The organism is Candidatus Ponderosibacter sp. Uisw_141_02 (genome assembly GCF_048087665.1).
Classification (GTDB): domain Bacteria; phylum Pseudomonadota; class Alphaproteobacteria; order Puniceispirillales; family Puniceispirillaceae; genus UBA3439.
Genome location: NZ_CP159807.1, coordinates 286,191 through 401,533, shown reverse-complemented (window position 1 = coordinate 401,533; position 115,343 = coordinate 286,191). Strand labels below are relative to the sequence as shown.

Here is a 115,343-nt window from a genome sequence, read left to right as displayed (position 1 = left end):
TCCGACACGGTAACATCAATGGCAATGGCATGAGCCTGATCAGGGATATGACCATTGATCCAATGAAGGTCACGCCTGATTGTCGCCGCCGGTGTCACAATCAAAAATTCTTCAGGGCCAAGGCGCGTTACGGTCACATCAGCTTCAATATGGCCATCGTCATTTAAGAATTGCGTATAGACGATTTTTCCAACCGGAACCGCAACATCATTTGCCGCAATGATTTGCAGCACCGCCTCGGCATCGCGGCCAATCAATTTAATCTTGCCAAAGCTGGACATGTCAAACATCCCCACCTTTTGCCGGACAGCCATATGTTCAGCCGCGCTATAGTCAAACCAGTTCTGGCGACGCCAGCTATATTCATATTCGGCTTTTTTGCCTTTTTCTTTTTCGGATTTTGGCAAAAACCAATTGGCGCGTTCCCATCCAGCAACCTCGCCAAAACACGCGCCTTCAGCGTCAAGATAGCTATGAATTGGTGACCGCCGAACGCCACGCGCCGACGCAAATTGGCGATAGGGGAAATGATCGGCATAAAGCAGGCCAAGCGTTTCTGATACGCGTGTCTGCAAATAGCTGCGATTGGCCTGAAACGGCTGCATCCGCCGGATATCAACATCCCAAAGATCAATTGGCTGTCGCCCCCGGTCCATCCAATCAGCAAGAACCATCCCCGCGCCGCCTGCCGATTGAATGCCGATTGAGTTGAATCCGGCAGCGACATAAAAATTATCAAGCTCTGGCGCCTCACCAAGAATATAGCGATCGTCAGGGGTAAAGCTTTCAGGCCCATTGAAAAATGTTTGAATACCTGCCGATGCCAATAGCGGAAAGCGTTCGACAGCACGTTCAAGAATAGGCTCGAAATGATCAAAATCTTCAGGCAGTGAATCAAATTCAAAATCTTCGGGAATGCCGTTCATGCCCCATGGTTTTGAATTTGGCTCAAACGCGCCAAGCAGAATTTTACCGGCATCTTCTTTGTAATAAGCGCATTCATCCGGAACGCGCAATACCGGCAGATTGGCCTCGAGATCGGGCATGGCTTCGGTCACAATATAGAAATGTTCACACGCATGAAGCGGCACGGCAACATCTGCCATCGCGCCAATTTCACGACCCCACATACCACCAGCATTCACCACATAGTCAGCCTCAATCGGCCCATGATCAGTTTCAACACCTGTCACGCGGCCATTGGCCTGCTGAATTGCCGTGACCTTGACACCTTGCAGGATTGACGCGCCAAAATTGCGCGCGCCCTTTGCCAATGCTTGAGTAATATTTACCGGATCTGCCTGCCCGTCCTTTGGCAACCATACGCCGCCAACAACATCCGCTGTTGCCAGCCCCGGATAGCGACCGGCAATATCGCTTGGGGTAATTTCGTCAATCTCAACCCCAAAGGCACGCGCCATCGCCGCCGACCGGCGCAGTTCTTCCATACGCTCATCGGTTAGTGCCACCGTGATAGAACCATTGCGTTTAAAGCCAGTGGCTACGCCGGTTTCTGCCTCAAGGCCGAAGTAAAGTTCTTGTGAATATTTGGCAAGCCGCGTCATGTTCTGCGTTGCGCGAAGCTGTGCGATCAATCCTGCCGCATGCCATGTGGTGCCGCAGGTCAGCTGTTTGCGTTCAAGAAGCACAACATCCTTCCACCCCAATTTTCCGAGATGATAGGCAATCGAGCAGCCAATAACACCGCCACCAATAATTACGGCACGCGCCTTTGAAGGGATCTGCATTGGCTATACTTTCATCTTTGCATTTTCAGGATCATATAAAACATGGCCTTCGACCACAGTGGCACGGCGTTTCCGCCCTAAGACATGGACTGAAATATCCTTTGCCTTTGCGAGGGCTTCACGATCAACAACAGCCATCGCAATTGACGCCCCAACGCGGTGCCCATAGCCAGCCGATACAACCAGTCCGGCATCGGCGCCATCAATTGAAACATTGCTAAGATAAACCGCCTCGCCAAAGGGAGCGCCATCATCGGGATCATCAAGGGTAAGGGTGACAAATTCGCGCTGGCTGCCCGTCTGCTTTTCGGCCTGTAATGCGGCGCGGCCAACGAAATCATCCTTGTTAAAATTCACCCAGCGGCCAAGACCTGATTCAAACATCGTATAGTCAGACGTCAAATCTGATTTCCACGAACGATAGCCTTTTTCCAATCGCATCGAATCCAGTGCCAACATCCCAAAGGGGCGCAACTGATGCGAAGCACCAGCCGCCATAACCGCATCATAAACGGCGACAACATCATCCATCTGGCAATGAATTTCAAATCCGGCTTCGCCTGCGAAAGACACGCGAATGACATTTACCTGACAGCCAGCAAGATCAATCTTGCGGTGACTAAGCCAGGCAAAATCATCATGCATCATCGACTGACCCGTCATATCGGCCAGAATGGCCGGTGCTTTTGGTCCGGTCACTAGCAAGGTTGCCAAATTGCGCGTAACGTCATTTATCGTCACCAACCCGTCGGCTGGCAGATTTGCCATCAATAAATCACGATCATGCCAATAGGCCCCGGCACCGGTCATCAGCAAAAAGTCATTTTCGGCAAGACGTGTAACCGTCATCTCGGTCAGAATTTTGCCTTTTGGCGAGGCGAAATAAGCCAGCCCGATGCGCCCAATACGCGGCATATTGCCAGTGATTTGTTTGGTCAGCCATGCATCGGCACCATCGCCAGTGACATGAAATCTCGAAAATCCGGTTAGTTCGAGAATGCCAGCATGTGACGCAACATGACGACATTCATCACCAACCGCATCAAACCAATGTTGACGATCATAACTATCAGCCGGACGGCGGTCAGACTCATTGGCCGGGAACCAATCAGCGCGTTCCCATCCGCCATAGCTGCCAAATTCGGCACCCGCAGCCACCAGCCGGTCATAAAGCGGCGAACATTTTGATTTGCGACCAGCTGGCCACTGAATTTGCGGGAAATGCATCGCATATTCATGGCTGTATGTTTCGACGGCTTTTGCCGCGGTATAGGCGGTATCAACATGATCGGTAAAACGGCGCGGATCAACAGCCCAACTGTCACTCTCGGCTTCGCCTTCAATGATGATTTCAGCAAGCAGCTTGCCAGCGCCACCCGCCTGAACAATGCCAAAGGTAAAGACACAAGCCTCAAACGCATTTGGCACACCAGGCATCGGCCCAAGCAGCGGCAACCCATCGGGCGTATAGGGAATCGGGCCATTGACCACGCGCGTAATACCGGCCGTGCCAAGAATTGGCACCCTTGCGCACGCATCTTCAATATACCATTCCAGCCGTTCCAAATCGTCATTATAAAGTTGGAACGAAAAATCATCCGGCATCGGGTCATCAGACGACAACCAATGCGCCCGACAGTTTTTTTCATAAGGGCCAAGGAGCAACCCATCTTTTTCCTGGCGCAAATAATAAGAGCTATCAGGATCACGAAGCAACGGAAGCTTTTCATCGCGCGCGGTCAATTCGGCGATTGGCTCGGTAATCAAATATTGATGCGCCAATGACACGCAAGGCACGTCACGGCCAAACATCTTGCCAAGCTCGCCAGCCCGATAGCCAGCTGCATTGACCACATATTCAGCCCTGATTTCGCCATTTGGCGTGGTTATTTTCCATTCATCACCATTCCATTCAACCGCCGTCACCGGACAAAAGCGAATAACCTTTGCCCCGAGATCGCGCGCACCTTTGGCCAAGGCTTGGGTCAATTGCGCCGGATCAATATCACCATCCAACGGATCAAACTGACCACCATAAAGATCATGCGTTTCCAAAAATGGATAGATTGCCTGCATGTCGCTATTCGACATTTCCTCAAATTCAACACCCATATGCCGACCCATTGCCTGCACATGCCTGAATTCTTCCATGCGCTGGCGGCTATGCGCCAAACGGATGGCGCCGGTCACATGATAATTCATAGGATAATCAACAAGATCACCAAGCTTGCGATATAGCTCGGTCGAATAGGACTGCATTTTCATCATTGTCCATGAGCCGACAAAATTTGGGCAATTGCCAGCCGCATGCCATGTTGATCCTGATGTCAGCTCGTTCTTTTCCAGCAAAACACAATCGGTCCATCCCATTTCGGCAAGATGGTATAAAACCGAACAACCAACAGCCCCCCCACCAATCACCACCACACGCGCTGATGCGGGCAGTTTGGCTGATGCCTGTAATTCCGTGTCATTTGCAGCGGCTGTTTGATTTGTCATATCAAAGTCTCTTTCCAAAGGTTCAACCAAAATTTGTGGCCTTCTTTTTCATTTCGCCCGCAGTTTTAATAAACTGGCGGCGCAATAACCCATATCAAGACCGCATTGGTCTTGCCCTCATTAATCCATGTGATTTCTTCACCGGCAAAATGGAAACTATCCCCCGGATAAAGCTCGAAACGAACGCCATCAATAAACAGCACCAGACTGCCTTCAAGCACATAGCCTGCCTCTTCGGTTGGGCGCACAAAAGGTTCGGGGCACGCCGCCCCTGGCGCAAATACCGAATGGACAATTTCAAAAGCACCGCCCAAATCAGGCGATAACAGGCTTTCCGCCAGTCCTTTTGGCGCATCACTCATGATACGCCGCGAGCCGGCCCGAACAATATAGGCGGCCTCATCACTTACAGCGGCATCGGTAAAGAAAAAGCTGACCGGCAGCGAAAACAGGCCGGCGATTTTACGAATATCGTCAAGCGCAGGTTCAGACACATTGCGTTCAACCTGCGATAGCCAGCCAACCGAACGGTCAAGCTGTTCGGCAAGATCATTTAATGTCCAGTTGCGCGACCGACGCAATGCCCGAATATCACTGCCAATCTTGCCACTTGAACGTAACGGCGCTTTTTGCGGTGTCTTTTGCCGCATCGCCGCCTTATCACTATTTGTTAGATCAATCAGCATCATGTCCCCTTATTCGTCCAAAATACCTTGAACAGAGAAAATGAAATTTTCAATGATTTTTTCATCACCGCATAATTATTTATGATTTTTTCACAAATAAAGACCAAATACGGCCAACCGCCGGCGCGGGCTAGCCGGGTTTTTGATGGCCATCGGGCAACAGGTTACATGCGCTGTCACGCGGTCTTTATGTTTTTAAAATTTTGCTGATTTTAACCCGACAATATAGCGGTGATCTGGCTGCCATCTCGCGGTTTTTTAACGGTCAGATGGCTTGTCGGCCGAATCCTGGTCGGCGACAAACATGTCCTGTCCAGTTGCGCCAGTCATCCAGATAAGCGCGATAAAGGCCCCTTTGGCGCGGGGCAAAACAAAATAAACCCCTACAAGCGTTACCAGCGCCAGAATGGCAATGGCAAGCCATGGCGAAATTGTTGCATCGCGGCCAAGCATAATCATCAATGGCACAACCGCATGGCCAACAACCAAAAGCGTTAACCAAGCTGGCCCATCATCAGCGCTTATATGGCTAAAATCTTCACCGCAATGCGAACAGCAAGGCTGTGGCTTTAAATAGCCCGTTAAAAGCGGCCCAACACCACATTGCGGGCAATGTTTCAAGATCCCGCGCCACAAAAGCGCAAAAGAAAATTGACGCGCCGCAACGGCTGTGTCGGCGTGACGATTTTCGCCGTGGCGATCAAGGCGGCGAGATGCTGGTAGTTTTGTTGGTTTCATGCTTTGTTATGTAGCATGCAGCGTTAAAAAATGAAATGCGACAGACGCGCACGCCCCGCATATGGAAATGAACGCCGTACAAATCGTGATAGGGCTATATGCTGCCCCCTCAAGCGCCACGAATGCCCATATGCACCAATGATGCCCATATGCACCAATGATGAAAGGGACGAAAGATGAGCCGTTTTTTTGAGGAGCTGGATTACCAGCCAACCGCCATTGGCCCCATTTCATTGCGCCGACGCCGCGAATTGCGACTTGATGTTGATGTGTTGGAAATCCTGCTTGGTGATGAGCATCTGATGTCCGATCTTTTCACCACATCCGAGGTTGCGCTTGCTGAATGCGGGCTTGGCGCCATAACCGATGACAAGCCTTTGTCGGTGGTGGTTGGCGGGCTTGGCATGGGCTTTACCGCCGATGCCGCATTGAATGACACGCGCATTGAAAGCCTTGTTATTGTCGAAAAGCTGGCGCCGGTGATTGGCTGGCATGAAAGTGGCCTGATCCCGCTTGGCAAACGCTTAGGTGATGATCCGAAATGCCGGTTTGTTGAGGGTGATTTTTTTCAGATGGCGGCTAGCGATACCGGTTTTGACCCTGTTGAACCAGCGCGGAAGTTTGACGCCATTTTGCTTGATATAGACCATGCGCCTGATTTTCATCTTGCGCCTGCGCATGCCGGGTTTTACCAGCCCGACGGCTTGGCGAAATTGCAACAGCATCTGGTCGATGGTGGTATATTTGCGCTATGGTCAAACGACCCGCCCGATGCGGCATTTGCCGCAAGGCTGCAATCGGTGTTTCGCGTGGCAAATGCCGTTGAAGTGCCGTTTTACAACCCGCTTCAAGATCGCGATTTCATACAAAGCATCTATATTGCGCATCGCTAGATCGTGTGATTTATCCGGTCACGCACAATCAATACAAAGCGTGACCGCCGGATCAACCGCCAAACGGCCAGCAGCAATCTTGTCATCACATTCCAGGCAATAGCCATAACCACCCGAATCAACCCGTCTTAGCACCGCAGCCAATGCGGCAAGGCGTTGCTGGCGGCGTTCTTCGGTGGCAAGTTCCATTGATTGTTGCTGCATGGCATCCATGCGGGATAACCGGCCAACTGATTGTTGATCCAATGCAACCGGCGCACGGCTATCTTTTGCCGTTTCACTTAGATATTTCAATTGATCCATTTCACTGCGAATCATGGTCGCCAGATGATCAAGGTCATTATTTTCGTCGGTCATTACCTGCTCATTACTTATGGCCGCGCCTGACTATCGCCGATGGCTTGCCTTTCCTTGCTGATCTTGCTGACCTTGTTTGGCAACGGGCTTAGCGACGGGCATGGCCCTTGTCATAAAGGGTCAAACCGAAGCATAGTAATGGCGGCGTCCTTGTTATCAATCTCTCACCACAAATGCCAAAGGCCGGTCACATCATGTTCTGCTCCCTTATAATCAAATCTGTTATGTTTAAATATGTTTGGCAAGTGGTGCAGCGTCATTTGGTGCAACGTGATTTCGCTGGCCAGATGATACGCCTTTGCATGATTGGCTTGGTTATTCTTGGCGGGCCAATACTCCCCGCAGCCGCAGCCCCATTGATCCAGAAAATTGGCGCACCATTATCACATCCGTGGGGCATGGATTTTCTGGATGAGCGGCATTTATTTGTGACCGAGCGCAGCGGCAATTTATATCTTGTCGATCTGTTTACCGGCACCCGAAACAGCATTGGCAATTTGCCGGCAATTGCGGCTGCGCAACAGGGCGGTTTGCTTGATGTTGCGGTTTTCGCCAACCAAGATAACCAAGACGAAAATGATGCCATTATCTATCTATGTTACAGCCTCAAAATTGGCAGCCAAACCGTCACTGCCATTGACCGCGCAGGATTTGATGGCACCAACCTGACCAACAGGCAAACAATTTTCCAAGCCAATAATCCGACAACGCGCGCCATCCATTATGGTTGCCGCCTTGTTCTTGATCAGACCTATCTATATGCCAGCCTCGGCGATCGCGGTGCGCGCCATGATGCGCAAGACCCATCACGTCATGCGGGGGCGATTATCCGACTGTTTCACGATGGCAGTGTCCCTGCTGATAATCCAAAACGGGCTGGGTGGGCACCGGAACTATTTTCCAAAGGCCATCGCAACCCGCAGGGCCTTGCCATCAATCCTGAAACGGGCGCTATTTGGGCTCATGAACATGGGCCACGCGGCGGTGATGAAATCAATATCATACGGGCCGGACAGAATTATGGCTGGCCCAAAGTCAGCCATGGCGAAGAATATAGTGGCGGCAGCATTGGCAGCGGCACATCGGCGCCTGGCCTAACCGATCCGGTATGGATCTGGACTCCATCGATTGCGCCGTCGGGAATGGCTTTTTATCGCGGCACCATGTTCCCCTATTTGAACGGGCACCTACTTGTTGGCTCGCTAAAATTCAAGCGGCTTTATCTGGTGCTTTTGGAAAAGGGGCTGCCAGCTCAAGACGCAATCATGCTGGATGGCGCGATTGGGCGGGTTCGCGATGTTGCCATTGCCGCCGATGGCAGTGTTCTTTTGCTAAGCGATGAAGATGAAGGCGGGCTTTACCGCATTGCCGAGTCCGGCCAATAATCCGCATCTGCCACATCACAGGCCGACTTCATGGCCAAACATTAAAACCGGTTAATCACCCAGCGCAGCAAAAACAGCCCGATGGCAATCAGCATCAAAGGCCCGCCAATCATTTTCAATAGATTGGCGAGACGTGCGTCCTTATTGGCTTTGGCCGCTTTCTTGGCAAGGCTTTCACCGGATATATGAAGCGCATAACCGGCACCAGCCACTGCCATCAAAATAATTGTTAGCGAACTCAGCCCATCCATAATTCCGGTGCCAAACATATATTTTCTGCCTTTTTTGATCATCAGATTGCCATGTGCCGGCACGTTATCGCGAAAGTCACGCCTGCCGCAACAAAAAGACGATTGAAACCAACGCTATTGAGGCGTAATCAATCGAAATGACAAAAACACATGATCTCACCACAGGCTCGCTTGCTGGACATTTTCTGCGGCTTGCCGTACCGGCTGCCATCGGCATGGTATTTTCAACACTCTATAATGTTGTCGATGTGTTTTTTGCAGGCTTGATCAGCACCGATGCACAAGCTGGCCTCGCCATCTCCTTTCAGGCCTTTTTCGTTTTTGTCACGATTGGTTTTGGCCTTGGATCGGCAATGACCGCGCTTGTTGGCAATGCCATTGGCGCGAAAAACACCGCCGATGCCAGCAAAATTGCGATGCAGGGCATTGGCTTTGCAATTTTGGCGTCGGCTTTACTGATTATTATGGCGCTGGTGCTTGGCCCGCATTTATTGGCGTTTATCTCGACCGAAGGCGCCTATCGCGACGCTGGCACTGCCTATTTCACCATCCTGCTTTTCAGCCTTCCCGGCTTTGTTATGGGATATGGGTTAAACGGCCTTTTGCAGGCGCGCGGCGATACGGTTTCGATGCAATATGCGCTGATCGGTGCTTTTTTTGCGAATATCGGGCTGAACCCGCTGATGATGTTTGGCATTCCGGGAATATGGGACGGGATGGGGTTTGACGGCATTGCCGCCGCCACAGTGATTAGCCAGACCGGCGTTATGGTCTTTATCGGATTTCGGCTTGCCGGATCATCGCTAATCGATCAGAAAAAATTTGTCGATATTCTTCCCGATTTGACCGTTTACCGGCAAATTCTGGCACAGCTTTTACCGACAACATTTACCATGCTCGTGATGTTTACCGCCGGATTCATCGTGCAATTCTATTTGAAAACATTTGGCACATCTGCGGTTGCCGCTTACGGCGTTGCGCTTCGGGTTGAACAGTTATTTCTATTGCCGGTCTTCGGCCTGACAGGCGCATTATTGCCGATTGCCGCGCAGAATTTCGGCGCTGGCGAGAAAGAGCGTGTTCGCATTGCATTATTCACCTGCTGGAAATTTGGCTGGCTATTTATGTTTGTGGCCTGCCCAATCCTGTATTTTGCCGCGCCTTTTTTAATGCGCACCTTTACCCCTGATCCGGCAGTGATCGAAATTGGTGTCAGCTATCTTCGGGTTGATGGATTTATTCTGCCGATCTATATGATGCTATTTGCTATCAATTCCCTGTTACAGGCGCTGAAAAAACCAATCTGGACATTGCTTATCGGCATTTATCGCCAAGCTTTTGGCGTGGCGTTTTTCAGCTATATCTTTGTTCACATCTGGGAGTTTGGCGTGATTGGCGTTTGGTATGGTATTGCCACCAGTGTTCTATCTGGCCTGATCTTATCCTTGATCCTTGCCCATCATGCGGCAACACCACTGATTGGCGGTCTTTTCAGCCGTAAAAGCAAGGCTGAAAAAACCTGCTAGCTTTGGCCTTCCGGCATGGCCATTTCATGCATCATCAACGCAAGCGCATCAGCCGTATCAACATCGCGCAAAATAGCCGGATCATCACATGGTACAAGATTTTGCACAGCCTGATGATCATCAAGCAATTGTCGCCCGCCAGAATCCCCCGTCATGGCCGCAAGTTCGGGGAAAAACGCCTTTCCCCAAAGCACGGGGTTACCGCGCTTACCATCGCTGGTCGGCAAGGTAATACAGCGGTGATGATCTTCACGGTCAAGATGGCTTTGCACCAGCCTATCCAGCAATGGCGCTGATAAAAGCGGCATATCACCAAGCGCGATCAACAGATCGGTTACATCAGCGTCCAGCGCGGCAACCCCGACCCCGACCGAACTTGCCTGACCCTGCGCATAATCAGGATTAAACACCAGATGAACCGGCAAACCCTCCAAAGCGGAAGCAACCTTATCTGCCTCATGGCCAATGACAACGACCAACGGCGATAAACCCGCTTCGACCAACGCCTCGGCGGCGTGCCGGATCAGCGGTTTTCCGGCAACCGGCGCCAATAATTTATTGACCGTCCCCATGCGGCGCGATTGACCCGCAGCCAGCAAAATACCGGCCATTTTATCTTCGGTATGCGGGCTTGTCGCAAGCACACGCGGCATCGGGCGCGACGCAATCTCCATCAGCAGCCCGCCGGCCGCCATTTCGGCAAGCTCACCGCGGCTAAGCGGTATATCGGCAAGCACCAATTGCAGCACCCAATCAAGCCCGTTTAATTTTGGTGAACGCGCACATCCCGGCATGCCAATCACATGATGATGCCCAAGATCACTGCCAAGCTTGCCAATCATCAGCAAATTTCCCGGATCGACAGCAAGGCCGAATTGATCGATTTCACCGCCAGCGAGAACCAGCGCTTGTGGCAATTCGTCCTGACGATCAATGATGGCCGACCCGCCACAAACCAAAATAATTTCGGCACCAGCAGCAACGGCTAGGCGCATTTCGGCTGCAACCACCGCGCGATCATGAGCGCAAATACGGCTATCGACAAGCCGGCTTCCAAGCTGGGCAAGCCGCGCCTCGGTCACTTTTTGCGTGGCGCTGAACAAACGATCCCTTTGCCCCGCAAGACGCGTTTGAATAAGCCCAAAATTACAATTACGAAGCGCATGAAATGAAAATGCCACCCGATCAACAAACAAATTCTCAACGGCAATAATTGATGATTCCGCGACAAAAAAGGGAATGATCTTCAACGTCGCGGCCATCTGACTCGCATCAAGAAGCTGGTTATGCTGAACCAGCGAAAAGGTCATGGCCTCGTCAATTTCATTTAACTGGCGGATCAGGGCGCGATCATAGCGGATGATGCCGCGTTGCAAGGTGCGGATATTGACCCGACCTGTTGCGGCACGAGTGAACGCAACCGTCGCTGGCGATAAGGCCCGCGCCAAACGCTCGGCCGCCTCATCTTCATGAATATCGCCATCGTCAGGCTTGGCGCAAATCAATGATGTGACGCCATCTTTCTTTAATTGCGCCACCATCTTTGCCGTCAGGATTGTGCCTTTTTTCAGATTGCCGCTACGCCCTGTTTGGCGATGTGCCAAAACAAGGCCAAGACAATCTGCAAGCGCAAAATTTGCCAGCTTCATTACGCTATCTTTCCGCGAAAGGCCGCCACCAATTCGGCCAGAACCGAAATGGCAATCTCGGCTGGCGTTTTCGCGCCAATATCCAATCCAGCAGGGCCTTTGATCTTGGCGGTCACGTCAGCGTCAAATCCGGCCGCCGCAAGCCGTTCCAGACGCGCCGCATGGGTTCGCCTGCTGCCAAGACAGGCAATATGAAATAACGGTTTACCAAGAACAAGATGAAGTGCCGCATCGTCAATTTTGGGATCATGCGTCAAAGCCACAAGCGCGGTTTCCTGATCAAGCGCCATCTCGCCAAGAACGCGGTCAGGCCAATCGAAGACAAGCTTTATGCCCGAAAATCTGTCCGCCGTGGCAAAGGTTCGCCGTGGATCAATGACGGTTACGTCAAACCCGCTTTGCGTTGCCATTGATGCTAGATGCTGGCTGATATGAACTGCGCCAATGATAATGATTTGTGGCCGCGGTGCCTGCACAAACCAGAATTCATCGTCAACCAGCGCACTGGCCGCTGGCAATGACGCCGCTTGTCGCGCTGGCCCGCCATGAACCGGAAGACAAAAACCAACCGGTAATCGGTGCGCTAGCGATTTGGCAGCATCGGCAAGAAGAACCGGCGCAAAGCCGGTTTCAGATACCGCCATCACAAGCACCGAAATCTTGCCACCACATGACAAACCAACTTCCCACGCGGTTGCATCAGCAACGCCAAAATCAAGCCGCTGGCTGCCGCCAGTTTTGATAATTTCGAGGGCGGCATTAATAACCGCACCTTCGACACAGCCACCCGATACCGAACCGGCAATTTGCGAATCTTCACGAACCAACATCAAAGAGCCAACCTGTCGCGGTGATGATCCCCATGTGTGAATCACAAAGGCCAGCGCCAGACGATGCCCCGCGCTGTGCCAGTCTGCGGCCTTTGTTAACAACGCATCATCGGCAAGCATCATATTGCTATCCAGATGATTGATTGGCTGATCGCTAATCATACGGTATGTTCCTTTTCTTGTGCATAGCCCGCATGAGCCAACACCAAATCTGCGGCAAGGCTGGCGCGCCGCGCGGCGGCCTGCCATTCAGCCAATTTCGCATCGCGCCGCGTTTGCATCATGGCAAGACTGGCCGTCAAATCCGTCATGGCCTGCAACGAATGGATTGGCAGGAAATGATCAACATGCTGGATCATTGTTCGCACCGAATGGCTTTTTGGCGCAAAGCCATCAAATCGTAAAAGCGGGTTTAACCATAATAATGCCGCTGTTGATTTATGCAGCCGTTCCATATGCATGCCAAGCGCATCATCCGGGTTGCGGTCAAGACCGTCAGTAATCAATAGGGTTATCGGACCCTGCCCCATAACGCGGCGTGACCATCTGTGATTAAATGTTTCAAGACTGGCACTGATACGGGTGCCACCCGACCAGTCATCAACAAGATGCGAAACCGATTGAACAGCCTCATCGACATCACGATGCCGCATCTCGCGGCTGATATTGGTCAGGCGCGTGCCAAACAAAAAGCTTGAAACCTGCGGGTGATTGCGGGTCAATGCATGAATGAAATGAAGCATGATCCGGCTATAATGTTCCATTGACCCGGAAATATCACACAGAATGACAAGCGGGCGCGGCTTGGTTATGACCGAACGAAATTTTGGAATGACCATCCCGCCCTGACGCTCGGCATGTTGCAATGCGGCGCGCATCGCAATCAACTGGCCGCGTGATGAAAGTTTTGACCGCCGCGCTGATCGGCGTGGCAATTTTGGCTGAAGATTGGCAATCGCCTGTTCGGCATGACGCATTTCCGCCGCCGACATCATTTCAAAATCTTTATGTTGCAACCGGTCGGTATCGGCTACTGTGCCTTCAGTGTCAAAATCAATTTCCACATCTTCAGCCGTGGTTGGCGGGTCATCGGGCGGATCAGCCAATGCGTCAGACAGGCGGCGCAGCATTGGCTCAACATCTTCTTGCTGATGACCCGCCGCTTTGATCCTTGGCAGTATCAAATCACGAATTCGTTCATGGAATTTCGGGTTTTGCCAGAACAGGTAAAACGCCTGATCAAATAGCGGCTTATCTTCACGCCGTTTTATCAAACAGCTTACCAGCGCATGATACAGAAAATCCTTGTCCGCCACCCCGACCGTTTTTGCCGCATCAATCGCCTCAAGCATGCTTGCCGATCCAAGCTTTAAGCCGATGGCGCGAAGCAAGCGCACAAACAACATGATATTCTGGTCAAGTTTCGGCGTTGGATGTGAAATGCGGGTTGGAACGGTTTCGATCATGCGCGCGACAGCTCGCCTTGAACCAATGCCGCTTGAACTTCCGATAGGATACGCGCCGCTTCGCTTCCCTGAATACGGCTAATGTCATCTTGATATTTCAGCAAAACACCCATCGTGGAATCAACAATTTGCGGGTCGAGTGCAACACAGTTCAATTCAACCAACGCCTGCGCCCAATCAATGGTTTCGGCAACCCCCGGTGATTTGAATAATTGCTGGCCGCGAAGGGTTTGCACAAAATCAACCACCTGTGCCTGCAAAACAGCGCCAGCCTCGGGTGCTTTGAGCGCAAGAATTTCACGTTCAACTTCACGGCTTGGATAATCAACCCAATGATAAAAGCAACGCCGTTTCAACGCATCGTGGATTTCACGCGTCCGGTTCGAGGTTATGATTACAATCGGCGGCGTGGCAGCGGCGATTGTGCCAAGCTCGGGAATGCTGATCTGCCAGTCCGACAAGAGTTCGAGCAAATAGGCTTCAAACGCCTCATCAGCACGGTCAATCTCATCAATCAGCAGAATCGATGCGCCGCGCGGATTGGCGCGCAAAGCACGAAGCAACGGGCGCTCGATCAGGAAATCCTCACGAAACAGGTTATCCGAAGCCGGTTCCTCATTTTTGGCAGCTTGCCGCTGCGCCTGAATTTCAACAAGCTGGCGCGCATAATTCCACTCATAGGCAGCCTGATTAATATCCAGCCCCTCATAACATTGAAGCCGAATCAAATCACGATCAAGCACATGAGCAAGCATTTTGGCGATCTCGGTTTTACCAACGCCGGCCTCGCCTTCAAGAAAAAGTGCCCGTTGTTTTGCCAAGGCCAGAAACAGGCTGACTGCCAATCCGTCACTGGCGATATAGCCCGCAGAACCAAGCTCTTTTTGAACAGCCTCTACGGTATTAAATGCCAACATTGGTCTCATCAACCCCTTTTTCAACAACCCCTGAATTCCAATTGCATGTTTACAAATTCAGCGAATCCAGACAAGCTTTTCCTTATAGTGAAAGCTTTCACCAAATAATTGTTTTTAAATTATCAGCCGAAGGAGAGACAAATGCGAACCATTACAATGAAAGTAAATGGGGTCAGCACAAGCCATGATGTCTCAGACAATACATTGCTTGTTTCATTCCTGCGCGAAACCATGGGGCTGACCGGAACGCATATTGGCTGTGATACCAGCCAATGCGGAGCCTGTGTCGTGCATGTAAATGGCAAATCGACGAAATCATGCACCATTCTGGCGGCCCAGCTTGAGGGCGCTGAAGTGACAACAATCGAAGGGATTGCCAATGGTGATGAATTGCATCCAATGCAACAGGCATTCCATGAAAATCATGGCCTGCAATGCGGTTTTTGCACTCCGGGAATGGTGATGAGCGCAATCGAGCTTGTCGAAAAAAATAAGAACCTATCCGAACGTCAAATCCGTGAAGGACTTGAAGGTAATATCTGCCGCTGTACCGGATATCACAATATCGTGAAATCAGTGCAGGACGCTGCTGGAAAAATGGGAGGGTAAAATGCCAGAAGGAACTGTAAATCAGGGAATTGGCGCATCTGTTCGCCGCAAAGAGGACAAAAGATTTCTAATCGGAAAAGGAAATTACACAGACGATATCAATCGGGCAGGCCAGCTTCACGTCTATTTCCTTCGCTCTCCTGTCGCATTTGCGGATATTGTTTCCATTGACAAGCAGAAAGCTGAAAAAGCATCTGGAGTCGCGGCAATTCTGACCGGCGAAGATGTGGCTGCCGATGGTCTTGGCGGTCCTATTTGTGGATGGGCACCAACAAACAAAGACGGTTCGGCCCCATCTGAGCCACCGCACCCAATCCTTGCAAATGGACGGGTACGATATGTTGGCGATCATGTTGCAGCGGTGTTTGCCGAAACCCTTGAGCAAGCAATGTCTGCCGCTGAACTTATCGATGTGACCTATTCAGAAATGCCGGCAATCACCGATCTGAAATCAGCAATGAATAGCCCACAAATCCACGATGGTATGGAAAATAACACCTATTTTGATTGGGAACTTGGTGACGAAGCGGCCACCGAAGACGCCTTTGCCAAGGCCGCAACGATTGTCAATGTCGACATTCGAAATAACCGGGTGATTCCAAATGCGATGGAGCCACGCGCCGCTGTTGCCGATTTTGACACTGGCGATGGACGCTATACGCTTTTCACCACATCGCAGAATCCCCAATTGACCCGCCTTGTTATTGGCGCGTTCATGTTGAACATCCCTAAGTCAAAGTTTCGCGTTGTGGCACCAGACGTTGGCGGCGGATTCGGATCAAAGATTTATGTATATCCTGAAGAAGCTGTTTGTGTTTGGGCCTCAAAAAAGCTTGGACGCGCGGTTAAATGGACCGCCGACAGAACCCAAGCATTTCTTGGCGATGCGCATGGACGAGACCACATAAGCGAGGTCAAGCTTGCCCTCGATAAAAACAACCGCATAACCGGGCTTAGAGTCGATACGCTGGCAAATCTTGGTGCCTATCTATCTGCCTTTGCCATGGTGACGCCAACCTATCTTCACGGAACGCTGCTTTCGGGTGTTTACGATATCCCGGCGATCTACACGAATGTGAAAGGCATCTGCACCAATACAGTGAATGTTGACGCCTACCGCGGCGCGGGAAGACCCGAAGCAACCTATCTTCTGGAACGGACAATGGATGTTGCCGCAAAACAGGTTGGCATGGATCCGGCAGAATTCCGGCGTTTGAACTTTATTCCGAAAGATGCATTTCCGTATCAAACGGCTGTCGCGCTTCAATATGATGTTGGTGACTATGAGCCACTGTTAGATCGGGCGATGGCGATGATCGATTATAAAAATTTTGAGGATCGGCGTGCGGCATCTGCAAAGAATGGGAAATGCCGTGGCATTGGCATTAGCACCTATATCGAGGCGTGTGGCATTGCGCCATCTGCAGTGGTTGGCGCGCTTGGTGGCCGGGTTGGCCTATATGAAAGCGCAGTTGTCCGCGTCGATCCAACCGGCACCATCTCAGTGCTGACAGGCACCCATAGCCATGGTCAGGGCCATGACACAACCTTTGCGCAACTTGTTTGCGACAAGCTTGGCGTCGATATCGAGGCCGTCGAAATTGTCCATGGCGATTCGGACCGAACAGCTTTTGGCATGGGCACATATGGCTCACGGTCACTTGCCGTTGGCGGAACAGCCATATCAAAAGCCTTGGACAAGGTAATTGCCAAGGGCAAGATCATCGCTGCGCATATGCTTGAAGCCGCTGATGCCGATATCGAGTTCAAAGACGGTAAATTTACTGTCACTGGCACAGATCGGGGAAAATCATTTGGCGAGATTGCGCTATCGGCCTATGTCCCGCATAATTTTCCACATGACCGTCTCGAACCGGGCTTGGAAGAAACTTCGTTTTATGACCCATTGAATTTCACCTACCCATCAGGAACGCATATTGCCGAGGTGGAAATTGATCCGGCAACTGGCGTGGTGGAATTAGTCGATTGGGTATGTTGTGATGATTTTGGCAATCTGATCAACCCGATGGTTGTTGAAGGCCAGGTTCATGGCGGCATCGCCCAAGGTGTTGGCCAGGCATTATATGAAGAAGCAGCGTACAATGATAATGGGCAATTATTATCAGCTTCCTATATGGATTATTGCATGCCGCGCGCGGATCATTTTCCAACTATGAAGGTTGAAAATCTGGTGACCGCCTGCACGCATAATGACCTTGGCGTCAAAGGATGTGGCGAAGCCGGCGCCATTGCATCACCGCCAGCTGTTATCAATGCTGTTGTTGATGCTTTGTCGCCTCTTGGAGTCACAGACATAACAATGCCAGCAACACCGCAAAAGGTTTGGCAGGCAATTCAAGCTGCGCAAACCAAAGCAGCCGAATAAGGAGACGATTCATGTATTCAACAAAATATGTTAAAGCCAAAGACATTGATGACGCTGCCACGATCATGGCATCGGCTGAAGATGGTAAATTTCTGGCTGGTGGCATGACGTTAATCCCAACCTTAAAACAGCGACTTGCCAATCCTGATTGTCTGGTTGATCTGTCGGCTTGTGGATTATCGGCCATTGATGATGACGGCGGTGCCATCCGCATTGGCGCGATGACGCGTCATGTTGACGTTGCCGAATCTGCGCTTGTGCAAAAGGCCATTCCGGCGATTGCTGATCTGGCTGGTCATATTGGTGACCGGCAAGTTCGCAATTGCGGCACGATTGGCGGCTCGCTTGCCAATAATGATCCGGCAGCCTGTTATCCTGCGGCTTTGCTAGCACTTGGTGGCACGGTTCACACCCAAAACCGGTCGATCACTGCCGAGGATTATTTTGACGGCATGTTTGAAACCACGCTTGAAGAAGGCGAGATCATCCGTGAAGTTAGCCTGCCAAAGCCTGAAAAAGCCGCTTATGTCAAATTCCCAAATCCGGCCTCGCGCTATGCGATGGTTGGGGTGTTTGTGGCAAAATTTGCCGATGGCGTTCGTGTTGCCGTAACGGGTGCTGGTGAAGATGGCGTTTTCCGTGCCAGCAATCTTGAGGCCGCGCTTGATGCGAATTTCAGCGCTGATGCGATTGCCGATGGAACGGTGTCGGCTGATGGCTTGATGAGTGATATTCATGCTTCGGCCGAATATCGGGCGCATCTTATCGGCGAAATGACCCGCCGTGCAGTAACGGCCTGCGGTTGATAAAGCATCCAACATAAAATCAAAAAGGGTCAGCTTGCTGGCCCTTTTTTATGCGCTTTCATTGCCGTTATCCCTGGCCACGCCGGTTTTGCCACCATCACCAGCCTAAAAAGGATTTTTTTCACACTGCATAATTGATCATTCTGGAATTTTAATTAGTCTTAGAAACATATTTCCGCTTGATGTCGCGCCGTGGCACATTCACTTTACATATTTTTTCAAGAGAGTCGGTTTCATGTTTCATTACCCGCATAATCATGTCGAAATTCGCGATGCTGTTGCCAAATTATGTACCGATTTTGACGGCAAATATTGGCAGGCCTGTGATGCTGACCGCGCCTATCCTTCGGCATTTGTGAAGGCATTGACCGACGCTGGGTATCTATCGGCATTGATCCCTGAGGAATATGGTGGTCTTAGCCTGCCCATTTCGGCTGGTGCGGCCATTTTGGAAGAAATTCACCGTTCGGGCGGCAATGCCGCTGCCTGCCACGCGCAGATGTATACAATGGGAACCGTTTTACGCCACGGATCGGACGCACAAAAACAGCAATATCTGCCTTCGATTGCTGATGGCAGTTTGCGGCTTCAGGCCTTTGGCGTAACCGAGCCAACCAGCGGCACCGACACAACCGCGCTTCGCACAACCGCGCGGCGTGATGGCGATGATTATGTGGTCAATGGACAAAAGGTCTGGACATCACGCGCCGAATATTCCGATTTGATGCTGTTACTGGCGCGAACAACACCGCTTGACCAATGCGCCAAAAAAACTGACGGATTGTCAGTGTTTCTGGTCGATATGCGCGAAGTTCGTGGCAAATCACTCACCATCACGCCAATTCGCACAATGATGAACCATTCATCAACACAGCTATTCTTTGACGATATGCGGATTCCGGCAACCAGCCTTGTCGGCGAAGAAGGCAAAGGATTTCGCTATATTCTATCCGGAATGAATGCCGAACGAATTTTGATTGCTGCTGAATGTGTTGGTGATGCCAAATGGTTTATCGAGCGGGCATCAACCTATTCGGGCGAGCGAAGTGTATTCGGACGGCCAATTGGCCAGAATCAGGGAATCCAATTTCCGATCGCACGCGCCTACAGCCAAATGCGCGCTGCCGAATTAATGCTTCAGGAATCAATCCGGCTTTATGAGGCTGACGAAAATCCGGGCGAAGAGGCCAATTTGGCAAAATTGCTTTGCGCCGATGCATCATGGGCAGCTGCCGAAATGTGTGTTCAAACCTATGGTGGCTTTGGTTTTGCCGAAGAATATGATGTTGAACGTAAATTCCGCGAAGCACGGCTTTATCAGGTGGCACCAATTTCGACTAATCTGATTCTAAGCTACATCGCCGAACATGTGCTGAAGCTGCCACGGTCCTATTAAAGACGGGCTTATTACAGGCGGGCAATTAATTACAGCGCCAGCAATCCCTCAACCCCAGCCCAGATCAATCTCGCGGCAGCTAGAAACAAGATGGTGTTTAGCACCGGCTTGAAATAGCGCCCACCAGCCTTGGTGAGAAATCGGCTGCCAATGATCGTGCCGATAAAACCACTAATCAACATACCAATGATCAAGATTATGTAGGGTCCAAACTGAAAGCCGATCAGACCAAAAATCAGCACTTTTACAAAATGCTGAAACGTCATCATCAGGGAATGGGTTGCCACATGCGGCACCGGATCCAGATTCATGCTTTTCACCATCGCCGCAATAAAATTGCCGGTTGCGCCGAAAAACATCGTCAAAAAGCTGGAAACAATACCGCCAAGCAAGATATAGCGCTGCTGGATGGGTGGCAGTTTGGCAAACACTGCCCAAATGATGAAATTGCCCAATGCCAGCTGCACCGCCCATGGCGGCAGTTGAACCACCACCATAGCGCCAAGACCAGCACCGATCACCGTTCCGATCACAAAAGGCAGGGCTGGTCGCCACACAACGTCCTTAAGCATGATGCCAGCACGACCGGCATTTGAGCCAAATTGAACAATGCCATGAACCGGAATCAACGCCGCAGGCGGCAATAACAAGGCCAGCAAAGCGATAAGCGTAAAGCCGCCACCAATGCCAAAAGCAGCCGAGATAAACGATGTCACAAGGCTCGCCGCAACAAGCAGCCCCGCATCAAGCAATGGCATCGCTGGCGGTAACAGGAAAACAAGCTCGTTCACAATAATCAGTCCTTAATGCAGGCAGGTGACATCATCACCATGAGGTTTGGCACCACAGTCAAGACGCCTAAATCATCGCAAGCGCAATCATCAGGGTTAAAATTTTGGTATTTAAAATTGCGGCATCTAAAACCATGGTAAGGTCAAAGCCGGCTCCACCAATCCGTTTTGACAGGGGAATCTTAATCAAAACAAATCAAGCTGACAATTGCTTGCGATCATTGTACCGGCTATTTTACCATGGTGCCTGGGATGACTGGCAAGGCTAATTGATAATCACCAGCCATTATGCGGCGGTAACCCATTCAGGAGGCAATATCAATGAAACCTCAAAACCCACCCAACGGGCCAAAAGACGCTAAGGCACGGCGGCAAATTGCGCCGGTCATTTGTTATCCAACCGATGGCTTGCCGCATCCTGATATGGAGATTCTAAACGCCGCCCGTACCCGCCTTGTCAAAACCGGCGAAGTGATCGTGCCACCACGCGATGCCCGCTGTTTTGATGTTCCAAAAGGTCATTTTTTCCGGATTACCAGTATCGAAGGCGCACAGGTTGGCGATTTGAACCTATGGTCGGCACATGATCTGACCGAACATTTCTATTCAGGAAAAACCCGCGCCCTGCACGGAACACATCTTTCGACTGGCGACCGCATGTGGTCAAAATTCCCGCATCTGCGCCCGCTTGCCACAATTAGCCACGATACGCTTGATTGGTATGGCTGGGATGATGATGGCGGGTCAGTTCACGATGTGATCGGCACCAGATGCGATCCATATACCGCCAAATTACTTGGCGATATCGACTATCATCATTGCTGTCATTCAAATTTGATTCGCGGCTTGGCGGCGCATTGCCAGCTTGACCATAATGCTGCCGAACCATTGATCCATGATGTGTTGAATGTATTTATGTGTACCGGCTTTACCAAAGACACGCATCAATATTTCATGAAGGCAAGTCCAGTTCGCCCGGGTGATTATATTGAATTTTTTGCCGAGACTGATTTGATTGGCGGCCTATCGGCCTGTCCAGGTGGTGATTGTTCGGCTAAACATTCATCTGATCACGCATCCTGTTTTCCGCTTCTTGTCGAAACCTTTAAATCCGGTTCTACAGACCTTGATAAATTTTCCTATCTGACCAAATCAACCTACAGCGGCGCGCATCAAGATTAGACTCGCGCTCAATTCTGGCCAGAATTTCAAACATGAGTCATCTCCAAATTTGGCTTTAAAACATGCCCCGAACCTTGCACGGCATTGTTCGTCTTGAACCATACTGCCAATTCTTCAAGCGCATCAACAAAAGCAAGCCTAAAAAAACCAATTTTTGCCAAATGGGCAAAATTTATTTGATTTTACTTAAATATCTGATAAAGAACAATAAAAATTATGATTGGACCATGTAAAAACCACTTTTGTGCTCGAAGATGGTTTTTAAACTTGCTTTAATCTCGAAAAAGATTCGTAATTAAGTCTCTGAAGCGACATTTTGCCACGGCTAAATTGTACGCTTTTTGAACAGGAGTAATACGTTAACGGAGGCACTCTTATGAGTTTGATAACAACAAAAGGCGCGAAAGCATCCCTTTTAGCCGCAACATTCACGTTAATGCCAGCCGCAGCAAATGCAGCTGACGCTTTAACACTGAAGGCTGATGATTACGTGGGGATTTCTTTCTGGCTCATCTCGATGGCATTGGTCGCAGCAACGGCCTTTTTCTTCATCGAAACAACCCGCGTGCAAGGGAAATGGAAGACATCACTGACAGTGTCAGGTCTTGTTACCCTCGTAGCAGCAGTGCATTACTTTTATATGCGTGACGTTTGGGTTGCAACCGGCGAAACACCGACAGTTTATCGTTACATCGATTGGCTGATTACTGTGCCGCTACTCATGGTTGAATTCTACCTAATCCTTCGGGCAGTCACAGCTGTGTCAGGCGGCATTTTCTGGCGCCTGATGATTGGCACACTGGTCATGCTTGTCGGCGGTTACGCTGGTGAGGTCGGCTACATCGGTGCATGGGCAGGCTTTATTATCGGCATGGTCGGTTGGGCGTACATTCTGTATGAAATCTTTGCAGGCGAAGCTAGCCGTGTTGCATCTGAAAAGGCATCTCCAGCGGTGCAGTCAGCTTTTTCAACTATGCGTTGGATTGTGTCTATTGGTTGGGCAATTTACCCAATCGGCTATTTCATGGGCTACCTCAACGGTGCCGTCAGCGATGAGTCGCTGAACGTGATCTACAACATAGCCGACGTCTGGAACAAGATCGCCTTTGGTGTGATTATCTGGAACGTCGCGGTTACTGAATCCGAATCAAAATAAACATTGAGGGAGCAGCCAGCAATTTGGCTGCTCCTCTTTCTTCCGACGACGCGATGATTTTACCGGAGGCAGTCAATGAATGAATTATGGGCATCACGAAACACTGCTTTCGAGAAAACAATCAGCGCGTCAACACCGCGCCCATCGGACACAGACATTATCCATAATCTAATTCTAAGCAGGCTTCCAACGCTTGATCAGCCGTTGGCAAAAGCCGCTGCCCATCACTTTAACAACCCTGGCAAAATGCTGCGCACCACAATGGCGATGCGCGGCGCTCATGTGCTGAATGTCAGCCTGCCCGCAGCGACACGCTGGGCAGCCGCCGTTGAAGTTCTGCATAATGCATCGCTAATCCATGACGATATTTGTGATGGCGACAAGCAACGCCGCGGCCATCAAGCCGTATGGACAAAATTTGGTAGAAATGTTGCGCTAACGCTTGGCGACTGGTTGATTGCGCTGTCATTCGAACTTGCCGCTGAAGCTGCTGAAATTACCAACACGCCGCGTTTGCTTCGCATCCTGGCAAAACATATGTCACGAACAACGGCTGGCGAAGCCATGGAATTTGAGTGGAATGGCAATCTCAGCTGGGACGCCTATCTTACCATTGCCGCTGACAAAACAGCGCCTTTATTAACCGCGCCGATTCAGGGCATTGCCGTTATGATTGGTGATTATCAAGCCGAGGCAATCATTAGCCGTTATTTCCGCGACCTTGGCGAGGCCTATCAGATCGCAAATGATATTTCGAATTATAACGGCAGTGACGGTGCCAAATTAATTGCTGGCGACCTTGCGCGTCGTGCGCCAAATGCCGTGACCCTGTCATTCATTGATGGGCTGACCAAAGATGAAAAAGCACGGTTCAACGACTGGTATCACAGCGGCGGCACCGACGATCTTGTATCATGGCAAGCGCATATTCTTAACTCTGACGCCATGAAGGCAGCATCAAACCGTATGTTTGCGACATTGGATCGCGCAACGCATCATGCCAGTGATCTGTCAGCCGAAATTTCCGAAGTGGTGACGCCAGTTCATGGCCTGATCATGCGAGCCTGCGCGACGGCAAGCAAAAATGGCGCGGCTTGACTTGAAAATAATGTCTGATCTGCTTTCCTTTTTTAGCCGGACCTGCATGTTTTGTTAGAGCCAAATGGCAAGGTGGTGGTCATTGGTGCTGGCTTTGGCGGAATCGCCTCGGCCTTGCGCATGCGTGCACGCGGCTATGATGTTACCTTGATTGACCGGTTGTCGGCCATTGGTGGGCGGGCGCAGGTGTTTGAACGTAGTGGCTTTCGCCATGATGCAGGGCCAACCGTCATCACCGCGCCATTTCTGTTTGACGAGCTGTTTGCGCTATTTGGGGAAAAGCGCGAAGATCATGTCGAATTTCGGGCGCTTGACCCATGGTACCGGTTTTATTTCCATACTGGCGAGCAATTTGATTATCGCCCATCAATTGAAGATACCAATGATGAAATCAGGCGATTTTCACCAGATGATGTTGCTGGCTATGCCAAATTGCTTGGCGCATCAAAGGCAATTTTCGAAATTGGCTTTGAAAAACTTGCCGACAAGCCTTTTTCCAGGTTCACTTCGATGCTGGCGCAGATTCCAAGCCTGTTAAAATTACAAAGCTATTTTTCAGTCGCCGGCATTGTGAATAAATATATCAAACACCCATTATTGCGGCAGGCTTTTTCGATACACCCTTTGCTGGTTGGGGGCAATCCTTTCAGCACGACATCAATCTATGCTCTGATCCATTATCTTGAACGACGCTGGGGGGTATTTTTTGCCATGGGCGGCACTGGCCGGCTTGTTGCCGAGCTGGATGCGCTAATGCGCCGTGTTGGGGTAAATATTGTTCTTAATACCGATATTACCAGCATTGATCTTATAGATGGCCGGGCGATTGGTGCCACAACCGCTGACGGCACGCATTTTGCCGCTGACAGGGTTATTTGCAATGGTGACCCACCAACCGTCTATAGCCAGATGTTGCCAGCGAAAAACGCTGGCCGGAAACGCCTGATGCCGGAATCAATGACCCAATATTCAATGGGCTTGTTTGTTTTGTTTTTCGGCACACGCAAAACCTATGACGACATCGCACATCACACAATCTGGATGGGGCCGCGTTACAAGGAATTGCTGGCAGATATTTTTGATCGCAAAATCTTGGCCGATGATTTCTCGCTTTATCTTCACCGCCCGACCGCGACCGATAAAAGCTTTGCCCCTGAAGGCTGTGACAGTTTTTATGTCTTATGTCCGGTTCCAAATCTACGCGCCGATATTGACTGGAACGTGACAGGGCCTGATTTGCAAAAACGCATCATCAGGGCATTATCCGAGACCAATTTGCCTGATCTGGAAAATGTGATTTCGGATCCTTTCTATATGACACCCGAAGATTTCAAGAATGATTACCGGTCAATGCATGGGGCTGGCTTTTCGATTGCGCCAATCTTCATGCAATCAGCATGGTTCCGGTTTCACAATCGTGACCCGCATATTCCCAATCTTTATTTTGCCGCCGCTGGTGCCCATCCGGGCGCCGGTATTCCGGGCGTTTTATGTTCGGCAAAGGTGGTCGAACATTTGGTTGCCGAAGATGAAGACAAACAGACCGTCGCCACAGCCCCTATTGTTGCGCTATGATTGTGATCTAATCATTTCAGAAATTGGTAGATCATGGTGACCATAGCCCATAGCGAGACAATGACAGCCGATAAAGCGCTTGCAGTCTATGGGAAAAGCTTTCATTGGGCGCGGCGCTTTCTAGGCCAGCATATGGGCATGAGGGCAGAACAGCTTTATCAATTCTGCCGCGTTCTTGATGATATGGCTGATGGTGATATTCAACATGGCCCAAAACGGCTTGGCCGTATCCGCAAAGATCTTTTGACCGCCGACACAGCCAGTGACCCACTTTTTACCAATTTCCAGCCATTTTTGACCAAACAGAAGTTTCCGACAAAGGTTATTATGGCGCTGATTGACGGGTTATTGAGTGACCAGAAACCGGTTCGTATCAAATCCGAAGCCGAATTGCTGTCCTATGCGTATCATGTTGCCGGCACCGTTGGGATTTTGATGTGTAATGTCCTTGATTGTGATGATGAGCAAGCGCTGGGTCATGCCATTGACCTTGGCATTGCCATGCAGCTTACCAATATCGCCCGCGATGTTTTGGAAGATGCTGGCATGGGGCGGCGCTATCTTCCGGCAAGCTGGGTTGGCGATCTTGCCCCTGAACAGATTGTGGCGCTGGCAAAAATACCTGGTGACGATGCCGCATTGCCAGTCACAAATGCCGTTTCGCGCCTTTTGACCTTAGCCGATGATTATTACAAAAGCGGCATCGCCGGGTTATCCTATTTGCCATTGCGGGCGCATATATCGATTGCCGTTGCCGCGCTTGTCTATCGGCAAATTGGCGTCCAGCTTGCACAGCAAAACTATCCTTGGCATGGCGGCCGCCAGACCACCAGCATCAGCACCAAAATAAGATGCAGCTTGCGCGCCTTTGGCACATTGCGTCTTCGGTTTCAAAAAGCCGCACCGCATGAGTCAAATTTGCATGATGCGATAAGAGGTTTGCCGCATGTCAGATAAGGCATCAAATAACATGGCTAAACAAATGGCCGTTGATTGTCTTGGGGCAGGCTGCGCCAGCTTATCACTTGCCGCCAGAGCATCTGAGTTTACCAATCATCATTTCACCATTATCGACCCCGAAATGCATAAGGCTGATGATCACATCTGGGGTTTTTGGGCGATGCCGTGGTTGCGTGACGCCAGTGATGGCGCGCGCAAACAATGGCTTCAATGGCGCATTATTAGCCCCGACCGCATGATCGAAAGATCATCACAAAATCACCCCTACTCAGCAATTCACCGCTATGAATGGTTGGAAAAATGCCGCCAAAAGGCGCTTGCGGCAGGGGTGAATTTTCAGCCAGAACCAGCCCCAAAACAGGCGTTGCAAATATTAGACAGCCGTCCACCATCAATGAAAGATGGGGTGATGCTTCAGCATTTTTCCGGCTATGAAATCACCGCCGACCATGATGTTTTTGACAGCACAACAGCAATTTTGATGGATTTTCGCTGCGACCAGAGTCGCGGCATGCATTTTATTTATTGCCTTCCCTTCAGCGCGCGCAACGCGCTTGTTGAATCAACCTTATTTTCGCCTGAACTCGCTCCCGAACCTTTTTATGATTCTGCCATCAAACGTTATTTAAAAGGGATCATTGGCATTGATGACTATCAAATAATCCGCCGCGAAAAAGGCGTTATCCCGATGGCAACCCTGCCGCCACGTGACCCGAATTTGACCGGCATTGGGGCAAATGGCGGCGCCATCCGGCCGTCAAGCGGCTATGCTTTTAGCTTTATCCAAAAGCAAATTGATCAGATCATTATCAGCGCAAAACCGGGCCAGCCTTTAACCGTCAAAACACCGCATAGCCGGTTTGAATTATTCATGGACGGTCTCTTTCTGCGCGTTATCCGCCATCACCCAGAACTGGCGCCACAGATTTTTACCGCGATGGCAGACCGGCTTACAGGTGATGAGTTTGCCCTTTTCCTTAGTGGCGAGGCAGGGCCGCGCTTATGGACAAAACTGGTTCTTGCCATGCCAAAATGGCCATTTCTTCGCGCGCTTTTTCAAAGTGACAAGGCAGGAAAATCATGATTGAAGGGCTGGTCTTACTCGATATGGCAAGCGTGATTGCCTTGTTGTTTGTGGTTTTGATCGGCCTTCCCCATGGTGCCTTTGACGGCGCGATTGCCAATCATCTTGGTGCCGGACGGTCACTTGCTGAAGCGGCAAAATTCATTATCAGCTATTGCGCCGCAGCCGGTCTTGTTATAGTGATTTGGATCATGTTTCCCGCGGTCACTTTGACGCTTTTCCTGATCATTTCGATGATCCATTTTGGCCGGGGCGATGCGTCGGCACAATCGAGGCCGATTTTTATGATGCAGGTTCTACTTCACGGCGGTTTACCGATTTTTGGCATTATCTATTTCCAGCAATCAAGCGTCGTCCCGCTATTTGATGCCCTGACAAATGGCGATTCAAATCTGCCAATTTTGACGAGCAATATCATGGTTCCGGTGATGGGGTTGATGGCTGGTGTTTATAGCTTGATGGCATTCCGTGATGCATCACTTCGCGCCCGATTTGCCGAGTTCGTTTTGCTTGCTGTGGTTTTTGCGTTCTTGCCACCGCTGGTCAGCTTTGCATTGTATTTTTGTATCATCCATACTGGCAGGCATATGCGCCGCATCTGGCATGTGCTAGCCTCTTCATCATCACCAGAGGGTCTTTACAAGCAGGCGGCAGGCTTCACCTTGGCAAGTTGGCTTGTTGGCGGCGTGGCCTTGGTATGGCTTGAGACCGGCAATCTGGACGCGGCTTTGCTGCAAGTTGTTTTTATCGGTCTTGCCGCGTTGACTGTGCCGCATATGATTCTTGTTGATGGATTTTTTGCAAAAAAACAAGGGCGCCAAACAGAATGACATCGGATAGAGAGCAGATTTTGACAGGCCAGAAAACAGCCGCCGCCTCGCGCAAAGATGCGCATATTGATCTGGCGCTTGATCCAGCCACAAAATCAGCCAGCGATAATGGATTTGACCGGCTGCGTTTCGAACATTGTGCTCTGCCTGAAATCGCGCTTTCAGCGATTGACCTGTCAGTTGAATTCTTGGGCAAGCAACTTGCAGCGCCAATGATGATTGGCGCAATGACCGGCGGTACGATGCGTGCCGAAGCTATTAATCGCGCCCTTGCCGCGGTGGCGCAAGAACATAAAATTGCCTTTGCCGTTGGCTCGCAACGCGCCGCGCTTGAACTTGGCAAAACCGCATCTGATCTTCGCGCCATCGCCCCAGATATTCCGATCATCGGTAATTTGGGCGGCATTCAATTGGCACGATCTGATGGGATTGATTTGGCCAAAGCCGCCATTGACGATTTGCAGGCCAATGCCATTGCAATCCATCTAAACCCACTTCAAGAGGCGGTTCAGCCCGAGGGCGAGCATGATTGGCGCGGCGTGCGTGATGCCATTGCGGCGCTTGTAAAAGCCGATATGGCACCGGTTATTGTCAAGGAAGTTGGGGCTGGCATTTCGGCCAGCCTTGCAAGCGATCTTTTTGCCTGCGGCGTTGCGGCGGTTGATGTTGCCGGATTTGGCGGCACCAATTGGGCGCGGATCGAAGCGGCACGGCGTGATGATGATATTACGCCTTTTGCGCCATTTCTGGATTGGGGTATTCCTACGCTTGATTGCCTTATGGCAGTTACGAAATCGCGCCCCAAGAGGTTGCGGCAGGCGCAGTTGATCATTGCATCCGGCGGGCTTCGGCACGGTCTTGATGCGATGCGCGCCTATTGGCTTGGTGCGGATATGACATCACTTGCCGGACCAATGTTAAAGCGGCTTCTTGATGATGATAAAACACCATCACTCGATCAGCTTGGGCAATTCGCTGCCCAGTTAAAACAGCAAATGGCATTGACCCTGTTTTTGACTGGCGCGCCAAATCTTGCCGAATTTCGCCGCAAACCAGCATGGCTTGATGGTCAGGCTTTGTAAGACACCAATGGCGCAATCCCCCCTTTTCCCCTTTCCCGCAAAAAGACCGATCCAATGACCAAAACAAAATCCCTCAATTGCGTTGCCATTTTAATGCCTGGTGATATGGGGCATGGATGCGCCACCGTTTTCCGTCAGCATGGAATGCGCGTGATTAGCTGCCTGAACGGGCGAAGCCAGCGCACCCGCGCCCTTGCCGAAAAAGCCGGCCTTGAAGATATGCAAACGCTTGGCGATGTCATGCAAACGGCCGATCTTATCCTGTCGATCCTGCCGCCCGAATATGCAGTGCAGCAAGCACAAGAAGCCGCCGCAGCGATGAAAGCTGCCAAGGCCTATCCCGATTATGTCGATTGTAACGCGATATCGCCTGCCACCGCCAAAAAGGTGGCTTCGGCCTTTGATGATATGCCGGTCGATTTCATTGATGGCGGCCTGATCGGGCTGAATCCGGTAAAGGAAAATCAAGGGACGCGGCTTTATGTCAGCGGCAAGACAACCACGCTTGTTCGCCAGTTTGATGGACGCGGCTTGGTGGTTCGTGATCTTGGCAGCGAAATTGGCCGCGCTTCGGCAATGAAAATGGTTTACGCCAGCAGCACCAAAGGTGCATTTTCACTTTTTGCCGCGGTCGCAGTGATGGCCGAACTAGCCGGCTTGCGCGACGAAATCTTCGCCGAACTTGCGGCAAGCCAGCCGCATACAATGGCAACAATCGAACGGATGGCACCGCGCATTCCGCTTGATGCCAAACGCTGGATTTTTGAAATGGAAGAAATTGCCAGCACCTATGACGCCTATGGCATGACCGCGCATTTCCATCAGGGCGCCGCCGATATTATGAAACTTGCCAATAAGACACCGCTGGCAAGCGAGACCCGCGAAACGGCGCAAGATAATCGTGCGCTTGCCGATGTTCTACAACTCTATGTTGATGCGTTGCGGGCAGAAGGTTAACACCGGCTTTGGCGTCACGCCTTAGACCTGACTGGATTCATCTCCATAAACCGGCCAAACAAAACCGGCCAATTTGCGTTTTGCGCCTTGACCCGCTGGTGGTTGTCTTATTAATTAGACCGGCTGGTAACAGGATATGAGATAGGTGAATGACAGGTGCAATTTGGGCCTTGACCTATGAGATTTCAAAAGAAGATCGCGAAACCTATCTCGACTGGTTTCACCAAATCCATATTCCGGAAAAGCTGGCCCGACCCGGATATAGCTGGGCCGCCCATTTCGAAGGTAGCGCCACCACGCCAAAAACCCATAGCTATATTGCGTTATTTGGCGGCATTTCAACCCGCATATTCCTTGACCCCAGTCCAGCGCAGCTGAAGACAAAACAAGATGATTTAACCCGTGAAATGATGGCGCAGCGGCGCAATCCCTTTCAAACGATTCTCGTGCATGAATGGAGCGATAGAAGTACGCCAAGCACAAGCAATGATCATGCGATGGCATTGGAGCCCATCAATTCTGACCGGCTTGATTTTCTGGTGATTAACGCAGTGGAACAGGGCGAAGCAATTGGCGCATGGATAGTACAGAATTTGCTGCCAAAGCTGCGAAGTGACAACCCGGATGCCGCTCACAATGACGCCATTACGCATAAATTTTTTAGCGTCACTGGACCACCGGCGCACATCCTATTTCATGAAACAAATCAATCCGGATTCACCGACGATATCATCGATTTCGATTTGGAAGCAGAAATCTTAAGTGACGGTATCAAAAAAGCATCCGTTCGCCATCAATCTGGCAAAAAGATATGGCCCGTTTGATTGAGGCTTTTGGGTTGCAGGTGTTGCCTTTATCAAGTCTCAAGGCCCACGATAACCATAAAAGAGCTCTAAATAAGACACAAATTGGCTAGCATTATGTCAGTCATGATTTTTCCCTTTTGCCAGCAGCGCAGCAATAGCTTGGGCTAAGTTAAAATTACCCATCAAATTGGGTGAGTAAAAATTTTATCTACTAAATTATTATAATTTAGAGTTAATCACTAAAATTTATGGAAAAAAAAGTACTTTTTGATGAGAAAATGACATTCAAATAATATAAAGTTGAAGTAGTTATCAGGTTAGTAAACTTATGGCCTGACACTGGTCTATTGACTAAACAGTTTAAAGTTCAAAAATTGTAAAATGAAGTTTGGGGGGGATGACCAATGTGTGAAATTTTTGCTAGTCAGCCGCAAGATTCTTATGAGCCAATTACGCGTAATATCCGCCTTAATGGACAAAGCACATCAATTAGGCTGGAGAGGTCGTTTTGGGCAATCATAGACGCTATGGCGGAAGAAGAAGGCGTGTCGACCCCCACGTTCTTGTCGACGCTTCATTCAGAAGTTATTGAAATACACGGTGAAGCAAAAAATTTCACGTCATTATTACGATGCTCCTGTGTTAAAAAAATGCAGCTTATCACATTGAATCCAAGTTCAAATTTGTTTGTACGATCAGCTGAAACAAACGAACAATTGAAAAATTTTTTCCCATAAAATGCCTTTGTAGTAATGTGATACTACCACGCAGCAAATTCCTCTCCCTAAGATTTTACCAGCCAGAAGGTTATAAAAATCAGGAGGGAAGAGTTGGCTAAAGCGATACATTCGATGATCCGCGTTCTTAATGAGGCCAAATCAGTGGCCTTTTACGAGGCGGCGTTCAATCTCACAGTTGCCGATAGATTAGATTTTGAGAGCTTCACGCTGGTCTATATGAGCAACCCTGAGACTGAATTTGAATTAGAACTCACCATCAATAAAGGCCGAACAGAAGCCTATGAACTGGGTGATGGATATGGCCATTTGGCTGTCAGCGTAGATGATATCGACGTTGAACATGCGCGTTTTGAAGCAGCAGGACTTAAGCCAAGAAAGCTCGTTGAATTTGAGCAGAATGGAGTGCTTTTGGCAAAATTTTTCTTCGTTCAAGACCCAGATGGTTACGAGATCGAAGTGCTTCAAAGACATGGACGCTTCAAATAGGAAAATAGGGAACAAGGGAGGAAATAATGAGTTACGTCAAATCACTCACAAGACGAGATTTGCTTAAGACGAGTGTCGCCGCTGGCTCACTGCTAATCATTGGTGGTGGCTTTGTGGCCGCATCAAACGCAGCTTGGGCACTGGAAGTCACGCATCTGAAGTCAAGCACAATGGCAACCCTCATCCAAATGGCGCGAGATATATATCCTCACGACAACATTGCAGATGAGTTTTATGCCGCCGCTGTAAAAGGGTATGACACGGCCGAGTCGAAAGGGCCAGTTGAGGAAGGTATAGCAGCCTTGAATGCCGCCGCCAAAGGTCGGGGGCATGCAAGCTATCTTGCCGCTGGCTGGGAACGCGATCGCGTTGATATTCTTCGCTCAATGGAATCCAGCCCGTTTTTCCAGCAAATTCGCGGCGGATTAATCACCGGCCTATACAATCAAAAAGCAGTTTGGCCTGTGTTTGGATATGAGGGTGAGAGCTTTAGTAAAGGCGGTTACATCGATCGCGGCTTTAACGATATTAAGTGGGTATAGGGGGGGTAATATGTCTGTATCTTTCGATAAAAAGGACGGTAATGTCGTCGTTGTAATCGGCACTGGACCTGGTGGTGGCGTATTAGCCAGTGAATTGGCCCAAAAGGGCGTCAAGGTCGTGGCTTTAGAGGCTGGTGGCCGTCATGGCCCTGAAGATTTCGTCAATGATGAATGGGCGAGTTTCGGCCAGATTTCGTGGCTGGATAGTCGCTCAACTTCTGGAAGCTGGCGCGTTGCAAAAGATTTCTCCGGTTTGCCTGCGTGGATCGTTAAAGGTGTTGGCGGCTCAAGCCAGCATTGGGCGGGTGCATCGCTGCGGTTTCAAGAGCATGAATGGAAAACCCAGACTGTCTACGGCAATGTAACAGGTGCTAGCCTGCTTGATTGGCCAATTGATGCTAAAACCATGGATCCCTATTATACAAAGGCCGAGGAAAAGCTTCGCGTCACGCGCACGGGTGGCCGTAAAGGGCTTCCGGGTAACAATAACTATAAAGTGTTTGAGGCTGGCGCTAAAAAACTCGGTTATAAAGATGTTCATACCGGACGTATGGCAATCAACTCAAAAGACTATGATGATTTTGTTGCGTGTCAGCAAACAGGTTTCTGTTTCCAAGGGTGTAAATGGGGGGCAAAATGGTCAGCAGGCTATAATGAGATTCCTGTTGGTGAAGCCACTGGAAACCTTGAGGTCCGGATCAATTCGCAAGCGTTGAAGATTGAACATGACGCATCTGGTAAGGTTACGGGCGTTATTTATGCCGATGCTGATGGGAAACAGCATGTTCAAAAAGCGCGGATTGTTTGTGTTGCTGGCAACTCAATCGAAAGCCCTCGCTTGCTGTTGAACTCGGCGTCATCAATGTTCCCTGATGGATTAGCCAATTCTTCTGGCCAGGTTGGCCGAAACTATATGCGTCACATGACGGGGTCTGTTTATGCGACCTTCGACAAGCCAGTTAAAATGTGGCGGGGTACCACTATGGCAGGCATCATCCAAGACGAAGCTCGGCACGACCCATCTCGCGGGTTTGTTGGCGGCTATGAACTGGAAACATTGTCGCTTGGTATTCCGTTTATGGCGGCGTTCCTCGATCCTGGCGCTTGGGGACGCGAGTTCACGTCAGCTCTTGATCAATATGAGAACATGGCGGGGATGTGGATTGTTGGTGAAGACATGCCGCAAGAAACAAACCGGGTTTCGTTAAATTACGATGTTAAGGATCAGTTTGGCTTGCCAACCCCTAATGTCCATTTTGACGATCATCCAAACGATATCGCAATGCGTAACCATGCCTATAAGCAGGGTGCCGCAGTCTATGATGCCGTGGGTGCGGTCAGAACATTTCCAACACCGCCATACCCGTCTACACATAACCTTGGTACTAACAGAATGTCTGCTAAGGCGCGTGATGGGGTTGTCAATAAATGGGGGCAAACGCACGATATCAAGAATTTGTTCGTATCGGATGGTAGCCAGTTTACTACGGGAGCCGCAGAAAATCCGACACTAACAATTGTCGCGCTTGCAATTCGTCAGGCGGAGCGGATTGCGTCTGAAATGTCTAAAGGCAATATCTGATTAAATTGAAATTTGAGAGAAGCGTCGCATTTTATGCGGCGCTTTTTTGTTCAATATATTTGGCACTTTGCGCTAACAGCCCGTGAGCTGTGTGGGAAGACAGCAGCAAAATAAAAATTCCCATCTAAAAATGAAATATAGAACCGGTCATAATCGGCCTGCCAATCAGTCAGTTTCTCAAATCGCGAGATCTTGAATGCGTTGGTTCCACCAGTAAATCCATTGATGCCGAACGCCACCATATCTTTTGATACGGTCATTCTAAATGTTTCATTTTTTGACTTGGTGATTTTGTGTCGTTCCGTCTGCAGAATCTGCGTCGTCTCACAATAGATTGGCGTTTTGGCCTGACCGGTTGAAATGGCCGATACAAATAGACCTGTCGCCAGAAATAATGTTGATATGGACTTGCACATAACCGCCTCGATCAGTTGAGTATCATTACTCAAAACAACACCAGCAGACAACGGTAACATCATCTGGGGCATATGACGACATTGCCAACTCCCAACGGCTGTCACTTGCGATAGGATGTTTCATAGCGTGATGATGTTTCATAATACTCATCAAAGCCGATCCGGTGTCGCAGTTCGGAGAAATCCATCAGACCAGCATTTTGCCGTGTGTCAGTTTTGATGTGATCAAGCGCTAATTTCATCGCCTGCATGGATGCGGCCAATAGGGTTAATGGATAGACCGCCATCTGATAGCCGATCTCTTCAAGTGCGCCCATCGGCAAATCAGGTGTCAGGCCGCCCTCAACAATATTGGCCAATTTGCATCCCGGTACCTCGCGGCAAAGTGTGCGCATTTCATCAATTGATTTTGGCGCTTCAATAAAAATAATTTCGGCGCCCAGCTCGTGATACCGCTGCCCACGGTAGATGGCCTCGCTTAACCCATGCGTGTGATTGGCATCGGTACGCCCCATGATGACGATATCAGTATCCTCGCGGCTGGCATCAACTGCCGCCTGAATTCGGTCAAAGGCTTCCTCGCGACCGACAACATCTTTGCCCGGCGTATGCCCACAGCGTTTTGGCGATAGCTGATCTTCGATCAGCACGCCAGCACATCCAACTCTGGCAAAGCCGCTGACCGTGCGATAGACGTTCATCGCATTACCATAGCCAGTATCGCCATCAACAATAACCGGAATTGTTGCCGCTTCGGTGACGTTGCGGGCTTGGTCCAGCACTTCGCCATAAGACATTAGCCCGAGATCAGGCGCACCAAGACGCGAGGCTGATGCAGCAAAGCCGGACATGAAGCTAAGGTCAAAGCCTTCCTGCTCAATCATCTTGGCCGACAAACCGTCAAAGCAGCTTGGCATTGGCAGAAACTTTCCCAAAGCAATTTTTTGGCGTAGGGTCTCTGCCATCTTGTTCATGTTTTTAGGTGCCATCGCGTTGCACATCCCTTATCAGATATTACAGTTTGAATGGTATGTAGAGCGCCAAATCCGGCCAGATATACATCACGAAAACGGTGAAAAGCATCAGCGCCAAAAATGGTAATACACCCTTGGCAACATCGCCAAGGGGCGCTCCCGAAACCGATTGTATAACATAGAGATTAAGCCCGACAGGCGGCGTAATCAGCGCGCATTCAACCATGATCACCATAAAGATACCAAACCAGATCGGGTCAATGCCCATATTCATAGCCGCCGGCAATAATACCGGCACCATGATAAGCACCATCGAGAGGGTTTCAAAAACCAGCCCCATCGCAATGAGCACAATACAGACCACAAGAATAAACATGGCTTTGCTGTCGATCAGCAATTGAATCGCCATCGAGATTTCCTGCGGAATACGGTAAAGGGTGATAGCCTTTCCAAAAATCTTGGCGCCCGCAATAATAATCAGAATCGCGGCGGTGGTAACCATCGCCTCAAAAACCGCTTTTTTGAAATTAGCAAATGACAATGAGCGCAAAATCCCAACCGTTAGGATTAGCGCTAACGCAAAGCCAACGGCGGCGGCCTCCGTCGGAGTGAATACTCCTGTGTAAATGCCCCCAAGAATCAATGATGCCAGCCCGATTGTTGGGGCAACCTTGATCATGCTTTGGCGACGCACTTGCCAGCTCGCCGGCGCGCTTGGCGTGTAGCCACCAAAGAAATGCGCGTAGATAATCGAAAACAAGATGAATAATCCGATCAAAAATATGCCTGGCCCGATCCCTGCAAGGAATAATGCGATCACGCTTTCTTCAGTGATAAAACCATATACAATCATCGGCAGGCTTGGCGGTATCAAAATGCCCAAAGTACCGCCAGCGGCAAGCAACCCATAAACAAATTTCTTGTTATAGCCGCGCTCGATCATCTCTGGAATTGCGACAACGCCAATCGTTGCGGCGGTGGCCACAGACACTCCCGAAATAGCAGCAAAAATACCGCAGGATACGATGGTTGCAATTGCTAGACCACCTGGCCAGTGCCCAACCCACGCCTGAACGGCAGAATAGAGGTCTTTGCCGCAACCACCATAGAGTAAAATATTACTCATCAAGAGGAAAAGTGGTACAGCCAGAAGAATGAACCCGTCCAGTGTAGACAGGATTGCTTGGGGTGCCATAAGCGGTGAGAACCCGCCGGTTACCAGAAGTCCAAGTCCGAGGCTGCCAAGTGAGAAAGCGACCGGTAGGCTAGCAAGCAGCAAACCAAACATTAAACCAAGAATAATGGCGAGTTTCATTCGTGCCCTCCCGTGGGAATAGGGAGCCCGTCAATCAATTTTTTAATTTCAATGATGGCTTGAACAGCAAGACAAAAAAAGAATAAAGGAACGGGTAATTCAGCTATCCAGATAGGTAAATCCATTAGGCTGCCAGTGGTCCGGCCGCGTTCAAATGAGTCATAAAAAATATCCCAACCATAAATCGTCACATAAACACAAAAAGCAATCAAAACGCACATGGTTATGACCGCGGTAATACGCTGTGCAATGTCGGGTAGCTTTGCGGTGATCGCATTGATCTGGATGTTGCGCCGATAGCGTAAAATCCAAGGCATTGCGAGTAATGTACCATAGATCAGGCATAACTGACTGAATTCAGCCGCCCATTTAGTTGGCGATAGGAAGAAATAGCGCGCGATAACCTCAAAGCTTAACATCAGCCCTGACAACACAAATAGCCATGCTGCAATCCATGCAAACAAGGTCATTAGGCGCTCAAAATTTAAGATATATGACGTCATTAGAAAATCCATAAAAAGAGACTTGACCCATAAAAAGGCCCGGGCCGGCATCAAAGCCGGCCCCAAGCTGGTTATGGTTTTACAGTTTTGACGCAGCGTCCAAAAGCTGTGCGCCCAACGGGCCAGCCTTAGCCTTATACTGCTCATAAACCGATGAAGATGCTGCTTTAAACGCTTTGATGTCAGCATCAGACGGGGTCACAACCTTCATGCCATTTTCCTTGGCAACTTTATAGGCATCTGCTTCAATCTCAGCGATGTAGTTGCGAACATGCGCTTCGGCAACACCAGCGGCATCACCAATAATTTTACGTTGGCCATCAGTTAACTTGTTCCACCACTTCGAATTTACCACAACGATAAATTCGATGTCGGCATGGTTAGTAATGGTGATGGTATCCATCACTTCATAGAGTTTGCGTGACTTAACGCCGGAAACCCCAGTCATGCCAGCGTCAACGGTACCGCGCTGATAAGCAAGGTATTGCTCCGATCCGGAAACCAATGTTGCAGCCCCGCCCGTTGCTTCGACAAATTGGCCAAGTGTCTTTCCAAAAACTCGCACTTTTTTGCCTTTCATGTCATCAGGGTTTGCAATTGGCCCACCTTTTGACAGCATAATCGCACCACCATAGGCCTGCCACCAAAGAACAGTTGAGCCAGTCCCCTCGATAGCCTTATCGATTGGCCCACGAATAGCGGATCCCTTGGCCACTGCCTTACGGACTTTTTCCTCAGAATTGAATAAAAATGGTTGATAGAAAATATCAACTGCTGGCACGTCACCAACATAGCGTGTTAGAGAGGCGACTCCGGCCTCGATTGCACCCGATCCAACGGCCGCTGGCACTTCCTTGTCCTTATATAACTGCGCTGAGTCGTAAATCTGAACTTCAATATTACCATTTGATTTTGCTTCAACCTCCTTTTTAAAAAGCTGAAGATTCTGTCCTAAATGGCTTTTCATCGGCAGTTGCAATGAAATCCGCATGGTTACGTCAGCGGCAAACGCCGATGCAGACATCAAAAGGGCCACTGACCCCACAGCCAATGTGGTTAGCAACTTATTCATTTTAATACTCCCTCGTTTTTCAACCTTTGTGCAGATAAGCCTACATTAGTTCACTCAAATAGAAACATCTAAACACCAGATAGGTTAATGAAATCATCAATTCCAACTTTTCTGAAAACTCTGGCAAATTTCACGGGCGTTTTTAGCACCGCTTAAATAACAATCGTACGGGCAGTCTGTGATTTAACTCGGCGCAGAGGGATTGATGACTCGATTGATGCCACCCCCTCAGTTCGTGTCAACTCACCAAGCAAGAATTTTTCATAATCCTCAATATTTTGCGTAACCACACGAAGCAGGTAGTCATAACTGCCTGTCATCAGCCAACAGTCGACTACCTCAGGCATGGTGCTAATCCTGCGTTCAAACTTTGCAAGGTTATCGTCAATCTGTTTTTCAAGCCGAACTGAAACAAACACTGAAAAGCTAAAACCCAAGCGCGTTTCATCAATGAGTGCCGTATAACCAGTGATAATCTTGTTATCTTCTAGCTTTTTCACACGGCGTGCCACAGGCGTTTGGCTTAGATTAACACGCTCACTCAACTCATTGATTGACATACGTCCATCAAGCGTCAAGTGGTGAATAATACGACAGTCAAAATCATCAATCATTTTTACTACTTATGTTATAATTTTTAGCGATAATCACTATAAATATTTAATTTAACCATTAATATAGGCAATATTTCTATCTAAATCTAGATTAATATCCTCCCATATTTTGACATGGGAGCGTAGTGATGAAATACCACATAGATTTTGCAAGGTTGCGACAAGTTGAGGCACGGCTTTTGTGGCTCTCCCACTGGATGATCCACCATGCAAATCACCTACGGCAAAATGACGATGACATCAAAGTTGGAGGGCACCAAGCAAGCAGCGCATCAATGGTGTCTATCCTGACAGCCTTATATTTTGCAGCTCTAAGGCCTGAAGACCGAGTTGCAGTAAAGCCGCATGCCTCACCAATATTTCATGCCATGCAATATTTAATGGGCAATCTCAATCTCGAGTTATTGAAGAATTTTCGCGGATATGGAGGAGCGCAATCATACCCATCCCGCACCAAAGATGCTGACGACGTAGATTTTTCCACTGGCTCGGTTGGGCTTGGGGTTGCGATGACTAGTTTTGCCTCACTTATTCAGGACTATGTGAGTACCAAACAATGGGGCAGCAATGTAAAACTTGGCAGAATGGTTGCGTTGATGGGTGACGCAGAGCTTGATGAAGGTAATATCTATGAATGCCTTCAAGAAGGTTGGAAACATAACCTCCGCAATACCTGGTGGGTCATTGATTACAATCGTCAATCCCTGGATGGCATCATTCATGAAGGCTTGTGGGAACATGCTGAAAAGATATTTACGGCCTATGGCTGGGATGTAATCCGGCTTAAATATGGTGTCTTGCAGCGGGCAGCCTTTGATGAGCCTGGTGGCAAAAAACTAAAAGATTGGATTGACGACTGTCCCAATCAGGATTACGCGGCACTGACCTATATGGGGGGTAAAGTTTGGCGGGAACGCCTGCTTAATGATCTTGGTGATCAAGGTGATTTTACTGAATTTCTTGATCGACATAGCGATGATGAACTTGGATGCTTAATGGAGAATCTGGGGGGGAATTGCGTCGAAACAATGGCGAAAGAGTTTGCCGAGATTAATCATAACCGACCAGTGTGTTTCTTAGCATATACAGTCAAGGGATGGGGGACGCCAATAGCAGGTCACAAAGACAACCATGGTGGTCTAATGACCCTTAACCAGATGCAGAAATGGCAATCCAGTATGGGCATTCGCGAAGGCCACGAATGGGATCGGCTCGAAGCTGTTGCTGATAAAGCTAGCTTTCAAAGATGGTTGGGCCAGGTGCCCTTTTTCCAATCTAGAAATCGTCGCTTTGATGATGCCATATTTAGAGTCCCTTCGCTGGCACTTGATAAATCTAAATCAGCTTCGACGCAGGCATCTTTTGGTAAAATTTTGGATACAATTGCTCGTGGCGATGACGAGATTGCAGAACGAATTGTCACCTTAAGCCCCGATGTCTCCGGCACAACTAGCCTTGGCTCTTGGATCAATCGCAAAAAGTTGTTTTCACGCCAACCAATCCGAGATGCCTTTAAAGATGCGAAAATCCCATCAACAGCCAAATGGGAGTTTGATTCCAGTGGTCAGCATATTGAATTGGGCATAGCCGAAATGAACCTATTTCTGGCACTCGCAGCAGCTGGTTTATCATCATCACTATTTGGTAAAAGGCTTTTGCCAATCGGCACGGTTTACGACCCATTTGTTTGCCGTGGACTAGATGCCTTAAATTATGCGTGTTATCAGGACGCCCGATTTATGATTATAGGCACGCCGTCAGGAGTTACTCTTGCGCCAGAGGGCGGAGCACATCAATCAATTGTTACCCCACTGATTGGCATGGGTCAGGACGGGTTGGCCAGTTTTGAGCCAGCTTTTACCGATGAATTATCGGTTATTATGGAATGGGGATTTTCACATATGCAGTTGGATGACGGCGGCTCCGTTTATTTACGCCTGTCAACAAAACCGGTTGAACAGCCTCAACGCGAGATGACTCCAGAATTGGCCGCGGATATCATCAAAGGTGCATATTGGCTTCGAAAACCCGGCCCAAATTGTGAATTAGTAATCGCCTATCAGGGAGTCATTGCACAAGAGGCTATTCTTGCGGCGGGCCATCTTGGCGAATTTCGTCGAGATATTGGTGTTCTTGCTATAACATCAGCGGACCGTATATACGCCGAGTTCAAAATACAAAGTCACAACCTAAACAAGACTTCTCATATTGAAACTCTTTTAGCTGATGTCCCAAATTACGCAAAGATGCTAACTGTAATTGACGGACACCCGGCAACGTTAACATGGCTTGGCGGGGTTAGAGGCAATCCAACCATAAGCCACGGGGTTGATCGCTTTGGTCAAACAGGTCAAATAAACGATCTTTACCAACATTTTGCGATTGATCATGAGTCATTAGTGCGTTCAGCCTTACAACAAGCCCCAAGACATCAAAATCCCAGGCAAATGAGCTTTGCGCAACATAACGCTGCTTGAAAAAGGAGGGGCTTACTCTAAGCGGGTGTTAAAGTTGCAAAAACACAATCCGGATGCCGCCAAAACCGCCGCCGCTACGCATAAGTTGATAAGCGTTACCGGCGCACCGGCGCATGTCCTGTTTTATGAAACAAACCAAACCGGATTGGCCAATGATGCCACCGCCAGCCGTTTTGACGTGCCCACAACAATCTTACAAGCGCCAATGCTAGCTGTTATGCCCGAGGCAGCATTGCTTTGCTACAGGTCGGGCAAACGCATATGGCCTATCTGATCAACCTTTGAAAATCACCAAGACCGGCTTTGTCACGTCACCGTTTTTATCCCCACACGGCCAGCGGCTTGACAATATCTGATCAAGCGGTGAACAGAAGAAATCCACGAGCGAGTTGTTGAGTTAGCGAGCGAAATGACTATTGCTCTAAGTAAACCAACGGATTAACTTGAAAACTTGAGTTCCTTGCAATTTCCTGCAATTCGGGAAGTTCAGTTTGAGTTGCGAGACTCCAGCCTGGGCTTCCGACTATTGCAACCGCAGAGCGAGATTCATAATAATACGCCTTCAAGTTTTTGAGTGTTTCATTGCCGCTATACTCTCGAACGCCATCCGATAATTTCGAACCAAAAATACCACCAAATTTCCGACGCGTTTTTTTGCTGGCGTAATGGAATCGGTAAAAGGAGAAGTTAGACAACAAATCAGTTGAGTCTTCATTAATTTTTTCTTCAATCAAGAATTGAACAACTAACTCAGACGCTCTAACCAACTCTTCGAGTGCAACTTCTTCAAATACTTCAGTCAAACCGGAAGCAAACTTCCGGCAAGGTTGGGCTAGGTCAACCCCATACAAGATAAAATCGCTGACCGTTTGAGCAACAACACAATCATAAACCCATACCGGACAATATTTTTTGAAGAACACCATTTCAACCCCCTAACTAAAGGTTTTAGTACAATAAGTGAAATTCAACACTTAAATATGCGCTTTTTCGGACATGCACGCTCATAATAAGCGGTCTTTAAGTTGCCTTCACCTTAGTTGGGGTATTTAGTTGCCGCAATTTATTAACTTAGGCAACTAAAGTGGGTTGGATATGAAATCACTTGAACTAAAAAAGCAACTGGTAACGGTGGTTGTCCTCACCATACTAGGCTTGAGTGGTTGTTCAGGCTCCAAAATGAAGAGTGCAACCTCGTCGACTAGTGAAAACATATCGCAAACCAGCCAATCAGAAGCATCAATTGCGTCAAAACCCGCTGAGGACGATCTGTCTCCACTCTCCTTGCTGACATACTTTGAGTTGGACAGTGCTCGGTTAAGCGCCGAAACGACTGTGGCCTTAGACAGCGCAGTCGATATACTCGTGAGGAGCCCCTCTGCCCTTGTTGTGATAAGTGGACATGCTGATGAAAGAGGAACGCGCGAATACAACCTGGCGCTTGGACATCTAAGGGCATCTGCCGTTGCTGATTATATGGTTGCCAAAGGAGTAGACGGCTCAAGAATTAAAAAAGTCTCCTATGGTAAGGAGAAGCCATTGCTCAAAGGCTCAAACGAAGAAGCATGGTCAAAAAACAGGAGGGTTGAAATAAATGGCGGGTAATCTAGTGACTTTTGACCATTTGCAACAAAATGAACCAGATCAGCTTAGAGCAAACAGGTCTGACCACACAGAAAATCAATTTTGCAAAGGTGCGGTTGTTTACAGAAAAGATACCGGGATGGCTTTTGAAGTTTGCAAAATGTCTCTTGCAAACGGTATTGAACATTTTAATTTACTATGCAGGGAAACCGGCTCTAGCGTCTATTTATCAAAGTTTGCGCTCGAAAAAGATTATAGCAACAATGACGCGACATCTGAAAAGGGTGGCCTGAGAATAGTCAGGCGATTAAGCAAACTTTTGGCTAAATAGGTATCTTCAGCCACTATTTACCTACCCTTTGCCTATGCTTTTGCTTGCGTAATTGATGCAACAATGTTTGGATTTTCATTTAAACACAGGGGTTTCTTGTGAGTGAAGAAGATCTAAAGACATCGTTCGGCGCAATTTGGTGGCGTTTTCTCGAATTTGAAATTACGCGTAGCAGAATGATGACTGAGGTTACAGGCAACATGTCATCTGCTCTCATTCTCCAAGTGGTGGCATATCACAATCTGACCTTAGTTCAATCTGATGTGGAGAGTGACGCTTACAATGAAATCCGGTCCGCATGGGAACTAGCTAATGGAACAGCAGGTCATGATTTGCCTCAAAAACTCTCCTTTGCTGCCATTTCAGACATGACGCGCATCGATAAAGAGACCACAAGGCGCGTCGTGAAAAAACTAGAAGAGCAGGGATGGGTCACTGTCGATAAAAAAAACGGAATTAGTTACAGCCCGTCAAAGGTAAATCAGGAAAAATTGTTGATATTGAATGAGTGGGAAGTTACTCATCTTGGCCGTCTGCTAAAACGCTTAGATGATGCAAAGCGCTCGGGCTAACCTTTTGCATCCATAAAAGCTAAAACACCTACTCCGTTTCCTTTTGCCAAAATGGCAACGCCTTTGCACCATCAGTTGCGATAGGATGACTCATAGCGTGACGATGCCGTATAATATTCATCAAAGCCAATCCTGTTCCGCGGTTCAGAAAAACCCATCAGGACAGCATCTTGCCGGGAGTCGGTTTTGATATGATCAAGTTCTAACTTCATCGCCTCAATTGATGCGGCTAAAAGGGTCAATTGATAGACCGCCATCTCACATCCAGTCTCCTCAAGTTCACTCATCGGCAAATCAGGGGTTAGACCGCCCTCGACGATGTTGGCCAATTTGCACCACAGCTACAATTAGCAAAAAATCCGACCCAATTTCTACCGTAAGTAATGGTTGCAGCTACACCGTTGCCCAACTAATCGTCAGTGACAAACGACATGTCAAGATAATGCAGCATCTTACTTCTCTACAAAAGATTCTGCGTAAATTGTGGGTACAAGAAATTAGATAACATACTAACTATCTGATTAATTGAAATAATAAAAACATGGCGGAGGGACGGGGATTCGAACCCCGGAGGGGCGTTAACCCCAACACGCTTTCCAGGCGTGCGCCTTAAACCACTCGGCCATCCCTCCTTTTGCGCTACTATTTCTCGCCGGAAAAACGGCAGACTGAGACGCACGGTAACAGGCTTGGATCATCATGTAAACCAGCCGAAACAGCCTCGACTAAGCGTTTTCACATATCAATCCCAAAATGTTAAATCTCAACATCACATTCGATTGCGAGAGGCCCACTAAACTTGAATCCAGCCCAACATTTACCATCGCGAGAACGGGCAAACCCGCTGATCAAAAACACTAATCACTAAATAATTTTCTTGTGTTGCGTTACAGTTGTGAACATGATGGCCCTATTATGAGATATTTTTTCCGCATCATTGCAACCCTTGCGGGACTGGTTGCGGCCTATGCTATTTGGCACGATCTGACCAGTAGCTTTAGCGCCAGCGCGCCGCTTGGCAGGTTGTGGTATCTATATAGCCCAACAACATTGCAGGCCACCGAATCCATTATCAGCCGGTATGTTGACCCTTGCGGGTTGATTACGGCATTAGATTGTTCGCCCTTTTTATGGCATCCGTTTATCGTCACCATTCTAGGCTGGCCAGCCGCCTTGGTCATGATCGGATTCAGTATTAAATTCTGGTGGGTTGGTGGCTTGTTTGGCCGGCATTTAACGCGCTCTAAAAAGGCCGCGCGTGTGCTCAAACGACAGGGTGAATAATAGCCGGTGATATGCGGTTCCTAATCGAGTCGCGGTAAAACCTCAAAAAGCCACAAATTTCACCGCCATTAGCCGCACCAAAGACAGGTCAGCGCCTAGCGTTAATTATCACCCATCTTCAAGGCTTCGAAAAAGGCATTTTGCGGAATTTCAACCTTGCCGAATTGGCGCATTTTCTTTTTGCCCTCTTTTTGCTTATCGAGAAGCTTTTTCTTACGGCTGATATCGCCACCATAACATTTTGCAGTTACGTCCTTACGTAACGCCGCAATTGTTTCCCGCGCAATGACCTTACCACCAATCGCGGCCTGCAGTGCCACTTTGAACATTTGACGTGGCACGAGGTCTTTTAGCCTTATGCAAATTGCACGGCCTTTGCCCTCAGCCTGGTCACGATGCACAATCATCGACAAGGCATCAACGAGATCGCCATTCACAAGGATGGACACTTTAACAAGGTCGCCGTCGCGATAGCTATCAAGCGCATAATCAAAGCTGGCATAGCCGCGGGTGATTGATTTCAACCGGTCATAAAAATCAAAAACAACTTCATTCAACGGCAGGCGATAAACAGCCATTGCCCGATTGCCAGCATAGGTAAGGTCGATCTGCTCGCCGCGCCGCTCGGTACAAAGAGTCAGAACCGGCCCCAAAAACTCATCAGGCGTCATGATGGTGGCTTTGATCCAAGGCTCTTCGATCGAGGCAAGACGGCTAACTTCGGGCATATCAGCCGGATTATGCAAATATAGATGTTTCCCATCGGTAAGCGTCATTTGATAAACAACCGATGGTGCTGTTGAAATCAGCTCAAGATTGAATTCGCGGCTCAATCGCTCGCGGATCACTTCCATATGGAGAAGACCTAAAAATCCGCAGCGAAAGCCAAAGCCAAGCGCCGCAGAGGTCTCGGCCTCAAATGAAAAAGACGCATCATTAAGCGATAGTTTTTCAAGCGCCTCACGAAGGCCGCTGAAATCATTTGTATCCACCGGAAATAAGCCGCAGAACACCACTGGAATTGATGGCGCAAATCCGGGCAAGGCTGTGTCGGTCGGGCGGCGCTCTTCGGTGATCGTATCCCCCACTTTTGCATCGGCAACGCGTTTCACGCCAGCATTGATAAAGCCAATTTCACCCGGACCAAGCTGATCAAGCGCAATCGGTTTTGGCGCAAAAACACCAACACGTTCGATAACATGGGTTGCGCCTGTCGCCATCATACGGATCTTCATGCCCTTTTTAAGCACGCCATGACGTACCCGCACCAAGGTCATGACGCCAAGATAGGCATCATACCAGCTATCCACCAAAAGCGCCTGCAAGGGGGCATCCTTGTCGCCAACAGGTGGCGGTAATTTCGTGACCAACGCTTCGAGAATATCTTCAATACCAGCGCCGGTTTTTGCCGATGCCGCAATGGCATCATCAGCAGGTAAACCAATCACTTCTTCAATTTGGGCTTTGACGCGTTCAGGCTCGGCCGCAGGAAGATCAATCTTATTGAGAACCGGCACAATTTCATGATCGGCATTGATTGCCTGATAGACATTGGCCAGCGTTTGCGCCTCGACGCCCTGACTGGCATCAACAATAAGTAATGAGCCTTCACATGCCGCCAATGATCGCGATACCTCATAGCCAAAATCCACATGGCCTGGCGTATCCATAAGATTCAAGACATAGGATTGTCCGTCTTTTGCTTTGTAATCCAGCCGAACAGTTTGCGCCTTGATGGTAATCCCGCGTTCGCGCTCGATATCCATACTATCCAGCACTTGTTCTTTCATTTCGCGGTCACTCAGCCCGCCACAGACCTGAATCAACCGATCGGCAATCGTTGATTTACCATGATCAATATGGGCGATGATGGAAAAGTTGCGGATTTTACTGATTTCGATCATGATTTACTTTGCAATCTGAAACGGGCTAGGATGGCTTTGGTTAGCCCATGCTATACAACAATTTCTGATGAAATACCGCATTTAATCATGGTTCGGGTTAAAGATTCGCGAACTTTTTCCTGTTTCAACCTGCTGCTTGTGCGTATATTATCCATCTCGCTCTGCTGCGATAAGGCAGATATTTCAAATTCTTCAGATAAAGAGAAGCTGATGCCAAGCCTGCGTCATGAAAAATACCGCCCATTTATCGGCCCTGATTTAGGTGACCGTACATGGCCGAGCCAACAAATTAAAACTGCGCCAACCTGGTGTTCGGTTGATTTGCGCGACGGTAATCAGGCTTTGATCGAACCAATGGACAGCGCCCGCAAAATGGCCATGTTCAAAATGCTTATCGCAATGGGATTCAAAGAAATTGAAGTTGGGTTTCCAGCTGCTTCTGATACTGATTTCAACTTTCTGCGCGAATTGATTGAAGGCGGTCATGTTCCATCTGATGTAACGATTCAGGTTTTGACACAAGCACGCGAACATTTGATTGATCGCACGGTCGAGTCACTTCGCGGCGCCCCAAATGCCATTCTACATCTTTATAACTCGACAAGCACATTGCAGCGGCGGGTCGTGTTTAAATCGGATCGCGATGGGGTAAAACAAATTGCCATTGATGGCGCGAAGATGGTTGCTGATCGTCTTGCCAATTTTGGCGCTGGAAATCTGCGCCTGCAATATAGCCCGGAAAGCTTTACCGGAACCGAGCTTGATTATGCGCTTGATGTTTGCGAGTCGGTGATGGAGGTCTGGCAATCAAGCCCAGAAAACCCAACCATCATCAATCTGCCCGCAACGGTCGAGATGTCAACGCCAAATATCTATGCGGATCAGATTGAATGGATGGGTCGTCATTTTTCCAATCGAGATTCGGTGATTTTGTCGCTTCACCCACATAATGACCGCGGGTGCGCCGTCGCGGCAACCGAACTTGGCCTGATGGCGGGTGCCGACCGTGTTGAAGGCACTTTGTTTGGCAATGGCGAGCGTACCGGCAATGTTGACCTGATCACCCTTGGACTGAATATGTTTACCCAAGGCGTTGACCCGCATCTGGATTTTTCCGATATCAACGGGCTGATTGAAACCGCCGAATTCTGTAACCAGCTGTTGGTTCATGAGCGCCACCCCTATGCTGGCAAGCTTGTTCATACCGCCTTTTCAGGAAGCCACCAGGACGCTATTCGCAAAGGCATGGATGCGCTTGCCGAATCTAATGACGATGTATGGGAAGTGCCTTATCTGCCAATTGACCCAGCTGATATCGGGCGGACATTCGAAGCCATCATTCGGGTAAATTCCCAGTCGGGCAAGGCCGGTTCAGCATATCTTCTTGAGGCCGATCACCATATTCGCCTGCCACGCGGTGCCGAAGTTGAATTTTCCGGCATTGTGCAGAACGAGGCCGATACCACCGGCAAGGAAATCACCAGCCAGCGCATCTGGGAACTGGCCGAAGAGCATTACATCAATCCGCAAGGACCATTCAAGCTCGTCAGCTTTGAATCAGGGCGCGCCAGCCGCGCAAGCGATGCCGAGCGGATCACTGCAACGGTGCTTCATAATAGCAAGGAGGTGACCATCACCGCCACTGGCAATGGCCCGATTTCGGCTTTTGTTGATGCGATGCGTGACGAATTCAACCTTGTTTTCCGGCTTGCGGATTTCGGGCAGAATACCCGCTCAGCGACGTCAAAAGCCGAGGCTGCCGCCTATGTTGAACTTGTCGTTGGCGATAATCAATCGGTCTATGGTGTTGGCATTGATACATCAATTACATTGGCGCCGATCCGCGCCGTTGTCAGCGCCATCAACAAGCTGGCAAGCGCCTAAATTCCAAGACTGGACATTGTTTGTTGAAGGCTATCTGCGTTTGGTAAGGCTATCGGCCTTGCCATTGCGGTTTGCGCTTCTCAAGAAAGGCGCGAACCCCTTCGGCAAAATCGGCGCTTACATAGCTTTTCTCGATCAAATCAGCATCATCCGGCAGTGGGACGGCTTGGCGCAACCGTCGCAGCCCCTCGAGACTGGCCTGAATCGTTAGCGGTGCCATTTGTTTCATCCGTTCGGCAAGCTGGTTCGCGCGTGCCATCAAACCATCCTGATCGGGTAAAACCTCATGCACAAACCCACTTGTCAAAAGCGCCTCAGCACCCAGCAATTCAGCGGTTAAAATCATATGCGCAACACGTGATTCGCCAAATAATACCGTTAAACGCCGAAGATTCGATACGGCCAGACAATTGCCCAATGTACGCGCAATCGGCATGCCGGCAACCGCCGCCACGCTGGCAATGCGAACATGCGCTGCTGCTGCAATCACCAGCCCGCCACCCGTAACCGCGCCATGAAGCGCGGCAATCACTGGAACTTGGCAGGATTCGATCTGGCTGATGACGGCTTCGACCTTTGCTTCATAAAGCAAGCCGTCTTCGGTCGAACCAAAGGCGGCGAATTGGCCAATATCGGTGCCAGCGGCAAACGCCTTATCACCTGCCCCTGCAATGACGATGGCTTTGATATGATCACCATCATCGGCAGTGCCTGCTATGGCGCAAAGCTTGGCTAATTCCTCATACATGCCAAAGGTCAGCGCATTGCGTGCCTGCGGCCGGTTCAAGGTTACATGCGCGATACCATCGTCAATGCGGACAAGCAATTCGCGATCAATAGCAGTCATGTCAATTTCCTTCTAGCGATAGAATAACTCGACCAAGAACATTGGAATGGCCGGAACATAAGTACAGATAAGAAGCACCCCAACCAAGACTGCAATAAAGGGTAAATTGACCCGTGTCACTTCCCAGATATTCGCCCGCGCAATCGAACAGGCGGTAATCAGAACCGAGGCCACCGGTGGCGTTTGCTGGCCAATCGCAAGATTTAGCGTCACGACTAAACCAAAATGCACCGGATCAATGCCAACCTGCTGGATCAGTGGCACAACGATTGGCACAACCAGAATAATCGCCGCTGCCGAATGCAGAAAAAACCCAATGATCAGGAAAAACACATTCAGGATCAAAAGAATGACATATTTACTGTCGGTAAAGGCAACCATCTGCGCTGCCAATTCCTGTGGAATCTGCGCCCGGGTCAAAAAGCCACCCATCAAAACCGATGCCGCAACAAGCACCATTACCACAGCCGTTTGCATGCCGCCTTCAAGCATCGCTCGATGGAGCTGCCTAAAATCGACTTCACGATACCAAATGCCAACGCCGATCGCCGCCAGAACAGCCAGACCCGCAGCCTCGGTAGCGGTTACAAATCCGCCAAAGATACCGCCAAGAATGATGATTGGCAGTAAAAATGTAGGGCCAGCTTCGATTGCTGCATGACGAAGGCGCGGCCAGTTAAACGCTTCTTCAACCGGTAAATTATACCGTCGTGCAAACCACCAAGACACGCCCATAAGTCCGATTGCCCCCATCAGACCTGGAATAAAGCCAGCGACAAATAGCTGTTCAACCGACGTATTGGCCGATACCGCATAGAGGATCATTGGAATTGATGGCGGAATAATGATTGCAAGCGATGCCGATGATGATGTGACTGCAGCCGCAAACGGCGCGCCGTAACCACGTTTTTTCATCTCGGGGATCATGATTGATCCCAAAGCAGCAACATCCGCCACAGCCGAGCCTGAAATTTCGGCAAAAAATAAGGAAACCCCAATCGAAACCATGGCCAAACCGCCACGAACAGCGCCAATCAGCGCCGACACAAATTCGATCAATCGCCGCGTCACACCACCCGCATTCATAATGGCGCCAGCCAGAACAAACATCGGGATGGCAATCAGGGAGAATTTCGTCGAGCCATCATACATATCAAGCGCGACCGTTACCAAAGATGATGGGCCTTCGGTTATTAACAATCCAAGAACACCAGCGAGCGCCAAAGAAATGGCGATCGGCACATTCAGACAAATCAGACCAATCACGGCCATTAAAATAATGAAAATCAACATATCAATTTGCCCTTAATGATCGTTCAGCGACTGGCCAGCGGCCACCGCGCGCCAATAGCCCGGGATGCTTAGCAATTCGCAAATAATGAAAAGAACCGCCGTCACCGGAATAACCGATTGGGTAAATTGCACCGATATCCATGTCAGGCTGACAAGGGATTCACCTTCAAGGATCATCACAACTTGATATCCAGCCCATGCCATCAAGACAAAAAAGCCAATGACAAAGGCTTCAGCAACAACGACACCGATCATGCGAAATTTGGTTGGCAGCATCAATAAAACAGAATCAACGCCAATATGTTTGCGCTCAAGGGCGGCAAGACAGGCACCATAATAAGTGACCCATGACAATAGCACCGCTGCCACTTCATCATACCAAGACAGCGAATCTCCGGCGATCCGATATAAAACAGCAATAACAACAACGGCGGTCAGGACGATCATTAAAAAAATCAGAAACCATTCCAGCGCTCGTGTCATCACACGTTGCAATAAGTTTGTTTCCACACTAGTCACGTCAGTGATCCCCCCCCTGACTTTTTTGCCGTCCAGTTTCTTCTGGTTGCCGGCGTGTTTTTGGCAATTCACAATCTTCAAAATATCAAAATAAGTAGACCAGCCATCGGGGCCATTAACCCTGATGGCTGGATTTTGTTTTATTTCGCTGCGTTCTGTACTTTCGAAATCAGCGCATCACCACCTTTTACAGATGATGCATAATCGTCATAGATTGGCTTTGACGCGGCGATGAAAGCTGCCTTGTCAGCCACATTAACAGCAACCCCAGCATCCTTGATCACGGTCAACAGCTCATTTTCAAGACGAGCAGCGGTTTCATAGACATAAGCCTGTGTTTCAACGGCGGCTTCACGCAATGCAGCCTGAACATCGGCTGGCAGTTTACCAAAACCACTCTTTGAGGTCAGGACATAAGCAGGCGTGTAAACATGGCCGGTGATTGACAGATATTTCTGCACTTCTTGGAATTTTGCTGATGCAATCTGTGCATATGGGTTTTCCTGACCGTCAATTACGCCTGTTTGTAGGGCGGTAAAGACCTCAGAAAATGACATTGGTGTTGGGTTCGCACCATAAAGTTTGAACATCTTGACTCGCCAAGCGCCCTTTGGTGTGCGCAGCTTGATGCCTTGCAGATCGGTTGGCACATTGATCGCACGGGTGTTGTTAGTGATATGGCGGAAGCCATTTTCCCAATATGACAAAATATGATAGCCCTTGGCACCAGCCGCATCTTGGAATGTATCACCTAATGCCGCTTGCACCTTTTTCATATGGTCGCGGCTCTGGATGATATACGGCATTTCGAAAACACCAAACTCGTCCGATACCGATGACATCACTGATGATGGCAATGAAAAATCAATCTGACCAAGCTTTAGCTTTTGCAGCAATTCTTTGTCTTTACCAAGCTGGCTTGATCCAAAGACCTGTACCTCAGCTTTGCCGGCCAGCTTTGCATTGGCGATCCGCGCAAATTCATTTGCTGACATATCAAACAACGAACCAGGCTTGCCAACATGGCCAAATTTCAGCACCATATCTGCCGCATTGGCTGACGTTGCCATAACCGCAGTAACAGCCGTCACCAGAAGCGTTTTTACGATGGATTTCATGTTTCTCTCCCATTTCATCCCATTAATGTTTGGCACCAGCTTTGGGGATGGCAAAACTGATGTGAGTCTTCTAATCGCCTTTCAGCAAATTCATGGCGGCGTCAACACCACCTTTTTGATGCGGAATATTAGCAAGTGACAATCCCATCTCGACACCACTTAATGTGCCAAGAAGCATGAGATCATTAAAGTCACCCAAATGTCCAATCCGGAACACCTTGCCAGCAAGCTTGGCCAAACCATTGCCAAGTGACATGTTAAAATTCTGCAACACGCCAGCGCGGAAAGCATCGGCATTATGCCCATCAGGCAGCAAAACTGCGGTCAAGGCGCTCGAATAATCCTTTGGCTCCTGACACAGAACTTCAAGACCCCATGCCTGCACGGCCTTGCGCGTTGCGGCGGCGTGCCGGTCATGCCGTTTAAACACATTATCCAGCCCTTCTTCATGCAACATATCAATTGCTTCCGCCAAGCCGTAAAGAAGGTTGGTTGCCGGGGTAAATGGGAACGCGCCATCCTTATTTGCCGCAATCTGTTCTTCCCAATCCCAATAGCTGCGGCGCATGCCGCCGTTGCTGGCAACGGCCAGTGCCTTTTCCGACACTGCGTTAAACGAAAGTCCGGGCGGCAGCATCAGGCCTTTTTGCGAACCAGCAACGGTGACATCAACGCCCCATTCATCATGCCGAAAATCAATCGAGCCAAGTGACGAGATTGTGTCAGCAAGCAACAGCGCATCATGGCCCGCATTATTCATCGCCAAGCGCACTTCATTAACGCGCGATGTTGATCCGGTCGAGGTTTCGTTATGGACGATACAAACGGCCTTGATCTTGTTTTCCGAATCATCGCGAAGCCGATCTTCAACCTGTTGCGGATCAACACCGCGGCGCCAATCAGTGGCCAGAAATTCGGTTTCAAGCCCCAAGCGAGACGCCATTTTATGCCAAAGCGAGGCGAAATGCCCCGTTTCAACCATCAGCACCAGATCGCCTTCTTGCAGGGTATTCACCAATGCCAATTCCCATGCGCCCGTGCCCGATGCAGGGTAAATCACCGCATGGCTGTCCGTCTTGAAAATCGTTTTCATACCGGCCAAGCATTTTGCCCCGATTTCCGCAAATTGCGGGCCGCGATGATCAATGGTCGGATAGTCCATCGCACGAAGCACCCTGTCAGGCACATTTGTAGGGCCGGGAATTTGAAGGAAATGACGGCCAGCGGCATAGGGTGTAGGCATTGAATTGGTCTCCGATCATATGCACGGTATCTGTTTTTCATTGATAGTGTTTTTGTTACCATCAATAAGGTTGAATGTTACATATATTTTGTATAACAATACAACAAAATTGTATACTAAAATTCGGAGCAAAAAATGGCTGACGGCAGTGGCTTCATCGGGTTCGATCGCTTACGGCGATCTATTTCTGGTGAATTGTTTGATGATGGGTTCACGCGCGGTCGCTATGCGACCGATGCGTCGATTTATCAAATGATGCCGCATGCTGTTGTTCTTCCAAAAACAATTGCTGATATCGAAGCAACCATTGCCTTTTGCCGTGAACAGGGCATGGCGCTATTGCCGCGTGGTGGCGGTACGTCGCAATGTGGCCAGACGGTCAATCACGCGTTGGTTCTCGATAACACAAAATACCTCAATTCAATTCTGGAACTCGATGTCGAAAACCGGCGCTGCGTTGTTGAGCCCGGGATTGTTCTTGACGAATTGAACCGTCAGTTGAAGCCGCATGGGCTGTGGTTTCCGGTAGATGTTTCCACCTCTAGTCGGGCAACCATTGGCGGCATGACTGCCAATAACAGCTGTGGCGGCCGATCCATCCGTTATGGCATCATGCGCGATAATGTACTGGCGATTGACGCCATTCTTGCCGATGGCTCCCATGCGTCATTTGGTGCTTATGATCCAGCTGCGGCAAAACCCGCCGGACGGCTTGGCGAAATACTGCCTGACCTTTTAGCGCTTGGTGAAACACATGGCGATGAAATTCTATCCAGCTTTCCAAAGGTGCTTCGCCGTGTTGGCGGCTATAATATCGACTCGCTTATTCCCGATGCAATGGCACTTCGCCCCGATGGCAAAGCCGGTGACGGCATAAATCTTGCGCATCTTTTGGTTGGGTCGGAAGGCACGCTTGCCTACTCAACCGCGATCACGTTGAAATTATCACCCCTTCCCGCCCGCAAGGTGATGGGGCTGTGCCATTTTCCCACTTTTTATAAAGCCATGGATGCCGCCCAGCATCTTGTGACGCTTGATCCAGTTGCGGTGGAATTGATTGATAGCACCATGCTTGATCTGGCGCGGTCGATTTCCATTTTCCGGCCAACTGTCGAGACTTATATCAAAGGCAAACCGGCCGCCATTTTGGTGGTTGAATTTGCCGAAGAAGACCCGGCCGAAAACACCCACCGTCTTGCCGCGCTGGAAACAATGATGGCTGATCTTGGCTTTGGCTGGGACAAACCCGCTGCCTTTACCGGCGGTACGGTTATTCTGACCGAAGATAACGATCAGGCGCGCATCAGCGAAATGCGCAAATCCGGCCTGAATATCATGATGTCGATGAAAACCGCCGCCAAGCCAGTATCTTTTGTCGAAGATTGCGCTGTCGCGCTTCCTGATCTTGCCCAATATACTGACAAGCTGACGCGGATCTTTACCAAATACAACACAACCGGCACATGGTATGCGCATGCATCGGTTGGCTGTCTTCATGTTCGCCCTGTACTGGATATGAAAAACGCTGATGATGTTGCCGCCATGCGGGGCATTGCCGAAGATGCCTTCAAACTGGTCAAGGAATATGGTGGCTCGCATTCAGGCGAACATGGTGATGGCATTGCCCGTTCCGAATTCAACGAAGTAATGTTTGGCACCAAAATGGCCACCCTATTCCGGCAAGTAAAACAGATGTTTGACCCACAGGATATTTTCAATCCGGGCAAAATCACCAATGCACCAAAGATGGATGATCGTTCGCTTTTCCGGTTTTCACCTGGATATAAAATTGATGATTTTCCAACCCGATTAAATTGGGACGCATGGCCTGGCAAGGCTGGCGGGCTGCAAGGCGCGGTTGAAATGTGCAATAACAACGGGGCGTGCCGCAAATTGGATGGCGGGGTGATGTGCCCGTCTTTCCGCGCAACACGCGATGAACGCGATTCAACAAGAGGACGTGCAAATAGCCTTCGCCTTGCCCTATCGGGCCAGCTTGGCCCAGCGGCATTGGCCAGTGACGATATGGCAGACACGATGAAGCTTTGCGTATCTTGCAAAGCCTGTAAACGCGAATGCCCAACAGGTGTCGATATGGCGCGGATGAAAGTTGAAGTGACCGCGCTTCGCACCGAGGCAAAAGGCCTGTCGCTTCATGACCGGCTTGTTGCCCATCTTCCCGATTACGCTCCTTATGCGGCAGCGATTGCACCGTTGATAAGATTGCGTGACATTGTCCCGGGGTTGGCTTGGCTAAGCGAAAAAATAACCGGTTTTAGCGCCCGCCGCCCCTTACCACGCTGGCAAAGGCGCTGGTTCCGCAATCATGAATTGCCAAACACCCCTGCCGATAAATCATCATCAGCGACAGTTAAACCGCCAGTATTGCTTTTCATTGATAGCTTTAACCGCTATTTCGAGCCGGAAAATATCCGCGCAGCGGTTCGAGTTTTGCAGGCGGCTGGATATGATGTCTTTACCCCCATGCCCGATGGATCCAAACAGCCACTTTGTTGTGGCCGTACCTTTCTATCCACCGGCATGATTGACCGCGCTCGCCATGAAGCCAACCGGCTGGTTAACGCCATGGCACCCCTTGCCAAGCTTGACATCCCGATTGTTGGGTTGGAACCATCATGCACCTTGGCGCTTCGTGATGAAATTCCGGCCTTGTTGAAAAGCAAAGATGCCTTTGCCGTTGCCGATGCAACATTAACGTTCGAAGAATTGCTGGCACGCGATAAACCAAAACTGCCCTTAAAAAGCGGAAATGCCAAAGCCCTTCTTCATGGCCATTGTCACCAAAAGGCATTTGACGCAGTGCGCCCGATCGAAGAGGTGCTGTCATGGATTGACGGCATGGCGGTCGAAAAAATCGAAACAAGCTGTTGCGGCATGGCCGGCGCCTTTGGCTATGGCGCCGACACATTTGACGTATCGATGAAAATGGCAAATGCCACGCTTCTTCCCAAAATTCGCGACTCTGCATCTGACACGGTCATTATTGCCGACGGTACATCATGCCGCTGCCAAATCAAGGATGGCACCGCACGGGAAGCAAAACATGTCGCGATTATCCTAGACGAATGGATGAAAGCGACTGATAATATAAAAAAAGATAATTAATCATCAGGATTTAGAATAGATGGATAGATTACCATCAGCAAAAATCAGAGACTCGCTTGAACAGCGTATTGTCGAAGGCGAGCTTGGCAATGGCAAACGCCTTGATGAAACTGAATTATCCGACTTTTACGGCGTGTCGCGAACACCGGTTCGTGAAGCGCTGCAACGGCTAGCCGAATCTGGCCTTGCCGAACATCTGCCGCGCCGCGGCACCTTTGTTCGCGCGCCAAGTCTGAGCCAGCTTGTTGAAATGTTTGAAGTGATGGCCGAGTTGGAATGTATGGCCATCCGGCTTGCCGCACGCCGCGCCACCATCGATGATATTGACGCGCTGGAAAAGGATAATGAAACCTGCCGCGCGGCGGTTGCTGCTAATGACACCAAGAAATATTACGAGGTCAATGCCCGTCTTCATAGCCGCATTTATCAAATGTCTGGCAATAGCTTTCTGGCCAGCGAAGCGCGCCGCCTTCATGATCGTCTTCGCCCTTTCCGCCGCCTGCAATTACGGGTGCGTGGCCGGATGGAGGAATCAATGGCCGAACATGATATCATTCTGGCGGCACTTCGTGATGGCGATGCCGACCGCGCTATGGAAACCATGAAAAAACACATCACCATTGTTGGCGTCCGATTTAATGACCTTGTTTCAAGCTTTAACCGCATCATGGGTGATGAGTAATCATCTACACAAAGATAACCGCGCCATAATCCCGAAAATCCCTGTGATTCTTGGCAAAACAAAGTCCCAAAATTGATCTGAATGCGGCCATTTTTGTTGGAAGCCACCAAGGCTTGTGCCATGATTCAGCAAAGTTCAATCAGCATATATTGATCGCCGCAAAGGTGACAACCAAAGGGGAGCCAAGCATTTGTCAGATACAAATAAGTTAAATGGCGGGCAGGTTATAATTGATTATCTGATCAAAGAAAAAGTGCCTTATGTCTTCGGCCTATGCGGCCATGGCAATATAGGTCTAATTGATGCAATGCATGAACGCCAAGATGATATTGGCACAATCTCGGTTCACCATGAGAGCGTTGCTGGTTTTATGGCCGATGTCTATTATCGGGTATCGGGTCAGCCAACCGCAACCTTCACATCATGCGGCCCGGGTTCGGCGAATCTGCCGATCAGCCTTGGCAATGCTTTTTTTGACTCAGTTCCGTTTCTAGCAATTACCGGCAATGTGCCAACAAGCCAGTTTAATCGTGGTGCGTTTCAAGAAACTTATCGCCATTATCAGGCTGATTTTCCGTCAACGGTACAGGCCTATTGCAAACGCGTTTACCAACCCACCCGTGGTGAACAGGTTCCACTTATGATGCGTCAGGCATGGAAAACCATGACAACTGGACGCCCGGGTCCGGTTGTTCTTGATGTTCCTTTTGATATTTTCAAAGAAGCCGCAGCGAGTGAAACCCCTGATCCGGCGGCATGGTCAGCCAATATTTCATCGCGTTGCGGTGCCGACCCTGATGGAGTGGTCAAGGCCGTTGATATGCTGCTATCTGCCGAAAAGCCAGTGATTGTTGTTGGGCAGGGTGTTCGCTATGGCGGCGCGGCAGATGAATTGCTGGTATTGGCAGAACGGCTGCAAATTCCGGTTGCGTCATCAGCAAGCGGGCTTGGTGCCATACCGGTTCAGCACCCCTTATCCCTTGGGCTGGTGCAGCGTGGCGGCACTTATCAATCAAACCATGCTTGTCGGCAGGCCGATGTTCTGCTGGCGCTTGGTGTCAGATTTGATGACCGCACCTCCAGCTCTTGGATTCCCGGCTATTCCTTTACCATTCCGCCAACAAGATTGATCCATGTTGATATTGATCCTGAAGAAATCGGTCGGAATTATCCAGTTGCGCTTGGCCTGATGGCTGATGTCCGCACCTTTCTTCGGCAAATATTAGCAGAGCTTGACCGCCGCGGCCATAGCGGTGAGCCAACAGCCGCAAGCCGCAAATGGCTGGCAGCAATTGATGGTTATCGTGCTGAATGGAACGCCTTTACCGCACCTGGCCACAGTGATGACAGCAGCCCGATCAACCCACAGCGGGCAGCAATTGAAATTGACAAAGCGCTTCCCGAAGATGCCATTCTGGTGAGTGATATTGGCGTGCATCACAATTGGTTACTGCAATTTTGCAACCCGACCCGACCTGATTCATTGATCGGATCAATGGGGTTTGGCCCAATGGGATTTGGTGTTGCTGGGGTGATGGGTGCCAAGCTGGCCGCGCCAGACAGGCCTTGTGTTTCGGTTTGCGGTGACGGGGCGTTTTTTATGCATGCCAATGTTCTGGGAACCGCGGTTGAATATAATATTCCGGTTGTCTGGGTGGTTTGGAACAATTACGCCTATGGCTCGATCCGTGGCCTGCAACGGGGCTATCTTGATAACCGCGAGCTGGCAACCGATTTCCACCATCCCGATACCTGCCTTCCCTATAATCCCGATTTTGCCGCAATGGCCAGATCAGCCGGTGTTGAAGGTGTCAGCATTGACCGTGCTGGCGATCTTGGCGACGCCATTCTGGCCGGAATCAAAAGCAATCGCCCCTATCTGATAGATGCCAATATCAGCGGTGATTTAAACCCGCCCGGGGCAGGCGTTTGGGAGATACCCGGCCTTGGCGTGAATAAACCCGCAATTGGCGAACGCTATATTCCGAAATAAGAACAAGCCAGAGCCAAGCCAATATTACCTGCGTGACGCCAGATGATTTATGTAACCGTTTTCGCCTGTTCGCGAAGTACGGTTTTTTGAATCTTGCCTGTCTGGGTTTTTGGCAAGGTAGAAAACACAAAATGGCTTGGTAATTTATAGCTTGCCAGATGCTCACGGCAAAAAGCGCGCAAATCATCAATATCAGGTTGATCCACATTCGGCTTTAAGGTGATGAAAGCGCATGGCGTTTCGCCCCATTTATCATCAGGGCGGGCGACCACCGCCGCTTCCATAATATCGGGATGCTGGTACAGCGCTTCTTCCACCTCAAGGCTGGAAATATTTTCACCGCCCGAAATGATGATATCTTTTGATCGATCCTTGACCTCGGCATAGCCATCGGGATGCATTACCGCAAGGTCACCGCTATGAAACCAACCGCCAGACGATGCTTTTGCGGTATCTTCAGGGTTTTTAAGATAGCCCTTCATAATCGTGTTGCCGCGAAGCATGATCTCGCCAATGGTTTTGCCATCAGCAGGAACGGGAACCTTTGTTTGCGGGTCGACCACCCGATAATCGCCTGCCAGAACATGCGGCACGCCTTGACGCGCCATTTTCTGCGCCCGTTCGGCAAGTGGCAATTCTTCCCATTCGGCCTGCATTTCACAAATCAAAGACGGGCCATAGGATTCGGTTAAGCCATAAAGATGGGTGATTTTGAAACCCATCGTTTCCATATCATCAATGACCTTGCTTGGGGGTGCCGCGCCGCCAGTGGCAATTTGAACCGGAATTGTTTTGGCGGTCTTTGGCTTGGCCTCATCGGGCGCATGAATCAACATCGACAGCACAATTGGTGCGGCCGCCATATGCGTTACATTTTCCGCATCGATTAACCGGAACACTTCGGCCGGATCAATTGCCCGCAAACAAACATGCGTTCCACCAACCGCCGTTACCGCCCATGGATGCGTCCAGCCATTACAATGAAACAAAGGCAAAGTCCAAAGGTAGGTGCTGCTGGTGCTAAGCCCCATCGCCAAAACATTGCCAAGCGCATTTAATGCGGCCCCGCGATGCGAATAGACAACACCTTTCGGATTGCCGGTTGTTCCTGATGTATAGCTAAGCGAAATCGGCATGGTTTCATCTTGCAAATCAAACAGGGGCGTTTCTGCCAACCCGCCAGCAAGAAAACTTTCATAATCAACATCACCAATCATCCGGCCAAGATCGATAGCCGGATCATCAATGCAAACCACCCTGATTTTGCGATCACAGATTGCCAGCGCCGCCTCGGCAACATCGGCATATTCGCGGTCAACAAACAGCATCTGGCTCTCGCCATGATCAAGAATGGTTGCAATTGTCTTGGCATCTAGCCGTGTATTGATTGTGTTCAGAACCCCGCCTGTCATCGGCACGGCAAAATGCAATTCCAGCATTTCCGGCACATTCGGACATAAGACCGAAACCGTGGTTTGTGGCGCAATGCCAGAACCGATAATTGCCGCGGCAAGCTGTTTGCAACGCTTGCCAAATTCGGCATAGCTTATCCGCCGCGCACCATAGGCAATGGCCGTTTTTGTGGCAAAAACATAGGCAACACGGTTAATAAAATGCACTGGTGACAGCGGCTGCATATCAGCCCCTTGCATATCCAATACGGCGAATGGTGATCCAGATGACATATCAGACATCGCTTAAATCCCCCCTTGATTCAGATTAATCATGGCCAACACCCCAACCCCAGAAATCATGATCTGTTTGTTGTAAAAACCGGCTGATAACCATCTGATGCACTTCGGTTGCGCCATCAACAAGCAATGCCTGACGCCCATAGCGATAGATCCATTCCAAAACCGTATCAGTTGAATAGCCGCGCGCGCCACAAATTTGAATAGCGTCGCTTGTGACCCGATTCAATAATTGCGACACATGGATTTTCGCAATTGAAATATCTTGGCGTGCCTTTGACCCCTGTTCAATCCGCCATGCCGCGCGCATCACCATGACACGGCCAATCTCGATATCCATCGCTGCCTGACCAAGCTTCATCTGAATCGACTCACGGTCAATCAGCTTGATGCCAAAACCAGTTCGGTGCGCCGCATAATCAGCCGCAATATCAACCGCACGTTTGGCCAGCCCAAGCCAGCGCATGCAATGCGTTAACCGAGCAAGCCCAAGCCGGATTTGCGTCACCTTCAGGCCTTTGCCCTCGCCCATCAGCACGCGGTCATCATCAAGTTCCATGCCATCAAACACCAATTCACAATGGCCGCCATGTTCTTCTGGCCCCATGATGCCAATCCGTCTTTCAATGCGCCAGCCCGGATCATCACGGTGAAACAAAAAGGCGGTTAACCCATCACGCGCACCATCACCTGTTTTGGCCATCAAAATAAAATGCGCCGCCTCGCCAGCACCGGTAATATACCATTTGCGGCCATTAATGACCCATTTGCCATTCACCCGCTGTGCCGTTGTTTGGATCATGCTTGGATCGGAACCACCACCGGGCGCAGGCTCGGTCATGGCAAAGGACGACCGCACATCACCATTGATAATTGGTGTCAGCCAGCGATCTTTTTGCGCTTGGGTGGCAACTTTATTCAGAATATACATATTGCCGTCATCCGGTGCAGCACAATTGAACGCAACCGGCCCGAAGATCGAATAATTCATGGCCTCATACAACACCGCCATGCCGGTTGGCCCGTAACCAAGCCCGCCCTGCTCACGCGGAATTTGTGGTGCCCATAAACCAGCCGCCTTGACCTTGGCATGAAGCGTTTGCAATACCGCCATATCAATATTGCCGTAGGAATCGTAATTCTTCCGATCAGCTTCAAGCAGCACGATTTCATCGCGGACAAAGGCGCGCAACCGATCGTGATCGGCCTGTAATGCGGCATCAATTGAAAAATCCATATTTCGGCAATCCTATTCTTTTCAAAGCGGTAATTTATTTAAACTTTTCGTTCGGGACTTTATCTCTTCTCGGGATCTCTTTTCGGTGTCCTATCTCTTTTAAAGGCTGGCACTCATGCCACCATCAATGGTCAGGGTTTCACCCGTCATATAGCTGTTGGCTGGGTCCAGCAGAAATAACAAAGCTGGCATCAATTCGGCAGGGCTGGCAAAACGGTGAAGCGCGGTACGTTTTTGCAGCTTTATGCCAGCCTCGCTTACTAGAAAATCACGGTTTAGATCGGTCATCACATAACCAGGTGCCAGCGCATTCACCCGAATATGGTCGCGCGCAAGCTCAATCGCTGCCGAACGTGTCATCTGCATGATTGCCGCCTTGCTGGCTGCATAGATTCCGGTATGCGGCAATGGGCGATGGCCTAGCACTGATGCTATATTCACAATAACCCCGCCACCAGCCGCCTTTAGTACCGGAACCGCGGCCTGCAATGTCCATAGGCTGCCAAGAAAATTCGTGTCAATGACGCGCCTTACATCATCTTCACTGCTGGCATGCAATGCGGCGGTCACCGCGATGCCGGCATTGTTCACAAGCCCATCAAACCGGCGGCTGGCAAGCCCATCTCTAACCGCATCAGCCTTGGCCACATCGGCCAGAATCAGATCATGTCCCGTGCCCGACAAATCGGCAATCATCGCCACCAATGCCGCCTCATCACGGCCAAGCGCAAGAATGGTTCCGCCAGCATCGGCAATGGCGTGACAAAATAAGGCACCAAGGCCGCGCGCGGCACCAGTGACCACAATCGTCTTTCCATGAAGTTTTCTGGTCATGCACTTTCTCCGAAACCAAAATTTATCATGAAGTGACCTGAAGTTGAGTTAAAATGGATAGCATTCATAGCAATCATGCAAGTTAGCGTCTTTTTCGTTTCATCACTTGAAACAGCCTAGTAAACTTACGCTAGCTGAGCCAAGATGGTCAAAACAATCTTGCCATCTACCCCTTTGCTGACCTTGCAAATCGCAATTTCACCCGATCATTGTTAAATCAGAGCTATGTGATGACGAATTTTACGACCGGCGCCGACAAAGCACGTGATGCGTCACTATTGTCATCACTGACAATATGGCTGCAAACCGCCGCCCCGCAGATTGGCGCGCCGATCAATTTGGACAAATTTTCAAGTGGCCAGTCAAACCCGACATATCGGTTGCAAACCGATCTTGGCGAGCAGGATGGCCGGTTCGTTCTCCGCACGCAACCGGCCGGCTTATTGCTGAAATCAGCGCATGCGGTTGATCGCGAATTTCGCGTCATGAAAGCATTGGATAAAACATCAGTACCGGTTCCGGGGATGATTGCCGCTTGCGATGATCCAGATGTTATTGGCATGAAGTTTTTCATCATGCGTGAAGTTGAAGGCGACACCCTGTTTGATCCTGCCTTGGCAGGCTATGCTGGTGCTGATCGGCACGCCCTGTTTCATGCCAAAATTGATGTTCTTGCCGCAATGGCACAGCTTGACCCGATTGCGCTTGGACTTGGAGGCTTTGGCAAACCATCAGGCTATATTGACCGCCAGCTTGGCACATGGACGCGCCAATATCGCGCCAGTGAAACCGAGCCGATTGCCGCGATGGAATTTCTGCTTGCCGAACTGCCAAATTGCCTTGATGGAGATGTTCCCGGCTTTTGCGTCATCCATGGCGATTTCCGGCTGGATAATCTATTGATCCAGGATCAGGTCAAGATCGCTGCCTTGATTGATTGGGAGTTAAGCACCCTTGGACCGGCCTTTATTGATCTTAGCTATTGGTGTGCGATGCTGCGCATGGATGCGAAATGGCCAATTGGTGGGCTTGGCGGCATTGATCGGGGCAGTCTCGGCATTCCAGATGAAGCCGCGCTGGTTACCGCCTTTTGCGCCAAAACCGGTCTTGAACGTCCGGCAAATTGGGACGCGCTCATCGCTTTTCAATGTTTCCGTTTTGCCGCCATTTTACAAGGCGTTCTGAAACGTCACCTTGATGGCAATGCGTCGGCGGACAATGCCGCGTCGGTTGGCGGTCAAGCCAAAATGGTTGCCGGTCTTGGTGAAGATATCCTGGCAGATTATATCGCCAAAAAAGGCTGATTACGATCAGCGCGACAGGGATTTCATCCAGTCATGAAGCCGCGCACCATCATGGTGATTACCGTCGCATAAACAATCAACAAGATTGAAATGGTGCAGACCGCCGCAACCATGAAACTGGGCGTTGTCACCACGTTGGCAAAGCGCCTCTGCCATGACCCATGATTGGTCGATCCAGCCAGAAGGCTCGGCACCGCCAACCGCAATATAATAGGCAGGCCCAACCGCCGGCATATGGGTTAAACAATTCCATTTATGCGCCTCGTCTTTGCTAAGACGCACATCTTCATTGACAGCCAGTTCCAGCACCAATTCGGTTTCATAAATGCCTGATAGCGCAGCAATCCCAGCAAGCCGGTTCGCCAATTTTGGGTGATGCGACAAATGAAGCGCAATAAGCGCACCGGCCGAATGACCAAACATGATAATCGGTTGATGATGGCCGCCTGCATCAAGCATTTTCATCACCTCGTCAATGCCAGTGCCAAGATGCGTCATCATCTGGGTCATGCTTACATCAGGGCAAAGCGGGTAATTCATATTGACCAGCCCAAATCCACTTTTTGCCAGATCAGCCATATGATGATTTATATCGGCCTTATCAAGCGCCCGCCAATAGCCGCCATGAAAATTGATGATGATTGGCCGGTCTTCGCGCCCCGGATGAAAATCATAATTCATCAAATGGTGCGCGCCATAGGCTAGATCAAAACGACCGGTTAATTCAGCTTTGCGAATTGCCGATTGATCAGCCCATGCCGCAAGACAAGCCGCAGCCGCATCGCCAACAGCAACGCGCGGATTGAATTGCGATTCCATGCCGTGATCACGCCAAACCTGCCAGCTCATGATGTTGCCTTTGAATCTTGGCGGCGACCATCTTCAATCAGGGGCGGCTTATGCGCTGTCATCGCAACCGCACCGCCGTTCCATTTTTCCACCTCGACAAGACAAGAATGGGCGGCTGGCCCCTGCGCCAATTTTGATGTGCCAAGATCCGGCGTTAAAACATTGGGATTTCCATGATGACAGCTAAGGCCGGACGCACCTGACGGATCGGGATCAAACCATGCGCCGGTACTGACGATCAACACGCCCTGCATCACCTCATCACTGACAGTCGCCCCGCAAAGACATGACCCACGATCATTATAAAGCCGCACAATATCGCCATTTTCAATAGCGCGTTCGGCGGCATCTTGCCGGTTGATCTTAACCGGCTCATGGCCGGCAATTTTTGCGTCACGGCTTATGCTGCCATGATCAAGCTGCGAATGAAGTCGCGCGGTTGGCTGGTTTCCAAGAAGATGTAGCCGCGAGCCACGATCAGGGCTGCCAAGCCATTCAGGCGGTACAAACCAGCATGGGTGCGGCGCACAATCATCATAATCAAAACCGGCAATGGTTTGTGAAAAAATCTCAATCTTGCCGCTTGGCGTTGCCAATGGATTGGCCACCGGATCGGCGCGGAAATCAGCAAACATGACATGCGCTGTTGCCGGCGGTGGTAATTTAAACCAGCCATCTTTGCGAAACGCATCATAGCTCGGCAATTCATGGCCTTGCTCGGCTGATGCCTGTTTGGTGACATCATAAAGCCAGCGTTGCCAATCTTCGGCAGAGCGGCCTTCGGTAAAGGCGTTTTCGGCACCCATTTTGGCGGCAATGCCGCGGAAAATTTCATAATCATCACGCGCATCACCAACCGGCGCAATCGCCGCCTGCATCGACACGAAATAATTATCCATTGGCGACATGGCGATATCGGTTCTCTCAAGTGAGGTGGTGCAAGGCAGAATAATATCGGCATGTTTGGCAAGCGCGTTCCAGCACCATTCATGCGCAATGATTGTGTCCGGCTTGCGCCAGCCAGCCAAAAGCCGCGTCAAATCTTGGTGATGGTGAAACGGATTACCACCGGCCCAATAGATCATCTTGATATCGGGATAGCGATAGCGCCCGCCATCATAATCAAACTCATCACCCGGATGAAGAAGCATATCGGCAATGCGGGCAACAGGGATAAAGGTTTTGACATCATTTTTGCCTTGCGGCATCGCGGCAACCGGCAAACGCTGGATATGATTGCCTACCGTATTCACCGCCGAATAGCCAAGCCCAAATCCACCACCGGGCAATCCAATCTGGCCAAGCATGGCCGCTAGCGTAATCCCCGCCCAAAAAGGCTGTTCGCCATGCGCCTGCCGCGTCAATGACCAGCTGAATGACAGCATCGTCCGTGATTTTGCCATGCGGCGGGCAAGCGCTTTGATTGCCTCGGCATCCATTGCGCAGATGGCACCAGCCCATGCAGCATCTTTGACAATGCCGTCAATGGCACCGGTTAGATAGTCGGCAAATTGGTCAAAACCAACACAATAGCGATCAAGAAAGGCACGGTCATGCAAGCCTTCGTCAAACAGCACATGGCAAAGCCCGATCATCAACGCGGCATCACTATTCGGGCGGATCGACAGCCACGCAGCATCGACATCATCAATCATGTCTGAACGAAGCGGCGAGACTGAGATAAATTCAACGCCATTTTTATGCGCTTCTAGAATCGATTCCTTTTGAATATGACGGCCAAGGCCGCCTTGCCCAATCTGCCCGTTTTTCAGCGCCACCCCGCCAAAGGCAACAAATAGCTGGCAATGATCACGAACCGATGTCCAGCTTGTCTGATTATAGATATAATTGCGGAAATGGCCGATCACATGCGGCACAATCACCTCGGCAGCGGCAAAGCTGTAGGTATTGACCGATTTGGTATAGCCACCAAGCGCATTTAAAAACCGGTGCAATTGCCCGGGCGCATGGTGAAACCGGCCAGCGCTTGCCCAGCCATATGATCCGGCATAAATCGCCTCATTCCCATGCGCGGCGATGACACGGTCAAGCTCGGCAGCGACAATCTGATTTGCCTGATCCCAGCTAACCCGCACAAATGGATCAATCCCGCGCCGTTCGGGATGGCTTCTCGGCCCTGACTCAAGCCAGCTTTTCCTAATCATCGGCCCCATGATACGCGATTCATTGTCAATCACATCAACAATGCCTTTGCCAATTTCGCTTGGGTCAGAATCTTCGGCAAAATGGCTAAGGCCAGTCAAACGACCATCCTTGACATGGGCGTGATAGGTTCCCCAATGTGCGCTGGTAAGGCTCATCTTATCGCATTCCTTATTATTATCATTAAGGGCTGGCATCATCTCGGCTCGCCAGCATGGCTTACGCATCAATATGCTAAGAACAATACGCCACTGCTGGTAAAAATCTATCCAAAATCAAACAAGCGCAAAAATAGCGTTGCTGGCATTTATCGTCGCCTTGGCAAGATCTGTATTTTTTTGTTGCCATCGCTGGCAAGAAAACCACATTAATAGTTAACGCATTAATCTTTGTTTTTTCATTACGGCAACCGGATGGCCTTTATGTCAAACCCAGCTTCACCCGATCTTCCCATTTATGAGCTTTATGCTATCCGCTATGCCGCCCGCGATGCGGTACGAAGCGAACATTTTATTGGCGGCGATCCGCATGATGGCCCCATGCCAATGGATTATTTTGTTTGGCTGGCCAAGTCAGATGATCATATTGTGGTGATTGATACCGGTTTTACCGCCGAAATGGCGATCAAGCGCAAGCGCGATTTCATTCAATGCCCGATCCAGACTTTGGCCGATTTCGGTATCGCTGCCGATGCGGTGGATGATGTTGTTCTGACGCATCTTCACTATGATCATTCGGGCAATTTTGACCGGTTGCCGAATGCACAATTCCATCTTCAAGAACAAGAGCTGCAATTTGCCACTGGCCGCTATATGCGCTATCCGCAATTACAACATGCGTTTGAACTGGATGATGTTTGCGGCATTGTTCGGCTTAATTACGCGCAAAAGGTCACTTTTTATGACGGTGATGGTGATTTATCGTCAGGGCTGCGGCTGCACCGAACGGGTGGCCATTCGGCAGGGTTGCAATTTGTTTCGGTTCACACCAAACGCGGCTGGGTTGTTCTGGCATCGGATGCCAGCCATTATTACGAACATATGCAGGATTATCGCCCCTTCACCATTGCCTTTCATGTTGGCGAGATGATGGAAAGCTTTGACCTGCTGAAAAAGGTTGCACCGAGCCCCGATCATATCATTCCAGGACATGATCCAAAGGTGATGGAACGCTATCCTGCTGTTGCTGGCAAACAAGGCTTGATGGTTCGCCTTGATGAGATGCCGAAACAATAATCGCTAGGTGCGGCTATCCCAATAGTCGTTGCCATAATCATGCAGGATTTCATCACCAGCTTTAATATCGGCAAGTGCGATGAATTCGATAAAGCGATTATCATCATCGGCAATTTGCCATTCGGCATTTGGCGGCGCACCATGATTATAAATCATCCCGCAGCCCAAAACGCAAAGATAGTCGCTTTTCACATCGGGGCTTATGAATAGATAATCATTCAGCCGGTTGATTTCCTGCAAATCATCATCATCAATCACAAGATAGGAACAGCGTTCGATAACGCTGCCTTTTGGCAGATCGACACAAGCAAAAACACCAAGCCCATGAAGCTTTGAGTCACGAACCTCGATCAATGCGGTCTGAGCATTGGCTAATTTGGAAGGTGGTGTCATGAAACGTCTCCATTTGGGCATTGTATCAGCTTGGGCGCGATTACATTACCAGTGATCATAAACAGGTTTGACAAAGATCGTCAGTACCAAATCATCCGGCCATGATGGGCGGCAAGGGTTTTTTGATAATCCTGTTGCGTTGGGTCGTTTGACCAGCAAAGATAGAAAAATCACATGCGTGGTTTGTCCATTGCGCATTTCAATGTCTTTATTCATTTTCACCGAGGCCTATCAACGTGACAGCGCAATCTTCACCTAATACCCCTTTGCTTTTCACCCCAACAAAATTGCGCGGGCTTGAAATCCGCAACCGCATCATGGCATCGCCAATGTGCCAATATCACTCGGATGATGGTGGCCCAAATGATTGGCATATGATGCATCTTGGCAGGCTTGCCATTGGTGGCTGCGGCATTGTGTTTGGTGAAGAAACCGCAGTCGAACCCGATGGCCGCAAAACCCATTCTTGTGCTGGCCTTTATCATCAAAGTCATATTGCCGCCTATCGCCGCTTGACTGATATGATCAAACAGCATGGTGCGGTTCCGGCAATCCAGCTTGGCCATTCGGGTCGCAAGGGATCATGCCATGGCGCGATTGAAGATTGGCGTCCACTCACCGCCGAAGATGCCAAAGATGGCTTGCCACCATGGCAAATTATGACGCCATCTGCGGCCATAAGCCCACCCCGCCCCATTCCGCCTAAAGAAATGGATCATGATGATATCAAGCGGGTTATTGAAGCATTTCGAACGGCAACAAAGCGAAGCATTGACGCCGGTTATGACATTGTCGAAATCCATGGCGCGCATGGCTATCTTATCCATCAATTCCTGTCCTCATCGGCCAATCAGCGTGACGATGCCTATGGTGGATCGCTGGAAAACCGTATGCGCTTTGCCATCGAAATTGGCGCGGCGGTTCGCGAAGAATGGCCGCAAGATAAGCCGGTTTTTTTCCGGCTTTCAGCAGTTGATGGCAAGGGCGGCAGTTGGCGACTGACCGACTCAATTGCCTTGGCAAAGGCGCTTCGTGCGGTTGATATTGATGTTGTCGATGTATCATCTGGCGGCGTGACCGGATCAAGTGACATGCCGATGGTGCCAAGGATTCCGGCATATCAGGCCAGTTTTTCCGGCCGTATCCGGCATAAAGCCAAGATCAAAACCATTGCCGTTGGCGGCATCACAACCGCCAAGCAGGCCGAAGATATCTTGCAGGCAGGGGATGCAGATATTATCGCCATGGCACGCGAATTATTATGGAATGCCGATTGGCCAGCCCATGCGGCTGAGGCACTTGGCGTTGATGACCCATTTTCCTATCTGCCAACAGGATATGCGCATCGGCTTCGTCTTCGCGAGGCGCAAAAGACAATGGACATCAATCAGGATCAAGATCTCATTGCCAAAAGTCTTCGCTATTTTCTGGATGACAGGGCGTCATCCTGATTATCTATCTGCAACGTCTATTTGATTGGGTTATCACCACCATAGGTCCAAAGATAATGCGGCGGTGTCGGGCCTTTATTGCGCTCTTTGCGACCCGCCTGTTCATGTGCATGCGCAAGCACCCCAACCGAACGTGACAGGCAGAACAGGCCGCGCGCCAAGGCTGGCTCAAAACCCAGCTCGGCATAAATGACGGCCGTAACACCGTCAACATTCATCGGAATGGCTTTGCCTTTTTGCTGATAAAGATAGGCCTCGATCGCCATTGCGATTTCAGCAAAACTGCCAGTACAGACTTTTTCGGCAACCGCTGTCTCGAGCAAGTTCATCAACCGCACCGATCGCGGATCGGCATTTTTGTGGAACCGGTGACCAAAACCGGGGACAAGCTGGTTGTTCTCGCGAAACACAAGATCAATGGCCGCCTCGCGTGACATTGTGCCAGCATGGTTTTTAACAGCATGGAAAAACTGCATTGCCTGTTCCCCAGCACCGCCATGAACATCGCCAAGCATATTGATTGCCGTTGCCATTGCGTTATTCAATGGCAAACCGCAACTAACCGCCATCCGCGCCGCCGCAATCGATGGTGCCTGCGGGCCATGATCAACCGCCGAGACAAGCGCCGCCTCAAACAAGGCCGCCTGCGCCGCATCGGGTCTTGTGCCGCGCGTCATCAGCCAAACCATTTCGGCAAACCCAATATTGCCGATCAAATCTTCAATCGCAAAGCCGCGAAGCCGAATTTGCCCGGGTGCCATATCGATAATATCGGTTTGCCACCAATCTGCTACATCCGTCATGATGATGATCCTTTCTGTGGTGAATCAGATAGTTCAATGCTGCCAGCCTTTTCATCAAAAAGACCGATGATGCCATCAGCAAAAAGCTGGTCAATTTCGGCTGGTGAAAAACCAAGGCTGGCAAGACATGGCCGTGTATCTGCGCCGATATCTGGCGGGTCACTGCGAAGCGTGGAAATGCGACCATCAAGGCTAATTGGCAAGCTTGGCAAGCGACCCTTGGCGCCATCGGGCATTGATGTTTCAAGAAGATAGCCGCCATCATTTAGATGCGGATCATCAAGCAAGGCTTCGGGATGGGCGATATGCGCAAACGGCAATTCAGCCGCAATCGCTTTTTTCGATATTTCGGCCAAATCCAGACCAGCGACAAGATCGCTCAAGATTGGCAAAAGCCGCGTTCGCGCATCAATGCGCTGGTTATTATTTGCCAGCGTTTCATCAGCGGCAAGATCATCACGGCCAAAAGCATCACAAAATCTCTGCCAATGCCGATCCGAGGTGATGCCCAGAAACACCTTTGCCCCATCGCGCGTGGCAAATTGGTCATAAATCGCCCAAGCCGAAACCCGGGCTGGCATTGGCGGGATCGGTTCATCAGATTGCGCGGCATAGGCAAGATGCTGCCCCATCAGGAACATCGCGCTTTCAAACAAAGCTGATTTGACAAGCTGTCCCTTGCCGGTTGCTTGTCGTTTAAGAAGTGCGGCCTGCACCGCAACAACACCAAAAGTACCACCCATAATATCGACAATTGACGCGCCTGCCCGCAACGGCATGCCCGGCGGGCCGGTCATATAGGCAAGGCCGCTCATCATCTGCACAACCTCATCTAGCGCAATGCGGTTTTCATAATGACCCGGCAAAAACCCTTTTAAGGACAAATAGATCAAGCGCGGAAATTCATCACAAATCTGCGCATAATCAAGCCCAAGCCGCGCCATTGTTCCCGGGCCAAAATTTTCAATCAGAACATCGCTTTCGGCCAAAAGCCGTTTGGCAATCGCAATGCCGCGCGGGTCTTTTAAATTCAGCGCAACGCTTTGTTTATTGCGGTTGAAAAACGGAAAATATCCGGTTCCAAACCCTTTTAACCGCCGTGTAGGATCACCGGTAACAGGCTCGATCCGGATCACCTCAGCACCAAGATCGGCAAGGATCAAACCCGCAGTTGGCCCCATGACCGTATGGCCAAAATCAAGCACCCGAATACCCGATAATGGCAAGGTGTCCGCTATCATAATGCGGCGCTATCAAGCATTGGCTGCGGTTGAATACGGATCAGCGCATCAAGCATCAAAACCCCATCAGCCTGCACCAGCACCGGATTGATTTCGGCTTCGGCAATGCGGCGAAGATTGGCAAGCTGAGACAGATTGGCAACCAGATTGGCAAGCGCTTCGAGATCACCCTTTGCCTTGCCACGATAACCGCGAAGCGCGGCAAACCCTTTGACCTCGTCAATCATTTTGCGTGCCGTTGCAAGGCTAACCGGTGAAGGGCGAATGCTGACATCTTTGTAGATTTCAGCAAAAATGCCGCCTGCGCCAACGGTGATGATTGGCCCAACAAGATTATCATGCCGCAAACCGACAAGTGCCTCACCAAGCCCGAATGCCATCTCTTGAAGCAACAGGCCTTCAATGTTGGCAGCAGGGAGATGGCTATTAATGGCTTTTCGCATTTGCGCCACCGCCGCATCAAGCGCATCACCGGTTTCGATTGATAAAACCACGGCCCCATAATCAGATTTATGCGGCAGATCCGGCGACACAAGCTTGGCGACAAGCGGATAGGCAAGCCCCGCTTTTGCAACAGATGCAGATGCTGGTTGCGCCTTGATTTCTGACAATGGCAAAAATAGCTGGCGCGGCCCCTTCAAACCAAGGCTGGCAAAAATCTGGTTGCCGTCAACTTCATTCAGCACGCCGCCATCACCGCCAATCGCCGCTGCCTTCATCACCGCATCAAGCTGCTGCTGAACATTTTTCAAGTCAATGGCATCATCGAGTTGATCATCCAATGCACTGGATTCGGCAGCAAGCAAAAGGGCAACACTGTCAGCACAGCTTTCAACACTGCCAAAACAAGGAATGCCATTCGCCTCAAGCATCGCCATTGATTGTTTTGCAATTGGCAGCGGAAAGGCAATAACCGGCGCGCCGGCCGGATTTTCCTTGGCCGCATCAATGATTGGCTTTACCGCCAGTTCTGGATTGAATTGTGCTGACGACCCGATCGCTACAACCACAATGCCTGTTTCCGGATCATTGATGAGCTGTGTAATCGCTTTTTTCATTATGTCATATTGCGCACCGGCAAGCGTTACATCGACAAGCTTGCCACTGCCGCACGGAATTTGCTGATCCTTGAAAAACCTCTTTGAGGCGGGACTTAATCCGGCAAGGTTAACCCCGCGGATACTCAACTGATCAACAAGCATGGCACCGCCGCCACCGGTTGTGGTGACAATGGTTGCGCGGCGCGGGCGGGATTTCAATTGCGGCTTTTTCAATAGCAATGCTGGCGCTTCAAACAACGCATCAAACTGGCTGACCTCGGCAATATTATGATGCGCCAGAAAGGCACGAACGGCCTCGGCTTCGCCAGTCATTGCGCCAGTATGCGATACTGACAAAGCCTGACCATCGCTGGATTTTCCCAACATATAAGCCACCACCGGTTTGCCAAGGCGTTTGGCCGTCGCGGCAAAAGCGGCAAAGATTTCCGGATTGCGCATGGTTTCAAGAAACAGCACAAAGCCATCAATTTGATCATCTTCAACCAATCCAAGGCCAAGCGAGCCAACGCAAGATTGCGCCTCATTGCCAAGCGAGATCAGCGCGGCAAACCCGATATTGCGTTCTTGCCCGCGTGAAATCAGCGTGCCAATCAAACTGCCGCTATGCGATAAAACAGCAAGCCGCCCCCGCGGTAATTCACCGGTTTTAAAGGCGGCATTGGTGGTGCAAACAAAACCGTTATTCGTGTTCACCACACCCATTGAATTTGGCCCGATAAGAACCATATCGGCAGCCTTGGCCTTGGCAACAAGCCGCGATTGGCGTGCCATGCCAGCATCGCCAGCCTCGGCAAATCCATCAGCAAGGATGGAAACAACCCTTACCCCCGCCGCAATGCAATCGTCAAACGCCGCCTCGACCAGATCTGTGCCAACAAGGATATAGGCGTGATCTACCTTTTCCGGAATGGCCGTTACCGACCGATAGGCTTTTTGACCAAGCACCTCATCACGGCGCGGATTTACAATATAGATGTTACCGGCAAAGCCATGTTGCTGGCAAAATTGCAGCGGCCGCGCTGATAGTTTTTTGGCATCGCCCGATACCCCAATCAATGCAACCGATTGCGGCGCGATAAGTGGCTGTGCAAAATCGCCCATGATCATGCGCCATCTTTTGCCGGTTTGGGCGGGCGCTGTGAAAAGCGACGGTCAAAAATACCTTCGGCAATCCGGTTTTTCAGAATCTCGGTTGATCCGCCGGCAATCATCCAGCCGCGCGTGCGGCGCATACAATATTGAACAATATTATCTTCACTAAACCCAAGCGCACCCATGATTTGCAAGGCCTCATTTGCCGCATAGAAACCAGCATCATTACAAGCCAGTTTTGCCAGTGCCGAATCCTGCGCCGATGGCAGGTCATTATCAGCGCGCGTTACCGCCCGCATCAACAATAGCTGTGCTGCCTCAAGCCGCATTTGCATTTCGGCAAATTTCCATTGAAGCCCCTGAAATTCGCAAATATCGCGCCCAAACTGGCGGCGCGTTTTGGCGTGATCACGCGCTTCGTTAAAGGCTTTGCGCCCCACCGCCACGGCGCGCGCGGCATTGCCAAGCCGTTCAATATTGAATCCCGAAATCTGTTTTTTGAATCCACCTGACCCAAGCAGAATATTGGCTTTGGGAATGCGGCAATTATCGAAATAAAGCGGCGACCATAATTCACCATTCATATAGCGATAGCCCGGGCCAATCTCGAAACCGGCAGTGCCTTTTTCGATAAGCGCCGATCCAATGCCCTCGGTTCCGGGGCCAAAGCGAAGATAGATCAAGAACACTTCGGCATCACCGCTATTGGTGCCGAAAACTTTGCTTCCATTCACCAGAAAATCATCACCATCAGGCGTTGCCGATGTTTTCAATTCAGTCACTGACGAGCCAGCATCAGGTTCGGACATGCCAACCGACATAACCCCTCTGCCAGCCAGAAGATCAGGCAGAAACCGCGCCAGCTGATCGGCGTTTGCATATTCGGCAAAGGTGCGGATTGCGCCAAAATTTCCGGCCTGCACGACATCGGCACTTCTCGGGCAGACCTCGGCAATCGCCTGAATTGCCAGCACCGCATCGGTTAGGTTTCCGCCAATACCGCCCTTGGATTCAGGAATGGTGATCCCAAGCAACCCCATTTCGGCAAACCGCGCCGCAACATCCCATAAATAGCCATCGCTATTGGCCCGATCAACCGCACCGTCGCCAAGTTCATTGACGGCAAATCGTTTCACTGAAATCATAAAAAATTTGCTGATCCTGCGTCAGTTCAAAATCCATCTAGCGATCCTCTGCATCTTTAAAAATTACTGCACCACTGGTGGCAAGCTGGTTAATCTCATCACGACTAAAACCAGCTTTGATAAGGCCATCACGCCCCCCTTCGCCAAGCCGCGGCGGTACCATTGCTGCTTGCTCGCTTGCCGAAGCGGGCGCCAATCCGGCAATTCGTGCTGCGGGCAATTGACCAAATTCATCAATCTCGACCCATCCAATCGCTTCAGTTTCGGCAATCTGTGCATCGTCAAATAAATCATTATAATCATGAACCGGCGCATTTAGGATATCGGATTCAGATAGGATTTTGACCCAATACGCTGTTGGCTTTTGCTGAATATGGGGCGCAACAAGCCGGTTCATCTCACCTGCATTTATAAGACGCTTTTCAGCCGAATTGAACCGGTCATCATCCAACCACTGGGTTGTGCCAAGATGCGTGCATAAAGCGACGAAATGAGCATCACGGCGTGCGTTTAAACTAAGATAACCATCAGCAGTAGCAAAAGTGCCAACGGGCGCACCAACCGGCTGTACCGCCGAGCCTTCAAATTTTTCAGCCACAAGTCGTGCCTCTTGAAAGGCCATTGCGCTTTCAAGAAGGCTGGTCTGGACATGGCTGCCATGGCCAGTTGTTGCGCGCCGGTAAAGCGCGGCAAAAACAGCCTGACTAAGATAAAGGCCAGTTGAATAATCAATGGCAAGCATATTGATCCGGCGCGGCAGACCATAGTCATCGCGGTTTATATTCATCAAGCCAGTATAGCCCTGCATCACCGTATCGGTTGCCGGCATATGGCTTTTCGGCCCAGTTACCCCAAACCCGGTTACCGACGCATAAACAACATTTGGATTCACCGCGGCGACGGCGGCGTAATCAATGCCAAGACGTTTGGTTACATTTGGCCGGTAATTTTCAATAATGACATCAGCCTTTGCTGCCAATTTAAACGCCGCCGCGCGACCCTCTGGGCTTTTCATATCAAGCGCAAGGCTTTTCTTGCCGCGGTTCAACACAATCGATTCAGCCGAAAAATCACCCTTGCGAAGGCCAAGGCTGCGGCACCAATCGCCATTACCCTGCGGTTCGACCTTAATGACATCAGCGCCATTACGGCTTAATAATAGCCCGCAATAGGGCGCGGCCACACCTTGGGCAAATTCAACAACAAGCAGGCCTTTAAACGCATCTTGCGTAAGATTGCTCATGCTAACGGCTCGATTTATCAAGAAAGGCCGTCACCGCGTCATGATGTTCATCACTGGCATAGCATATTGATTGCGCTTCCGAACCAAGCGCGAATACCGTCTCAAGCGGCAAATCCACCGATCGGTTCAAGATTGATTTTGATAGGGCAACCGCGCTTGCCGGGCCGAAACAAAGGCTTTTGGCCCACGCGCAGGCGTCGTCAAGCAATGCGTCGGCATCGGCCAGACGGTCAGCAAGGCCAATCTTTTCAGCCTCATCAGCGGCAATCGTGCGTGCGCTGAAGATCAACTCCTTGGCACGGGTGGTGCCAACACGGCGCGGCAGAAAATACAGCCCACCACCATCAGGGATCAAACCACGCCGCAGATAGGTCATTGAAAAGCTTGCTGCTGGCCCTGCCATGATAAAATCACAAGCGAGCGCCAAATCACAACCAAGACCGGACGCCGCGCCATTCACCGCCGCAATAACCGGCTTGTCCATATGATAGATTGTTGAAATCAGCCGGTGCGTCTGTTTTTGTCGCTTCCAGCCATTAAACCCAACCTTACCGCGCGGTGCCTCTAGCCGTTCACGCATCCCACCAATATCACCACCGGCGCAAAACCCGCTTCCGGCGCCGGTTAAGACAACCGCGCCAACAGCGTCATCAGCATTGACCGCATGCAGCGCATCAATCAGCGCATTACGCATGGCATCATTGATGGCATTGCGTTTTTCCGCGCGGTTCAAGGTCACAATAGCCACCTGATCAAGATGGGTTATATGAATCAGCGAGTCTGGATTTGTCATCAGCAGGCTACCTTGGTGATTTGTTGAATTAATCGCCATTACAGGCGTCGTATCGAGGATCGGCATATCAAAGTTCAAAGCCATATTACAAATTAGATTAGGATAAAAAAATGCCCGTGTCATTGATCAGATTTATTTAAATGAGACCCATTTTGACCTTGCCGCAGGGCTATTCTATTGAAAGAATGACCATCTACTCGCGGCCAGATTCCTTTGGTGCTGATATGATTCTTATTGAAAAAATTGCTGATTATATTGTTCAAGAACAAACGCGCCAATTCGCGCCAAGCACGTTTCATCACGCCAAACGCGCGGTGATCGACTGGTTTGCCGCCATGTATTCAGGCTCGGTTCAAGATCCAAACCCGATGTTGCGCGCCGCCCTTATTGATGGTGGCGATCCCCGACACGCAATTGTGTTCCCGACTGGCGATCATTCGACGATCAAAACCGCGGCCTTTTTAAATGGCGCCAGCGCTCACACATCCGAATTTGATGATATTTTCCGAGATGGTGGGCTGCATCCGGGCTGTGCAACCATTGCCGCAGCGCTTGCCGTTGGGCAAAAACATGATGTATCAGGCGAGGCTTTACTGCGTTCGGTAATTGCCGGATATGAGGTAAGTAGCCGCATCAGTGCAGCTATGGGCCGCGATCATTATCGCTATTGGCATACAACAGCGACCATCGCCACCTTTGGTGCCGCTGCTGCTGCCTGCCTGCTTTTGGGTTTGAACCGCAACCAAACAGCGCATGCGTTGGCGACCTCGGCCACACTTGCCGCTGGGCTGCAACAGGCATTCAGATCTGACGGAATGAGCAAACCGCTTCACGCCGCGCATGCTGCCGAAACCGGCGTCATGGCTGCTATGGCGGCCAGCAAAGGCGTCACCGGCGCGCTTGATGTTCTTGAGGGGCCTGCTGGCATGGGCGCTGCAATGAGCGGCAATGCCGATTGGAACAAAGCCACATCCGGTCTTGGCGAGATTTATAATATCGAGGCCATTACCTTTAAAAATCATGGCTGTTGCGGCCATACTTTTGCGGCCATTGACGGATTGCTGTTCATCATGCAGGACGCGCAAATTACCGCAGGCGATATTGCCAAAATCGCCATCGCCACCTACGGCCCAGCGGTTTCAATCACCGACAGGGTTGATCCCAAAACGCCGCAAGAATGTAAATTTTCAATGCAATATGTTCTTGCCCATGCTGCGCATTATGGCAGTGTCCGGATCGAGGCTTTTGAAGCCGAACGCATGCGTGATCCGGCGATCAGGGCAATGCTTGGGTTAATTGGTCTTGGCATTGATTCTACGATTGATGCCGAATTTCCGTCTCGCCGCGCGGCGCGTGTTACCGTCACCACAAAAGATGGTCGCCAATTAACGCATTATCAGCCAACGCGAAAAGGCGACCCCGATCTGCCCTTATCAGATGACGAGTTGGGCGCAAAATTTATCGAACTAACGAACCCGATTCTTGGCAGCGTCCTGACAAACAGCCTTTTACAAAACCTTTGGAAGCTTGATGACATCAGCCTTGCCAATGCCCTTGGCTTTGCGGTGGCAACGGGCAATCTTGCAGCCAGCCAAGATCTGCCAAATTAATTCTGCTTTGGAGAGCAACATGACAAAAACGCCATCCTATAACGATCTTCATCAACATATTGCCGCCTTGAAGAAGCAGAGTCTGTTGATTGAAATTGACCGCCAGATCGATAAAGACAGCGAAATGCATGCGCTTGTCCGTTGGCAGTTCATTGGCGGCATGAAAGAAGAAGACCGCAAGGCGTTTTTATTCACCAATATCGTTGATGGCAAAGGCCGTAAATTTGACATACCGGTTCTTGTCGGCGGGCTTGCCGCCAATCGTAGCATCTATAGCGTTGGCATGGGCAGTTCGGTCGAAGGCATTCAGGCCAAATGGGACAATGCCATTTCTAACCCGATTGATCCGCAATTTGTCGACAACGCACCTTGCCATGAGATCATTGAAGATGGCGCCAGCTTTAGCCAGCCAGGACATGGGCTTGACGCACTTCCCATTCCGGTCTCAACCCCCGGATTTGACAGCGCCCCGACATTAAGCGCAGGCAATGTGATTACCAAAGACCCTGAAACCGGCGTGCAGAATATGGGCACTTACCGCTGTGCCTTGAAAGCACCCGACCGGCTGGTGGTTCGCATGGCAACGCGGGTTGGCGGTGCTGGTGGTTATCAGCATTATCAAAAATGCCAGCAAATGGGCATTACCGAAATGCCGGTTGCGATTGTTCTTGGTTGCCCGCCCTATGTTGCCTTTATGGGGCCGCAAAAATTGCCGCTTGGCGTTGATGAATTTACAGTTGCTGGCGGTCTTGCCGGCGCGCCCATCAATGTGACCAAAACCAAAAGCATTGATCTGGTGGTGCCCGCCGAAGCCGAAATTGTGATTGAAGGCTTTGTCGACACAACGCGGGTTGAACCCGAAGGCCCCTTTGGCGAGTCACATGGCCATATAGCGCTTGAAGAATATAATATGCCGATGCGCATTACGGCGATTACCCGCCGTCAAAAAGCGATTGTTCCATCTTATATCAGTCAGGTAGCACCAAGCGAGTCCAGCGTCATCAAACGCGTCGCCTATGAGCCGTTATTCCTGCGCCATCTTCGTGATGAGAACAATATCAAAGGCGTCAAAAAAGTGTCGCTTCACGAGCCATTGACCGGCTTGCTTCGGGTGACCGTTATCACTTGTGATGCCAATATGCCCCGAACCGAAATATGGCGCGCGCTCTATAGCGCGGCCTTTTTCAAAGGTGATTGCAGCAAAATTTGTATTGCCGTGAATGAAGATATTGATGTTGATAATGCCGATGCTCTTTTATGGGCAATGGCCTATCGCACCAATCCATCTGAAGATATGCAAACCCTACCTCACCGCGGTCAAGGTCATGGCCCAAAACGGGAACATGATGGCGAAGAAGATTCAAGCGTTCTAATTGATGCCACAATGAAATCACCAATGCCGCCATTGGCCTTGCCCGGCAAGGAATATATGGAACGTGCCAAGGATATTTGGGATGAGCTTGGCTTGCCGCAACTAAATGTTCAAATGCCGTGGCATGGCTATTCGCTTGGTGCATGGCATCAGATCTGGGACGATGCTGGACGGCGCGCTGCCGCTGGTGGCTATCTGGAAAATGGCCGCATCTCAAAGGAACAAGCCCAAGAAAACCTAAAGCCTGAATCAAAGCTGGATCCCGATACAGGTCTTCCTATGAAGAAATAGCTGCACTTTGGTATCTATTTGGCATCTATTTTCTAGCTACCAAAACGCCATATCAACTGGGTTGTTGAAACGAATGGTTGCGAGGGCAGGATTTGAACCCTCGACACGCAGATTATGATAAGATAAAACCAAACCAACCCGATTACTGAACCGTATATTCGGCCAGTTTTTCCATATCAAGATCCATGGCAAGCCCTGCGCCATCCGGCACTTTCAAACTGCCCGAACTGATATCAAGGCGGGCTTGCGAAACTGTATCTTTTACCTTTAACGGGCCAACACATTCAAGGCCGGTCAGAATATTGCTTGATGATGCACCAACCATGATTTCGGCCATCGTGCTCATATCCAGACCAAAACCATGCCCCATGACAACTTTCAAACCCGCAGCTTCAGCCGTTGCCATCATCCGAACAGCAGGCATGATACCGCCTGCCTGTGCAATACCAAATTTCACAAGATCGGCACAATCAGCCTCGATTACCTTTAACAGACTGGCATGATCGCTAATCGATTCATCGGCCATGACACTGATCCCGCCAACACGCCGAATTTTGGCCAAACCGGCAAGATCATCGCGCGGCACTGGCTGTTCAAAAAGCTGCATATCGCAATCTTTGATCGCATCACACAGCCGGATCGCATCTTGGACGCTATATTGTTCATTCGCATCCATGCGCAGATTCACCCCCTTGCCAACGGCGGCCCGAACCGCTTGGACGCGCTGAATATCAGCATCAACATCACCGCCAATTTTGATTTTCAGCGATTGAAATCCAGCCTTGGCCCACCGCGCCGCATCAAGCGCGGCGTCTTTGGCTGGCAACTCGCCAATCCAACCATTAAAGGCAACATGGTCTGACACAGCACCACCAAGAAAATCACAAAGCGAAACCCCCAACCGGCGACAGGTCAATTCAATGGCGGCCATTTCAACGGCGGCGCGGGCACCAATTTGAATATCTTGCAAACTGCCCATTATGTCCGACAGGCGGTTGATATTTGTTGGCGACATGCCAAGAACCGCGGGGGTGATTTTTTCGCGCACCGTTGCGGCAATATCTTCGGCTCGATCGGGGAATACCGCCCGTGTCGATGGATCAACACTGCTAATACCATATGATTCATCGGATGCGGTGATCTTTACAACAACACCTTTGGTGACATTTTTTGACTTTCCACCGCTGGAAAAAACCGCAACCAATGGCATTGCCACAAGGAATGTTTCAACAGTTTCTATACGAACAGGCTTCATTTTACTTTCCTTCTAAAACCGACTTATCAACACCACGCCTGCTGTTATCTATGGTTTTGCAACATAGATTGGGCTGCTCCATGCCTGATGACCATCTTCTTGTGTCACGCGAACATAAAGCCGCTGTTCGGTTCCGGCGGCAAGCGCAAAAGATTGCTCACCTGACAGCGATGCAGACTCCAATATGGTGGGAAGCCGTTCAATATGAAGCCGGATATCCATGCCCCCACAATCAACGGTGATGCCAGTTTCATCAATATCGGCCACTGATGCTGAAATGGATTCAAAATTCGTCTGAACATTGATCTGGCTTGCCAGCGCGGCATCATCCAGCCAGAAATCAACTGATGATGCACCGCCAGTTGTCACTGTTTTCCACGCCGCCTCAGTTGCCGAAATCTGCGTTGGCTGGCGATTTGGATTCCAGAAATTGATTGCGTTAATACGATTAATTTTGCCACCGGTAAGATTGGCCGAAACATCCCATTTCACCAAGCGGCCTCGCCCACGATAATGCTGGCCAGCACAAGTAACGCGTAACCGGCTTAGCGCGGTTTGATCATGCCAAGGGCGAATGGTTCGCACCAGATCCAGCCCATTGAAAATATCGACACGTTCAATCGGTGCCGTGCCGATAATGTCAAAGGCAAGGTCAAGATGATCAAGCTCAGTGCTAACAATATCACCAATTTGCAGGGTTTGATCGCCCAAGCGTGCGGTCACATCCATATAGATCCGCGCCCCTGTCGTTGCGTAATGCCGTCGGTTACGGAACGCGTCAAAAAACGTGTCGCGGTCTAATTGTGGCAAAAGATGGCAGGTCAAACCACCATAAGAGCCAAATTGACTATCCCCCGGATATTCAGCCCCGGGGCGTCCTTTATGTCCGTCGCTTGACCCGACAATGCCAACCCGATAGCCGCACTCGAACGCATCGCGCAAAATCCATTCAAAAGTACCCCATGATGAATGCACCTCGACCGATGGTTCTAGTTTGGCATCATGTGCATATTTGATATCAGCATAACGCCCGCCAACATGCGCCACGACAATCGCATCTTCGTTTTGCAATTTTTTGATCAGATCGGGGGTCGATAAAACATCATTTTCAGGGAAAGTGCGGTCTCTGATCAAGGCGCGGCTTGACCGGTAAATTGGGCGACCTTCATCTCGAAACCACACATTATGATCACCGCCAAGGCCGGTATTTCCCGACCATTCATAACCTGGCAATGTCAAAAAGCGGTTATCTTCATTATATTCGGCTGTTAGCTCGTTCAAATGCTGCCAAAATGCGTCGGTAATCTGGAAGTCATTTCCCTGATGGCCAGCAATATCAAGAAACGCCTTGTTACGCGCAAAGTCAAAATATTCGCGCGCTGTTCCAACGCCGATTGTCTCGCCACTTTGTGCATGCATATCGCTCCAGAAATGCGCTGCATCGGCTTGGCGGATCACTAGCGGGTTTGCCGTTGCGATCAACTGGTCGTCTTCATCCAGAACGGAAAGATGCAACACCCCTGGGCTTTCCATCGAAAGTCCTTCAATGACAGCGCCAAAATCACCCGCCTTTAGATCAATAGTTTCAGCAAGGCCAGTAACCGGCAAATTGGTTTTCAATTTGATCTTTCCGGTTAAACGATTTGATGGATTGCCCCAGCGATCATCACCTTTGATTGACAATCGAAATGTCTCACCCGGCCGCCGCAATGTTGGCAGAATCGCCTTCCAATGCGCCGGATCGCCCGGCACCATCGCAATAGTTGGGTTTGCCGCGCTTGGCAGCGCAATGAAATCTTGGGTCGCAAACGGATCAACCGTGATCTGAAAGGTAAAGGCTGACTCGCAAAATGTTTGCAACAACCAGCCTGGCGATCCTTTGGATTGATCGCCAAAATTAATCACGATCTGGTCGCCCTCGCGCAAAAAGCGCAAACAGCGGATATACAGGCTTTTATTCCAAGGGCGGATATTGCGGCGCGCCTCCCATGACACTTCAAGAACGGCACCATTAGACGCCTCAACCGTTGTATATCCGGGCGCTGTGGGGTCACTAAACTGGATTGCCGAGCCATCAAAATGCCCTCGAAATCCAATCCGAAGCCCGCCTTGATCATCAATGCCAAATTTGCCAGCGGTATAAATCAATTTAAAGCTTTGATATGTGCCAATTTCAAACTGGCCCGATGGCGTTAAAATGGCTTCACCCATCAAATCTTGACGATAATCATTATAGGGCATGTCAGAGTCTTTCTTTATTTTGGCAAACAAAATTTATAAAATTTGGCGGGGATGGTCGATTGAACAGAGGGGTATGGCAAAGCTGAATTAACCTATATGAAAAAGCAAAATGGCCGTCATGAAAAGAGAAACTTTCGGCTTTTTCCTGTCTGATTGTGATGGCTTGCCAAAATCATGGTTAGGCAAGCCCATAAATACAATAATCTGCCACCAAGGAAATTATTTTGTAGAGAGTTTTCCCCGATTCAATCCAGAAAATACTGTATTTTGAGACTCGTTTCGCTAATATGATATGCAAGCATATCGATCCTCAAATTATTGCAGGCCAGTTTCATACCGGTCAGCGATAGGTATTTTATCCCCCAAGCCCAATTACGCTCATCATTTGAAAGAAAAGCCCAATCGATATGACAACGATTATTGAAAATGCCGGCATGACCTTCGAGATGATGTTCTTGTTCAGTCTCATTGTCGGCGCGCTTTTTTGCTATGCAAATGAGAAAATACCAATGGAAATCACCGCCCTTGGCGTTGTTCTGATTTTGTTATTTTTCTTTCATTTTTTTCCAATCATTGACCAGAATGGCAGCAATATTTTGCCATCTAGCAAAATATTATCAGGTTTTGCCAATCCGGCGATGCTGACCGTTTTGGCGCTTCTTGTTGTCGGTCAGGGCGTCGTGAAAACTGGGATTTTAGAAATTTTTTCACGCCATGTGCTGGCGTTGAGCATGGGCAAATTATGGATTGCCACTTTGATATCACTTATTACTGTGCTGTTGATTAGTGCCTTTTTGAACAATATCCCTGTGGTGATCATTTTCATCCCCATCATGCAGGGCATTGCGCAAAGGTTTCATATTCCCGCCTCAAAATTACTTATGCCGCTCAGCTTTGTTGCCGTTGTTGGTGGCATGACCACCCTTGTCGGGTCAGGCACGAATCTGTTGGTATCAAACGCGCTAATCGAAGCTGGATTTGACGGGTTTACCTTTTTTGAATTCACCCTTCCCGGATTGCTTCTTGCTGGCACCGGCCTTGCCTATGTGACGATTATTGCGCCGAAATTTCTGCCGCACCGAACCAGCCTTAGCCATCGTATGCGCGAACGTCTTGATCAGCATTTTATGGCAGAAATTTCGATTAATGCCGAATCAAGACTGATTGGCCAGTCGCTTGGTGTGCGCATGTTTCACGAATTGCCTGATATAAATGTGCGGATGATCAACCGGCTTGGCAAAACAATCTTGCCGCCCTTTACCGGTTTGAAATTACGGGAAGATGATGTCATTGCGCTTTCGGCAACCCGCGAGGATCTGACCAAATTGATGGATTCTGGCTATGGATTAACCCCAGCTGAAGGCTATCGGACAAATCCGAACAGCCATAAGAAATCTGATCAGATTGTTGTTGAGATGATGATCACACCATCATCATCTTTGGTCGATAACACCATTAGCCGAACCGGTTTTGAATATCGGCATAATTGTCAGGTTCTGGGAATCCAGCATCACGCGCACATGATCCGCAGCCGCATGGGTCGGGCCAAGTTGGCGGCAGGCGATCTGCTTTTGGTCAAATGTGATACCGAAACGCTTCGCGGTTTGCGCGAAGATCTCGATGTTGTTCTGGTTGAATTTTCGGTTGAGGAACTGCCAAATCTGAAATCGGCCAATGTTTCTATTTTCATTTTTCTTTCGGTGGTTCTATCAGCGGCATTTGGTTTAGTGCCAATCGTGATTTCGTCTTTTTTCGGCGCCTTGGCGATGGTGGCTACCAATGTCATCAGCTTGCAACAGGCAACCCGCGCCCTAGATTTTAAAGTCATCACAACGATCGCGGCAGCACTCGCACTTGGGGTGGCGATGGAGGCCACTGGCGCTGCCACCTATCTTGCCAATCTCATTCTGTCCGTCACCGGAACCGCCAGCCCAAGGATGGTTTTAAGCACATTCTTCCTGATGGTTGCCTTGATGTCGAACATCATCAGCACCAAGACCTGCGCCGTTCTTTTCGCCCCGATTGGCCTTCACATCGGTGCCGAGATTGGCATTGACCCACGAATCTTTGCCATCACCATTGTGTTTGCTGCCAATTGCGCCTTTGCAACCCCCTTTGCCTATCAGACAAGCTTGCTGGTGATGGGACCGGGAAGTTATCATTTCAAGGATTTTCTCAAAGTGGGATCGCCCTTGGTCATTCTCATCTGGCTTGTATACTCCGCCTTTATTCCTTGGTATTACGGATTGTAAAATGGAAGAAGAGGTACCGGACGCGTCACGGCAACCATGGAAAAATGTCGGTTATGCCGCGTCAAATTCTGGGCCTCTCTCTGGCATCAGGGTTGTTGATCTTTCACGTCTTGTTGCTGGCAATATGGCCTCGCTCCAGCTGGCTGATTCGGGCGCTGACGTCACCAAGATAGAGCCTTTGCCAGCCGGCGACCCGCTTCGCGCATGGCAACAGGCTGGCATACAGACATTCTGGTCGGTCTATTGCCGCAATAAAACAAGCATCGCTCTTGATTTCCGGCATGAAAAATCAATCAATATTCTAACCCGTTTAATTGATCAGGCGGATATTATGATCGAAAGCTTTCGCCCGGGAATTTTAGAGTCAATGGGGCTGGCACCGGCGATTTTGCATCAGCGCAATCCGGGTTTGATCATTTTGCGGGTTTCCGGATTTGGTCAATCTGGGCCCTATAGCCACCGGCCCGGTTTTGGCACTCTTGTCGAGGCGATGTCAGGATTTGCCAGCCGTAGTGGCGAGGCGGGTGGCGGTCCATTGCTGCCGCCGGTGGCGCTGGCAGATATGATTTCCGGCCTTTACGGATCAAACGGCATCATGATGGCATTACGTGGCCGCGAACAAACCGGCCACGGTCAAGTTATTGATCTTGCGCTTCTTGATTCGATGGTTTCGGCGATCGGTCCTGATGCTTTTGATTATGCCGTTACTGGAGAGGTCAAACAGCGAGTTGGCAATGGATCAAACACGGCAAGCCCGCGCAATATCTACCAAACATCAGATGATCATTTCATCGCCATTTCGGCATCAATCCAATCAACAGCCAAACGCCTTTTTGCCACTGTTGGGGCAGCAGCCATGATTGATGATCCAAAATTTGCCACCAATGCGGCGCGGGTGAAACATCAGGCCGAGATAGACATCGTGGTCGGCGGCTGGATCGCCGCGCGAAGCCGAAAAGAGGTTTTAGCCATTTTTGACGCTGAGGGCATTACCGCCGCGCCAGTCAATAATATTGCCGATAATGCCAATGACCCGCATTTTATCGAACGCGGCATTTATGTAGCGGCAAACAATCCGGCAACTGATGCGGCAATGGGCAAGGTGCCAATGCATCAGCCACTTCCGATTATGGAAAACAATCTTGACCGACTGCGCATGCCAGCGCCAACACTTGGCCAGCATAGCCGCGCCGAATTGGCCAAGGCCGGATTTCAAGATAATGAAATTGACCAATTGATTGCACTAAATGTGATTAGTCAGCCATAAGGCTACCAGTATTGGTATTGGTATTGGTATTGGTATTGGTATTGGTATTGGTATTGGTATTGGTATTGGTATTGGTATTGGTATTGGTATTGGTATTGGTACTGGCATTGGTACTGGTACTGGTACTGATACTGGCAAGGCTAAATCACAAGGTGATATTTCAGGCGACAAGTGACAAGAGCTAGCGTAAATTAGAGCTTGGTTAAGCTCGCATCATGGCAAATCACATCAACCTATTTCCAGCACCGCCAATTATTGCCTGCCTATCCACTATTTACTGACATCAAATATCCTTCGCCCATCAACTATTTATTGATCATCATGCCTGTTGATTTTTTTGCATTCCTAACCGCGCGTGCCGCTGTCAGCCTTGTCACGGCAATGCTGTCAATTGCGATTGGCTGGCATCTATATCAAAATAGCGGCGACCCGTTTGATCTGGCACTCGTTGGGTTGATGCAGATCATGCCGATTTTTCTGTTTTTCTTTATTACAGGTTGGGCAACCGACAGCTTGCCACGGAAAGCCCTGTTAATCATCTGCACTATTACCGACGCGGTGATTTTGATTGGCATCACCATGGCCATGCTTGCTGATGACTTAAATTTGACGGTCATTTTTGCGCTGCTATTTGCGCATGGCGGGGTCAAGGCATTCTACACGCCAGCCCAGCAAGCCATCATTCCCAATATCGTTCCGCCTGCCATGCTGTCGCGCGCGATTGCGCTGAATTCCACCATTGGCAAGGTGTTTGCCACGGCAGGGCCGTTGCTGGCGGGTGTTCTGATTACGGTGATTGATGTTTACACCTATCTTGTTGCCGCTGGCCTGATGGGGATCAGCACAATTGCCTATCTGTTTTTGCCAAAATTAACCCGGCTAAAGCCTGCTGGTCGAAGCCTTGATATGGTTCTTGGCGGCGTTGCCTATGTTCGGTCAAATTCAATTGTTCTTGGGGCGATCGCGCTTGATCTGTTCATTGTTCTGATGGGGTCGGTTGTGACCTTGCTGCCGGTCTATGCCGCTGATATTTTGAATGTCGGGCCAGAATCACTTGGTGTCTTGCGCGGCATGCCGGCGCTTGGCGGGGTTGTTGTCGGGCTTGGGCTTGCTGCCTTGCCGCCGATGCGACGGTCGGGGCTTTGCCTTTTCGCCGCGCTGTTGGTATTTGCAGCGTCAATTCTGGTTTTTGCGGTTTCGACCATTTTTTGGGTCAGCCTTGTGGCCTTGTTTGTCTATGGCGCAGCCGATATGGTGAGTGTCAATATCCGCATGACCCTTATTCAATTGGCCACACCCGATCATCTTCGCGGCAGAGTTAGCGCGGTGAACGCAATTTTTATTTCATCATCAAATGAAATGGGTGATGTTCGGGCTGGCAGCGCCGCCGCGCTTCTTGGCCCTGTTACAACTGTGTTTATTGGCGGACTGGCGGCTTTGGGCGTGGCGATTGGCGGCTGGTATGTTTTTCCAAAGCTACGCCATCTCGATCGACTAGCCGACCTATGCCCCCCAGATGAATCCAGAATTAATGGAGATAAAAATGACCAACGATAGTCCTTATACCCCACCGGCGGTCTGGACATGGCAAGCCGAGAATGGTGGCACATTTGCCAATATCAACCGGCCAATTGCAGGCGCAACACATGACAAGCCGCTTGCTGTTGGCAAACATCCGCTTCAGCTTTATTCTCTAGCCACACCGAATGGCGTAAAAATAACCGTGATGCTTGAAGAATTATTGGCGCAAAACATCACTGGCGCCGAATATGACGCATGGCTGATCCAAATTCGCGATGGCGACCAATTCGGCAGTGGCTTTGTCGAGATTAACCCAAATTCAAAAATTCCAGCCTTGATGGATTATTCACTATCGCCGCCATTGCGTGTGTTTGAGTCGGGTAATATTTTGCTCTATCTGGCAGATAAATTCGCAACATTGATACCAAAAGACCCTGCCGGCCGCACCGAATGTTTATCATGGCTTTTTTGGCAGATGGGAAGCGCGCCTTATCTTGGTGGCGGTTTTGGCCATTTCTATGCCTATGCGCCAGAAAAACTGCCCTATCCGATTGACCGTTTTACGATGGAAACCAAACGTCAGCTTGATGTTCTTGATCGCCAACTTGCCAAACATAGCTATGTCAGCAGTGATGAATACAGCATTGCCGATATTGCGATTTGGGCTTGGTATGGGCAATTGGTTCTTGGTCGTCTTTATAATGCGGCTGAATTTCTGGATGTGCAAACCTATAGTCATGTCATGCGCTGGGCCAAAGCGATTGATTCGCGTCCGGCGGTGAAACGTGGCCGCATGGTCAATCGTGTATCTGGCGCACCGGAATTCCAGCTTCATGAACGCCATGACGCCAGTGATTTCGACAACAAAGCCCGAGATAAAATTGCCTAGGCAAACAACCTGTTTTGCACCGGCCAAACAACCCCAAATTGAATTTTACCAAAGGACAAAACAGCATGAATTGGACAGCACGACGTCACCGGTTTCGGCAGATTTTGGCAGGCACTGACTGCATCACACCAGCAACGGTTTTTGATCCTTTATCGGCGCGTATGGTCGAAGACCTTGGCGGCCAGGTTGGCATGTTTGCCGGATCGGTGGCGGCAATGTCAATCCTTGGCGCACCCGATAAAATGCTGATCACCGCGTCAGAATTTGCCGAAATGGCCTTGCGGATTTGCCGGGCGGGTGATCTGGCGGTTATTGCCGATGCTGATCATGGCTATGGCAATGCCATGAATGTACAGCGCACAATCCGCGAACTTGACCATTCTGGGCTTGCCGCAATCACCATTGAAGATACTGATCTGCCACAGCCTTTTGGATCGGAGGCAACACAGCTTTTGAACATTGATGAGGCGGTTGGTAAAATGCGAGCGGCTGTATCAGGGCGCGTTGACGCCGATTTGGTTATTCTGGCGCGAACCAGCGCAGCCACCATTACCGGCCGTGATGATTGCATCGCCCGCATTAAGGCCTATGAAAAAGCCGGCGTTGACGGCATTGCGCTGATCGGTGCACGGTCTCTTGAGGATTTGAATGCGCATTGCGCCGCAACCGATCTTCCCATCATGCTTGGCGGCATTGGATCACTTGCACCAAAAGCCGATGATCTGGCAAAAATGGGCGCGCGCATATGTCTTCGAGGGCATCAGCCCTATCTGGCATCGCTTGCCGCAACTTATAGCGCAATCCAGCAAGTGCTTGGACAGGCAAATTCTGATGATGCGCCACCCGTGATCAATTCAGCCATTTTGCGGCAATTGACGCGTGAAGACGGTTATGATGGCGATGCTGATCAATTTTTGAAATAGGCCATAACCGGGACTTGAAACAATCAAGAACTTTGGGCAATCCCCTTCACCATTGGTCAGGATTTGACAAGTTTATGAAAACTGCCCTAATTGACATTGGTAATTTGGCAATCGGATTGCCGCAAAAGTCAAAATAGTATGACAAAGGAGATGATGATTTGAGCGCCCCTTATTGGACACCATCAGGCGGCCTGCCGCCGCAATCTCAATTATTGTCAGATCGCGCGGTTTTCACCACCGGATATGCGGTGATCCCAAAGGGTGTTTTATCGGATATCGTGACAAGCTATCTGCCGTTCTGGCACAAGACCAGATTATGGGTACTGGCGCGTCCCATGACTGGCTTTTCTGAGACCTTTTCACATTATCTAATGGAAATTGAGTCAGGTGGCGGCAGCGACCGGCCAGATGACAATGCCGATGCGCAATCGGTGCTTTTTGTAACAGGCGGGTCAATGACAATAACCATTGACGGTACAACGCACCCGTTGACGATTGGAAGCTATGTCTATCTGCCAGCAGGATGTGATTGGACGATCATCAATGATGGCGGTCAGACAGCCAGCTTTCATTGGATTCGTAAACGTTACAACGCGGTTAGCGGCATTGACCGGCCTGATGCTTTTGTCACAAGCGATGGCGCTGTTGACCCGATCGCTATGCCCGATACTGATGGGCGCTGGGCAACCACAAGATTTGTTGATCCGACCGATTTACGCCATGACATGCATGTGAATATCGTGACCTTTCAACCAGGCGGCACGATCCCTTTTGCCGAAACACATGTAATGGAACACGGGCTTTTCGTTCTAAGCGGCAAGGCGGTTTATCATCTGAATCAAGATTGGGTTGAGGTCGAAGCGGGTGACTATATGTGGCTTCGCGCTTTTTGCCCGCAAGCCTGTTACGCTGGGGGGGCCGACCCGTTCCGCTATTTGCTCTACAAGGATGTAAACCGGCACATGCCGCTTGATCTATAGCTACGTCAAAAGCAAGAAAGGCCAAAACCGGCTTAAAAGCCTGTCATTTGGCCTTTTCGGCAAGCAATTTGGCAACAACAGCCAAGCCCCAAAAACCGAATGCATAGCCAAGCGCGATGACCCAAACGGCAAGATCTAATGCCGATAGCTTGTATGATCTGCCAAAATACAGAATCAATGCGGCAAGTGCGGTAATGGTGATGCCAAAATAAACGCCATATTTAACAAGATATCGCTTTTGAGCAAGACCCGCCAACAGCCCAAATAATTCTTGGCAGAACCTCCAAAACCCAACAGCAAACCGCCGCCAGAGACGCCAAAATTGATCACACCGGTTTTGCAACATTCGCCAAAGCTAATGTCATTAAGAAATCGCAGCGATGCTGGCGGCCGGCGGCGTCACATCTTGAGATTTGTAAACGCTGATACCAACTGGGTGATACCAACTGGCCAAAACCGACATAACTTGGCGTTCGGCATCGGCAAAAAGGCCATGAATGATTGCCGTTTCCAGCTTTCACCCATGGCCCTGATTTACCTTAAAATGGCAAAATTTTTTAGGTTTAGCCCCTAGCTGGCAGCGCGGTTCTTTTCAAGCCAGCCATCAACAAGCGCCACGGTTTCGTCAAGGCTTGGCAAATGCGAGCCTTTTTGCGCGGCAACGGTTTGCACCAGCTTGTCAACACGTTCGATATTCTTAGCACCAGCGGCTAAGGCGCGCGCAGCCGATGATGGGCTGCCAAGCGATTGTGCCGCATTGGCATATTTTTCAAACGGCACAAAATCGGCAGATGCCCCGCCAAGGCCAATGCATAATTCAACAACCCAATTATAGATTTCGCGCGATTGTTCTAGGTCATGATGAACCGCATCCTGAATTGGGCGCATTTCTTCTTTTTGAACACAGCGGTAATTTCCCGCGACAAGCATTGCCCATTTTGCCAATGGCACAAACACTGAATCATGCACCTTTAGCTTGACTGGCAATTCGATTTCAGCACCGTCATCAGTGGTAAAACGAACCTCCTCAATATCTGCCTGAAGGCGGCGAAGCATGGCGTTGTCCTGCTCGTGATGAAACGCCGCTGCCTTGAAATTGGTTGGTAGGCGAACTTGCAAGACATTGAGGTTTTCCTCAGGTGGGCGGAATGCCTGCGGGTCGGGGCTGCATAGGGTGAATTTTTCTGGATCAAACGCATCCCAGACGGTTGATTCGGCGTAACAGACACGAATGGACTCAACATCCATATTGGGAAGACGCTTCATAAAGCTAAGTGGCGGCATATTCATGATCGACATGCATGGCACGCCAGATTTTGCCACCGCTTGCAGCAAATCACGAACACCGGGTGACGAATATTGTGGCTCCTGCATGGCAAGAACAACAAGATCAAAATCTGCCGGATCGCAATCGGCGGGGCCGCCAGCCGATAATTGACCAGCCAGTCCGTTTGTGCGGATTTTAACAAGACCGTCGCGGCCTTTTACGGGTGTGCGGATAATCGCACCTTCGGCGTTGAAAAGATCGGCTTCGGCAGGAAGGCAGATCATCTTTGCATTATGGCCAGCCAAAACAATTTTGGTAGCCAGCAACGATCCATATGATGCGCCAAGAATCAGTACATTTAGGGGGGTCATGTGGGGGAGTCTCCAATTAAAACAAAATTCGTGCTCTGTTTTACCGTGACAGACCAAGAATTTCAACGCAAACCGAACCGTTTTGCCGGTCGCATGCCATTGCACACCGCCATTTTCAGGCGGGCAGATTTCAGCCAAAAGGCAAAATGCGCTCTAAATGCCAACTTTAAAATTTTATATTTTATCAAAGCTGAATTCAGCGCAATTTTTTTTGGCCAACTGATATGCAGTCACTGGCAAAAATCTGAAAATATTTTTGATGAAAACCGAAAATGGAGCTGATTTCACTCGGCCTTGATCGGGTTGGCAAGAATACCAATGCCTTCAATTTCGATTTCGACAAGATCGCCATCTTTCATCCAAAGGGGCGGCTTGCGCGCATGGCCAACACCTGACGGGGTTCCCATGATAACAAGATCACCCGGCTCAAGCGTGAAGGCCTTGGTGATATAGACAAGGGTTTCAATGACCGGAAAAATCATCATATCCGTTGTGCTTGATTGCACGGTTTGACCATTTAACCGGCATTCGATTTTCAGGCCTGTTGCCGCTCTTGGCAATTCGTCGGGCGTAACCATAATGGGGCCAAACGGGCCGGTCTTGTCAAAATTTTTGCCCATCGTCCATTGAATTGTATGCCGTTGAAATTCACGAACCGACCCGTCATTAAAACAGCTATAGCCAGCAATGGCATCAAGCGCGTTATCTTCGGTCAGATTTTTGCATTCCTTGCCAATGATTACTGCCAATTCGGCTTCATAATCAAGCGTTTCGGAAACAGCCGGAGCAATGATTGGCTGATTGGCCGCTACAAGCGACGTGGCGCTGCGCATAAAGATCGCTGGAAAGGGCTGTTTGTCGAATGGTCCTTCGGCAATATGATCCATGTAATTCAACCCAAGACATAAGATTTTGCCCGGCTTTGCAACTGGCAGCCCGATGGTGATATCCTCGATCTGATGATGGATTGAATCACCAGCCTTGGCCATAAGCGCGGCAATCTGGTCAAGCTGGCCTGTTTTTATCGCCGTTCCAAGATCGCGCGGTGCAGCGGGGTCAAGGCGTGACAAATCAACAACGCCCCGATCAGTGATAACGCCAATATGTGGTCCATCCTCCTGTTCAAATGCAACTATTCGCATTTCATTGCCCCTTATAAAAAATCATTTGTTGAATTGAGATTGTTATCGTCGGCTTATCCAACCCGTCTAGCTGCCAATTTTTATCGGTGCTGTCATGCCCCGCAAACAGGCAATCACGCTTAACGCGGTAATCTTGCCGGTTCCCGGATTGCTTTCAGATTGCACATTCTGAATCTGCAACGTGAATTTTGCACTATCAGCATCGACTTCAATCGAATGTGTGTTGCGGTCAAGATGCGGGTCGGCCCAAACTTCAAGCTCAGTTGCATCAGCGCCAATACCGGCAAGCCCCAAAGCCGCCGCCACATTGACATTGGCTGGAAACGCCTTGGCTCCTTCACGCGCGCTACCTTTAAAAACTTGAATGGCGCCATTCAGCCGATCAAGACTGATATTATTGTCGATGATATGCGGCGCATCTTTTAACGCATTTGGCGGTTTGCGGGTGATCATGCGCACCGAATGGATTTTGCCCTCGGCCGCGGCACGAACCGCATCAAGCCCCAGCAATGCGCCGGTTGCAAGAACAAGCTGGCCACCATTTTCGCGTGCCATATCTTCGATATCTTCATGCGCAAGAATACCCGAACCGCTTACCGTCACCAAAATGCGCCCCCGCGAAAAAGCCGCAATAGCAATATCGCGAAATACCGATTTTGGTGCACAATCCACAATCACATCACAGCAAGCGGCGACCTCGTCAATTGACATTAATTCAACCGGTGATGACAGGTCAGCAATGCTGGCAAGCGCCTTACCCCGTCGGCCTGAAGCAATTGCCACCAGCGACATGCCGTTAACGCCCTCATCAAACGCCTTTGCGACAACATTGCCAATGGTCCCAAGGCCAATAATTCCTACAGATAGCATTTTTTTCCTAAAGCGTTTGACAGAGCATTTAATGTTCAAAAACAACATTAATTCACAAATTCATATTGACTCGGTGCGAGGAACCTTTGCAACCTTAATCAACAAGAACATATCTAAAGCGGCGCCTATTTTTATTGACATGTTGTCGCTTAAACCAAGCAAGAGGGAGTAATCTTACTATGCTGAATTCAAGACTTTCAATTCTCGGAGCCGTGGCTGCCAGTCTCATGATGGCGTCATCCGTCGCACAGGCTGCATCCCATTCTGTTCCAAAGCTTCCTTGTGAAACAGCTCAATTGATCGTGCCATGGAAGCCCGGTGGCGGCACACAGGTTCTGTATGCGCTGGTTGAAAAAACCATTAGCGAAATGGACACACCTTATAATTTGAAGGTGGTAACAGTTCCGGGTCAGGGCGGTAACAAAGGCGCCAAGCAGGCAGCCAAAGCCGCACCCGATGGCTGTACCCTATTTGCCATTCACCAGTCAGCGATCACCAGCTTTTTGAATGGCCGGATCGATTTCCATTATAATGGTTTCGACGCGGTTGCAAATGTAACGATCACACCGGACATCATCGGTGCTGCTGGAGATGCTCCATTCAATTCAATTGAAGAAATGGTTGCATATGCAAAGGCCAACCCTGGTCAAGTAACTGCAGGCGCAACCTTTGGCTCAACATCACATTTCATCTGGCTGTTACTTCAAAAAGCAACCGGCGCAGAATTAAAACTTGTACCATATGATGGAACTGCTGAGCGCATGAACGCACTTCTGTCAGGTGCAATCACATTAGGAGCCGTAAACGTTGCGTCAGGCTTAAAGCATCTGGAGGCAGGCACAATTAAAGCATTGGCAATTGCAAATGATGATCGTGACCCCAAACTGCCAAACACACCCACTCTAAAAGAGCGCGGCATAAATATGAGTTTCGCACTTGAGCGTGGTATTATGGCGCCAAAAGGCACGCCAAAAGAAGTTATCGATATGTGGGCTGGTATTATCAAACAAGCTGTTGATAATCCGAGCTTGCAAAAAGCCATGGCGGCGAAAGGCACCGGACTACGGTATCAGGGGCCTGCGGAATTTACCGCTTATTCCAAAGATCTATACGACGCTTATGAGGCTGTAGCCATCGAAATTGGCATGTATAAAAAATAAAAAAAGCTGCTGAAACTACGAAGTCTGCTTAACAACTGTATATTGGCTGGCAACCGCAAGTTGCCAGCCGCACTTTATTTTCTTTTCTAAATCATGCGGTTCAAACATGTCATTCAATCGGGATAGCTTAGTGGCTCTATGTCTAATATTGGCAAGCGGTGGTCTTATGCTTGCCAGTTTTGAGATACGAGAGCCTGACTATGGTGTTTTATCACCTGCGGCTTGGCCAAGGATAATCATCATAATCATTGGCGGCTTGAGTGTTATTTACCTCATACAGTCGTTCAACACGCTGCAGAAAGACATTTCTCCTGTGCCAAAAAAGACGCTTAAGGGGTTTGTTTTATATTGGCGAAACGTGATTGCTGTCTTTTCGATTTTTGCATTGTACCTGCTGGCGCTTCCCTATTTGGGCATGTTAGTTGGTAACATCTTATTTAGCTTCATCCTGCTGACCGTTCTTGGCGGCTGGAATGCAATTTTAACACATCTGGTAATCGCCTTAGGTGCGTCTGGCGGCATGTGGCTTCTCTTTACACATGTGCTGGAAGTGTTTTTGCCACGCGGATCTTTGACGGGATTTTAAACCTCAAATGGATATTTTTCTCGAAGCACTGCTGAATATCATCGACCCAGTAACTTTGACTTATATGGTCATCGGTGTTGGTGCAGGGTTGATGGCAGGCTCGATTCCAGGCTTTACCATTGCAATGGCGATCGTTTTGACGCTGCCTTTTACTTTTTCAATGCCGCCGGCACAAGGGCTTGCGACAATGATTTCGGTTTTGGTTGGCGGTCTTTCCGGCGGTCTTATGTCGGGCATCTTAACTGGCATACCGGGAACACCATCTTCAGTGGCAACAACCTTTGACGGCTTTCCAATGGCACGTGCTGGTGAGCCTGGCCTCGCCCTTGGCATTGGCGTCTGGTCTTCTTTTTGTGGCGGCATCATATCGGCTATATTGCTGGTGTTATTTGCGCCCCAACTTGCGATGGTCGGGCTGGAATTCCAACCGTGGGATTTTTTCATGCTTGTCATGTTTGCCTTGACCGTGACGGCGTCACTTGCTGGTGAACATCTGGTCAAAGGCCTGATCGCCGGTGCTGCAGGCTTATTTATCCGTACCGTTGGTGAGGATGACGCTGTTGGCGTTGGCCGGTTTGACTTTGGCTCCGATTATCTTTTGACCGGGTTTGACTTTATTGCAGTGCTGATTGGATTGTTTGCTTTTTCCCAGCTTCTGTCTGATTTGCGCGATCCCGTTACCGCCCGGAACGCACTTAGCGACAGGAAACAAGTTAAAGTCAAAATCGAACATCGCCGCGCAATCGGAATTTTGTTCAGAAACTGGACCGTTGTAATCCGTTCAGCATTAATTGGCATGTTTACAGGGATTCTTCCCGGCGCGGGCGGCTCTATTGCCAATATCCTTGCTTATGATCAGGCCAAAAAAGCCGCCAAAGATGACTCCAAATTTGGCAAAGGGGACCCCCGCGGTATCATTGCGCCTGAGGCGTCAAATAACGCTGTTGAAGGTGGCGCCTTGACCCCACTTATGGCACTTGGTATTCCGGGTGATATCACGGCTGCAATCATGCTTGGTGCGTTACTCATGCATGATATTGTGCCGGGGCCAACCTTCATAAAAGACGAGCCGGCACTTGCCTATTCCATATATATAGCTTTTTTCCTCGCGAGCTTCATCATGATTGGAATGCAGTCAGGTGTTCTCAGGGTTTTTGTCCTCGTAACGCGGATCAAGACTTATATTCTGGCAACTGTTATATTAACCTTTGCAACAATTGGCGTATTTGCACTTCATAATTCAATTGAAGATATCTGGACATTATTCTTCTTTGGTATTTTGGGTTTCATAATGCGCCAGTTCGGGTTCCCGCTGGCACCAATGATCCTTGGTGTTGTTCTTGGCAATATCGCCGAGTTGAATTTGGCGCGAGCTTTGGCGATTGATTCCGATCCTATGCTGTTCTTCTTGCGGCCTTGGTCATTATTCTTTGCGATTATTGCGATATTCTCGATGGTCTTTCCGATTTACCAAAAGCATCGGGATACAGGCTCACTGCTCGAACGGTTCTTTTCGCCTCTGGTACTGCTCAGCATATCGTTACCGCTATTCATGATGGGTGGCCTCTTGCGAACCACGCTGGCGTTTGCGGCTATCGCGGTTAGCAGCTTTATAATGTGGCGGCGGTTTGGCAAAACCAAAAAGGGCTAGTCAAAAAAACAGCAGTGACGCCATTGCTGTCACCGCTGTCATTGCTCGGCAGAAATTACCGATTCGGCATTTCAACTCCGTTTAACCCTCGTCAGATACGAACAGATTTCCCGATGCCAATTTGCGTGCAGTTCGCACCAGACCAGCAGAATTCAGATCAAAGCCATTACCGCCTGTATTATAATCAACAACAACATCAATCATGCCTGACGGATGTTCGATCGTCACGGTTGCCGGACTGGTTGTTGGCCGCGTCAACAAACCATCGGCGATACTGCCGGGTGTCATGGCGCATGAGGCAAGGCATTGCGCGCCCGTTACCGCCATTGTCGGATGTGGTTCCCACGGCATAAAATAGCGTGCGGCAATCGTACCCCCTGCCTTTGCCGGTGCAAAAATGGCAAATTTTGGCGTGACCGATTGGGTGACATCGCCCATGCCCATTGCTGCACCCGCTGCCAATCTGACGCGTTCCATCCGCGCCATGAAATTTTTATCAGCCTTTAATTCTTGGACGGTTTCATGGCCGGAAAGGCCAAACGCATCAGCGCGCGCAGTAACGGTTGGCATCGCCACATCCATACAGGTCACTTCAATATCGTCAAATTGATCGCGAAGATTACCAGTTGGCAGCAATTTTCCAGTTGCCGCACCAACAACATCCATGAATTGAAGGTCAATCCGCGCGGCGGTTCCGGGCACGCCATCAATCGCGGTGTCGCCATCATAGCGCACGACCCCACCCGGCGTTTGCACCCTTGCCACGACCAATGCGCCCGTATTAACAAGCTTGATCCGCACTTCGGTAACGGGATCACTGGCTGGCATAAGCCCCATTTCAATCGCCGCTGGGCCAACACCCGATAGAATATTACCGCAGGTTGGTTTGAAATCGACAAGCTGTTCCAACACCGAAACCTGCGCAAAGAAATAATCAATATCAGCCGCATCATCGGCAGATCGTGACAGCATCGCAACCTTGTTGGTCACAGCATTGCCGCCACCAATACCATCAATGTTCAATGGATGACCCGCGCCAACCACCTGAAGCAGAATTTTGGCAATCGCATCACGATCAGATGGCAAATCAGCCGCATTAAAATAAGGGCCGCGCGATGTGCCGCCACGAATAAACAAAAATGGAATTTCACGCCGAGCCATTTAAAAGGTCCTTAACCAAATATATTTGTGGGATACTGACCGCCGATCTTGTCGCAGAACAATGCCAAGCAAGATCACGCCAGCAAAATTATTATGCTGAATGAGAACGCTAATGCAGAATGGCCGCGCTGACAACTGCCGTCATATATACGTCACCATATATACGCCGTCATATATACAAGGTAACATTTCTGTATAGACTGATCGCTGGCGGTTTCATCTCGGTACCGCCACCGATCATCTATCGAAGGGATAAAATGCGATGCGTAATAGCGGTATTGGGTTTATTGGCCTCGGCCAAATGGGGCTTGGCATGGCCAATAATCTGGCAAAAATTGCCGCACCATTTTACGCCTATGACGCGGTACCAGCCGCCACTGAACGGCTGAATGGTGATGATATCATCATTGCCAACACGCTTGGTAATCTGGCGGCAAATTGTCATCTCATATTCCTATGCCTTCCATCTGCCAAAGAGGTGAATGAGGTGATTTTCGGCGCTGGTGGTATTGCTGAATCAGCACAAGGCGATCTTGCCATTATCGACACCTCAACAATTGACCGTCTTGAGGCCATTGCCATCCATGATCAATTGGCAGGCCGCAGCATTGCCTACGCTGATTGCCCAATTTCCGGCCTTCCCTTTCGTGCCACAGATGGCACATTGACCTTGATGTTTGGCGGTAGCAAACTCTTGTTTGATCGCGCTAAGCCCCAACTTGATGCCATGGGCGAATTTATCGTCTATTGCGGCGAAAGCGGCGCTGGCCAAATGATGAAAGCGGTCAATAACATCATCTATGATATCAATATTGTCGCGCTATGCGAGGTATTACCGCTGGCTGTTGCTGGCGGTCTTTCAACCGAGGCCCTGACCCAAGTTGTGACAACCGCAAGCGCCCGCAGCTTTGCGGGCGATCATTTCGTCCCACGCATGTTGGCGCGCCAGTTCGATAATGATTTTCCAATGGAAGACGCCTATAAAGATATTTTAAATGTCCAGCGCATTGCCATTGAAAAACACGCCATGACGCCGCTGGTGAATGCCATGACAAGCAGCTATCAAAACGCCATCGCCGCCGGGTATGGTCGCGAGCCAAAAAGCTCCATTATCAAGATTTATGAAAAGGCGCTTGGCACCGAATTTAGCGATCAATAAACCGGCAGGTTTCAGTTTATGTGGGCAACGCCAGACCGGCGTTCCATGCCCGTTTCAGCTTGTGACTAAAATCAGCATATGACTGGCAAATATTCGTTGTGATAATTTAAGCATAACGGTTGATCCGGTGATTTTTTCATAGTAGATGTAAAAAAATCACATAGCTAGGAACGTCAATGCCAATCTATTCAGAATCTTTCGCCGCTGCCTTTGGCCTGTTGGCCAGCTCAGATCGTGATCTGATGGAAATTCTGGTGCTTTCAATCAATGTGAGTTTGGCGTCATTGGTTTTGTCTTGTGTGATCGGTCTTCCCATTGGCGCGTTTCTGGCGATGCGTCATTTTCCAATGCGCGATTTTCTGGTTGGTGTTTTCAATGCCATGATGGGGTTGCCGCCAGTTGTTGTGGGGTTGTTGGTTTATTTGCATCTATCCAGATCGGGGCCATTTGGCTGGCTTGGGCTGCTCTATACGCCGCAGGCTATGGTGATTGCACAGATGATTTTGATCACCCCGATCATCATCGCGCTATCTTGTCAGGTTCTTGAAGATCTCCACGAAGATTACAAAGATTTTTTCGACAGCCTTGTTGTGCCAAAACGAACTGCGCTTTTGGCCTATATCATTGATGCGCGCTATTCGCTTATGACAGTTATTCTGGCCGGATTTGGCCGCGCCATTTCCGAAGTTGGCGCGGTGATAATCGTTGGCGGTAATATTGATCATCTCACCCGCGTCATGACAACAGCGATTGCGCTTGAAACCTCGAAAGGCGAGCTGGCGCTGGCCTTGGCGCTTGGCTTTATTCTATTGGCGATTTCACTTGCGGTGAATTTTCTGGTGCAATGGTTAAAAGCATCGGCAAGGCGGCGTGCCTATGTCTGATCAAACCGCAATGGCGCAGCGCGGCCTGATGCCAATCACCGTTCAGAATATCACCTTGACGCTGAATGAGCGTATATTGATTGATGATTTGTCTTGTATCATCAAATCGGACGGTATGAGTGTTATTATGGGGCCGAATGGCGCTGGGAAAAGCCTTTTCATGCGCTGTCTTCACGGGCTGGCAAAGCCTGATATGGGGCAAATCCTCTATGCTGATATGCCGCTTGATCCTTTGATCAGGCAACAGCAATCATTGGTCTTTCAAACCCCGACCATCTTGCGCCGGACGGTTTTGGCAAATCTGCTTTTTGTGGCGCGCCAACGCGGCATTGATGATCCGAAAATATCAATGGATTATCTTGCGCAATTACAGCTAGATCATCTTGCCCAGCATCCGGCGCGGCTTTTATCTGGCGGCGAAAAGCAACGGCTTGCCTTGGCGCGGGCGTTGATCATCAATCCAGCCATTCTGTTTCTGGACGAAGCAACCTCAAATCTTGATCCAGCATCAATTGAGACGATTGAGACCAATCTGCAATCGGTTAGCAAACAAGGAATGAAAATTATCCTTGTGACGCATGATATCGGACAGGCCAAGCGGCTTGCCGATGATGTTATATTTCTGCATCACGGCAAATTGGCCGAACATAGCCCCGCCAAATCTTTCTTTCAAAAACCAAAATCAGCCGCCGCCAAAGCCTATCTGGCTGGCAAGCTGGTTTTATAACACCCGATAGACGGCATCTGCCAAAGGAGCCTTTATGAAATTTGCCATTCTGTTTGCTGCTGGCGCTGCCTGCCTTGCCACCGCCGCAATCGCCGATAATGCGATTCTTGTTCAATCAACAACATCGACAAAAAACGCCGGTCTTTATGATTATATTCTGCCAATGGTCAAAGCCGACACTGGAATCACGGTGAATGTGGTTGCGGTTGGAACAGGTGCAGCGATCAAGAATGCGATGAATTGTGATGGCGATGTTCTTTTGGTGCATAGCCGGAAACGCGAAGACCAGTTCGTTGCCGCTGGCTATGCCAAGCAGCGTTATGATGTCATGTATAATGATTTTGTGGTAATTGGGCCGGCGGGTGACCCAGCCGGCATCGCTGGCGGCACGGATGTCACTGCGGCGATGGTGAAAATTGCCAATTCGAAATCAAAATTCGCATCACGCGGGGATGATTCGGGAACGCATAGCAAAGAAAAATCCTTATGGGCAATGGCGAAGATTGATCAGGCAGCAAGTTCGGGTGACTGGTACCGCGAGACCGGTTCGGGCATGGGAGCGACCTTGAATGCCGCTGTTGGCATGGGTGCCTATGCATTGAGTGATCGTGCCTCATGGGGCGCACATGCGAATAAGGCAGATTTCAAAATCATGGTCGAAGGCGATCAACGCCTTTTCAACCCCTATGGTGTCATGCTTGTTAATTCGCAAAAATGCCCAAATGTCAGGTCAAAGGAAGGCCAGATATTTATCGATTGGCTGATTTCGGCAAAAGGCCAAGCCGCCATTGCCAGTTTCAAATTAGATGGCAAACAGCTGTTTTTCCCAAACGCACGATAGATTTTTGATTATGACACAAGAAGAATCTTGCCAATATGATCGCTTGATTCCATCAGACGATGCGCTTTGGCTGCTTCGGCAAATGTAAAAGTTGCATAAGTTTCCGGTGTGATCGTCTGGTCTTTAAATTTTGGCCAGACATGCGTCTCTAAAGATCGGCAAATTGCCGATTTTTCAGCGATCGACCGTGGCCGCAAGCGCGCGCCTGTCACGGTAAGATGTTTGCTATGAATCTGGCCAAAATCGATTTCGGCGGTTTTTCCACCACGAAGATTGATGATCATCAAACGCCCACCATGGGCAAGAAGCTTGACCTCCTTGGGCAAATAATCACCGCCGATAATATCAATGATAACATCAACACCGCGACCATCGGTCAGGTCACGCGCCACCTCCAAAAAATCTTCAGTTTTATAATTGATTGCAGCGTCAGCGCCAAATCGGCGAATTGCTGCACATTTGGTTTCGTTTCGTGCCGTGGCAAAAACTTTGGCACCGAAGGCCTTGGCAATCTTGATCGCAGCAAAGCCAATACCGCTTGTGCCGCCCTGAACCAACACAGTTTCACCAGCTTGAAGCTGGCAACGATCCATCATATTCGTCCAGACCGTGCAGAAAACCTCGGGCAAGCCTGCCGCGTCAATCACCGACACTCCGTCGGGAATGGCCATACATTGGCCCTCTGGCGCAATCGCATATTCAGCATAGCCGCCACCAATCAATAGCGCACAAACCATATCGCCCGGCCGAAAGCGATCACATAATTCGCCAACAGCAACAATTTCGCCTGAAACCTCAAGCCCCATAATATCGGGCGCGCCGGGCGGCACCGGATATTTCCCCTCGCGTTCGCGCAAATCAGCACCATTGACGCCGGCGGCATGCACTTTGATCAATAGGTCACGCCCGGTTGGAACTGGCACAGGAACATTGATGATTTCCAGCGCGTCCGGTCCACCAGGGGTATGAACGCCTACGGTGCGCATTGTTTTTGGGTGCTGTTGCATGGCACATGTCCTTGGATTGATCGGCGGGTTGATTTGCTAAAATCAGATTATGAAAAGAAAAATTTTGCGTGAAAAACAGTAATCACAAGACATTGCCTCTTGCTATTATAATTTTACAAAATTTGGCAGAAATTTGGCAGAAAATATCAAATTATCATTGACAGAAAAGGCTGAACTGACCACTACTTGACGACGATTGTTCTGTCAAAAAATTCAAAAAACCTATTGGAGGAAAAAATGGGATTTAGTAAATCGGTTGTGCTTAGTGCTGCAGCAGCTTTGACGCTTACTTCTGGAGCTGCTCTCGCAGGTAGTCACGGATCTTATCCGTCCAAGCCTGTGAAAATCGTTGTAGGATTTTCTGCTGGTGGTGGTACTGACACAACGTCACGCGGATTTGCATCATACCTACACGAAGCTGAAACTATGGCTGGGCAGCCTGCCTATATCGTAAACGTACCGGGTGCATCTGGCCAAAAAGGCGCAAAACAAGTTCTTGGTGAAAAAGCAGACGGTCACACACTTTATATGATCAACATCGGCACCTTCATCGTTGGTGAATTGGCCAAGGGAAAAGATAAGCCGTATAGTGTGAAAGACGATTGGGTTAACCTCGGCTGCATGTCTCAGCTGGTAACTTCGATGCAGGTACACACCTCAAACCCAGCAAAAAATATGGCTGAGTTTGTTGCGAGCGCAAAAGCTTCAGGTAAAACCGTTACTTGGGGTACATCTGGCGCAACAACTATGCATTCGGGCATTGGTACGACATTCTTTGATACATACGGAATTCCTCATAAGATGGTTCCGTTTAAAGGTGGATCAAAAGCGCGTGCCGCAATTGTTTCTCAATCAGTCGAAGCAGTTTTTGGCGGTAACAACACCATTGCAGGTTTTGAGGATACGATCCGTCCATTGGCAACCGCTGGCGCAGAGCGCGACCCAACCATGCCTGATCTGCCAACTTTTGGAGAGCAAGGGATGGAAGGGGCTGACTTTACAGGTCTGTTCTGCCTTTTTGCTCCAAAGGGAGTTTCTGATGAAGTTAAAGAAAAAGTTGGAGCCGCAATCAAACATGTTGCTGGTATCAAAGGCTTTAAAAGCTTCATGAAGAAGAACAACCTTGGTGCTTTCTATATTGATTCGGCAACGGCTGTTAAGGCTCAGGGTGTGATGTACAAGACGATGACCCCAGTGATGCAAAAGCTCGTCGGAAATCAATAAACTGACTTATTCAAAATCATTCAGGGGCAAGTTTTGAACTTGCCCCTATTTGTTTAATAAATTTTTATTTTTGCAGAAAAAAAATGGTTTGAAATTGAGGAACCAATGGATCAAACACTCTATAAGAAGAAACTCGAATATGGTGTCGCCAGCGTTGTTGGGCTGATCGGTGTCTTTTTTGTTTATCAAGCAACAACAATCCGGGCTTCAAACGAGGCAATCGGCCCACAATCCATGCCAATGGCATTGGCCATTGGGCTTACCCTTGGGGGAGTTTGGCTTGCCCTTCGAGCATTTCGGGGCAAGGTTGGCAACCTTAAGGAGGGCTATGGCTTTCTTGATAGCAATCTGCAACGGATTGCACTCGTTGTCGGATGTGGCGCTTTGTTCGTAGTGACCTTTTGGCTTTTTGGCTATTTTGTTGCAATCATTGTTGGATATGTGTCAACGCTCTATGCTTTTGGCGTCCGCGACAAAGTAAAAACGATCACAGGCGCACTGATTATGGCGATTGTCATGCAGTGGTTGTTCATGGGCATTATGAGACTGAATGACCCAAAGGGTGTGTTGATTGATCTACGCCCCTTCACAAATTTGATAAGCGGGGAATAATTCCTGATGATATTCGACGATATTTTTGGCGGTTTCGTCACTCTTTTCAGTGACCCCTATGCCATTTGGTTTGTTTTTCTGGCCGCCTTTGTTGGCATTGTCTTTGGCGCTTTGCCAGGACTAACAGCGGCTGCTGCCATTGCAATGATGCTGCCAATCCTGATCGCCTATAATGATGAAATTGGTGGTTTGGCTGGCCTTGCCTTTCTTTATGTGATTGGCAAATCGGGGCGATATGGCGGATCCATTGCCGCCATCCTATTCAACACGCCCGGAACCGCGGCATCGGCGGCCACAATGCAAGATGGCTATCCGATGACTCAATCTGGACGTGCCGGAAAGGCCCTTAAGACAGCGACGATTTCATCAGCCTTTGGCGATTATTTCGGCGAAATCGTGCTGATTTTCGGTGCTGTATCCATTGCCACCTTTACCAAGCAGTTTGGCCCACCCGAAAATTTCGCAATCTATCTGATGGCCTTTTTTGTTGTCGGTTCAGTTGTTAGTGACAGCATCATCAAAGGCATCATCTCGACACTGTTTGGCGCAGCAATTGCCCTTATTGGTGAAGATACGATTACCGGCCAGTTTAAAATGACAATGGGAATCGATGAGTTGGAATCAGGCATGGCGCTTGTTCCACTTTTGATCGGCGTGTTTGTTATTTCAGAGGTGATTATTCAGGCCGAAAAAGCGGCGAAGCTGAAAATGGTCGATTTGGACAAAACCAAACTTGATGATCCGACAGCAAATTATTTCACATGGCCCGAATTCAAACGCTGCCTTCCAATCATGTTTCGGTCGTCAATCTATGGATCTTTAATCGGCATGATGCCAGGCTTGGGATCATCGGTTGCCTGTTTTGTCGCCTATGGCGAGGAAAAGCGGAGAGCAAAAAACAAAGATGAATGGGGAACGGGTGTTGTTGAAGGCATTGCCGCACCTGAATCGGCTAATAATGCTGTTTCCGGACCATCCATGATTCCCCTACTAACTTTGGGCATCCCAGGCTCGACAATCGCTGCAGTTCTGATTGGCATGTTCCTCGTTAATGGATTGCAGGTTGGTCCACAAATTTTTGCAACTGAGCCTCCTTTATTTGTCGCTGGCCAAATGATGAGTCCACGTGAATTTATTTTTGGTGTATTTGCTGCCGGTCTTGTTGGCATTGGCGCTTATGCCATCATCGGCTATTTCGCTGCGCCATTGATTGGTAAGGCCATTGCGGTTTTGCCAACACAATATCTATATCCTGTGATTTTCATGATTTCACTTGCAGCCAGCTATTCATCGCGCGCCTCAATCTGGGATGTGGGTTTTGCCATTTTGTTTGGCGTGATCGGCTATGGTATGCGGCGGACGAATTTCTCAGCCGCTGCATTTATCATCGCTTTTGTTCTGACCTCAAGCATGGAAGAAGCCTTCCGGCAATCCATGATCATTTCAGATAGTGGTATCATGGTGTTCTTTAATTTTGAATATCAGAACAAATTCTCGTATGCGCCGATCTTTCTAATCATTGGTGCGATTGTTGTCGGCTTTAGAGCCTATTCGACAATTACGAAAAACAAGAAGGCCTAGGCCTGCCGTTAGCATTCACGGCAACCCAAACAGTTTATAGCCCTTCGATAAAAGAGCCGTTATTGCAATATCGCAATAATGGCTTTTTTGCGTTTCAGCCCTTATTCCAAAGGTACCCCACCATCCTCTCCACCGGTCAATTTGGCGTGATTAGGCAAGTGACAGGCTCCAAGAAATTTGTTTCACTCAATTAGATTTTAATGACGAATTCAAAAGGTAGATAATCATCATGACAACGACAACTGTCGAAGAAATGGCAGCAGCTTTTAAAGAAATGGGAACGCCATTTATCGTTGGCCATCCAGGTGGCGAATCTGTTGAATTGATGGAAGCGGCCAAGGCGCAAGGCATGCGCTTTATTCTGATGAAACAGGAAGTGGCTGGCGCGATGCTGGCGGCAACATGGGGTGAGATTACCGGCAGTCCGGGGGTATGCTTATCAACCCGCGGCCCCGGTGCCACAAATATGGTGAATGGTATTGCCCATGCTTTTTTGGATCGCGCGCCGCTGATTGCAATTACCGACCGCTATTCATCACCTGAACAGGAAGTCGGAATCCGCCAAAGGCTGGATCAGCAGGCGATTATGCAGCCGATTGTGAAATGGTCAACGGCGATTGACGCGAAAGTCATTAAACAGCAATTACGCCGCGCCGTTCGTATCGCCACCGCCTATGCGCCCGGGCCGGTACATTTTGATCTGCCGCAAAGCGAAACAAAAAAACCATCAGGCACATCACAGAACCTGCCCAAATTAATGCCAAATTATTACCACCCCAAGCCCGACCCGCGCGGAATCGAAAATGCAATTGCCATGATCAATGCGGCCGATCGGCCGGTGCTGCTTGTCGGGCTGGGCACGCTATGGGATAATGCCTGTCCAGCGATGGTTACGCTTGCCGAACATCTTGGCGCGCCGGTTTTGACTACATCAAAATGCAAAGGCGCCATGCCCGAAGATCACCTGCTACGCGCGGGCTGTATCATTGGTGGGTTGATCGAGCGTGATCTGGTTTCCAAGGCCGATCTGATCATCACCATCGGTCTTGACGCGGTTGAATTGCAACCCAAAGGATGGCCCTATACGACAAAGGTTCTATCCTTTGCCAATCATCCATCGCTTGACGCGCTGGTCGCGTGTAATGAAGAAGTGATTGGCGCGCTAGACCCGCTTTTAACGGCAATTACGGAAAATTTACCGCAAGGATCTGGCTGGGGGTTTGACGCGGCAAAAACATTCCGTGACCGTGTTCACACAGCCTTGGACACGCCGGCCACCGGCTTGTCACCCCAACGCGTTGTCGAATGTGCGCGTGCGATTATGCCCCGTGACACAATTGCCACCTGTGATGCTGGTGCCAGCCGCCTGTTGGTGGTGCAGAAATGGCAAAGCTATGGACCACGTGAATTTCTAACCTCAAATGGCCTTGGGTCAATGGGATTTGCGATCCCGGGCGCTCTTGCCGCCCGTTTGGCGCATCGGGACAAGCCCATTCTTGCCTTTACCGGCGATGGCGGCCTGTTGATGGCGGTTGCCGATATTCATACAGCGGTTCGCGAAAATCTGCCCATTATCATTCTAGTGTTTGATGATGGCGAGGTTGGGCTGATCAGAACCAAACAAAGCATCAAAGGCATTGACCCTTATGGCGTGCATATTGGCGGCATTGATTGGGAACATCTGGCGCGCGGTTTTGGTGCGAACGGAACCAATGTTGACACTGAAGCCGGATTGATTGCCGCCCTAGAACAGGCATTGAAAAGCAATGAAACCACGGTGATTGGCGTCAAGATTGATGCCAGCGGTTATGTTGATCAATTCAACGCCCTTCGCGAACTATAGGATTTTGGATTGGTGATATTGCGGCTTTAGCCAAGCCAGCGTGGGTCATTTGATCCCATTTTCGGTGTTGGCAAAGCCCAATATGGCCGCGTTTCGGACAGGCTTAATACCGGTGCCAGATGTTTGATCCGGCCAAGATGGCTGTCAGACTCCATGCAAAGCGAGTCAACATCACTCATCCCCAGATTCAAATTTTCTGGCAACGTACCGACTTTGCCCTGATCGTAAATCATCATCCCCGTTTGGCATAATGATACGCGAACATGATAGCTGCCGCCTTCGCGTGCGCGCCGTGCTAGCGCCAACAGCGTTCCATAAGCGCCAAGATAGCCAGTGATATAATCATTTGCCGCCGCGGGAAGTGTTTTCGGCTTGTAGCCCGATGATGATTGAACCCCTTCGGCGGCAATGCCTGTCATGATCTGTGCAATCTGTTCCCACCCGCCGCGATGACTAAACGGCCCATCAGCGCCGTAACAATTGATCGACACATAAACAAGGCCGGGGCGAATCTCTGCTAATGCCTCTGGTCCCAAACCCATTTGATTGATCTTGTCTGGGCGATAGCCTTGGGAAAACACATCAGCAGTTTTGACCAGATCAATAAGCGTCTGTTTTTCCCTTTCATCACGCAAATCCAGATAACAGCTTCGCTTGCCATGGCTTGTATCGGCAACATAAGACCAAACCTGCGGCAAATGTGGTGCCGAGACCATAAGAACATCAGCCCCATGTTCGGCAAGGGTGCGGCCAGTGATCGGTCCAGCAAGGATGCGCGTTAGATCAAGCGCCTTTATCCCTGATAATGGACGATCACCTGCTGGCATTGGTTCGGGTTCGCTATCGCCAATCTTGATAATTTCAACAACTGGTTTTGCCGCCAGAATTTTGCCATGCGGCTCTTGCAACCATTCTTCATTCGTGCGGATCATTCCCCCGCATACCCGCGCCTCATCAATCGCGTTTTCCAGCTCAAGCGCATCCCATTTGGCAACAGCTTTGGCAATCGACTCTGTATTGGCATCGGCTTGCAACAGATCCAACATGCGACGGCGCAGATGATCAAGCCCAAAATGCGGCAATAGCCAACGTCCATCCTTGGTCTGGAAAATACCCGTTAGGCCTCGATTTGCCTCATGGCTTGCATCAGTGACATTTTCAAAAACACCATTGGCATTTTTCGCCTGAAAGTAGTTTTTACTTTTCAGGGCAGCGGTTGCCGTAACAGCATCAATGGCAATTGCTTGCCGCCGACCCGTTTTCAATTCCCACAGATCATTGACCGCAACCCCAATGCCAGCAATCGCCGCCGATGCTGTTGCTGCCAGTCGGAAATGTGTGTTCAAAACAGGGTCTGATCCAGTGATGCTAACTTCATCTTTTTCGGGAAGTGGCAAGTCGCGAATGGCCATTAATTTATCAAATGCAGACATCAAGAACCTCTAAAATACGAATCAAATGGCTATTTACCAGCTTACCAACATGAGTTGGCTGAACTAACTATCGCATAATTTCGCTGCTGGTAAAGCAAGATAAACAGGTCAGTTATTTTGCGCATTTTCTATTGTTTGCTCGCCTTACACTTTATGCGACTATGGTCACCTAACGCATTGGCTGGAAGATTTTTGTTACAAGATACTGAGGCGAGGTTTTGCTTTTATGATATTTCAAATTTTACTTGCCATCACCATCCTTGCAAGCTCGGCCTGCGGTCTGATCATTGAAATTGTTGCTGGCAGGCTTTTGGCACCTGTCTTCGGGATGTCGCTTTACACATGGACATCAATCATTGCCGTGGTTCTCGCCGGATTATCGGTTGGCCATTGGATTGGTGGTAATTTGACGCGCGGCCATTTTGTCAAACGCGCCCAATTCATCAAAATTGGCTATGCGCTTTTCCTATCATCACTGACAAGCCTTCTTATTTTGCTGCTTCTTGATTTCATCCCGCATATTTTACAAATGGCCAATCTAAGCGTGATCAACGCCATTCTGGTGTCATCCTTTATTCTGTTTTTCTTGCCAAGCCTGTTTGTTGGCATTGTGTCCCCCCTTGCCACGAAATTGGCGATTGATATTAATCCGCAAGATGAATCGGGCGTGGTGATTGGCAGGATGTACGCTCTTGGTTCGGCTGGTGCTATTTTTGGGGCGCTTCTTGCTGGCTATTTTCTGATTTCAACACTTGGATCGCGAAATACCGTCATTTTGGTCGCGGTGATCTATTTTGCCCTTGGATCAGTCTTTTTCCTGATAGGCTATAAACAGAATGCAAAGGTGATGATCATCCCGCTTGCGATTGGGGTTTCGATGATGGCTGGCGCGCAAAAAACTGGCGCGCTAAAAAGCCAATGCGTCACCGAAAGCAATTATTTCTGTATCCAGATTCAGGATGTCGGCATGGCTGGAGCTGAAACCCGCCTGATTGCCCTTGATCATCTGGTGCATTCCATCAATGAAAAAGACCAGCCCAAACGGCTGCATTCGCCTTATGTTCATTTTGTTGATGAATATATCAGCCTTCGTTTTGGCGACCGGCCACCACAATCATTTTTCATTGGCGGCGGCGGGTTTTCATTGCCACGAGCCTGGATTGCAAAATATCAGGGCAAAGCCGATATAACGATTGCAGAAATTGACCCCAAGGTGACCGATATTGCCAAGGCCAAATTATGGTTTTCGCCCGATGGATCAAAAACCAAAGTCATTCATGGCGATGCCCGATATGAATTGAATAAGCTGGCTGATGATGTGAAATTCGATCTTGTTTTTGGCGATGCCTTTCAAGATATCTCGATCCCAGAGCATCTGGTCACACAGGAATTTAATGATCTTATTGCGCGGCGGCTGCATGATGATGGCGTTTATTTGGTGAATGTTGTCGATAATGCCAAACGCCCGCTATTTTTGCTGTCCTATGTCAAAACCTTGCAGCATTCCTTTGACAGAGTTGAAGTCTGGTTCGAGCCTGATCCAAGACAGCAAGGCATGCGCACAACCTTTATTGTCGTTGGCACAAATACCCCGCTTGAAGATGATTTCATCAATGCCGAAAATGGCTTTGAAAGAAGCTGGTGGCGTTGGCCAAATACCAAGCTAGTATCGGCAAGCGCCAATGAGCAGTTACCAATTTTAACCGATGACCGCGCACCAGTTGACAAGCTGATGAGCGGTCTATTGCTTGGCAATGTGCGTTAAGCCCCCTATTCGCCCGATCTTGGAGAAAATTTATGTTTGTATCAGATGTGGTGAAACAGCAACTGGCACCAACGGGTGTTTTGCGTGCCGGCATTAATTTAAGCAATTTTCTGCTGGTATCTGGCACTGCCGCTGATGGCAGCCCGAAGGGGATTTCGC

Annotated in this window: 101 protein-coding genes, 1 tRNA gene and 1 pseudogene (2 of these 103 cut by a window edge); 55 read left to right on the top strand and 48 right to left on the bottom strand. The window is 49.7% G+C overall.

Going from position 1 to position 115,343, the window contains the following annotated elements:
* The 4 genes from ABXT40_RS02005 to ABXT40_RS01990 form a co-directional block, all read right to left on the bottom strand.
* Positions 1 to 1,748, bottom strand: partial view of a GcvT family protein gene (locus ABXT40_RS02005; RefSeq protein ID WP_443646172.1) — the 5' portion only. Its footprint begins 724 nt before the window's first position; the window shows 1,748 of its 2,472 coding nt (coding positions 1-1,748); it begins with the start codon at positions 1,746 to 1,748; its stop codon lies beyond the left edge, outside the window.
* A 3-nt stretch (positions 1,749 to 1,751) separates the two neighbouring features.
* Positions 1,752 to 4,247 carry a GcvT family protein gene (locus tag ABXT40_RS02000; RefSeq protein WP_443646171.1) on the bottom strand — a complete coding sequence of 832 codons (2,496 nt, stop codon included), beginning with the start codon at positions 4,245 to 4,247 and terminating at the stop codon, positions 1,752 to 1,754.
* A 65-nt stretch (positions 4,248 to 4,312) separates the two neighbouring features.
* Positions 4,313 to 4,933, bottom strand: a complete 621-nt coding sequence (locus ABXT40_RS01995; protein WP_443646170.1) for a helix-turn-helix domain-containing protein — start codon at positions 4,931 to 4,933, stop codon at positions 4,313 to 4,315.
* Positions 4,934 to 5,191: 258 nt separating this feature from the next.
* On the bottom strand, positions 5,192 to 5,671 hold the full coding sequence (locus tag ABXT40_RS01990) for a DUF983 domain-containing protein (RefSeq protein WP_443646169.1): 480 nt from the start codon (positions 5,669 to 5,671) through the stop codon (positions 5,192 to 5,194).
* 176 nt (positions 5,672 to 5,847) lie between these two features.
* Here ABXT40_RS01990 and ABXT40_RS01985 point away from each other — a divergent pair, with 176 nt between their 5' ends.
* Complete coding sequence (locus ABXT40_RS01985) at positions 5,848 to 6,564, top strand: spermidine synthase (RefSeq protein WP_443646168.1); 717 nt, start codon at positions 5,848 to 5,850, stop codon at positions 6,562 to 6,564.
* Between the two features lie 18 nt (positions 6,565 to 6,582).
* Here ABXT40_RS01985 and ABXT40_RS01980 read toward each other — a convergent pair whose 3' ends face one another.
* Entirely contained in the window at positions 6,583 to 6,921 is a 339-nt protein-coding gene (locus ABXT40_RS01980; RefSeq protein ID WP_443646167.1) for a TraR/DksA family transcriptional regulator, read from the bottom strand.
* A gap of 224 nt (positions 6,922 to 7,145) precedes the next feature.
* On the opposite strand from ABXT40_RS01980, the gene ABXT40_RS01975 reads away from it, so the two are divergent.
* Positions 7,146 to 8,306 (top strand): PQQ-dependent sugar dehydrogenase, encoded by a 1,161-nt coding sequence (locus ABXT40_RS01975; protein WP_443646166.1) that lies wholly within the window; start codon positions 7,146 to 7,148, stop codon positions 8,304 to 8,306.
* Positions 8,307 to 8,347: 41 nt separating this feature from the next.
* Here ABXT40_RS01975 and ABXT40_RS01970 read toward each other — a convergent pair whose 3' ends face one another.
* The gene (locus ABXT40_RS01970) at positions 8,348 to 8,575 is read right to left on the bottom strand and encodes a hypothetical protein (RefSeq protein WP_443646165.1); all 228 of its coding nucleotides are present in this window, start codon (positions 8,573 to 8,575) and stop codon (positions 8,348 to 8,350) included.
* A 119-nt stretch (positions 8,576 to 8,694) separates the two neighbouring features.
* Here ABXT40_RS01970 and ABXT40_RS01965 point away from each other — a divergent pair, with 119 nt between their 5' ends.
* Complete coding sequence (locus ABXT40_RS01965) at positions 8,695 to 10,083, top strand: MATE family efflux transporter (protein ID WP_443646164.1); 1,389 nt, start codon at positions 8,695 to 8,697, stop codon at positions 10,081 to 10,083.
* Here ABXT40_RS01965 and ABXT40_RS01960 read toward each other — a convergent pair.
* Genes ABXT40_RS01960 through ABXT40_RS01945 form a run of 4 tightly spaced genes read right to left on the bottom strand, consistent with a single transcriptional unit; the run spans position 10,080 to position 14,945 of the window.
* The gene (locus tag ABXT40_RS01960) at positions 10,080 to 11,732 is read right to left on the bottom strand and encodes an NTP transferase domain-containing protein (protein ID WP_443646163.1); all 1,653 of its coding nucleotides are present in this window, start codon (positions 11,730 to 11,732) and stop codon (positions 10,080 to 10,082) included. The two genes, ABXT40_RS01965 and ABXT40_RS01960, sit on opposite strands and share 4 nt — an antisense overlap.
* Positions 11,732 to 12,724 (bottom strand): XdhC family protein, encoded by a 993-nt coding sequence (locus ABXT40_RS01955; protein WP_443646162.1) that lies wholly within the window; start codon positions 12,722 to 12,724, stop codon positions 11,732 to 11,734. The genes ABXT40_RS01960 and ABXT40_RS01955 overlap by 1 nt, the downstream gene beginning before the upstream one ends.
* On the bottom strand, positions 12,721 to 14,028 hold the full coding sequence (locus ABXT40_RS01950; RefSeq protein ID WP_443646161.1) for a vWA domain-containing protein: 1,308 nt from the start codon (positions 14,026 to 14,028) through the stop codon (positions 12,721 to 12,723). The genes ABXT40_RS01955 and ABXT40_RS01950 overlap by 4 nt, the downstream gene beginning before the upstream one ends.
* Complete coding sequence (locus ABXT40_RS01945) at positions 14,025 to 14,945, bottom strand: AAA family ATPase (RefSeq protein WP_443646160.1); 921 nt, start codon at positions 14,943 to 14,945, stop codon at positions 14,025 to 14,027. The genes ABXT40_RS01950 and ABXT40_RS01945 overlap by 4 nt, the downstream gene beginning before the upstream one ends.
* 141 nt (positions 14,946 to 15,086) lie before the next feature.
* Here ABXT40_RS01945 and ABXT40_RS01940 point away from each other — a divergent pair, with 141 nt between their 5' ends.
* From ABXT40_RS01940 to ABXT40_RS01925, 4 genes are all read left to right on the top strand, one after another.
* Positions 15,087 to 15,554 carry a (2Fe-2S)-binding protein gene (locus tag ABXT40_RS01940; RefSeq protein WP_443646159.1) on the top strand — a complete coding sequence of 156 codons (468 nt, stop codon included), beginning with the start codon at positions 15,087 to 15,089 and terminating at the stop codon, positions 15,552 to 15,554.
* 1 nt (position 15,555) lies between these two features.
* The gene (locus ABXT40_RS01935) at positions 15,556 to 17,940 is read left to right on the top strand and encodes a xanthine dehydrogenase family protein molybdopterin-binding subunit (RefSeq protein ID WP_443646158.1); all 2,385 of its coding nucleotides are present in this window, start codon (positions 15,556 to 15,558) and stop codon (positions 17,938 to 17,940) included.
* Between the two features lie 11 nt (positions 17,941 to 17,951).
* Positions 17,952 to 18,746 (top strand): FAD binding domain-containing protein, encoded by a 795-nt coding sequence (locus ABXT40_RS01930; RefSeq protein WP_443646157.1) that lies wholly within the window; start codon positions 17,952 to 17,954, stop codon positions 18,744 to 18,746.
* Positions 18,747 to 18,981: 235 nt separating this feature from the next.
* Positions 18,982 to 20,142 carry an acyl-CoA dehydrogenase family protein gene (locus tag ABXT40_RS01925; RefSeq protein ID WP_443646156.1) on the top strand — a complete coding sequence of 387 codons (1,161 nt, stop codon included), beginning with the start codon at positions 18,982 to 18,984 and terminating at the stop codon, positions 20,140 to 20,142.
* A 29-nt stretch (positions 20,143 to 20,171) separates the two neighbouring features.
* Here the strand turns inward: ABXT40_RS01925 and ABXT40_RS01920 are convergent, their stop codons facing one another.
* Positions 20,172 to 20,933 carry a sulfite exporter TauE/SafE family protein gene (locus ABXT40_RS01920; protein ID WP_443646155.1) on the bottom strand — a complete coding sequence of 254 codons (762 nt, stop codon included), beginning with the start codon at positions 20,931 to 20,933 and terminating at the stop codon, positions 20,172 to 20,174.
* Between the two features lie 321 nt (positions 20,934 to 21,254).
* Here ABXT40_RS01920 and ABXT40_RS01915 point away from each other — a divergent pair, with 321 nt between their 5' ends.
* The 14 genes from ABXT40_RS01915 to ABXT40_RS01850 all read left to right on the top strand — a co-directional run bounded on the left by ABXT40_RS01915 (position 21,255) and on the right by ABXT40_RS01850 (position 35,013).
* Positions 21,255 to 22,115, top strand: a complete 861-nt coding sequence (locus tag ABXT40_RS01915; RefSeq protein WP_443646154.1) for an urea carboxylase-associated family protein — start codon at positions 21,255 to 21,257, stop codon at positions 22,113 to 22,115.
* Between the two features lie 436 nt (positions 22,116 to 22,551).
* Entirely contained in the window at positions 22,552 to 23,271 is a 720-nt protein-coding gene (locus ABXT40_RS01910; RefSeq protein WP_443646946.1) for a bacteriorhodopsin-like, read from the top strand.
* Between the two features lie 75 nt (positions 23,272 to 23,346).
* Positions 23,347 to 24,369, top strand: a complete 1,023-nt coding sequence (locus tag ABXT40_RS01905; RefSeq protein WP_443646153.1) for a polyprenyl synthetase family protein — start codon at positions 23,347 to 23,349, stop codon at positions 24,367 to 24,369.
* Positions 24,370 to 24,420: 51 nt separating this feature from the next.
* Positions 24,421 to 25,944: a phytoene desaturase family protein gene (crtI, locus tag ABXT40_RS01900; protein ID WP_443646152.1), complete on the top strand. Its 1,524-nt coding sequence runs from the start codon at positions 24,421 to 24,423 to the stop codon at positions 25,942 to 25,944.
* A gap of 60 nt (positions 25,945 to 26,004) precedes the next feature.
* Positions 26,005 to 26,901, top strand: coding sequence for a phytoene/squalene synthase family protein (locus ABXT40_RS01895; protein ID WP_443646151.1), 897 nt, complete (start codon positions 26,005 to 26,007; stop codon positions 26,899 to 26,901).
* A gap of 13 nt (positions 26,902 to 26,914) precedes the next feature.
* Entirely contained in the window at positions 26,915 to 27,988 is a 1,074-nt protein-coding gene (locus ABXT40_RS01890; RefSeq protein WP_443646150.1) for a lycopene cyclase family protein, read from the top strand.
* A complete protein-coding gene (locus ABXT40_RS01885) occupies positions 27,985 to 28,818 on the top strand; it encodes a Brp/Blh family beta-carotene 15,15'-dioxygenase (protein ID WP_443646149.1) in 834 nt (277 codons plus the stop codon). Before ABXT40_RS01890 ends, ABXT40_RS01885 begins: the two co-directional genes overlap by 4 nt.
* Positions 28,815 to 29,900, top strand: coding sequence for a type 2 isopentenyl-diphosphate Delta-isomerase (fni, locus tag ABXT40_RS01880; RefSeq protein WP_443646148.1), 1,086 nt, complete (start codon positions 28,815 to 28,817; stop codon positions 29,898 to 29,900). The genes ABXT40_RS01885 and fni overlap by 4 nt, the downstream gene beginning before the upstream one ends.
* 54 nt (positions 29,901 to 29,954) lie before the next feature.
* Positions 29,955 to 30,857 carry a DUF1932 domain-containing protein gene (locus ABXT40_RS01875; protein ID WP_443646147.1) on the top strand — a complete coding sequence of 301 codons (903 nt, stop codon included), beginning with the start codon at positions 29,955 to 29,957 and terminating at the stop codon, positions 30,855 to 30,857.
* Between the two features lie 149 nt (positions 30,858 to 31,006).
* Positions 31,007 to 31,681, top strand: coding sequence for a hypothetical protein (locus ABXT40_RS01870; protein ID WP_443646146.1), 675 nt, complete (start codon positions 31,007 to 31,009; stop codon positions 31,679 to 31,681).
* 386 nt (positions 31,682 to 32,067) lie between these two features.
* Entirely contained in the window at positions 32,068 to 32,400 is a 333-nt protein-coding gene (locus ABXT40_RS01865; protein ID WP_443646145.1) for a ribbon-helix-helix domain-containing protein, read from the top strand.
* Positions 32,401 to 32,493: 93 nt separating this feature from the next.
* Positions 32,494 to 32,889, top strand: coding sequence for a VOC family protein (locus ABXT40_RS01860; protein WP_443646144.1), 396 nt, complete (start codon positions 32,494 to 32,496; stop codon positions 32,887 to 32,889).
* A 26-nt stretch (positions 32,890 to 32,915) separates the two neighbouring features.
* Positions 32,916 to 33,431, top strand: a complete 516-nt coding sequence (locus tag ABXT40_RS01855; protein WP_443646143.1) for a twin-arginine translocation signal domain-containing protein — start codon at positions 32,916 to 32,918, stop codon at positions 33,429 to 33,431.
* A 10-nt stretch (positions 33,432 to 33,441) separates the two neighbouring features.
* Positions 33,442 to 35,013: a GMC family oxidoreductase gene (locus tag ABXT40_RS01850; RefSeq protein WP_443646142.1), complete on the top strand. Its 1,572-nt coding sequence runs from the start codon at positions 33,442 to 33,444 to the stop codon at positions 35,011 to 35,013.
* 50 nt (positions 35,014 to 35,063) lie between these two features.
* Here ABXT40_RS01850 and ABXT40_RS01845 read toward each other — a convergent pair whose 3' ends face one another.
* The 6 genes from ABXT40_RS01845 to ABXT40_RS01820 form a co-directional block, all read right to left on the bottom strand.
* Complete coding sequence (locus tag ABXT40_RS01845) at positions 35,064 to 35,501, bottom strand: hypothetical protein (RefSeq protein ID WP_443646141.1); 438 nt, start codon at positions 35,499 to 35,501, stop codon at positions 35,064 to 35,066.
* A 29-nt stretch (positions 35,502 to 35,530) separates the two neighbouring features.
* Positions 35,531 to 36,403, bottom strand: coding sequence for an isocitrate lyase/PEP mutase family protein (locus tag ABXT40_RS01840; RefSeq protein WP_443646140.1), 873 nt, complete (start codon positions 36,401 to 36,403; stop codon positions 35,531 to 35,533).
* Positions 36,404 to 36,443: 40 nt separating this feature from the next.
* Entirely contained in the window at positions 36,444 to 37,718 is a 1,275-nt protein-coding gene (locus tag ABXT40_RS01835; protein ID WP_443646139.1) for a TRAP transporter large permease, read from the bottom strand.
* Positions 37,715 to 38,272: a TRAP transporter small permease gene (locus tag ABXT40_RS01830; RefSeq protein WP_443646138.1), complete on the bottom strand. Its 558-nt coding sequence runs from the start codon at positions 38,270 to 38,272 to the stop codon at positions 37,715 to 37,717. Before ABXT40_RS01830 ends, ABXT40_RS01835 begins: the two co-directional genes overlap by 4 nt.
* A 28-nt stretch (positions 38,273 to 38,300) precedes the next feature.
* Entirely contained in the window at positions 38,301 to 39,293 is a 993-nt protein-coding gene (locus ABXT40_RS01825) for a TRAP transporter substrate-binding protein (protein WP_443646137.1), read from the bottom strand.
* A 152-nt stretch (positions 39,294 to 39,445) separates the two neighbouring features.
* On the bottom strand, positions 39,446 to 39,907 hold the full coding sequence (locus tag ABXT40_RS01820; RefSeq protein WP_443646136.1) for an Lrp/AsnC family transcriptional regulator: 462 nt from the start codon (positions 39,905 to 39,907) through the stop codon (positions 39,446 to 39,448).
* Between the two features lie 128 nt (positions 39,908 to 40,035).
* Here ABXT40_RS01820 and ABXT40_RS01815 point away from each other — a divergent pair, with 128 nt between their 5' ends.
* On the top strand, positions 40,036 to 42,384 hold the full coding sequence (locus tag ABXT40_RS01815) for a transketolase (RefSeq protein WP_443646135.1): 2,349 nt from the start codon (positions 40,036 to 40,038) through the stop codon (positions 42,382 to 42,384).
* Positions 42,385 to 42,418: 34 nt separating this feature from the next.
* Positions 42,419 to 42,658 carry a hypothetical protein gene (locus tag ABXT40_RS01810; protein ID WP_443646134.1) on the top strand — a complete coding sequence of 80 codons (240 nt, stop codon included), beginning with the start codon at positions 42,419 to 42,421 and terminating at the stop codon, positions 42,656 to 42,658.
* Between the two features lie 139 nt (positions 42,659 to 42,797).
* Here the strand turns inward: ABXT40_RS01810 and ABXT40_RS01805 are convergent, their stop codons facing one another.
* Entirely contained in the window at positions 42,798 to 43,310 is a 513-nt protein-coding gene (locus ABXT40_RS01805) for a hypothetical protein (protein ID WP_443646133.1), read from the bottom strand.
* A 169-nt stretch (positions 43,311 to 43,479) separates the two neighbouring features.
* Here ABXT40_RS01805 and ABXT40_RS01800 point away from each other — a divergent pair, with 169 nt between their 5' ends.
* From ABXT40_RS01800 to ABXT40_RS01790, 3 genes are all read left to right on the top strand, one after another.
* Positions 43,480 to 43,989 (top strand): OmpA family protein, encoded by a 510-nt coding sequence (locus ABXT40_RS01800; protein WP_443646132.1) that lies wholly within the window; start codon positions 43,480 to 43,482, stop codon positions 43,987 to 43,989.
* Positions 43,979 to 44,299, top strand: a complete 321-nt coding sequence (locus tag ABXT40_RS01795; protein WP_443646131.1) for a hypothetical protein — start codon at positions 43,979 to 43,981, stop codon at positions 44,297 to 44,299. The genes ABXT40_RS01800 and ABXT40_RS01795 overlap by 11 nt, the downstream gene beginning before the upstream one ends.
* A gap of 98 nt (positions 44,300 to 44,397) precedes the next feature.
* A complete protein-coding gene (locus ABXT40_RS01790; protein ID WP_443646130.1) occupies positions 44,398 to 44,871 on the top strand; it encodes a hypothetical protein in 474 nt (157 codons plus the stop codon).
* Positions 44,872 to 44,942: 71 nt separating this feature from the next.
* Here ABXT40_RS01790 and ABXT40_RS01785 read toward each other — a convergent pair whose 3' ends face one another.
* Both ABXT40_RS01785 and ABXT40_RS01780 read right to left on the bottom strand, forming a co-directional pair.
* Positions 44,943 to 45,158: a hypothetical protein gene (locus tag ABXT40_RS01785; protein WP_443646129.1), complete on the bottom strand. Its 216-nt coding sequence runs from the start codon at positions 45,156 to 45,158 to the stop codon at positions 44,943 to 44,945.
* Between the two features lie 255 nt (positions 45,159 to 45,413).
* Positions 45,414 to 45,503 (bottom strand) — tRNA-Ser (locus tag ABXT40_RS01780).
* 283 nt (positions 45,504 to 45,786) lie between these two features.
* On the opposite strand from ABXT40_RS01780, the gene ABXT40_RS01775 reads away from it, so the two are divergent.
* Positions 45,787 to 46,155, top strand: a complete 369-nt coding sequence (locus tag ABXT40_RS01775) for a hypothetical protein (protein WP_443646128.1) — start codon at positions 45,787 to 45,789, stop codon at positions 46,153 to 46,155.
* Positions 46,156 to 46,256: 101 nt separating this feature from the next.
* Here ABXT40_RS01775 and lepA read toward each other — a convergent pair whose 3' ends face one another.
* The gene (gene lepA, locus ABXT40_RS01770; protein ID WP_443646127.1) at positions 46,257 to 48,059 is read right to left on the bottom strand and encodes a translation elongation factor 4; all 1,803 of its coding nucleotides are present in this window, start codon (positions 48,057 to 48,059) and stop codon (positions 46,257 to 46,259) included.
* Positions 48,060 to 48,269: 210 nt separating this feature from the next.
* On the opposite strand from lepA, the gene leuA reads away from it, so the two are divergent.
* Positions 48,270 to 49,943: a 2-isopropylmalate synthase gene (gene leuA, locus ABXT40_RS01765; RefSeq protein WP_443646126.1), complete on the top strand. Its 1,674-nt coding sequence runs from the start codon at positions 48,270 to 48,272 to the stop codon at positions 49,941 to 49,943.
* A 49-nt stretch (positions 49,944 to 49,992) separates the two neighbouring features.
* Here the strand turns inward: leuA and ABXT40_RS01760 are convergent, their stop codons facing one another.
* The 5 genes from ABXT40_RS01760 to ABXT40_RS01740 form a co-directional block, all read right to left on the bottom strand.
* Positions 49,993 to 50,790 (bottom strand): enoyl-CoA hydratase, encoded by a 798-nt coding sequence (locus tag ABXT40_RS01760; protein ID WP_443646125.1) that lies wholly within the window; start codon positions 50,788 to 50,790, stop codon positions 49,993 to 49,995.
* A 12-nt stretch (positions 50,791 to 50,802) separates the two neighbouring features.
* A complete protein-coding gene (locus tag ABXT40_RS01755) occupies positions 50,803 to 52,083 on the bottom strand; it encodes a TRAP transporter large permease (RefSeq protein ID WP_443646124.1) in 1,281 nt (426 codons plus the stop codon).
* A 12-nt stretch (positions 52,084 to 52,095) separates the two neighbouring features.
* Positions 52,096 to 52,566, bottom strand: coding sequence for a TRAP transporter small permease (locus ABXT40_RS01750; protein WP_443646123.1), 471 nt, complete (start codon positions 52,564 to 52,566; stop codon positions 52,096 to 52,098).
* Between the two features lie 176 nt (positions 52,567 to 52,742).
* Positions 52,743 to 53,720 carry a TRAP transporter substrate-binding protein gene (locus ABXT40_RS01745; RefSeq protein ID WP_443646122.1) on the bottom strand — a complete coding sequence of 326 codons (978 nt, stop codon included), beginning with the start codon at positions 53,718 to 53,720 and terminating at the stop codon, positions 52,743 to 52,745.
* Between the two features lie 70 nt (positions 53,721 to 53,790).
* Positions 53,791 to 54,963: a pyridoxal-phosphate-dependent aminotransferase family protein gene (locus ABXT40_RS01740; RefSeq protein ID WP_443646121.1), complete on the bottom strand. Its 1,173-nt coding sequence runs from the start codon at positions 54,961 to 54,963 to the stop codon at positions 53,791 to 53,793.
* Between the two features lie 135 nt (positions 54,964 to 55,098).
* Between ABXT40_RS01740 and ABXT40_RS01735 the strand changes: the two genes are divergently transcribed.
* The 3 genes from ABXT40_RS01735 (at position 55,099) to ABXT40_RS01725 (ending at position 60,764) form a co-directional block, all read left to right on the top strand.
* Positions 55,099 to 58,089: an FAD-binding and (Fe-S)-binding domain-containing protein gene (locus tag ABXT40_RS01735; protein WP_443646120.1), complete on the top strand. Its 2,991-nt coding sequence runs from the start codon at positions 55,099 to 55,101 to the stop codon at positions 58,087 to 58,089.
* 19 nt (positions 58,090 to 58,108) lie between these two features.
* Positions 58,109 to 58,771 (top strand): GntR family transcriptional regulator, encoded by a 663-nt coding sequence (locus tag ABXT40_RS01730; protein WP_443646119.1) that lies wholly within the window; start codon positions 58,109 to 58,111, stop codon positions 58,769 to 58,771.
* A gap of 190 nt (positions 58,772 to 58,961) precedes the next feature.
* Positions 58,962 to 60,764 (top strand): thiamine pyrophosphate-binding protein, encoded by a 1,803-nt coding sequence (locus ABXT40_RS01725; protein WP_443646118.1) that lies wholly within the window; start codon positions 58,962 to 58,964, stop codon positions 60,762 to 60,764.
* A gap of 47 nt (positions 60,765 to 60,811) precedes the next feature.
* Here ABXT40_RS01725 and ABXT40_RS01720 read toward each other — a convergent pair whose 3' ends face one another.
* The 3 genes from ABXT40_RS01720 to ABXT40_RS01710 all read right to left on the bottom strand — a co-directional run bounded on the left by ABXT40_RS01720 (position 60,812) and on the right by ABXT40_RS01710 (position 64,526).
* The gene (locus ABXT40_RS01720) at positions 60,812 to 62,449 is read right to left on the bottom strand and encodes an AMP-binding protein (RefSeq protein WP_443646945.1); all 1,638 of its coding nucleotides are present in this window, start codon (positions 62,447 to 62,449) and stop codon (positions 60,812 to 60,814) included.
* A gap of 34 nt (positions 62,450 to 62,483) precedes the next feature.
* Entirely contained in the window at positions 62,484 to 63,692 is a 1,209-nt protein-coding gene (locus tag ABXT40_RS01715) for an acyl-CoA dehydrogenase family protein (protein ID WP_443646117.1), read from the bottom strand.
* Between the two features lie 99 nt (positions 63,693 to 63,791).
* Entirely contained in the window at positions 63,792 to 64,526 is a 735-nt protein-coding gene (locus ABXT40_RS01710) for an SDR family NAD(P)-dependent oxidoreductase (RefSeq protein ID WP_443646116.1), read from the bottom strand.
* 230 nt (positions 64,527 to 64,756) lie between these two features.
* Here ABXT40_RS01710 and ABXT40_RS01705 point away from each other — a divergent pair, with 230 nt between their 5' ends.
* On the top strand, positions 64,757 to 65,830 hold the full coding sequence (locus ABXT40_RS01705) for a phosphotransferase family protein (RefSeq protein ID WP_443646115.1): 1,074 nt from the start codon (positions 64,757 to 64,759) through the stop codon (positions 65,828 to 65,830).
* A 6-nt stretch (positions 65,831 to 65,836) separates the two neighbouring features.
* Here the strand turns inward: ABXT40_RS01705 and ABXT40_RS01700 are convergent, their stop codons facing one another.
* Together ABXT40_RS01700 and ABXT40_RS01695 are read right to left on the bottom strand one after the other, a co-directional pair.
* Positions 65,837 to 66,679 (bottom strand): alpha/beta hydrolase, encoded by an 843-nt coding sequence (locus ABXT40_RS01700; protein WP_443646114.1) that lies wholly within the window; start codon positions 66,677 to 66,679, stop codon positions 65,837 to 65,839.
* Positions 66,676 to 69,000, bottom strand: a complete 2,325-nt coding sequence (locus ABXT40_RS01695) for a molybdopterin guanine dinucleotide-containing S/N-oxide reductase (RefSeq protein ID WP_443646113.1) — start codon at positions 68,998 to 69,000, stop codon at positions 66,676 to 66,678. Before ABXT40_RS01695 ends, ABXT40_RS01700 begins: the two co-directional genes overlap by 4 nt.
* A 264-nt stretch (positions 69,001 to 69,264) precedes the next feature.
* Between ABXT40_RS01695 and ABXT40_RS01690 the strand changes: the two genes are divergently transcribed.
* Positions 69,265 to 70,077 (top strand): N-acyl homoserine lactonase family protein, encoded by an 813-nt coding sequence (locus tag ABXT40_RS01690; RefSeq protein WP_443646112.1) that lies wholly within the window; start codon positions 69,265 to 69,267, stop codon positions 70,075 to 70,077.
* Positions 70,078 to 70,080: 3 nt separating this feature from the next.
* Here the strand turns inward: ABXT40_RS01690 and ABXT40_RS01685 are convergent, their stop codons facing one another.
* Positions 70,081 to 70,470, bottom strand: coding sequence for an SET domain-containing protein (locus ABXT40_RS01685; protein WP_443646111.1), 390 nt, complete (start codon positions 70,468 to 70,470; stop codon positions 70,081 to 70,083).
* Positions 70,471 to 70,515: 45 nt separating this feature from the next.
* On the bottom strand, positions 70,516 to 70,686 hold the full coding sequence (locus tag ABXT40_RS01680; protein WP_443646110.1) for a hypothetical protein: 171 nt from the start codon (positions 70,684 to 70,686) through the stop codon (positions 70,516 to 70,518).
* A 20-nt stretch (positions 70,687 to 70,706) separates the two neighbouring features.
* Here ABXT40_RS01680 and ABXT40_RS01675 point away from each other — a divergent pair, with 20 nt between their 5' ends.
* Positions 70,707 to 71,921: an NADH:flavin oxidoreductase/NADH oxidase gene (locus ABXT40_RS01675; protein ID WP_443646109.1), complete on the top strand. Its 1,215-nt coding sequence runs from the start codon at positions 70,707 to 70,709 to the stop codon at positions 71,919 to 71,921.
* A gap of 17 nt (positions 71,922 to 71,938) precedes the next feature.
* On the opposite strand, the gene ABXT40_RS01670 is transcribed toward ABXT40_RS01675, so the two are convergent.
* The 6 genes and pseudogenes from ABXT40_RS01670 to ABXT40_RS01645 all read right to left on the bottom strand — a co-directional run bounded on the left by ABXT40_RS01670 (position 71,939) and on the right by ABXT40_RS01645 (position 79,299).
* On the bottom strand, positions 71,939 to 72,724 hold the full coding sequence (locus ABXT40_RS01670) for a citryl-CoA lyase (protein ID WP_443646108.1): 786 nt from the start codon (positions 72,722 to 72,724) through the stop codon (positions 71,939 to 71,941).
* Complete coding sequence (locus tag ABXT40_RS01665; protein WP_443646107.1) at positions 72,721 to 73,965, bottom strand: CaiB/BaiF CoA transferase family protein; 1,245 nt, start codon at positions 73,963 to 73,965, stop codon at positions 72,721 to 72,723. Before ABXT40_RS01665 ends, ABXT40_RS01670 begins: the two co-directional genes overlap by 4 nt.
* The gene (locus ABXT40_RS01660; protein ID WP_443646106.1) at positions 73,962 to 76,127 is read right to left on the bottom strand and encodes an acetate--CoA ligase family protein; all 2,166 of its coding nucleotides are present in this window, start codon (positions 76,125 to 76,127) and stop codon (positions 73,962 to 73,964) included. Before ABXT40_RS01660 ends, ABXT40_RS01665 begins: the two co-directional genes overlap by 4 nt.
* Positions 76,128 to 76,129: 2 nt before the next feature.
* Positions 76,130 to 77,300: pseudogene (locus ABXT40_RS01655) on the bottom strand (acyl-CoA dehydrogenase family protein).
* On the bottom strand, positions 77,301 to 78,506 hold the full coding sequence (locus ABXT40_RS01650) for a CaiB/BaiF CoA transferase family protein (RefSeq protein ID WP_443646105.1): 1,206 nt from the start codon (positions 78,504 to 78,506) through the stop codon (positions 77,301 to 77,303).
* 1 nt (position 78,507) lies between these two features.
* A complete protein-coding gene (locus ABXT40_RS01645) occupies positions 78,508 to 79,299 on the bottom strand; it encodes an enoyl-CoA hydratase/isomerase family protein (RefSeq protein WP_443646104.1) in 792 nt (263 codons plus the stop codon).
* 224 nt (positions 79,300 to 79,523) lie between these two features.
* Here ABXT40_RS01645 and ABXT40_RS01640 point away from each other — a divergent pair, with 224 nt between their 5' ends.
* Both ABXT40_RS01640 and ABXT40_RS01635 read left to right on the top strand, forming a co-directional pair.
* Complete coding sequence (locus ABXT40_RS01640) at positions 79,524 to 80,909, top strand: MmgE/PrpD family protein (protein WP_443646103.1); 1,386 nt, start codon at positions 79,524 to 79,526, stop codon at positions 80,907 to 80,909.
* A gap of 19 nt (positions 80,910 to 80,928) precedes the next feature.
* Positions 80,929 to 82,572: a UbiD family decarboxylase gene (locus tag ABXT40_RS01635; protein WP_443646102.1), complete on the top strand. Its 1,644-nt coding sequence runs from the start codon at positions 80,929 to 80,931 to the stop codon at positions 82,570 to 82,572.
* Between the two features lie 142 nt (positions 82,573 to 82,714).
* On the opposite strand, the gene ABXT40_RS01630 is transcribed toward ABXT40_RS01635, so the two are convergent.
* Together ABXT40_RS01630 and ABXT40_RS01625 are read right to left on the bottom strand one after the other, a co-directional pair.
* The gene (locus tag ABXT40_RS01630; RefSeq protein ID WP_443646101.1) at positions 82,715 to 83,827 is read right to left on the bottom strand and encodes a mandelate racemase/muconate lactonizing enzyme family protein; all 1,113 of its coding nucleotides are present in this window, start codon (positions 83,825 to 83,827) and stop codon (positions 82,715 to 82,717) included.
* A 48-nt stretch (positions 83,828 to 83,875) separates the two neighbouring features.
* Positions 83,876 to 86,068 (bottom strand): DUF3604 domain-containing protein, encoded by a 2,193-nt coding sequence (locus ABXT40_RS01625; RefSeq protein WP_443646100.1) that lies wholly within the window; start codon positions 86,066 to 86,068, stop codon positions 83,876 to 83,878.
* A 407-nt stretch (positions 86,069 to 86,475) separates the two neighbouring features.
* On the opposite strand from ABXT40_RS01625, the gene ABXT40_RS01620 reads away from it, so the two are divergent.
* The 6 genes from ABXT40_RS01620 to ABXT40_RS01595 all read left to right on the top strand — a co-directional run bounded on the left by ABXT40_RS01620 (position 86,476) and on the right by ABXT40_RS01595 (position 93,900).
* Complete coding sequence (locus ABXT40_RS01620; protein WP_443646099.1) at positions 86,476 to 88,320, top strand: SLC13 family permease; 1,845 nt, start codon at positions 86,476 to 86,478, stop codon at positions 88,318 to 88,320.
* A 1-nt stretch (position 88,321) separates the two neighbouring features.
* Positions 88,322 to 89,587, top strand: a complete 1,266-nt coding sequence (locus ABXT40_RS01615; protein ID WP_443646098.1) for a CaiB/BaiF CoA transferase family protein — start codon at positions 88,322 to 88,324, stop codon at positions 89,585 to 89,587.
* Positions 89,588 to 89,908: 321 nt separating this feature from the next.
* Positions 89,909 to 91,144 carry an MFS transporter gene (locus ABXT40_RS01610; protein WP_443646097.1) on the top strand — a complete coding sequence of 412 codons (1,236 nt, stop codon included), beginning with the start codon at positions 89,909 to 89,911 and terminating at the stop codon, positions 91,142 to 91,144.
* On the top strand, positions 91,131 to 91,997 hold the full coding sequence (yghU, locus tag ABXT40_RS01605; protein ID WP_443646096.1) for a glutathione-dependent disulfide-bond oxidoreductase: 867 nt from the start codon (positions 91,131 to 91,133) through the stop codon (positions 91,995 to 91,997). Before ABXT40_RS01610 ends, yghU begins: the two co-directional genes overlap by 14 nt.
* 65 nt (positions 91,998 to 92,062) lie before the next feature.
* Entirely contained in the window at positions 92,063 to 92,920 is an 858-nt protein-coding gene (locus tag ABXT40_RS01600) for an isocitrate lyase/PEP mutase family protein (RefSeq protein WP_443646095.1), read from the top strand.
* Between the two features lie 158 nt (positions 92,921 to 93,078).
* Positions 93,079 to 93,900: a bifunctional allantoicase/(S)-ureidoglycine aminohydrolase gene (locus ABXT40_RS01595; RefSeq protein WP_443646094.1), complete on the top strand. Its 822-nt coding sequence runs from the start codon at positions 93,079 to 93,081 to the stop codon at positions 93,898 to 93,900.
* Between the two features lie 43 nt (positions 93,901 to 93,943).
* Here the strand turns inward: ABXT40_RS01595 and ABXT40_RS01590 are convergent, their stop codons facing one another.
* The 4 genes from ABXT40_RS01590 to ABXT40_RS01575 form a co-directional block, all read right to left on the bottom strand.
* Complete coding sequence (locus ABXT40_RS01590) at positions 93,944 to 94,246, bottom strand: hypothetical protein (RefSeq protein ID WP_443646093.1); 303 nt, start codon at positions 94,244 to 94,246, stop codon at positions 93,944 to 93,946.
* Between the two features lie 224 nt (positions 94,247 to 94,470).
* The gene (locus ABXT40_RS01585) at positions 94,471 to 95,538 is read right to left on the bottom strand and encodes a hypothetical protein (RefSeq protein ID WP_443646092.1); all 1,068 of its coding nucleotides are present in this window, start codon (positions 95,536 to 95,538) and stop codon (positions 94,471 to 94,473) included.
* Positions 95,539 to 95,822: 284 nt separating this feature from the next.
* The gene (locus ABXT40_RS01580; RefSeq protein ID WP_443646091.1) at positions 95,823 to 96,680 is read right to left on the bottom strand and encodes a fumarylacetoacetate hydrolase family protein; all 858 of its coding nucleotides are present in this window, start codon (positions 96,678 to 96,680) and stop codon (positions 95,823 to 95,825) included.
* 66 nt (positions 96,681 to 96,746) lie between these two features.
* A complete protein-coding gene (locus tag ABXT40_RS01575; protein ID WP_443646090.1) occupies positions 96,747 to 97,550 on the bottom strand; it encodes an aspartate dehydrogenase in 804 nt (267 codons plus the stop codon).
* 179 nt (positions 97,551 to 97,729) lie between these two features.
* Between ABXT40_RS01575 and ABXT40_RS01570 the strand changes: the two genes are divergently transcribed.
* The 3 genes from ABXT40_RS01570 (at position 97,730) to ABXT40_RS01560 (ending at position 100,947) form a co-directional block, all read left to right on the top strand.
* Positions 97,730 to 98,710: a Bug family tripartite tricarboxylate transporter substrate binding protein gene (locus ABXT40_RS01570; RefSeq protein WP_443646089.1), complete on the top strand. Its 981-nt coding sequence runs from the start codon at positions 97,730 to 97,732 to the stop codon at positions 98,708 to 98,710.
* 106 nt (positions 98,711 to 98,816) lie between these two features.
* On the top strand, positions 98,817 to 99,296 hold the full coding sequence (locus tag ABXT40_RS01565) for a tripartite tricarboxylate transporter TctB family protein (protein ID WP_443646088.1): 480 nt from the start codon (positions 98,817 to 98,819) through the stop codon (positions 99,294 to 99,296).
* Positions 99,297 to 99,303: 7 nt separating this feature from the next.
* Entirely contained in the window at positions 99,304 to 100,947 is a 1,644-nt protein-coding gene (locus tag ABXT40_RS01560) for a tripartite tricarboxylate transporter permease (protein ID WP_443646087.1), read from the top strand.
* 81 nt (positions 100,948 to 101,028) lie between these two features.
* Here the strand turns inward: ABXT40_RS01560 and ABXT40_RS01555 are convergent, their stop codons facing one another.
* Positions 101,029 to 102,108, bottom strand: a complete 1,080-nt coding sequence (locus tag ABXT40_RS01555) for a 4-oxalomesaconate tautomerase (RefSeq protein WP_443646086.1) — start codon at positions 102,106 to 102,108, stop codon at positions 101,029 to 101,031.
* Between the two features lie 262 nt (positions 102,109 to 102,370).
* On the opposite strand from ABXT40_RS01555, the gene ABXT40_RS01550 reads away from it, so the two are divergent.
* The 4 genes from ABXT40_RS01550 (at position 102,371) to ABXT40_RS01535 (ending at position 105,719) form a co-directional block, all read left to right on the top strand.
* A complete protein-coding gene (locus tag ABXT40_RS01550) occupies positions 102,371 to 103,267 on the top strand; it encodes an NAD(P)-dependent oxidoreductase (protein WP_443646085.1) in 897 nt (298 codons plus the stop codon).
* Between the two features lie 176 nt (positions 103,268 to 103,443).
* On the top strand, positions 103,444 to 104,151 hold the full coding sequence (locus ABXT40_RS01545; RefSeq protein WP_443646084.1) for an ABC transporter permease: 708 nt from the start codon (positions 103,444 to 103,446) through the stop codon (positions 104,149 to 104,151).
* Positions 104,144 to 104,878, top strand: a complete 735-nt coding sequence (locus tag ABXT40_RS01540; protein WP_443646083.1) for an ABC transporter ATP-binding protein — start codon at positions 104,144 to 104,146, stop codon at positions 104,876 to 104,878. The genes ABXT40_RS01545 and ABXT40_RS01540 overlap by 8 nt, the downstream gene beginning before the upstream one ends.
* 34 nt (positions 104,879 to 104,912) lie before the next feature.
* Positions 104,913 to 105,719 (top strand): substrate-binding domain-containing protein, encoded by an 807-nt coding sequence (locus ABXT40_RS01535; RefSeq protein ID WP_443646082.1) that lies wholly within the window; start codon positions 104,913 to 104,915, stop codon positions 105,717 to 105,719.
* An 8-nt stretch (positions 105,720 to 105,727) separates the two neighbouring features.
* On the opposite strand, the gene ABXT40_RS01530 is transcribed toward ABXT40_RS01535, so the two are convergent.
* Entirely contained in the window at positions 105,728 to 106,705 is a 978-nt protein-coding gene (locus tag ABXT40_RS01530) for an NAD(P)H-quinone oxidoreductase (protein ID WP_443646944.1), read from the bottom strand.
* 207 nt (positions 106,706 to 106,912) lie between these two features.
* Between ABXT40_RS01530 and ABXT40_RS01525 the strand changes: the two genes are divergently transcribed.
* From ABXT40_RS01525 to ABXT40_RS01510, 4 genes are all read left to right on the top strand, one after another.
* Complete coding sequence (locus tag ABXT40_RS01525) at positions 106,913 to 107,950, top strand: Bug family tripartite tricarboxylate transporter substrate binding protein (RefSeq protein ID WP_443646081.1); 1,038 nt, start codon at positions 106,913 to 106,915, stop codon at positions 107,948 to 107,950.
* Between the two features lie 105 nt (positions 107,951 to 108,055).
* Positions 108,056 to 108,562 carry a tripartite tricarboxylate transporter TctB family protein gene (locus tag ABXT40_RS01520; RefSeq protein WP_443646080.1) on the top strand — a complete coding sequence of 169 codons (507 nt, stop codon included), beginning with the start codon at positions 108,056 to 108,058 and terminating at the stop codon, positions 108,560 to 108,562.
* Between the two features lie 6 nt (positions 108,563 to 108,568).
* The gene (locus tag ABXT40_RS01515) at positions 108,569 to 110,143 is read left to right on the top strand and encodes a tripartite tricarboxylate transporter permease (protein ID WP_443646079.1); all 1,575 of its coding nucleotides are present in this window, start codon (positions 108,569 to 108,571) and stop codon (positions 110,141 to 110,143) included.
* A gap of 229 nt (positions 110,144 to 110,372) precedes the next feature.
* The gene (locus ABXT40_RS01510; protein WP_443646078.1) at positions 110,373 to 111,986 is read left to right on the top strand and encodes a thiamine pyrophosphate-binding protein; all 1,614 of its coding nucleotides are present in this window, start codon (positions 110,373 to 110,375) and stop codon (positions 111,984 to 111,986) included.
* 26 nt (positions 111,987 to 112,012) lie between these two features.
* Here the strand turns inward: ABXT40_RS01510 and ABXT40_RS01505 are convergent, their stop codons facing one another.
* Positions 112,013 to 113,419, bottom strand: coding sequence for a CoA transferase (locus ABXT40_RS01505; RefSeq protein ID WP_443646077.1), 1,407 nt, complete (start codon positions 113,417 to 113,419; stop codon positions 112,013 to 112,015).
* A 226-nt stretch (positions 113,420 to 113,645) separates the two neighbouring features.
* Between ABXT40_RS01505 and ABXT40_RS01500 the strand changes: the two genes are divergently transcribed.
* Both ABXT40_RS01500 and ABXT40_RS01495 read left to right on the top strand, forming a co-directional pair.
* Positions 113,646 to 115,184 carry a fused MFS/spermidine synthase gene (locus tag ABXT40_RS01500; RefSeq protein ID WP_443646076.1) on the top strand — a complete coding sequence of 513 codons (1,539 nt, stop codon included), beginning with the start codon at positions 113,646 to 113,648 and terminating at the stop codon, positions 115,182 to 115,184.
* A gap of 32 nt (positions 115,185 to 115,216) precedes the next feature.
* Positions 115,217 to 115,343, top strand: the beginning of a protein-coding gene (locus ABXT40_RS01495) for a transporter substrate-binding domain-containing protein (protein WP_443646075.1). Its footprint extends 605 nt past the window's final position; only the first 127 of its 732 coding nucleotides appear in the window; the start codon lies at positions 115,217 to 115,219; its stop codon lies off the right edge, out of view.

Excerpts from the sequence above, each read along its gene's own strand:
- ABXT40_RS02000 (WP_443646171.1), bottom strand. The coding sequence starts at position 4,247 with ATGACAAATCAAACAGCCGCTGCAAATGACACGGAATTACAGGCATCA.
- ABXT40_RS01995 (WP_443646170.1), bottom strand. The coding sequence starts at position 4,933 with ATGCTGATTGATCTAACAAATAGTGATAAGGCGGCGATGCGGCAAAAG.
- ABXT40_RS01990 (WP_443646169.1), bottom strand. The coding sequence starts at position 5,671 with ATGAAACCAACAAAACTACCAGCATCTCGCCGCCTTGATCGCCACGGC.
- ABXT40_RS01985 (WP_443646168.1), top strand. The coding sequence starts at position 5,848 with ATGAGCCGTTTTTTTGAGGAGCTGGATTACCAGCCAACCGCCATTGGC.
- ABXT40_RS01980 (WP_443646167.1), bottom strand. The coding sequence starts at position 6,921 with ATGACCGACGAAAATAATGACCTTGATCATCTGGCGACCATGATTCGC.
- ABXT40_RS01975 (WP_443646166.1), top strand. The coding sequence starts at position 7,146 with ATGTTTAAATATGTTTGGCAAGTGGTGCAGCGTCATTTGGTGCAACGT.
- ABXT40_RS01970 (WP_443646165.1), bottom strand. The coding sequence starts at position 8,575 with ATGTTTGGCACCGGAATTATGGATGGGCTGAGTTCGCTAACAATTATT.
- ABXT40_RS01965 (WP_443646164.1), top strand. The coding sequence starts at position 8,695 with ATGACAAAAACACATGATCTCACCACAGGCTCGCTTGCTGGACATTTT.
- ABXT40_RS01960 (WP_443646163.1), bottom strand. The coding sequence starts at position 11,732 with ATGAAGCTGGCAAATTTTGCGCTTGCAGATTGTCTTGGCCTTGTTTTG.
- ABXT40_RS01955 (WP_443646162.1), bottom strand. The coding sequence starts at position 12,724 with ATGATTAGCGATCAGCCAATCAATCATCTGGATAGCAATATGATGCTT.
- ABXT40_RS01950 (WP_443646161.1), bottom strand. The coding sequence starts at position 14,028 with ATGATCGAAACCGTTCCAACCCGCATTTCACATCCAACGCCGAAACTT.
- ABXT40_RS01945 (WP_443646160.1), bottom strand. The coding sequence starts at position 14,945 with ATGTTGGCATTTAATACCGTAGAGGCTGTTCAAAAAGAGCTTGGTTCT.
- ABXT40_RS01940 (WP_443646159.1), top strand. The coding sequence starts at position 15,087 with ATGCGAACCATTACAATGAAAGTAAATGGGGTCAGCACAAGCCATGAT.
- ABXT40_RS01935 (WP_443646158.1), top strand. The coding sequence starts at position 15,556 with ATGCCAGAAGGAACTGTAAATCAGGGAATTGGCGCATCTGTTCGCCGC.
- ABXT40_RS01930 (WP_443646157.1), top strand. The coding sequence starts at position 17,952 with ATGTATTCAACAAAATATGTTAAAGCCAAAGACATTGATGACGCTGCC.
- ABXT40_RS01925 (WP_443646156.1), top strand. The coding sequence starts at position 18,982 with ATGTTTCATTACCCGCATAATCATGTCGAAATTCGCGATGCTGTTGCC.
- ABXT40_RS01915 (WP_443646154.1), top strand. The coding sequence starts at position 21,255 with ATGAAACCTCAAAACCCACCCAACGGGCCAAAAGACGCTAAGGCACGG.
- ABXT40_RS01910 (WP_443646946.1), top strand. The coding sequence starts at position 22,552 with ATGCCAGCCGCAGCAAATGCAGCTGACGCTTTAACACTGAAGGCTGAT.
- ABXT40_RS01905 (WP_443646153.1), top strand. The coding sequence starts at position 23,347 with ATGAATGAATTATGGGCATCACGAAACACTGCTTTCGAGAAAACAATC.
- ABXT40_RS01895 (WP_443646151.1), top strand. The coding sequence starts at position 26,005 with ATGACAGCCGATAAAGCGCTTGCAGTCTATGGGAAAAGCTTTCATTGG.
- ABXT40_RS01890 (WP_443646150.1), top strand. The coding sequence starts at position 26,915 with ATGGCTAAACAAATGGCCGTTGATTGTCTTGGGGCAGGCTGCGCCAGC.
- ABXT40_RS01885 (WP_443646149.1), top strand. The coding sequence starts at position 27,985 with ATGATTGAAGGGCTGGTCTTACTCGATATGGCAAGCGTGATTGCCTTG.
- fni (WP_443646148.1), top strand. The coding sequence starts at position 28,815 with ATGACATCGGATAGAGAGCAGATTTTGACAGGCCAGAAAACAGCCGCC.
- ABXT40_RS01875 (WP_443646147.1), top strand. The coding sequence starts at position 29,955 with ATGACCAAAACAAAATCCCTCAATTGCGTTGCCATTTTAATGCCTGGT.
- ABXT40_RS01870 (WP_443646146.1), top strand. The coding sequence starts at position 31,007 with ATGACAGGTGCAATTTGGGCCTTGACCTATGAGATTTCAAAAGAAGAT.
- ABXT40_RS01865 (WP_443646145.1), top strand. The coding sequence starts at position 32,068 with ATGTGTGAAATTTTTGCTAGTCAGCCGCAAGATTCTTATGAGCCAATT.
- ABXT40_RS01855 (WP_443646143.1), top strand. The coding sequence starts at position 32,916 with ATGAGTTACGTCAAATCACTCACAAGACGAGATTTGCTTAAGACGAGT.
- ABXT40_RS01850 (WP_443646142.1), top strand. The coding sequence starts at position 33,442 with ATGTCTGTATCTTTCGATAAAAAGGACGGTAATGTCGTCGTTGTAATC.
- ABXT40_RS01845 (WP_443646141.1), bottom strand. The coding sequence starts at position 35,501 with ATGCCCCAGATGATGTTACCGTTGTCTGCTGGTGTTGTTTTGAGTAAT.
- ABXT40_RS01840 (WP_443646140.1), bottom strand. The coding sequence starts at position 36,403 with ATGAACAAGATGGCAGAGACCCTACGCCAAAAAATTGCTTTGGGAAAG.
- ABXT40_RS01835 (WP_443646139.1), bottom strand. The coding sequence starts at position 37,718 with ATGAAACTCGCCATTATTCTTGGTTTAATGTTTGGTTTGCTGCTTGCT.
- ABXT40_RS01830 (WP_443646138.1), bottom strand. The coding sequence starts at position 38,272 with ATGCCGGCCCGGGCCTTTTTATGGGTCAAGTCTCTTTTTATGGATTTT.
- ABXT40_RS01825 (WP_443646137.1), bottom strand. The coding sequence starts at position 39,293 with ATGAATAAGTTGCTAACCACATTGGCTGTGGGGTCAGTGGCCCTTTTG.
- ABXT40_RS01820 (WP_443646136.1), bottom strand. The coding sequence starts at position 39,907 with ATGATTGATGATTTTGACTGTCGTATTATTCACCACTTGACGCTTGAT.
- ABXT40_RS01815 (WP_443646135.1), top strand. The coding sequence starts at position 40,036 with ATGAAATACCACATAGATTTTGCAAGGTTGCGACAAGTTGAGGCACGG.
- ABXT40_RS01805 (WP_443646133.1), bottom strand. The coding sequence starts at position 43,310 with ATGGTGTTCTTCAAAAAATATTGTCCGGTATGGGTTTATGATTGTGTT.
- ABXT40_RS01800 (WP_443646132.1), top strand. The coding sequence starts at position 43,480 with ATGAAATCACTTGAACTAAAAAAGCAACTGGTAACGGTGGTTGTCCTC.
- ABXT40_RS01795 (WP_443646131.1), top strand. The coding sequence starts at position 43,979 with ATGGCGGGTAATCTAGTGACTTTTGACCATTTGCAACAAAATGAACCA.
- ABXT40_RS01785 (WP_443646129.1), bottom strand. The coding sequence starts at position 45,158 with ATGAGTGAACTTGAGGAGACTGGATGTGAGATGGCGGTCTATCAATTG.
- ABXT40_RS01775 (WP_443646128.1), top strand. The coding sequence starts at position 45,787 with ATGAGATATTTTTTCCGCATCATTGCAACCCTTGCGGGACTGGTTGCG.
- lepA (WP_443646127.1), bottom strand. The coding sequence starts at position 48,059 with ATGATCGAAATCAGTAAAATCCGCAACTTTTCCATCATCGCCCATATT.
- leuA (WP_443646126.1), top strand. The coding sequence starts at position 48,270 with ATGCCAAGCCTGCGTCATGAAAAATACCGCCCATTTATCGGCCCTGAT.
- ABXT40_RS01760 (WP_443646125.1), bottom strand. The coding sequence starts at position 50,790 with ATGACTGCTATTGATCGCGAATTGCTTGTCCGCATTGACGATGGTATC.
- ABXT40_RS01755 (WP_443646124.1), bottom strand. The coding sequence starts at position 52,083 with ATGTTGATTTTCATTATTTTAATGGCCGTGATTGGTCTGATTTGTCTG.
- ABXT40_RS01750 (WP_443646123.1), bottom strand. The coding sequence starts at position 52,566 with ATGACACGAGCGCTGGAATGGTTTCTGATTTTTTTAATGATCGTCCTG.
- ABXT40_RS01745 (WP_443646122.1), bottom strand. The coding sequence starts at position 53,720 with ATGAAATCCATCGTAAAAACGCTTCTGGTGACGGCTGTTACTGCGGTT.
- ABXT40_RS01740 (WP_443646121.1), bottom strand. The coding sequence starts at position 54,963 with ATGCCTACACCCTATGCCGCTGGCCGTCATTTCCTTCAAATTCCCGGC.
- ABXT40_RS01735 (WP_443646120.1), top strand. The coding sequence starts at position 55,099 with ATGGCTGACGGCAGTGGCTTCATCGGGTTCGATCGCTTACGGCGATCT.
- ABXT40_RS01730 (WP_443646119.1), top strand. The coding sequence starts at position 58,109 with ATGGATAGATTACCATCAGCAAAAATCAGAGACTCGCTTGAACAGCGT.
- ABXT40_RS01720 (WP_443646945.1), bottom strand. The coding sequence starts at position 62,449 with ATGTCATCTGGATCACCATTCGCCGTATTGGATATGCAAGGGGCTGAT.
- ABXT40_RS01715 (WP_443646117.1), bottom strand. The coding sequence starts at position 63,692 with ATGGATTTTTCAATTGATGCCGCATTACAGGCCGATCACGATCGGTTG.
- ABXT40_RS01710 (WP_443646116.1), bottom strand. The coding sequence starts at position 64,526 with ATGACCAGAAAACTTCATGGAAAGACGATTGTGGTCACTGGTGCCGCG.
- ABXT40_RS01705 (WP_443646115.1), top strand. The coding sequence starts at position 64,757 with ATGACGAATTTTACGACCGGCGCCGACAAAGCACGTGATGCGTCACTA.
- ABXT40_RS01700 (WP_443646114.1), bottom strand. The coding sequence starts at position 66,679 with ATGAGCTGGCAGGTTTGGCGTGATCACGGCATGGAATCGCAATTCAAT.
- ABXT40_RS01695 (WP_443646113.1), bottom strand. The coding sequence starts at position 69,000 with ATGAGCCTTACCAGCGCACATTGGGGAACCTATCACGCCCATGTCAAG.
- ABXT40_RS01690 (WP_443646112.1), top strand. The coding sequence starts at position 69,265 with ATGTCAAACCCAGCTTCACCCGATCTTCCCATTTATGAGCTTTATGCT.
- ABXT40_RS01685 (WP_443646111.1), bottom strand. The coding sequence starts at position 70,470 with ATGACACCACCTTCCAAATTAGCCAATGCTCAGACCGCATTGATCGAG.
- ABXT40_RS01680 (WP_443646110.1), bottom strand. The coding sequence starts at position 70,686 with ATGAATAAAGACATTGAAATGCGCAATGGACAAACCACGCATGTGATT.
- ABXT40_RS01670 (WP_443646108.1), bottom strand. The coding sequence starts at position 72,724 with ATGACGGATGTAGCAGATTGGTGGCAAACCGATATTATCGATATGGCA.
- ABXT40_RS01665 (WP_443646107.1), bottom strand. The coding sequence starts at position 73,965 with ATGATAGCGGACACCTTGCCATTATCGGGTATTCGGGTGCTTGATTTT.
- ABXT40_RS01660 (WP_443646106.1), bottom strand. The coding sequence starts at position 76,127 with ATGGGCGATTTTGCACAGCCACTTATCGCGCCGCAATCGGTTGCATTG.
- ABXT40_RS01650 (WP_443646105.1), bottom strand. The coding sequence starts at position 78,506 with ATGAGCAATCTTACGCAAGATGCGTTTAAAGGCCTGCTTGTTGTTGAA.
- ABXT40_RS01645 (WP_443646104.1), bottom strand. The coding sequence starts at position 79,299 with ATGACAAATCCAGACTCGCTGATTCATATAACCCATCTTGATCAGGTG.
- ABXT40_RS01640 (WP_443646103.1), top strand. The coding sequence starts at position 79,524 with ATGATTCTTATTGAAAAAATTGCTGATTATATTGTTCAAGAACAAACG.
- ABXT40_RS01635 (WP_443646102.1), top strand. The coding sequence starts at position 80,929 with ATGACAAAAACGCCATCCTATAACGATCTTCATCAACATATTGCCGCC.
- ABXT40_RS01630 (WP_443646101.1), bottom strand. The coding sequence starts at position 83,827 with ATGAAGCCTGTTCGTATAGAAACTGTTGAAACATTCCTTGTGGCAATG.
- ABXT40_RS01625 (WP_443646100.1), bottom strand. The coding sequence starts at position 86,068 with ATGCCCTATAATGATTATCGTCAAGATTTGATGGGTGAAGCCATTTTA.
- ABXT40_RS01620 (WP_443646099.1), top strand. The coding sequence starts at position 86,476 with ATGACAACGATTATTGAAAATGCCGGCATGACCTTCGAGATGATGTTC.
- ABXT40_RS01615 (WP_443646098.1), top strand. The coding sequence starts at position 88,322 with ATGGAAGAAGAGGTACCGGACGCGTCACGGCAACCATGGAAAAATGTC.
- ABXT40_RS01610 (WP_443646097.1), top strand. The coding sequence starts at position 89,909 with ATGCCTGTTGATTTTTTTGCATTCCTAACCGCGCGTGCCGCTGTCAGC.
- yghU (WP_443646096.1), top strand. The coding sequence starts at position 91,131 with ATGACCAACGATAGTCCTTATACCCCACCGGCGGTCTGGACATGGCAA.
- ABXT40_RS01600 (WP_443646095.1), top strand. The coding sequence starts at position 92,063 with ATGAATTGGACAGCACGACGTCACCGGTTTCGGCAGATTTTGGCAGGC.
- ABXT40_RS01590 (WP_443646093.1), bottom strand. The coding sequence starts at position 94,246 with ATGTTGCAAAACCGGTGTGATCAATTTTGGCGTCTCTGGCGGCGGTTT.
- ABXT40_RS01585 (WP_443646092.1), bottom strand. The coding sequence starts at position 95,538 with ATGACCCCCCTAAATGTACTGATTCTTGGCGCATCATATGGATCGTTG.
- ABXT40_RS01580 (WP_443646091.1), bottom strand. The coding sequence starts at position 96,680 with ATGCGAATAGTTGCATTTGAACAGGAGGATGGACCACATATTGGCGTT.
- ABXT40_RS01575 (WP_443646090.1), bottom strand. The coding sequence starts at position 97,550 with ATGCTATCTGTAGGAATTATTGGCCTTGGGACCATTGGCAATGTTGTC.
- ABXT40_RS01570 (WP_443646089.1), top strand. The coding sequence starts at position 97,730 with ATGCTGAATTCAAGACTTTCAATTCTCGGAGCCGTGGCTGCCAGTCTC.
- ABXT40_RS01565 (WP_443646088.1), top strand. The coding sequence starts at position 98,817 with ATGTCATTCAATCGGGATAGCTTAGTGGCTCTATGTCTAATATTGGCA.
- ABXT40_RS01560 (WP_443646087.1), top strand. The coding sequence starts at position 99,304 with ATGGATATTTTTCTCGAAGCACTGCTGAATATCATCGACCCAGTAACT.
- ABXT40_RS01555 (WP_443646086.1), bottom strand. The coding sequence starts at position 102,108 with ATGGCTCGGCGTGAAATTCCATTTTTGTTTATTCGTGGCGGCACATCG.
- ABXT40_RS01550 (WP_443646085.1), top strand. The coding sequence starts at position 102,371 with ATGCGTAATAGCGGTATTGGGTTTATTGGCCTCGGCCAAATGGGGCTT.
- ABXT40_RS01545 (WP_443646084.1), top strand. The coding sequence starts at position 103,444 with ATGCCAATCTATTCAGAATCTTTCGCCGCTGCCTTTGGCCTGTTGGCC.
- ABXT40_RS01540 (WP_443646083.1), top strand. The coding sequence starts at position 104,144 with ATGTCTGATCAAACCGCAATGGCGCAGCGCGGCCTGATGCCAATCACC.
- ABXT40_RS01535 (WP_443646082.1), top strand. The coding sequence starts at position 104,913 with ATGAAATTTGCCATTCTGTTTGCTGCTGGCGCTGCCTGCCTTGCCACC.
- ABXT40_RS01530 (WP_443646944.1), bottom strand. The coding sequence starts at position 106,705 with ATGCGCACCGTAGGCGTTCATACCCCTGGTGGACCGGACGCGCTGGAA.
- ABXT40_RS01520 (WP_443646080.1), top strand. The coding sequence starts at position 108,056 with ATGGATCAAACACTCTATAAGAAGAAACTCGAATATGGTGTCGCCAGC.
- ABXT40_RS01515 (WP_443646079.1), top strand. The coding sequence starts at position 108,569 with ATGATATTCGACGATATTTTTGGCGGTTTCGTCACTCTTTTCAGTGAC.
- ABXT40_RS01510 (WP_443646078.1), top strand. The coding sequence starts at position 110,373 with ATGACAACGACAACTGTCGAAGAAATGGCAGCAGCTTTTAAAGAAATG.
- ABXT40_RS01505 (WP_443646077.1), bottom strand. The coding sequence starts at position 113,419 with ATGTCTGCATTTGATAAATTAATGGCCATTCGCGACTTGCCACTTCCC.
- ABXT40_RS01500 (WP_443646076.1), top strand. The coding sequence starts at position 113,646 with ATGATATTTCAAATTTTACTTGCCATCACCATCCTTGCAAGCTCGGCC.